General features: G+C 45.2%; 121 protein-coding genes, 3 pseudogenes and 3 other annotated features (2 of these 127 only partly in view). Of the genes and pseudogenes, 97 read left to right on the top strand and 27 right to left on the bottom strand.

The features are described from left to right. The 5 genes in view from V6D42_RS13095 to V6D42_RS13075 are tightly spaced (at most 22 nt apart) and all read left to right on the top strand, a layout consistent with a single transcriptional unit that may run on beyond the window. Positions 1-34: the 3' end of a cupin domain-containing protein gene (locus tag V6D42_RS13095; RefSeq protein ID WP_333513494.1), read on the top strand. It extends 677 nt beyond the left edge of the window; the window shows 34 of its 711 coding nt (coding positions 678-711); the start codon falls outside the window, past its left edge; it ends in the stop codon at positions 32-34. Beyond that, positions 34-795, top strand: a complete 762-nt coding sequence (gene bacC, locus V6D42_RS13090; RefSeq protein ID WP_333513493.1) for a dihydroanticapsin 7-dehydrogenase — start codon at positions 34-36, stop codon at positions 793-795. The genes V6D42_RS13095 and bacC overlap by 1 nt, the downstream gene beginning before the upstream one ends. Before the next feature lie 22 nt (positions 796-817). After that, the gene (locus V6D42_RS13085) at positions 818-2,236 is read left to right on the top strand and encodes an ATP-grasp domain-containing protein (protein WP_333513492.1); all 1,419 of its coding nucleotides are present in this window, start codon (positions 818-820) and stop codon (positions 2,234-2,236) included. After that, positions 2,233-3,414, top strand: coding sequence for an MFS transporter (locus V6D42_RS13080; protein ID WP_333513491.1), 1,182 nt, complete (start codon positions 2,233-2,235; stop codon positions 3,412-3,414). The genes V6D42_RS13085 and V6D42_RS13080 overlap by 4 nt, the downstream gene beginning before the upstream one ends. Before the next feature lie 12 nt (positions 3,415-3,426). Next, positions 3,427-4,626, top strand: a complete 1,200-nt coding sequence (locus V6D42_RS13075) for a pyridoxal phosphate-dependent aminotransferase (RefSeq protein WP_333513490.1) — start codon at positions 3,427-3,429, stop codon at positions 4,624-4,626. 14 nt (positions 4,627-4,640) lie between these two features. Here the strand turns inward: V6D42_RS13075 and bacG are convergent, their stop codons facing one another. Together bacG and hemQ are read right to left on the bottom strand one after the other, a co-directional pair. Further along, positions 4,641-5,420 (bottom strand): NADPH-dependent reductase BacG, encoded by a 780-nt coding sequence (gene bacG, locus V6D42_RS13070; protein ID WP_333513489.1) that lies wholly within the window; start codon positions 5,418-5,420, stop codon positions 4,641-4,643. Positions 5,421-5,550: 130 nt separating this feature from the next. Beyond that, entirely contained in the window at positions 5,551-6,315 is a 765-nt protein-coding gene (hemQ, locus tag V6D42_RS13065) for a hydrogen peroxide-dependent heme synthase (protein ID WP_333513488.1), read from the bottom strand. 269 nt (positions 6,316-6,584) lie between these two features. Between hemQ and pta the strand changes: the two genes are divergently transcribed. The 4 genes from pta (at position 6,585) to V6D42_RS13045 (ending at position 10,520) form a co-directional block, all read left to right on the top strand. Then, positions 6,585-7,556: a phosphate acetyltransferase gene (gene pta / locus V6D42_RS13060; protein WP_010332307.1), complete on the top strand. Its 972-nt coding sequence runs from the start codon at positions 6,585-6,587 to the stop codon at positions 7,554-7,556. 129 nt (positions 7,557-7,685) lie between these two features. Then, the gene (gene cysL / locus V6D42_RS13055) at positions 7,686-8,585 is read left to right on the top strand and encodes a cysJI operon transcriptional regulator CysL (RefSeq protein ID WP_168749018.1); all 900 of its coding nucleotides are present in this window, start codon (positions 7,686-7,688) and stop codon (positions 8,583-8,585) included. 47 nt (positions 8,586-8,632) lie between these two features. Beyond that, a complete protein-coding gene (locus V6D42_RS13050; protein ID WP_333513487.1) occupies positions 8,633-9,478 on the top strand; it encodes a lipoate--protein ligase family protein in 846 nt (281 codons plus the stop codon). Between the two features lie 151 nt (positions 9,479-9,629). Further along, positions 9,630-10,520, top strand: coding sequence for a carboxylate/amino acid/amine transporter (locus V6D42_RS13045; protein ID WP_326191478.1), 891 nt, complete (start codon positions 9,630-9,632; stop codon positions 10,518-10,520). A gap of 140 nt (positions 10,521-10,660) precedes the next feature. Here V6D42_RS13045 and V6D42_RS13040 read toward each other — a convergent pair whose 3' ends face one another. Continuing rightward, positions 10,661-11,437 carry an RsfA family transcriptional regulator gene (locus tag V6D42_RS13040; RefSeq protein WP_333513486.1) on the bottom strand — a complete coding sequence of 259 codons (777 nt, stop codon included), beginning with the start codon at positions 11,435-11,437 and terminating at the stop codon, positions 10,661-10,663. A gap of 214 nt (positions 11,438-11,651) precedes the next feature. Here V6D42_RS13040 and V6D42_RS13035 point away from each other — a divergent pair, with 214 nt between their 5' ends. From V6D42_RS13035 to V6D42_RS13000, 7 genes are all read left to right on the top strand, one after another. Continuing rightward, on the top strand, positions 11,652-11,876 hold the full coding sequence (locus tag V6D42_RS13035) for a DUF1450 domain-containing protein (RefSeq protein ID WP_010332302.1): 225 nt from the start codon (positions 11,652-11,654) through the stop codon (positions 11,874-11,876). A gap of 160 nt (positions 11,877-12,036) precedes the next feature. Continuing rightward, positions 12,037-13,338, top strand: a complete 1,302-nt coding sequence (locus V6D42_RS13030) for an HD domain-containing protein (protein ID WP_333513485.1) — start codon at positions 12,037-12,039, stop codon at positions 13,336-13,338. A 36-nt stretch (positions 13,339-13,374) separates the two neighbouring features. Continuing rightward, positions 13,375-13,875, top strand: coding sequence for a YwgA family protein (locus V6D42_RS13025; protein WP_168749014.1), 501 nt, complete (start codon positions 13,375-13,377; stop codon positions 13,873-13,875). 111 nt (positions 13,876-13,986) lie between these two features. Continuing rightward, the gene (locus tag V6D42_RS13020) at positions 13,987-14,460 is read left to right on the top strand and encodes an Rrf2 family transcriptional regulator (protein ID WP_333513484.1); all 474 of its coding nucleotides are present in this window, start codon (positions 13,987-13,989) and stop codon (positions 14,458-14,460) included. Continuing rightward, the gene (locus V6D42_RS13015) at positions 14,457-15,854 is read left to right on the top strand and encodes an MFS transporter (protein WP_333513483.1); all 1,398 of its coding nucleotides are present in this window, start codon (positions 14,457-14,459) and stop codon (positions 15,852-15,854) included. The genes V6D42_RS13020 and V6D42_RS13015 overlap by 4 nt, the downstream gene beginning before the upstream one ends. 52 nt (positions 15,855-15,906) lie before the next feature. Continuing rightward, positions 15,907-16,131: a binding site (T-box leader), on the top strand. Positions 16,132-16,162: 31 nt separating this feature from the next. After that, positions 16,163-16,388 (top strand) — a binding site (T-box leader). A 32-nt stretch (positions 16,389-16,420) separates the two neighbouring features. Next, positions 16,421-16,645: a binding site (T-box leader), on the top strand. A gap of 52 nt (positions 16,646-16,697) precedes the next feature. Next, the gene (gene thrS, locus V6D42_RS13005; protein WP_333513482.1) at positions 16,698-18,614 is read left to right on the top strand and encodes a threonine--tRNA ligase; all 1,917 of its coding nucleotides are present in this window, start codon (positions 16,698-16,700) and stop codon (positions 18,612-18,614) included. Positions 18,615-18,733: 119 nt separating this feature from the next. Next, positions 18,734-19,153: a MarR family transcriptional regulator gene (locus tag V6D42_RS13000; protein ID WP_010332297.1), complete on the top strand. Its 420-nt coding sequence runs from the start codon at positions 18,734-18,736 to the stop codon at positions 19,151-19,153. A 42-nt stretch (positions 19,154-19,195) separates the two neighbouring features. Here the strand turns inward: V6D42_RS13000 and V6D42_RS12995 are convergent, their stop codons facing one another. After that, entirely contained in the window at positions 19,196-19,384 is a 189-nt protein-coding gene (locus V6D42_RS12995) for a 2-hydroxymuconate tautomerase (protein ID WP_333513481.1), read from the bottom strand. A 109-nt stretch (positions 19,385-19,493) separates the two neighbouring features. Between V6D42_RS12995 and V6D42_RS12990 the strand changes: the two genes are divergently transcribed. The 3 genes from V6D42_RS12990 (at position 19,494) to V6D42_RS12980 (ending at position 21,257) form a co-directional block, all read left to right on the top strand. Further along, positions 19,494-20,153 carry a site-2 protease family protein gene (locus V6D42_RS12990; RefSeq protein WP_010332296.1) on the top strand — a complete coding sequence of 220 codons (660 nt, stop codon included), beginning with the start codon at positions 19,494-19,496 and terminating at the stop codon, positions 20,151-20,153. 12 nt (positions 20,154-20,165) lie between these two features. Then, positions 20,166-20,684, top strand: a complete 519-nt coding sequence (locus V6D42_RS12985; protein ID WP_333513480.1) for a YwhD family protein — start codon at positions 20,166-20,168, stop codon at positions 20,682-20,684. A 150-nt stretch (positions 20,685-20,834) separates the two neighbouring features. After that, on the top strand, positions 20,835-21,257 hold the full coding sequence (locus V6D42_RS12980) for a hypothetical protein (protein WP_333513479.1): 423 nt from the start codon (positions 20,835-20,837) through the stop codon (positions 21,255-21,257). A 32-nt stretch (positions 21,258-21,289) separates the two neighbouring features. On the opposite strand, the gene V6D42_RS12975 is transcribed toward V6D42_RS12980, so the two are convergent. Continuing rightward, positions 21,290-23,365 (bottom strand): transglycosylase domain-containing protein, encoded by a 2,076-nt coding sequence (locus tag V6D42_RS12975; RefSeq protein ID WP_333513478.1) that lies wholly within the window; start codon positions 23,363-23,365, stop codon positions 21,290-21,292. Positions 23,366-23,565: 200 nt separating this feature from the next. Here V6D42_RS12975 and speE point away from each other — a divergent pair, with 200 nt between their 5' ends. Beyond that, positions 23,566-24,396 carry a spermidine synthase gene (gene speE / locus V6D42_RS12970; protein WP_333513477.1) on the top strand — a complete coding sequence of 277 codons (831 nt, stop codon included), beginning with the start codon at positions 23,566-23,568 and terminating at the stop codon, positions 24,394-24,396. 60 nt (positions 24,397-24,456) lie between these two features. After that, positions 24,457-25,329 carry an agmatinase gene (speB, locus tag V6D42_RS12965; protein ID WP_010332291.1) on the top strand — a complete coding sequence of 291 codons (873 nt, stop codon included), beginning with the start codon at positions 24,457-24,459 and terminating at the stop codon, positions 25,327-25,329. A gap of 134 nt (positions 25,330-25,463) precedes the next feature. Here speB and V6D42_RS12960 read toward each other — a convergent pair whose 3' ends face one another. Together V6D42_RS12960 and V6D42_RS12955 are read right to left on the bottom strand one after the other, a co-directional pair. Further along, positions 25,464-25,583 carry a PhrC/PhrF family phosphatase-inhibitory pheromone gene (locus tag V6D42_RS12960; protein ID WP_010332289.1) on the bottom strand — a complete coding sequence of 40 codons (120 nt, stop codon included), beginning with the start codon at positions 25,581-25,583 and terminating at the stop codon, positions 25,464-25,466. Next, positions 25,567-26,712: a response regulator aspartate phosphatase gene (locus V6D42_RS12955; RefSeq protein ID WP_333513476.1), complete on the bottom strand. Its 1,146-nt coding sequence runs from the start codon at positions 26,710-26,712 to the stop codon at positions 25,567-25,569. The genes V6D42_RS12960 and V6D42_RS12955 overlap by 17 nt, the downstream gene beginning before the upstream one ends. 226 nt (positions 26,713-26,938) lie before the next feature. Here V6D42_RS12955 and V6D42_RS12950 point away from each other — a divergent pair, with 226 nt between their 5' ends. From V6D42_RS12950 to V6D42_RS12940, 3 genes are read left to right on the top strand one after another with little or no spacing between them, the layout of a single operon-like run. Beyond that, positions 26,939-28,291, top strand: coding sequence for a YncE family protein (locus V6D42_RS12950; RefSeq protein WP_333513475.1), 1,353 nt, complete (start codon positions 26,939-26,941; stop codon positions 28,289-28,291). A gap of 33 nt (positions 28,292-28,324) precedes the next feature. After that, positions 28,325-29,698, top strand: a complete 1,374-nt coding sequence (locus V6D42_RS12945; RefSeq protein ID WP_333513474.1) for a YncE family protein — start codon at positions 28,325-28,327, stop codon at positions 29,696-29,698. A gap of 40 nt (positions 29,699-29,738) precedes the next feature. Further along, complete coding sequence (locus V6D42_RS12940; protein WP_333513473.1) at positions 29,739-31,109, top strand: YncE family protein; 1,371 nt, start codon at positions 29,739-29,741, stop codon at positions 31,107-31,109. A 6-nt stretch (positions 31,110-31,115) separates the two neighbouring features. Here the strand turns inward: V6D42_RS12940 and V6D42_RS12935 are convergent, their stop codons facing one another. The 9 genes and pseudogenes from V6D42_RS12935 to sboA all read right to left on the bottom strand — a co-directional run bounded on the left by V6D42_RS12935 (position 31,116) and on the right by sboA (position 38,058). Next, the gene (locus tag V6D42_RS12935) at positions 31,116-31,817 is read right to left on the bottom strand and encodes a bacteriocin biosynthesis protein AlbG (RefSeq protein WP_333513472.1); all 702 of its coding nucleotides are present in this window, start codon (positions 31,815-31,817) and stop codon (positions 31,116-31,118) included. Further along, the gene (locus tag V6D42_RS12930; protein ID WP_333513471.1) at positions 31,814-33,091 is read right to left on the bottom strand and encodes a M16 family metallopeptidase; all 1,278 of its coding nucleotides are present in this window, start codon (positions 33,089-33,091) and stop codon (positions 31,814-31,816) included. Before V6D42_RS12930 ends, V6D42_RS12935 begins: the two co-directional genes overlap by 4 nt. A 5-nt stretch (positions 33,092-33,096) precedes the next feature. Continuing rightward, positions 33,097-34,260 carry an insulinase family protein gene (locus tag V6D42_RS12925; protein WP_333513729.1) on the bottom strand — a complete coding sequence of 388 codons (1,164 nt, stop codon included), beginning with the start codon at positions 34,258-34,260 and terminating at the stop codon, positions 33,097-33,099. Then, positions 34,250-35,563 carry a bacteriocin biosynthesis protein AlbD gene (locus V6D42_RS12920; protein ID WP_333513470.1) on the bottom strand — a complete coding sequence of 438 codons (1,314 nt, stop codon included), beginning with the start codon at positions 35,561-35,563 and terminating at the stop codon, positions 34,250-34,252. The genes V6D42_RS12925 and V6D42_RS12920 overlap by 11 nt, the downstream gene beginning before the upstream one ends. Beyond that, positions 35,556-36,275, bottom strand: a complete 720-nt coding sequence (locus tag V6D42_RS12915; RefSeq protein WP_010332280.1) for an ATP-binding cassette domain-containing protein — start codon at positions 36,273-36,275, stop codon at positions 35,556-35,558. The genes V6D42_RS12920 and V6D42_RS12915 overlap by 8 nt, the downstream gene beginning before the upstream one ends. Continuing rightward, entirely contained in the window at positions 36,272-36,433 is a 162-nt protein-coding gene (albB, locus tag V6D42_RS12910) for an antilisterial bacteriocin subtilosin biosynthesis protein AlbB (protein WP_333513469.1), read from the bottom strand. Before albB ends, V6D42_RS12915 begins: the two co-directional genes overlap by 4 nt. Positions 36,434-36,445: 12 nt before the next feature. Further along, positions 36,446-37,792 (bottom strand): subtilosin maturase AlbA, encoded by a 1,347-nt coding sequence (gene albA / locus V6D42_RS12905; protein WP_333513468.1) that lies wholly within the window; start codon positions 37,790-37,792, stop codon positions 36,446-36,448. A 37-nt stretch (positions 37,793-37,829) separates the two neighbouring features. Beyond that, positions 37,830-37,970, bottom strand: a pseudogene (locus tag V6D42_RS20350) (bacteriocin-like protein SboX). Then, positions 37,927-38,058, bottom strand: coding sequence for a subtilosin A (sboA, locus tag V6D42_RS12900; protein WP_003222002.1), 132 nt, complete (start codon positions 38,056-38,058; stop codon positions 37,927-37,929). The pseudogene V6D42_RS20350 and the gene sboA overlap by 44 nt, the downstream one beginning before the upstream one ends. A gap of 311 nt (positions 38,059-38,369) precedes the next feature. On the opposite strand from sboA, the gene V6D42_RS12895 reads away from it, so the two are divergent. The 4 genes from V6D42_RS12895 to V6D42_RS12880 all read left to right on the top strand — a co-directional run bounded on the left by V6D42_RS12895 (position 38,370) and on the right by V6D42_RS12880 (position 42,613). After that, entirely contained in the window at positions 38,370-38,798 is a 429-nt protein-coding gene (locus V6D42_RS12895; RefSeq protein ID WP_333513467.1) for a DUF1934 domain-containing protein, read from the top strand. Then, the gene (gene argS / locus V6D42_RS12890) at positions 38,795-40,465 is read left to right on the top strand and encodes an arginine--tRNA ligase (RefSeq protein WP_333513466.1); all 1,671 of its coding nucleotides are present in this window, start codon (positions 38,795-38,797) and stop codon (positions 40,463-40,465) included. The genes V6D42_RS12895 and argS overlap by 4 nt, the downstream gene beginning before the upstream one ends. A gap of 134 nt (positions 40,466-40,599) precedes the next feature. Beyond that, positions 40,600-41,787 carry a nitrate/nitrite transporter gene (locus V6D42_RS12885; protein WP_010332275.1) on the top strand — a complete coding sequence of 396 codons (1,188 nt, stop codon included), beginning with the start codon at positions 40,600-40,602 and terminating at the stop codon, positions 41,785-41,787. Positions 41,788-41,896: 109 nt separating this feature from the next. Beyond that, positions 41,897-42,613 (top strand): Crp/Fnr family transcriptional regulator, encoded by a 717-nt coding sequence (locus tag V6D42_RS12880; RefSeq protein ID WP_010332274.1) that lies wholly within the window; start codon positions 41,897-41,899, stop codon positions 42,611-42,613. 32 nt (positions 42,614-42,645) lie between these two features. Here the strand turns inward: V6D42_RS12880 and V6D42_RS12875 are convergent, their stop codons facing one another. After that, complete coding sequence (locus V6D42_RS12875; RefSeq protein WP_333513465.1) at positions 42,646-43,365, bottom strand: YwiC-like family protein; 720 nt, start codon at positions 43,363-43,365, stop codon at positions 42,646-42,648. Positions 43,366-43,507: 142 nt separating this feature from the next. On the opposite strand from V6D42_RS12875, the gene V6D42_RS12870 reads away from it, so the two are divergent. From V6D42_RS12870 to V6D42_RS20340, 10 genes and pseudogenes are all read left to right on the top strand, one after another. Continuing rightward, a complete protein-coding gene (locus V6D42_RS12870) occupies positions 43,508-43,984 on the top strand; it encodes a Crp/Fnr family transcriptional regulator (protein ID WP_333513464.1) in 477 nt (158 codons plus the stop codon). 145 nt (positions 43,985-44,129) lie between these two features. Continuing rightward, a complete protein-coding gene (locus V6D42_RS12865; RefSeq protein ID WP_333513463.1) occupies positions 44,130-47,816 on the top strand; it encodes a nitrate reductase subunit alpha in 3,687 nt (1,228 codons plus the stop codon). Then, entirely contained in the window at positions 47,806-49,269 is a 1,464-nt protein-coding gene (gene narH, locus V6D42_RS12860; protein ID WP_333513462.1) for a nitrate reductase subunit beta, read from the top strand. Before V6D42_RS12865 ends, narH begins: the two co-directional genes overlap by 11 nt. Positions 49,270-49,294: 25 nt before the next feature. Beyond that, positions 49,295-49,849 (top strand): nitrate reductase molybdenum cofactor assembly chaperone, encoded by a 555-nt coding sequence (gene narJ, locus V6D42_RS12855; RefSeq protein WP_333513461.1) that lies wholly within the window; start codon positions 49,295-49,297, stop codon positions 49,847-49,849. Beyond that, entirely contained in the window at positions 49,846-50,517 is a 672-nt protein-coding gene (narI, locus tag V6D42_RS12850; protein WP_333513460.1) for a respiratory nitrate reductase subunit gamma, read from the top strand. The genes narJ and narI overlap by 4 nt, the downstream gene beginning before the upstream one ends. A 147-nt stretch (positions 50,518-50,664) precedes the next feature. After that, a complete protein-coding gene (locus V6D42_RS12845) occupies positions 50,665-51,294 on the top strand; it encodes a YitT family protein (RefSeq protein ID WP_333513459.1) in 630 nt (209 codons plus the stop codon). 104 nt (positions 51,295-51,398) lie between these two features. Further along, the gene (gene cls, locus V6D42_RS12840) at positions 51,399-52,901 is read left to right on the top strand and encodes a cardiolipin synthase (protein WP_333513458.1); all 1,503 of its coding nucleotides are present in this window, start codon (positions 51,399-51,401) and stop codon (positions 52,899-52,901) included. Between the two features lie 88 nt (positions 52,902-52,989). Next, a complete protein-coding gene (locus V6D42_RS12835) occupies positions 52,990-54,717 on the top strand; it encodes an ABC transporter ATP-binding protein (protein ID WP_333513457.1) in 1,728 nt (575 codons plus the stop codon). 2 nt (positions 54,718-54,719) lie between these two features. Further along, positions 54,720-54,890: pseudogene (locus V6D42_RS20345) on the top strand (dihydrofolate reductase); the annotation flags it as partial. A 44-nt stretch (positions 54,891-54,934) separates the two neighbouring features. After that, positions 54,935-55,096 (top strand): annotated as a pseudogene (locus V6D42_RS20340) (dihydrofolate reductase); the annotation flags it as partial. 41 nt (positions 55,097-55,137) lie between these two features. Here the strand turns inward: V6D42_RS20340 and V6D42_RS12825 are convergent. The 3 genes from V6D42_RS12825 to cls (V6D42_RS12815) form a co-directional block, all read right to left on the bottom strand. After that, on the bottom strand, positions 55,138-55,410 hold the full coding sequence (locus V6D42_RS12825; protein ID WP_010332264.1) for a hypothetical protein: 273 nt from the start codon (positions 55,408-55,410) through the stop codon (positions 55,138-55,140). Between the two features lie 80 nt (positions 55,411-55,490). Continuing rightward, positions 55,491-56,453, bottom strand: a complete 963-nt coding sequence (uvsE, locus tag V6D42_RS12820; protein ID WP_333513456.1) for a UV DNA damage repair endonuclease UvsE — start codon at positions 56,451-56,453, stop codon at positions 55,491-55,493. Positions 56,454-56,465: 12 nt separating this feature from the next. Beyond that, a complete protein-coding gene (gene cls, locus V6D42_RS12815; RefSeq protein WP_333513455.1) occupies positions 56,466-57,665 on the bottom strand; it encodes a cardiolipin synthase in 1,200 nt (399 codons plus the stop codon). A gap of 155 nt (positions 57,666-57,820) precedes the next feature. Between cls (V6D42_RS12815) and V6D42_RS12810 the strand changes: the two genes are divergently transcribed. From V6D42_RS12810 to pyrG, 4 genes are all read left to right on the top strand, one after another. Beyond that, on the top strand, positions 57,821-59,938 hold the full coding sequence (locus tag V6D42_RS12810) for a heterodisulfide reductase-related iron-sulfur binding cluster (RefSeq protein ID WP_333513454.1): 2,118 nt from the start codon (positions 57,821-57,823) through the stop codon (positions 59,936-59,938). Continuing rightward, positions 59,935-61,074 carry an acyl-CoA dehydrogenase AcdA gene (gene acdA, locus V6D42_RS12805; RefSeq protein ID WP_333513453.1) on the top strand — a complete coding sequence of 380 codons (1,140 nt, stop codon included), beginning with the start codon at positions 59,935-59,937 and terminating at the stop codon, positions 61,072-61,074. The genes V6D42_RS12810 and acdA overlap by 4 nt, the downstream gene beginning before the upstream one ends. Positions 61,075-61,256: 182 nt before the next feature. Continuing rightward, a complete protein-coding gene (gene rpoE, locus V6D42_RS12800; protein WP_333513452.1) occupies positions 61,257-61,790 on the top strand; it encodes a DNA-directed RNA polymerase subunit delta in 534 nt (177 codons plus the stop codon). Between the two features lie 240 nt (positions 61,791-62,030). Further along, entirely contained in the window at positions 62,031-63,638 is a 1,608-nt protein-coding gene (gene pyrG, locus V6D42_RS12795) for a glutamine hydrolyzing CTP synthase (RefSeq protein WP_326130249.1), read from the top strand. Between the two features lie 82 nt (positions 63,639-63,720). On the opposite strand, the gene V6D42_RS12790 is transcribed toward pyrG, so the two are convergent. Next, a complete protein-coding gene (locus V6D42_RS12790) occupies positions 63,721-64,242 on the bottom strand; it encodes a DUF2529 domain-containing protein (protein WP_333513451.1) in 522 nt (173 codons plus the stop codon). A gap of 165 nt (positions 64,243-64,407) precedes the next feature. Between V6D42_RS12790 and spo0F the strand changes: the two genes are divergently transcribed. From spo0F to V6D42_RS12735, 11 genes are all read left to right on the top strand, one after another. Then, a complete protein-coding gene (gene spo0F, locus V6D42_RS12785) occupies positions 64,408-64,782 on the top strand; it encodes a sporulation initiation phosphotransferase Spo0F (RefSeq protein ID WP_003227621.1) in 375 nt (124 codons plus the stop codon). A gap of 180 nt (positions 64,783-64,962) precedes the next feature. Further along, complete coding sequence (locus tag V6D42_RS12780; RefSeq protein WP_003235826.1) at positions 64,963-65,820, top strand: class II fructose-bisphosphate aldolase; 858 nt, start codon at positions 64,963-64,965, stop codon at positions 65,818-65,820. Between the two features lie 117 nt (positions 65,821-65,937). Next, entirely contained in the window at positions 65,938-66,576 is a 639-nt protein-coding gene (gene fsa, locus V6D42_RS12775) for a fructose-6-phosphate aldolase (RefSeq protein ID WP_010332256.1), read from the top strand. 376 nt (positions 66,577-66,952) lie between these two features. Next, positions 66,953-68,242 (top strand): UDP-N-acetylglucosamine 1-carboxyvinyltransferase, encoded by a 1,290-nt coding sequence (locus V6D42_RS12770; RefSeq protein ID WP_333513450.1) that lies wholly within the window; start codon positions 66,953-66,955, stop codon positions 68,240-68,242. Positions 68,243-68,273: 31 nt separating this feature from the next. Further along, entirely contained in the window at positions 68,274-69,239 is a 966-nt protein-coding gene (gene glpX / locus V6D42_RS12765) for a class II fructose-bisphosphatase (RefSeq protein WP_044159762.1), read from the top strand. A 213-nt stretch (positions 69,240-69,452) separates the two neighbouring features. After that, complete coding sequence (locus V6D42_RS12760) at positions 69,453-69,614, top strand: hypothetical protein (protein ID WP_032731180.1); 162 nt, start codon at positions 69,453-69,455, stop codon at positions 69,612-69,614. Positions 69,615-69,645: 31 nt separating this feature from the next. After that, positions 69,646-70,929 carry a transcription termination factor Rho gene (rho, locus tag V6D42_RS12755; RefSeq protein WP_010332253.1) on the top strand — a complete coding sequence of 428 codons (1,284 nt, stop codon included), beginning with the start codon at positions 69,646-69,648 and terminating at the stop codon, positions 70,927-70,929. A 118-nt stretch (positions 70,930-71,047) separates the two neighbouring features. Beyond that, on the top strand, positions 71,048-71,248 hold the full coding sequence (gene rpmE / locus V6D42_RS12750; RefSeq protein WP_003151132.1) for a 50S ribosomal protein L31: 201 nt from the start codon (positions 71,048-71,050) through the stop codon (positions 71,246-71,248). Between the two features lie 88 nt (positions 71,249-71,336). After that, a complete protein-coding gene (locus V6D42_RS12745; RefSeq protein ID WP_168748980.1) occupies positions 71,337-71,924 on the top strand; it encodes a thymidine kinase in 588 nt (195 codons plus the stop codon). Positions 71,925-72,212: 288 nt separating this feature from the next. Then, positions 72,213-73,910, top strand: coding sequence for an oxaloacetate-decarboxylating malate dehydrogenase (gene malS, locus V6D42_RS12740; RefSeq protein WP_029441290.1), 1,698 nt, complete (start codon positions 72,213-72,215; stop codon positions 73,908-73,910). 80 nt (positions 73,911-73,990) lie between these two features. Next, positions 73,991-74,947, top strand: coding sequence for an AEC family transporter (locus V6D42_RS12735; protein ID WP_333513449.1), 957 nt, complete (start codon positions 73,991-73,993; stop codon positions 74,945-74,947). A gap of 35 nt (positions 74,948-74,982) precedes the next feature. On the opposite strand, the gene racA is transcribed toward V6D42_RS12735, so the two are convergent. Further along, positions 74,983-75,537, bottom strand: coding sequence for a chromosome-anchoring protein RacA (gene racA / locus V6D42_RS12730; protein ID WP_333513448.1), 555 nt, complete (start codon positions 75,535-75,537; stop codon positions 74,983-74,985). Between the two features lie 121 nt (positions 75,538-75,658). After that, complete coding sequence (gloA2, locus tag V6D42_RS12725; protein WP_333513728.1) at positions 75,659-76,048, bottom strand: SMU1112c/YaeR family gloxylase I-like metalloprotein; 390 nt, start codon at positions 76,046-76,048, stop codon at positions 75,659-75,661. A gap of 121 nt (positions 76,049-76,169) precedes the next feature. On the opposite strand from gloA2, the gene prfA reads away from it, so the two are divergent. From prfA to V6D42_RS12710, 3 genes are all read left to right on the top strand, one after another. Continuing rightward, positions 76,170-77,240: a peptide chain release factor 1 gene (gene prfA, locus V6D42_RS12720; protein WP_010332247.1), complete on the top strand. Its 1,071-nt coding sequence runs from the start codon at positions 76,170-76,172 to the stop codon at positions 77,238-77,240. A gap of 1 nt (position 77,241) precedes the next feature. Then, positions 77,242-78,108, top strand: coding sequence for a peptide chain release factor N(5)-glutamine methyltransferase (gene prmC, locus V6D42_RS12715; RefSeq protein WP_333513447.1), 867 nt, complete (start codon positions 77,242-77,244; stop codon positions 78,106-78,108). Positions 78,109-78,181: 73 nt separating this feature from the next. Then, a complete protein-coding gene (locus V6D42_RS12710) occupies positions 78,182-78,469 on the top strand; it encodes a DUF5316 family protein (RefSeq protein ID WP_024123177.1) in 288 nt (95 codons plus the stop codon). 15 nt (positions 78,470-78,484) lie between these two features. Here the strand turns inward: V6D42_RS12710 and V6D42_RS12705 are convergent, their stop codons facing one another. Then, positions 78,485-78,850, bottom strand: coding sequence for a UPF0715 family protein (locus V6D42_RS12705; protein ID WP_326226055.1), 366 nt, complete (start codon positions 78,848-78,850; stop codon positions 78,485-78,487). A gap of 140 nt (positions 78,851-78,990) precedes the next feature. Between V6D42_RS12705 and spoIIR the strand changes: the two genes are divergently transcribed. The 18 genes from spoIIR to V6D42_RS12615 all read left to right on the top strand — a co-directional run bounded on the left by spoIIR (position 78,991) and on the right by V6D42_RS12615 (position 93,271). Beyond that, on the top strand, positions 78,991-79,665 hold the full coding sequence (spoIIR, locus tag V6D42_RS12700) for a stage II sporulation protein R (RefSeq protein WP_333513446.1): 675 nt from the start codon (positions 78,991-78,993) through the stop codon (positions 79,663-79,665). Positions 79,666-79,732: 67 nt separating this feature from the next. Beyond that, positions 79,733-80,176: a GNAT family N-acetyltransferase gene (locus V6D42_RS12695; protein ID WP_333513445.1), complete on the top strand. Its 444-nt coding sequence runs from the start codon at positions 79,733-79,735 to the stop codon at positions 80,174-80,176. Between the two features lie 156 nt (positions 80,177-80,332). Continuing rightward, positions 80,333-81,373, top strand: coding sequence for an L-threonylcarbamoyladenylate synthase (locus V6D42_RS12690; protein WP_333513444.1), 1,041 nt, complete (start codon positions 80,333-80,335; stop codon positions 81,371-81,373). A gap of 77 nt (positions 81,374-81,450) precedes the next feature. Next, positions 81,451-82,008, top strand: a complete 558-nt coding sequence (locus tag V6D42_RS12685; protein WP_168748975.1) for a manganese efflux pump MntP — start codon at positions 81,451-81,453, stop codon at positions 82,006-82,008. 74 nt (positions 82,009-82,082) lie between these two features. Next, positions 82,083-82,535, top strand: a complete 453-nt coding sequence (locus V6D42_RS12680) for a low molecular weight protein arginine phosphatase (protein WP_333513443.1) — start codon at positions 82,083-82,085, stop codon at positions 82,533-82,535. A gap of 157 nt (positions 82,536-82,692) precedes the next feature. Next, a complete protein-coding gene (gene rpiB, locus V6D42_RS12675; protein ID WP_003221910.1) occupies positions 82,693-83,142 on the top strand; it encodes a ribose 5-phosphate isomerase B in 450 nt (149 codons plus the stop codon). A 12-nt stretch (positions 83,143-83,154) separates the two neighbouring features. Beyond that, on the top strand, positions 83,155-83,697 hold the full coding sequence (locus tag V6D42_RS12670; protein WP_333513442.1) for a TIGR01440 family protein: 543 nt from the start codon (positions 83,155-83,157) through the stop codon (positions 83,695-83,697). Positions 83,698-83,905: 208 nt separating this feature from the next. Further along, the gene (gene glyA / locus V6D42_RS12665; protein WP_010332237.1) at positions 83,906-85,153 is read left to right on the top strand and encodes a serine hydroxymethyltransferase; all 1,248 of its coding nucleotides are present in this window, start codon (positions 83,906-83,908) and stop codon (positions 85,151-85,153) included. 134 nt (positions 85,154-85,287) lie between these two features. Next, positions 85,288-85,917 (top strand): uracil phosphoribosyltransferase, encoded by a 630-nt coding sequence (gene upp / locus V6D42_RS12660; RefSeq protein WP_010332236.1) that lies wholly within the window; start codon positions 85,288-85,290, stop codon positions 85,915-85,917. Positions 85,918-86,339: 422 nt separating this feature from the next. Further along, the gene (gene atpI / locus V6D42_RS12655) at positions 86,340-86,723 is read left to right on the top strand and encodes an ATP synthase subunit I (protein ID WP_333513441.1); all 384 of its coding nucleotides are present in this window, start codon (positions 86,340-86,342) and stop codon (positions 86,721-86,723) included. Between the two features lie 7 nt (positions 86,724-86,730). Next, positions 86,731-87,465 carry a F0F1 ATP synthase subunit A gene (gene atpB / locus V6D42_RS12650; protein WP_010332234.1) on the top strand — a complete coding sequence of 245 codons (735 nt, stop codon included), beginning with the start codon at positions 86,731-86,733 and terminating at the stop codon, positions 87,463-87,465. A 45-nt stretch (positions 87,466-87,510) separates the two neighbouring features. After that, the gene (atpE, locus tag V6D42_RS12645) at positions 87,511-87,723 is read left to right on the top strand and encodes a F0F1 ATP synthase subunit C (protein WP_003151167.1); all 213 of its coding nucleotides are present in this window, start codon (positions 87,511-87,513) and stop codon (positions 87,721-87,723) included. A 162-nt stretch (positions 87,724-87,885) separates the two neighbouring features. Continuing rightward, positions 87,886-88,398 carry a F0F1 ATP synthase subunit B gene (gene atpF / locus V6D42_RS12640; RefSeq protein WP_105990810.1) on the top strand — a complete coding sequence of 171 codons (513 nt, stop codon included), beginning with the start codon at positions 87,886-87,888 and terminating at the stop codon, positions 88,396-88,398. Next, positions 88,395-88,940, top strand: a complete 546-nt coding sequence (locus V6D42_RS12635; RefSeq protein WP_268504421.1) for a F0F1 ATP synthase subunit delta — start codon at positions 88,395-88,397, stop codon at positions 88,938-88,940. The genes atpF and V6D42_RS12635 overlap by 4 nt, the downstream gene beginning before the upstream one ends. Positions 88,941-88,956: 16 nt before the next feature. Beyond that, positions 88,957-90,465 (top strand): F0F1 ATP synthase subunit alpha, encoded by a 1,509-nt coding sequence (gene atpA / locus V6D42_RS12630; RefSeq protein ID WP_010332231.1) that lies wholly within the window; start codon positions 88,957-88,959, stop codon positions 90,463-90,465. Positions 90,466-90,541: 76 nt separating this feature from the next. Further along, entirely contained in the window at positions 90,542-91,402 is an 861-nt protein-coding gene (atpG, locus tag V6D42_RS12625; RefSeq protein ID WP_010332230.1) for an ATP synthase F1 subunit gamma, read from the top strand. Positions 91,403-91,427: 25 nt separating this feature from the next. Then, positions 91,428-92,849 (top strand): F0F1 ATP synthase subunit beta, encoded by a 1,422-nt coding sequence (gene atpD, locus V6D42_RS12620; protein ID WP_010332229.1) that lies wholly within the window; start codon positions 91,428-91,430, stop codon positions 92,847-92,849. Between the two features lie 23 nt (positions 92,850-92,872). Continuing rightward, positions 92,873-93,271 carry a F0F1 ATP synthase subunit epsilon gene (locus tag V6D42_RS12615; RefSeq protein ID WP_010332228.1) on the top strand — a complete coding sequence of 133 codons (399 nt, stop codon included), beginning with the start codon at positions 92,873-92,875 and terminating at the stop codon, positions 93,269-93,271. Between the two features lie 34 nt (positions 93,272-93,305). Here the strand turns inward: V6D42_RS12615 and V6D42_RS12610 are convergent, their stop codons facing one another. Next, positions 93,306-93,779, bottom strand: a complete 474-nt coding sequence (locus V6D42_RS12610) for a hypothetical protein (RefSeq protein ID WP_333513440.1) — start codon at positions 93,777-93,779, stop codon at positions 93,306-93,308. Between the two features lie 177 nt (positions 93,780-93,956). Here V6D42_RS12610 and V6D42_RS12605 point away from each other — a divergent pair, with 177 nt between their 5' ends. The 22 genes from V6D42_RS12605 to V6D42_RS12500 all read left to right on the top strand — a co-directional run bounded on the left by V6D42_RS12605 (position 93,957) and on the right by V6D42_RS12500 (position 112,819). Further along, entirely contained in the window at positions 93,957-94,187 is a 231-nt protein-coding gene (locus V6D42_RS12605) for a DUF1146 family protein (RefSeq protein ID WP_010332226.1), read from the top strand. Between the two features lie 143 nt (positions 94,188-94,330). Beyond that, a complete protein-coding gene (locus V6D42_RS12600) occupies positions 94,331-95,071 on the top strand; it encodes a YwmB family TATA-box binding protein (RefSeq protein ID WP_333513439.1) in 741 nt (246 codons plus the stop codon). 33 nt (positions 95,072-95,104) lie between these two features. Further along, positions 95,105-96,415 carry a UDP-N-acetylglucosamine 1-carboxyvinyltransferase gene (gene murA, locus V6D42_RS12595; RefSeq protein ID WP_326331923.1) on the top strand — a complete coding sequence of 437 codons (1,311 nt, stop codon included), beginning with the start codon at positions 95,105-95,107 and terminating at the stop codon, positions 96,413-96,415. A gap of 193 nt (positions 96,416-96,608) precedes the next feature. After that, positions 96,609-97,640: a stage II sporulation protein D gene (gene spoIID, locus V6D42_RS12590; RefSeq protein ID WP_333513438.1), complete on the top strand. Its 1,032-nt coding sequence runs from the start codon at positions 96,609-96,611 to the stop codon at positions 97,638-97,640. A 424-nt stretch (positions 97,641-98,064) separates the two neighbouring features. After that, the gene (locus tag V6D42_RS12585; protein WP_010332222.1) at positions 98,065-98,748 is read left to right on the top strand and encodes a vWA domain-containing protein; all 684 of its coding nucleotides are present in this window, start codon (positions 98,065-98,067) and stop codon (positions 98,746-98,748) included. 324 nt (positions 98,749-99,072) lie between these two features. Beyond that, complete coding sequence (locus tag V6D42_RS12580) at positions 99,073-99,747, top strand: vWA domain-containing protein (RefSeq protein WP_010332221.1); 675 nt, start codon at positions 99,073-99,075, stop codon at positions 99,745-99,747. A gap of 90 nt (positions 99,748-99,837) precedes the next feature. Next, positions 99,838-99,999, top strand: a complete 162-nt coding sequence (locus V6D42_RS12575; protein WP_010332220.1) for a hypothetical protein — start codon at positions 99,838-99,840, stop codon at positions 99,997-99,999. A gap of 100 nt (positions 100,000-100,099) precedes the next feature. Beyond that, positions 100,100-100,888 carry a formate dehydrogenase accessory sulfurtransferase FdhD gene (gene fdhD, locus V6D42_RS12570; RefSeq protein WP_333513437.1) on the top strand — a complete coding sequence of 263 codons (789 nt, stop codon included), beginning with the start codon at positions 100,100-100,102 and terminating at the stop codon, positions 100,886-100,888. Between the two features lie 13 nt (positions 100,889-100,901). Next, positions 100,902-101,927: a GTP 3',8-cyclase MoaA gene (gene moaA / locus V6D42_RS12565; RefSeq protein WP_333513436.1), complete on the top strand. Its 1,026-nt coding sequence runs from the start codon at positions 100,902-100,904 to the stop codon at positions 101,925-101,927. Positions 101,928-102,129: 202 nt separating this feature from the next. Further along, positions 102,130-103,263, top strand: coding sequence for a response regulator aspartate phosphatase (locus tag V6D42_RS12560; RefSeq protein WP_333513435.1), 1,134 nt, complete (start codon positions 102,130-102,132; stop codon positions 103,261-103,263). A 179-nt stretch (positions 103,264-103,442) separates the two neighbouring features. Further along, on the top strand, positions 103,443-103,922 hold the full coding sequence (locus V6D42_RS12555; protein WP_168748964.1) for a hypothetical protein: 480 nt from the start codon (positions 103,443-103,445) through the stop codon (positions 103,920-103,922). Positions 103,923-103,995: 73 nt separating this feature from the next. Next, positions 103,996-104,184 (top strand): CsbD family protein, encoded by a 189-nt coding sequence (locus tag V6D42_RS12550; RefSeq protein WP_026014623.1) that lies wholly within the window; start codon positions 103,996-103,998, stop codon positions 104,182-104,184. A gap of 200 nt (positions 104,185-104,384) precedes the next feature. Further along, positions 104,385-105,641, top strand: coding sequence for an urea ABC transporter substrate-binding protein (gene urtA, locus V6D42_RS12545; protein WP_333513434.1), 1,257 nt, complete (start codon positions 104,385-104,387; stop codon positions 105,639-105,641). 32 nt (positions 105,642-105,673) lie between these two features. Continuing rightward, positions 105,674-106,576 (top strand): urea ABC transporter permease subunit UrtB, encoded by a 903-nt coding sequence (gene urtB / locus V6D42_RS12540; protein WP_333513433.1) that lies wholly within the window; start codon positions 105,674-105,676, stop codon positions 106,574-106,576. A 10-nt stretch (positions 106,577-106,586) separates the two neighbouring features. Then, positions 106,587-107,657, top strand: coding sequence for an urea ABC transporter permease subunit UrtC (gene urtC, locus V6D42_RS12535; protein ID WP_333513432.1), 1,071 nt, complete (start codon positions 106,587-106,589; stop codon positions 107,655-107,657). Beyond that, positions 107,632-108,381, top strand: coding sequence for an urea ABC transporter ATP-binding protein UrtD (gene urtD, locus V6D42_RS12530; RefSeq protein ID WP_333513431.1), 750 nt, complete (start codon positions 107,632-107,634; stop codon positions 108,379-108,381). Before urtC ends, urtD begins: the two co-directional genes overlap by 26 nt. Next, positions 108,378-109,079: an urea ABC transporter ATP-binding subunit UrtE gene (urtE, locus tag V6D42_RS12525; RefSeq protein WP_333513430.1), complete on the top strand. Its 702-nt coding sequence runs from the start codon at positions 108,378-108,380 to the stop codon at positions 109,077-109,079. Before urtD ends, urtE begins: the two co-directional genes overlap by 4 nt. Before the next feature lie 100 nt (positions 109,080-109,179). Further along, complete coding sequence (ureA, locus tag V6D42_RS12520; protein ID WP_010332209.1) at positions 109,180-109,497, top strand: urease subunit gamma; 318 nt, start codon at positions 109,180-109,182, stop codon at positions 109,495-109,497. Next, positions 109,494-109,868 carry an urease subunit beta gene (gene ureB / locus V6D42_RS12515; RefSeq protein WP_010332208.1) on the top strand — a complete coding sequence of 125 codons (375 nt, stop codon included), beginning with the start codon at positions 109,494-109,496 and terminating at the stop codon, positions 109,866-109,868. The genes ureA and ureB overlap by 4 nt, the downstream gene beginning before the upstream one ends. Next, positions 109,865-111,574 carry an urease subunit alpha gene (gene ureC, locus V6D42_RS12510; RefSeq protein WP_333513429.1) on the top strand — a complete coding sequence of 570 codons (1,710 nt, stop codon included), beginning with the start codon at positions 109,865-109,867 and terminating at the stop codon, positions 111,572-111,574. The genes ureB and ureC overlap by 4 nt, the downstream gene beginning before the upstream one ends. Before the next feature lie 133 nt (positions 111,575-111,707). Then, positions 111,708-112,109, top strand: coding sequence for an Rrf2 family transcriptional regulator (locus V6D42_RS12505; RefSeq protein ID WP_010332206.1), 402 nt, complete (start codon positions 111,708-111,710; stop codon positions 112,107-112,109). A 68-nt stretch (positions 112,110-112,177) separates the two neighbouring features. Beyond that, entirely contained in the window at positions 112,178-112,819 is a 642-nt protein-coding gene (locus V6D42_RS12500; protein WP_333513428.1) for an NAD(P)-dependent oxidoreductase, read from the top strand. 37 nt (positions 112,820-112,856) lie between these two features. Here V6D42_RS12500 and V6D42_RS12495 read toward each other — a convergent pair whose 3' ends face one another. Together V6D42_RS12495 and cls (V6D42_RS12490) are read right to left on the bottom strand one after the other, a co-directional pair. Next, positions 112,857-113,246, bottom strand: coding sequence for a DUF5362 family protein (locus tag V6D42_RS12495; RefSeq protein ID WP_010332204.1), 390 nt, complete (start codon positions 113,244-113,246; stop codon positions 112,857-112,859). 289 nt (positions 113,247-113,535) lie between these two features. Then, positions 113,536-114,984 carry a cardiolipin synthase gene (gene cls / locus V6D42_RS12490; RefSeq protein ID WP_010332203.1) on the bottom strand — a complete coding sequence of 483 codons (1,449 nt, stop codon included), beginning with the start codon at positions 114,982-114,984 and terminating at the stop codon, positions 113,536-113,538. Between the two features lie 242 nt (positions 114,985-115,226). Here cls (V6D42_RS12490) and V6D42_RS12485 point away from each other — a divergent pair, with 242 nt between their 5' ends. Continuing rightward, a protein-coding gene (locus tag V6D42_RS12485; RefSeq protein ID WP_168748955.1) for a DUF5392 family protein crosses the window boundary here: on the top strand, positions 115,227-115,343 show its beginning. Its footprint extends 321 nt past the window's final position; 117 of the gene's 438 nt are visible here — the first part of the coding sequence; its start codon is at positions 115,227-115,229; the stop codon falls past the right edge of the window.

Raw genomic sequence — 115,343 nt, 5'->3', positions numbered from 1 at the left:
AAAAACGAAAAAGATAAAGGCGGAAGAATCATAATGAACCTCATCGATAAGACCGTCCTCATAACAGGAGGCGCATCAGGCATCGGCTATGCCGCAGTTCAAGCTTTTTTGAAACAACAGGCAAATGTGGTTGTGGCGGATATTGATGCAGCACAGGGAGAAGTAATGGTCCGGCAAGAAAATCATGACCAGCTGCACTTTGTGCAAACAGACATCACAGACGAAGCTGCCTGCCAGCACGCTGTTCAATCGGCAATCGATACATTCGGAGGATTAGACATTTTAATTAATAATGCGGGGATCGAGATCGTCGCGCCTATTCATGAGATGGACCTGAGCGATTGGAATAAGGTGCTCCAAGTCAATCTGACGGGCATGTTTTTAATGAGCAAGCACGCACTCAAGCATATGCTGGCTGCCGGCAAGGGCAATATCATTAATACGTGCTCTGTCGGCGGAGTCGTGGCATGGCCTGATATCCCCGCATACAACGCCAGCAAAGGCGGCGTGTTGCAGCTGACAAGGTCAATGGCTGTTGATTACGCCAAACATCAAATCCGCGTTAACTGTGTATGTCCGGGAATTATCGATACGCCGTTAAATGAAAAATCCTTTATTGAAAATAATGAAGGCACACTTGAAGAAATCAAGAAAGAAAAGGCGAAGGTGAATCCGATGCTTAAACTCGGAAAACCTGAAGAAATAGCAAACGTGATGCTGTTTTTAGCCTCTGATTTATCAAGCTACATGACCGGAAGCGCCATCACCGCAGACGGAGGATATACCGCACAATAGAGAGAGAAGGAGTGTTTTACATATGGAGAGAAAAACAGTTTTGGTTATCGCTGATCTAGGAGGCTGCCCGCCGCACATGTTTTATCAAAGCGCTGCTGAAAAATATAACCTGGTCAGCTTTATTCCAAGGCCATTTGCCATTACAGCTTCCCATGCGGCGCTTATTGAAAAATACTCGGTCGCGGTCATAAAGGATAAAGATTATTTTCAGAGCATCGCAGATTTTGAGCATCCCGATTCCATTTACTGGGCGCATGAGGATCATGACAAACCCGAAGAAGAGGTAGTCGAGCACATCGTCAAGGTTGCCGAAATGTTTGGAGCGGAAGCCATCACAACAAACAATGAATTATTCATCGCTCCGATGGCGAAAGCCTGTGAACGACTCGGTTTAAGAGGAGCCGGTGTACAAGCTGCCGAAAATGCCAGAGATAAAAATAAAATGAGGGCAGCGTTTAATAAAGCCGGAGTCAAAACAATCAAAAACAAACGGGTCACAACCCTTGAAGATTTCCGCGCCGCGCTGAAAGAGATCGGTACACCGCTCATCTTAAAACCGACATATTTGGCGAGTTCAATCGGCGTGACGCTGATTACGGACACCAAAACAGCAGAAGCTGAGTTTAACCGAGTCAATGACTACCTGAAATCTATTAATGTGCCAAAGGCGGTTACGTTTGAAGCGCCGTTTATTGCGGAGGAATTTTTACAGGGAGAGTACCCGGACTGGTATCAAACCGAGGGATACTCCGACTATATCAGCATAGAAGGAATCATGGCGGACGGAGAATATGTTCCAGTTGCGATTCATGACAAAACACCGCAAATTGGATTTACGGAAACATCGCATATTACGCCGTCCATCTTGGATGATGAAGCGAAAAAGATCATTATTGAAGCGGCCAGAAAGGCAAATGAAGGGCTTGGGCTGGAAAACTGTGCGACACATACAGAAATCAAGTTAATGAAAAATAGAGAAGCCGGCTTAATAGAGTCTGCGGCCAGGTTCGCCGGATGGAATATGATTCCGAATATTAAAAAGGTCTTCGGCGTCGACATGGCGCAATTATTGTTAGATGTTCTCTGTTTCGGAAAAGACGCCGATCTTCCGGATGGATTGCTGGAACAAGAGCCTTGCTATATTGCCGACTGTCATTTGTACCCGGAGCATTTCAAACAAAACGGGCAGCTACCTGAAGCGGCGGAGGATATGATCATTGAATCCATCAGCATTCCGGACGGGCTGCTGAAGGGAGATACGGAACTTGTTTCTTTCTCGGCCGCGGCACCAGGTACGTCTGTTGATTTAAGCCTGTTTGAAGCCTTCAATTCCATTGCCGCATTTGAACTGAAAGGCAGCAATTCACAGGATATAGCCGATTCCATTAAACAAATCCAGCAGCATGCAAAGCTGACTGCGAAGTATGTGCTGCCGGTATGAAACAGTTAAAGCCAAATTCTAAATACTTGCTATACGGGCAGGCGCTTTCGTTTATGGGAGACTACTGTGTTCTCCCGGCCCTGCTCATTTTGTCTACATATTATCACGATTATTGGGTGACGTCGGGAGTCATCGCGGTCAGAAGCATTCCGATGGTGTTTCAGCCATTTTTGGGGGTGCTCGTTGACCGATTGGACAGAATTAAAATTATGCTGTGGACAGATGTCATCAGGGGCGCCATCTTTTTGGGGCTCACCTTTCTCCCAAAAGGCGAGTATCCGCTGATTTTTCTTGCTCTGCTGTTTGTCTCTTACGGGAGCGGCGTGTTTTTTAATCCGGCGCGTCTCGCGGTCATGTCTTCATTGGAATCAGACATTAAAACGATCAATACCTTATTCGCTAAAGCCACGACCATTTCTATCATTGTCGGGGCGGCCGCCGGGGGGTTATTCCTGTTAGCCGGGTCTGTAGAGATGGCTGTTGCCTTTAACGGTGTGACATATCTGGTTTCGGCATTTTTTATCAGGCGAATTAAGCTGCAATTTGTCCCGATTCAGTCTGAAAATGTAAAAGAGGCCTTTCAGTCTTTTAAAGAAGGGCTGAAGGAAATCAAAACCAATTCATTCGTGTTAAACGCCATGTTTACGATGATTACGATGGCGATGCTCTGGGGGATCGTGTACAGCTATTTTCCGATTGTCAGCCGCTTTTTGGGTGACGGGGAGATCGGCAACTTTATCCTTACCTTCTGCATCGGCTTCGGCGGTTTCATCGGTGCGGCGCTTGTCAGCAAATGGGGGTTTAACAACAATAAAGGCTTGATGTACTTTACCATTTTATCAATCGTCTCACTGGCATTGTTTTTATTCACGCCCATTTTCGCTGTATCTGTCATTGCCGCTATCCTCTTTTTCATCGCCATGGAATATGGGGAAGTGCTTGCAAAGGTTAAAGTTCAGGAAAACGCAGCGAACCAGATTCAAGGGCGTATTTTTTCGGTGGCTGAAGCGTCCATTGGCTTGTGCATTTCGGTTGGTTCCATGCTTATCAACGTGTTAGAGGCTCCTGTCATCATGGGGCTGATTGTCATCATGGTAAGCGGTTTGTTTTTGCATACGAAACTGGTGAACAAATCTTTTATGGAACGGGATAAAAAAACTGAGCAAATTCACTTATAAGGAGTCTTTCAGATGGAAATAACACCGTCCGACGTCATCAAGACACTTCCAAGGCAAGAATTTTCTCTCGTTTTTCAAAAGGTAAAAGAAATGGAAAAAACGGGGGCGCAAGTCATTAATCTCGGACAGGGGAACCCTGACCTTCCTACTCCGCCGCATATCGTGCAGGCATTGCAGGAGGCGGCTGTAAACCCTTCTTTTCACGGGTACGGGCCATTCAGAGGTTATCCCTTCCTGAAGGAAGCGATTGCCGCTTTCTATAAAAGAGAATACGGAGTGACAATCAATCCTGAAACAGAAGTGGCGCTCTTTGGCGGGGGAAAAGCAGGCTTGTATGTTTTGACACAATGCCTGCTCAATCCGGGAGATATCGCTTTGGTCCCGAACCCAGGCTATCCTGAATATCTTTCGGGTATTACAATGGCAAGAGCAGAGCTGCACGAAATGCCGCTGCACGCAGAAAACGGCTACCTGCCTGAGTTTGAGAAAATAGATCCCGCTGTGTTACAAAAAGCGAAACTGATGTTTTTGAACTATCCGAATAACCCGACGGGAGCTGTGGCGGATGCAGCTTTTTATGCAAAAGCGGCCGCATTTGCAAAAGAGCACCAGATTCATCTGATTCATGACTTTGCGTACGGCGCATTTGAGTTTGATAAAAAACCGGCCAGCTTCCTGCAGGCGGAGGATTCAAGAACTGTGGGCGCGGAGCTTTATTCATTTTCAAAAACATTTAATATGGCCGGCTGGAGAATGGCGTTTGCCGTCGGGAATGAAAAGATTATTCAAGCGGTCAATGAATTTCAGGATCACGTCTTTGTCGGCATGTTTGGCGGACTGCAGCAGGCGGCCAGTGCGGCGCTATCAGGAGATCCAGTGCAAACAGACCGCTTGAAACGCATCTATGCGGAACGGATTGACTTTTTTACGGAGCTATGTGAAAAAGAACTGGGCTGGAAGATAGAAAAACCAAGAGGAACATTTTATGTATGGGCTGAAATTCCAGAAATGTTTGAGTCTTCTCACCAATTCGCTGACCACCTGCTGGAGCAGGCCCATGTTGTCGTAACACCGGGAGAGATTTTCGGCAGCAACGGAAAACGGCATGTCAGAATATCAATGGTATCGAAGCAGGAGGATCTGCGTGAATTTGTCATGCGGATTCAAAAGCTGAACCTGCCGTTTTCCTCATTACAAGAAGTATCCCGCTAAAAAGCGGGATTTTTTTATATGCTTTTCATGCTGCCGCCGTCAGCGGAAATTTGCTGTCCTGTGATATAGGAGGCCTCCTCAGAGGCGAGAAACGCGGCGAGCGCTGCGGTTTCTTCGGCTGATCCGACCCGTTTCATCGGAATCCCGGAAGCAATCTGTTTTTCTGCTTCTTGTTTGGATATGCTGTTCTTTTTCATCACATTCTCTACAAATTGATGATAACGGTCTGTCGCGATAAAACCAGGATTCAGGCAGTTGACAGTAATGTTGTGAGGAGCAAGCTGAATGGAAATATTTTTACTGGCGTTAATTAAAGCGGCATTCATCATACTGTTCGTGAACATATTGGCGCCGGGTTCTTTCCACAGATTTCCGACAATGTTGATGATTCTGCCAAACTCGTTTTGTTTCATCAGTGAGGCGGCACGCTTGATAGCGTCAATATAGGCAACGGTTTTCTGTGTAAACGTGGCCGTCATATCCTCTATATGACAGCTATCAAATGTGTCAGGCGCGCCGCCCGGGATATTATTAATCAAAACATCAAGCCGTCCGCATTGAGATTCGATTTTTTGAAAAACGTCAGCTCTCGTTTGTTGGTCAGACATATCACCCGCAAGGACAATAACGCTCGCTTCAGGATGCTTGGCCAAAATGTCTTCTTTGACAGGTTCAATATTGTCCAAGCTTCGCGAATTAATGACGACGGAAAATTGCTGGTCTGCTAGCTTCAAAGCGATTGCTTTTCCGATCCCTTGACTGGCTCCCATAATAAATGCGGTTCGTTTTGACAAATAACTGCACCCCTTTGAAAAAATTGGATTATTATCTACATCGTAAAAAAAAACGGAGAAAATAGCAAATTTTATTTAAATTCTGATAAAGAGGAATTAAAAAACTCCCGCCGGCTGCGGCGGGAGAGTATTATACATATAGGAATTGAGGAAGTGTATCAAGCGAAAGGCGGTTGCCCACAAAGAACGAGCCAAATTCGCCGTAGCGCGCGCTGACTTCGTCAAAACGCATTTCATAAACAAGCTTCTTGAATTGAAGCACATCATCACTGAACAGCGTAACGCCCCATTCGTAATCATCAAAGCCGACTGAACCTGTGATGATCTGTTTCACTTTGCCAGCATAGCTGCGTCCAATTAAGCCGTGGCTTCTCATCAAGTTTCTTCGTTCTTCCATAGAAAGCATGTACCAGTTGTCATTGCCGGATCTTCTTTTATCCATTGGATAGAAGCATACATATTTTGATTCCGGTAGTTCGGGGTAAAGGCGCGCACGTACATGCGGATTTTCATACGGGTCGCCGTCACCGCTCGCCAAATAGTTGCTCAGTTCAACAACTGACACGTAGGAGTAAGCCGGAATGGTGAACTCAGCAAGTCTTGATTTGTTGAATTCGAGCTCAATTTCATTTAATTCTTCCATTGTAGGGCGAAGAATCATCAGCATAAAATCAGCTTTTTGGCCGACGATGCTGTAAAGGGTTTGCGAGCCTTTCCCTTCTTTTTGGGCGACTCCCCATTTTTCAAGCAATCCTGTAAATTCATGAATGATAGACTGGCGCTCATCACTGGTCAGGAGCTTCCAGGAAGTCCAGTCCATTGTGCGGAAATCATGAAGCGCATACCAGCCGTCCAGCGTTTTTGCCGCTTCATTTGTCATTTGCTGTTCACTCATTTATCTTCACTCCTATTATCTTTTCGTTAATGCCTTCACTATATCATAGTTTATCCGATTCTACTGTGGAGAAACCTTGAACATCCGATTCGTATATCTCCTCAAAAATAAGAGAACATATAAGGAAAGCATCAGTTACTTAAATTAGTTAGAAAAATAAGATTTTTTGATGAAAGCGCTATAATAAAAGTTGGCTGTTTGAATTTCACTGGAAGAAGAGTATGCTAGTAAAAGAAAGCGTTTTTGTAACTTTTTGAGGAGGTTTTATTGTGGCAGATTTATTTTCAACAGTGCAAGAAAAAGTAGCTGGAAAAGGCGTTAAAATTGTATTTCCTGAAGGCTTGGACGAACGTATTTTAGTTGCGGTCAGCAAGCTTGCAGACAATAAAGTGCTGAATCCGATTGTGATCGGCAATGAAAATGAGATCCAAGCAAAAGCAAAAGAACTGAATCTGACGCTTGACGGCGTTGATATTTATGATCCTCATACATATGAAGGCATGGAAGATCTTGTACAGGCATTCGTGGAACGCCGTAAAGGCAAAGCAACAGAAGAACAGGCTCGAAAAGCGCTCTTAGACGAGAACTACTTCGGCACAATGCTTGTGTACAAAGGCCTTGCAGCGGGTCTTGTGAGCGGAGCGGCTCATTCAACTGCCGACACTGTCCGTCCGGCTCTGCAAATCATCAAAACAAAAGAAGGCGTGAAAAAGACTTCTGGCGTCTTCATCATGGCACGCGGCGATGAGCAGTACGTATTCGCGGATTGCGCGATCAACATTGCACCAGACAGCCAAGATCTTGCGGAAATCGCGATCGAAAGCGCCAATACAGCAAAAATGTTCGACATCGATCCTCGCGTAGCAATGCTCAGCTTCTCTACAAAAGGCTCAGCAAAATCTGATGAAACAGAAAAAGTAGCGGATGCTGTGAAAATCGCGAAAGAAAAAGCGCCTGAATTAACGCTTGACGGCGAATTCCAATTTGACGCTGCATTCGTGCCATCTGTAGCTGAGAAAAAAGCGCCGGACTCCGAGATCAAAGGTGACGCGAACGTATTCGTATTCCCAAGCTTGGAAGCAGGAAACATCGGCTACAAAATTGCTCAGCGTTTAGGCAACTTTGAAGCTGTAGGACCAATCCTGCAAGGCTTAAATATGCCTGTTAACGATCTTTCAAGAGGTTGTAACGCTGAAGATGTTTACAATCTCGCATTAATTACAGCGGCACAAGCACTGTAAGTAAAGCGATAGCAGCTCTCTCGCAGAGGGCTGCTTTTTTTGCGCCTTCTTTACCAGGGCAGATGATATGAGTAAAATAAAGAAAACTGATCATCATCATAAATCTTATTCATGACAGGGGTGGGGCCTTTGTATTACGACGTGCTGAAAACCTTTATCGCGGTGGTGGAAGAAAAAAACTTCACAAAAGCAGCAGAAAAGCTGATGATTTCCCAGCCCAGCGTCAGTCTGCATATCAAAAATCTTGAAAAAGAATTTCAAACGGCTCTGCTGAATCGGTCGCCGAAGCATTTTACGACAACACCGACAGGGGACATTCTGTATCAAAGGGCAAAGCAAATGGTATTTCTCTACGAGCAGGCCAAGGCTGAAATTTACGCGCATCATCATTATGTAAAAGGTGAATTGAAAATAGCCGCCAGCTTTACAATCGGAGAGTATATTCTTCCGCCGCTCCTTGCCCAGCTGCAAAAGCTGTATCCTGAGCTGAATCTGGACGTCATGATTGGCAATACAAAAGAAGTAAGCGAACGTGTCCGAATGCTTCAGGCTGATATCGGGCTGATTGAAGGTCATACCGACGAGAATGAACTGGACATTGAACCGTTCATGGAGGATGAAATGTGCATCGCAGCACCGAACCAGCATCCGCTTGCCGGAAAAAGAGATATTTCAATCAGCGATTTGCAAAATGAAGCTTGGGTGACAAGGGAAAAAGGCTCCGGCACAAGGGAGTATCTCGATCATGTGCTGAGCTCGAACGGACTGCGGCCAAAGTCGATGTTCACCATCAGCAGCAATCAAGGTGTAAAAGAAGCGGTAATCAGCGGCATGGGTTTATCGGTCTTATCAAGAAGCGTGCTGCATAAGGATTTGATTCACCGCGACATTTCAATTCTCCACATTAAAGATTTCTCATTAAAGCGCAAGCTGTCTTATATTCATTCTCCTCTCATGGAGAATACAAAAAATAAAGAAATTTTCATTACGATGCTGAAAAGCAATTTTCAATCATCACGGCTGAAATGATATAATAGTTTTCGTTCATAAGCCTAACATGAAAGGGTTTTACATAGATGGCAAACCAACCGATTGATTTACTGATGCAGCCGACATGGAGAGTTATTGACCAATCCAGTCTCGGCCCTTTATTTGATGCGAAGCAATCCTTTGCTATGGATGATACGCTGTGCGCGTCTGTAGGAAAGGGCGTGTCGCCGGCGACAGCACGCTCTTGGGTGCACCACGACACGATTGTCCTTGGTATTCAGGATACGCGCCTCCCGTTTTTGCAGGACGGCATTGCCCTGCTGGAAAATGAGGGATACCGCGTCATCGTACGCAATTCCGGCGGTCTGGCTGTTGTTTTGGATGAAGGCGTTTTAAATATTTCTCTCATATTCGAGGACCAAAAGAAGGGCATCGATATAGACAGAGGATACGAAGCAATGGTTGAACTGATGAAACGGATGCTCAAGCCGTATGGTGCAGAGATTGAAGCCTATGAAATTGAGGGCTCCTATTGTCCAGGCAGCTATGATCTCAGCATTGACGGCAAAAAGTTCGCCGGCATTTCTCAACGACGTCTTCGCGGCGGGGCAGCCGTTCAAATTTATCTCTGTGCAGATAAAAGCGGCAGCGACAGGGCGGATCTGATCAGACGATTCTATCAAGCCGCTCTGAAGGATAAACAGAACGACAAAAAAGGCATCTACCCGGATATACATCCGGAAACCATGGCATCGTTAAGTGAGCTTCTGCATACCGATATCTCCGTACAGGATTTAATGCTCGCTTTGCTTACGGAATTAAAAGCGTTAAGCACCCACCTCTACTCAGCCGGACTGTCCATTGACGAGGAATTGGAATTTGAGAAAAACCTTGTCCGGATGACAGAACGGAATGAAAAGGTGTTTGGATAAACGTCACTTGCATGTCAGCTGATACGGCTGGCATGCTTTTTTTTTCGCTATCATCTTGTCTTTAGATAAATCTTTCTTATAAACAGAAAACAATTACTGCAAAAAAAGCGATAAAATAACAGCAGCATCTGCATACAAAGGGGAGAGGCAAATGAAAGGTAATGTTTACAGCTTGTTTGTGCTGGTCGCGGCTTTTTTCTGGGGAACAACCGGCACCGTTCAGGCGCTGGCTCCAGAAAGCGCCACTCCGCTGGCATTTGGAGCGGTCAGATTATTGATAGGAGGCAGCGCCATGCTTCTTGTGGTCTGGATCAGCCGTGAGCTTCACGTAAAAAATTGGTCATGGCCCCCCGTGATTTTAGCAGCGATTTGTATGGCCTGTTATCAGCCGCTTTTTTTCACCGCCGTAAAAGAAACAGGGATTGCGGTCGGGACAGTGATTGCCATCGGCAGTGCGCCTATTATTGCCGGGAGCTTAGAGTGGGCCGTTTTAAAAAAACGGCCGCGAAATTCCTGGTGGATTGCAACTGTATTTGCTTTGGCGGGATGCTGGCTCCTGTTTTCAGGCGGCTCCAATGTTCGTGTTGATGTGTCAGGGGTTCTCATGGCGATTGGAGCGGGTGCTTCTTTTGCGGGTTATACCTTGATCAGTAAATCAATGATGAAAACACAGCCGCCGAGAGCGACCTCAGCTGTTGTCTTCATGCTCAGCGCCATATTGCTGACGCCGCTACTGTGGCAGTCAGATCTCTCTTGGATGCTGACCCCAAAAGGATGGGGAACGAGCCTTTACATCGGGTTAATTGCGACATGCGCGGCCTACTTTTTGTTTGCAAAAGGGCTCACCGGGGTTCCGGCTTCGGCAGCAGTTACACTGTCCTTGGCTGAGCCGCTGACCGCCTCATTGCTGGGCGTGTTTTTCATAGGTGAAATGCTTTCTCTTTCCTCATGGCTCGGCATCGTGCTGATGATGTTAGGACTTCTGGTCATTTCAGGAGCGCCTCGCAAGCAAAAGACAGCTGATGCGGCTCATGTGTCTTAATAGATTAGCATAAGCTTGTGCTCATTTTACAAGACGAACGGAGCCGCCGCAAAAACAGAAAATCCTCTTTTCCAAAAGGAAAAGGGGATTTTTTTATGGCAAAATCCCAAAACATGACATCGTCTTGGGATTTTTTTAAGCTATTCCGCCATTTTTTCTAAATTTCCGTTCCGGTCCATTTTGAAGGACGGAGAGGCATGTTCGTCTTCTTCAAATAAAACTAGTTTTCTTGCTCTATTCATGATTTTTACCAAGGTTTCATAATCTTCTTGGATCGTTTTTTGATCTTTTTCAAGTTTTTGAACGTCTGCTTCCAGCTGTTCTATTTTGCTTTGTAATTCTTGATTTTCTTTCTTTAAACGCTCATTTTCCATTTTTAAAGCTGAGGATTGCTCATGATTGCCTTCGTAATTCTGCAGGAATCTGATGACATCACCCATCGTCATATCAGGCGCAGACGTTTGAGGAGACAATAAGTGTGATAGACTAGCTAACTCTTCCTTAAAGCTTTCATCCACAAAAGGCATGTGCTCGCCTGACATCAAAGCCTGCTTCTCATTTTCGGCAGTCGGGGTTTCAGGCTTTACCTGCTCCTCCTGCACTGCAGTTTCTTGAATTGTTTCATGATCAACAGCAGGAGGCTGATATAACAGTCTTTTCTTCGCAGGCTGCCCGTTTCCGAGAGCTCTCATGCGCTGTTTTCGCTGCTTTTTTGCAAGCTGAAGCGCTTTTTCATATTGATGGCGCACTACCGCGTTCCATCTGAATCCGCAGGCTGCGGACGTCCGATTTAATTTATCGCCGACCTCTTCAAAGGCATTCAGCTGAGTGCTGCCTTCTCTTACATGCCGAAGCACAGTTTCGGCTAAAAGCAAATCATTTTCTTCTGACCAAGCGTCCTGTCGCTGTTTTGTCATTTATCTCAACTCCCATTTTTCTTTTCATGATATTAGAATGTCCAGAATGGAAAATATTTATACAAGTTGGCTGAAAGAATAGGAGATACGGAGGCTGGAGCGGCTTGCAGGAACAGTCGAATCCTTGTACAATGAAGAGCGATGTGATTTTTTTGATAAAGCGATTTTAGGTTTAAAACATAGATGAACATAGAAATGAAGGGAAGCGTACGTCATGGCTAATGAATTTCGAGTGTGTGATGATTGCCAAGCCACTAATATCAAAACATTGCTGCCGCGGTTAAAAGAAGTAGACCCGGATGCAAAGGTTGAGATAGGGTGTCAATCTTATTGCGGGCCCGGACGGAAAAAATCGTTTGCTTTTGTGAACAATCGCCCGCTGTCAGCTCCGACAGAGGATGAGCTGATTGACAAAGTAAAAAAGAAATTAAAAAAGTAAAACATATTTTTTCATAGCCTCGGCCCTCTGGTCAGGCTTTTTTGCTTCACATGATGTGTTTTTCGGAAAGATGGAACAAATCGCCGGACAAATTCAAGGATGTTTTCAAAGAATAGAGTCGATATAATAGAAACACGGCTAAAAAAAAGAGGGAATGACGATGGCGTATCCAAATGGAAAATTATCAGAAGAAAAAGTGTTTAAAGATCCGGTGCACCGCTATGTTCATGTACGGGACAAGCTGATATGGGATCTGATCGGAACCCGCGAATTTCAGCGTCTCCGCAGAATCAAGCAGCTCGGCACGACGTATTTGACGTTCCATGGCGCTGAGCACAGCCGGTTCAATCATTCTCTCGGTGTCTACGAAATTGTCAGGAGAATGGTTGATGATGTCTTTAAAGGCCGTCCTGAATGGGATGACAGTGAGCGCGAACTCTGTTTGTCCGCAGCGCTGCTTCATGATCTCGGGCACGGGCCGTTCTCGCATTCATTTGAGAAAGTCTTTCATCTTGACCACGAAGATTTTACAAGAGATATCATTTTGGGAGACACAGAGGTTAACCAGGTGCTCAGAAAGGTGAGCCCGCGTTTCCCGCAGGATGTTGCTGAAGTCATTGCCAAAACATATAAAAACAAACAAGTGGTCAGCCTGATTTCGAGTCAGATTGACGCGGACCGCATGGATTATCTGCAGCGCGACGCTTACTATACAGGCGTCAGCTACGGCCATTTTGACATGGAGCGGATTCTCCGGGTAATGCGCCCGCGTGAGGATCAGATCGTCATTAAACAAAGCGGAATGCACGCTGTAGAAGACTATATCATGAGCCGCTACCAAATGTACTGGCAGGTCTATTTCCACCCTGTGACGAGAAGCGCGGAGGTTATTTTAACGAAAATTCTCCACAGAGCGAAGCAGCTCCATGATGAAGGCTATGTGTTCACTCATGCTCCGGTTCATTTCTATTCTATTTTTGAAGGGAAACTGACGCTGGAGGATTATTTGAAGCTGGATGAATCTATTATTTTGTATTACTTCCAGGCCTGGGAGGATGAAGAAGACCCGATTTTATCCGATTTGTGCCGCAGATTCATTAACCGCCAGCTGTTCCAATACGTTGAATTTAATCCGAACGAAGAGATGTCGGCCTATTTTGAGCTGACCTCATTATTCAAAGAGGCTGGAATCGATCCGAGCTATTATTTGGTCGTGGATTCTTCTTCAGATCTGCCATATGACTTTTACCGTCCAGGAGAGGAAGAGGAGCGTTTGCCGATCCACCTCTTGACGCAAAACGGTCAAATTAAAGAGCTGTCCAGACAGTCGGCTATTGTGGAATCCATCTCCGGGAAGCGGCGGACGGACCACAAGCTGTACTATCCGAAGGACCTGATTTTTGACGGCTCTGAACACCCGGAAGCGAAAATGAAAATCCGGCAGCTGCTGGGACTGACATAGAAATTGGTAAAGAAGGAAAAAGGAGATGTCGGGAATTTGTTGAAAGAACATGCAAAACTGATGAAGGTGTTCTCGGATTCTGGAGAAATCATCGGGCGAAAGAAGCTGCAAAAAATGATTTATATTGCGAAGAAAATGCAGTTTCCTTTCTATGAGAAATATGATTTTCACTTTTACGGGCCGTATTCGGAGGAACTGACGCTCCAAATTGAAGAGCTGTGCAACCTTGGATTCCTGCATGAGGTAAAGGAAAAAAAGGGCGGCTACTTTCAATACCGTTATTCGCTGACAGAGACGGGCTCCGCGTTTTTAGACCACGCCGATCTTGATATGCCTGATATCAAGCGCTATATTGACAGTGTAAACAGCCGTTCATCCCGGTTTTTAGAGCTGGTCTCCACGATTCTATACTTTGACGGGCTTGAGGCTGAGGAAAAGAAAGAAAAAGTATTTACAATCAAAAGCAAGCAAAAGTATACCAATGAAGAATATGACGAAGCGCTTCAATACATAGAAGAGCTGAAGCAGATGTGTTAACCATACCAAGCAAAAGAAACGAATCGTTTCTTTTGCTTTTTTTATTGACAAATCCTGCTAAGGGATCTATTGTGGATAATAGTTATCCATAATAAGGTGGGAGTGAGCATAATGAAAATGAAATCGGGAATGGAGCAGGGAGTTTCTGTACTGCTGTTACTGTCACGGCTGCCCGTGCAGGCCTCTTTAACATCAGAGGCGATCAGCCAGCGCTTGCACATGTCTCCGTCTTATCTGAAGAAGCTGATGAGAACTTTGGTGCAGGCTGGATTGGCAGAATCTATACCAGGAACGAAGGGTGGCTTTACGATAACGAAGCCTTTGACGGATATTACCCTCTATGATGTCTATCAAGCTGTTGAAGGAAGAGGTTCCATGTATCAAGGGAAAGGCCTTTTGCCATCTGTATTTGAGAGCGGAGATCACTGTGTGCTGGAAACGGTAATGGGGGACATTGAGGATAAATGGGCTTCGCTCATGAAGGAGGAAACCTTGCAGGGTGTCATGAACAGAATCGGGGAGTGTTATGACCTCAAAAAAATCGATAATTGGGTACATCATCAGCTGAAAGGGCAATGGCAATGAACAACAGCGGGCCTTTACATCAATCAGGATCAACAGGCATCTCAGTATTAATCGTGCTCGCTCTCGGTTTTCTCATGGCTACGCTTGATGTGACCGTGGTGAATGTTGCTATTGCTGATATGAAAAACGCTCTTTCCCTTTCACTTTCAGGTATGACGTGGGGTGTAGACGGGTACATGCTTACATTTGCTTCGCTTCTGCTTGCCGGCGGCGCGCTGGCTGATCGTTACGGCTCAAAGACCATTTATATGCTGGGTTTGGCCGTTTTTGTTCTTGCCTCTTGTCTATGTGCTGTAGCAGCAAATGGCCAAATGCTGATCGCAGGCCGTCTATTGCAGGGACTTGGCGCGGCTTTGTTTATGCCGAGTTCACTCAGCCTTTTGGCTGCCTCTTACCCCGATGAACGGGTGCGGGCCAAAATGTTTGGCTTGTGGGCTGCTCTCGTCTCTGCCGCCTCCGGACTGGGGCCTTTTATCGGCGGTGTTCTGGTGAATGCGGCAGGGTGGCAGAGTATTTTTCTGATCAATGTGCCATTAGGGGTTGCGACGCTTATTTGCGCCTATCGAACGCTCAGCAGTTTTCCGGGAAAAGGAAGCCGGGTGAATATCACAGGGCATTTGCTTGGAATGGCGACTCTCGGATTTCTTTCATTTGCGCTGATACAGGGCACTTCAATAGGCTGGAGTTCGCCCTCCATTCTCGGTGCTTTCGCGGCGGCCGTTTTGGCGTGTGTGCTTTTTATTCTGAGAGAGATTTTTTCGGCAACATCTATTCTGCCTGCGTCATTATATAGAAACGGACGTTTCTCGGCAGCGCAGTTCGTTGGGTTTTTGCTGAATTTTGCTCTTTTCGGCGGCATGTTTATGCTGAGTCTATTTTTGCAGGAAGCAAGAGGCGCAAGTTCCTTTTTAGCGGGAGTTGAACTATTGCCGATGATGGCAGTCTTTGTGGTCGGCAATCTGCTGTTTGCCCGGCTGGCGAACCGTTTTGAAGCGGGGCTTCTTATGTTTGTTTCAATGGCTGTCAGCTGCATCATGGCCTTGCTGTTATTTGTCATGGTTTCTCCGGATTTGCCTTACTGGCAGCTTGCGGTTCTGACATCTGTCATGAATCTTGGTGTTGGCATTACGGTTCCTGCTATGACGGCTATGATTATGAAGACAGCGGGACAGGAGCATGCAAATATCGCAGGAGCAGCTTTAAATGCCAACCGGCAAATCGGGGCATTGGTTGGCGTAGCGGTTTCCGGAGTGGTCATTCATCTGTCCGCCACTTGGTACGCAGGAGCTGGGTTTACATTTTTGATGATGGGCGCGGCATACAGTCTTGCCGCATTCCTTGTGTGGCGGTTTCTGACTTTTCATAAAGAAACGTCCGCTTCTGCATCATCTTAAAATCGTCCATTGTCTTTTCAAGGAATTTATAGTAAGATATATGAAATTATTGAAACAGGCACTGATAAGGACATGAGATGCTTTTTACGGTTTCCAGAGAGGGAAGGACTAGCTGAAATCTTCCTAACGCAGAGAAAGCAGCTTACCGCCTTTGAGCCGTATCGGGGAAATCAAGTATCTGATACCGTCATGCTGCGTTACAGCACCGAGCCGACGAACATGTATGTTTGTTGGGAATTTGGGTGGAACCACGAATATTAACACATTCGTCCCTTGCGAGGGATGGATGTGTTTTTTTATATGAGTCAATAAATGCGATGAAAAGGACATGAATGATATTTACGGTTTTCAGAGAGGGAAGAAAAGGTGCGAGCTTCCCAGCTTAGGAATATCATTTACCGCCTTGGAGCAGCGTTGGGGAACAGTCAGTATCCAATGCCGTTTATGCTGCGTTACAGCACCGAGCCGATGAACATGAACGTTCGTTGGGAACTTGGGTGGAACCACGGGTTTAATCACACACTCGTCCCTTACAGAGGGATGGGTGTGTTTTTTTATATAAATATAGAAATGCGATGAAAAGGACATGAATGTTATTTACGGTTTTCAGAGAGGGAGGGAAAGGTGCGAGCTTCCCAGCTTAGGAATATCATTTACCGCCTTGGAGCAGCATTGGGGAACAACCAGTATCCAATGCCGTTTATGCTGCGTTACAGCACCGAGCCGATGAACATTTATGTTCGTTGGGAACTTGGGTGGAACCACGGGTTAATCACACACTCGTCCCTTACAGAGGGACGGGTGTGTTTTTTTATATACAACAATTAATAAGGAGTGTTTGAAATGAGTAAACATGTGAGGATTCAGCTTCCGGACGGACAGGTAAAGGAATATCCGAAAGGCACTACAGTCAAAGAGGTGGCTGCGTCCATCAGCTCCAGTCTGGAAAAGAAAGCAGCAGCGGGACAGGTTAATGGCCGGCTCGTTGATGTCAGCTTTAAGCTGGAGGAAGATGCTGAGCTTACAATTATCACACTGGATTCTCCAGAAGGCTTACAGGTGCTTCGCCATACATCAGCGCATGTGCTGGCTCAGGCAGTGAAACGGCTGTACGGCGATGTGTCCTTGGGAATAGGGCCTGTCATTGAAGATGGATTTTATTATGATATGAAGCTTGATCGGAGCCTGACTTCCGGAGATGTAGAGGCCATCGAAAAAGAGATGAAGCATTTGATAAACGAAAATATGGATATCAAGCGAATAGAGGTTTCTTACGAGGAGGCTGAAGCGCTTTTTGCAGAAAAAGGCGAGCCGTATAAGCTGGAAATTTTGAAAGACATTCCGCGCGGGGAGAACATTACGCTGTATCAGCAGGGAGAATTTGTTGACCTGTGCCGCGGGCCGCATCTTCCTTCAACAGGAATGATCAAGGCGTTCAAATTAACACGGGTGTCAGGTGCTTATTGGCGAGGAGACAGCCAAAATGAAGTCCTTCAGCGGGTGTACGGTGTTGCGTTTCAAAAGAAAAAAGATCTTGAGGCGCATCTGCATATGCTGGAAGAAGCAGCGAAACGGGATCACCGCAAGCTGGGAAAACAATTAGAGCTGTTTATGTTCTCGGAAGAAGCCCCGGGAATGCCGTTTTATTTGCCAAAAGGGCAGATTGTCCGCAATGAGCTGGAACGCTTTTCGCGTGAGCTGCAAACAAATGCCGGCTACGCCGAGGTGCGTACGCCGTTTATGATGAATCAGCGGTTATGGGAGCAGTCGGGGCACTGGGACCACTATCGCGACAATATGTATTTTTCAGAAGTAGATCATACTGCATTTGCAATGAAGCCGATGAACTGCCCCGGCCATATGCTCATCTTTAAAAACAGCCTGTACTCTTATCGGGATCTGCCGATTCGTATGGCGGAGTTCGGCCAGGTGCACCGCCATGAATACAGCGGTGCTCTAAACGGAATGCTCCGCGTCCGGACGTTCTGCCAGGATGATGCACATATCTTTGTTCGGGAAGATCAAATCGAGAGTGAAATCAAAGAAGCCATTCGGCTGATTGACGAGGTATACCGCACATTCGGTTTTGAGTATACGGTTGAGCTTTCCACTCGCCCGGAGGATTCATCAGGTGAAGACAGCGTGTGGGTTATGTCTGAAAACGCTTTGAAACACGTCCTTGAGGACCTGGGTCTTCCTTATGAAGTAAACGCAGGGGATGGAGCGTTTTACGGAGCGAAAATCGATTTTCATATTAAAGACGCTCTGAAACGGAGCCACCAATGTGCCACAATTCAGCTTGATTTTCAAATGCCGGAAAAATTCGATCTAACATATATAAATGAGCACAATGAAAAGGTTCGTCCCGTCGTCATTCACAGGGCGGTATTCGGCTCAATTGACCGTTTCTTCGGCATTTTGATCGAGCATTTTGGCGGAGCTTTCCCAGTCTGGCTTGCGCCGACGCAGGTCCAAATTATACCGGTTTCTCACGTTCATATGGACTACTGCGAAAAGGTGCAGAGTGAGCTAAAGCGGCTCGGGATAAGGGCCAATATTGATGAACGCAATGAAAAGCTTGGCTACAAAATCAGAGAATCACAGATGCAGAAAATCCCGTATATGCTGGTGCTTGGGGATCAGGAAGTGAATGAAAAGGCGGTGAACGTCCGTCAGTTCGGACATCAGAAGAGTGAACAAGTTCCTTTTCAGGTATTTAAAGAGAATATTGTCAAACAGGTGAAAAATCGAAGCATGTAGGAGAAAAGTTGCGAATTCGCTGTTTGCTTTTTTGACTTTCCCTGTCTGGTATCAGTAAAATAATAAGTAAATCATATCGTTCGTATGTTATGAATGCATCTCGAAATGGGGAAATCTACATGGACCATGACAAACTGGAAGCAAACTTGCTGGATCACGCACTTACAAAATATTTGAAAAGCACGAAGCAATTAGATGAAGCCACTGTTCCAAAACACGTGAATAATGTAAGAGGATTTATTCTGCGGATCATATACAGACATGGGAGCTGCACCATAAAGGATATTCTGAAGGAGGTCACACTGTCTCCCTCTGCCACCACAACCGCTCTGAATCACTTAGAGCAGGAAGGGTTTATTGAGAGATCCAGAAATAACAATGACCGCCGCACCGTATGGATTACGCTTTCTGAATCGGGGCAGGCAGCGGCTCTTCAAATGATCCAAAACCGCCAGCAGCTGATTGACGGCATGTTTGAACGTTTAACTGCCGAAGAGAAGGCATCGTTTTTAGCCATTATTGAAAAAATGACGAAATAGAGATGAAAAAGCCGGCTTGCGAAGCGCCGGCTTTATAAAAGATTATTCCATATCGCTGAGGCGTTTGCCTGCGACCGCGTAATGGTCTTTTCTCATTTCTTCTATAAAAACAACAATTTTTTCTTCAGAGGCACCGGTCGTTTCTTTCACGGCTTCTGTTACTTTCTCAACTAGTTTGCGTTTCTGCTCGTCTGTACGGCCTTCAAGCATTTTGACGGTTACGTATGGCATAGGTGTGAATCCTCCTTTATATCGTTTTCCTCCCTTTAGGAAAAGAGGCTTCTTATAGTATACTGAATAAAGTAAATTCTTGCATTTTTAGAAAGAGGGATCATTTCACTTGGACCGTTTTTTATATTATCCGTTGTCTCTAATGCCATATCTGGTCATTACTTTAATTGTTTCGTTTACAATGCATGAGCTCGCTCACGCCTATGTCGCATATAAATTTGGTGACAATACGGCGAAAAGAGAAGGAAGACTGACGCTGAATCCTATCAAACACCTTGATCCGTTCGGAACCATTTTGATCCTGGTGGCCGGCTTTGGATGGGCTCGCCCTGTTCCCGTCAATCGCCGTTTCTTTAAGAAACCTCGTTTGGCCGGCGTACTCGTATCCATTGCCGGGCCGATCAGTAACCTGATTCTTGCGTTTATCGGTTTCTCTTTGTTAGTGTTGATGCATGCTTACGGAATGGAACTGCTTGCGGCATTCAGTACAGGACTGGATCAGTTCTTTTCAATCTGGATACAGCTGAACCTCGTTCTGTTTTTATTTAATCTGCTGCCCCTGCCGCCGCTCGATGGCTATCGTATTATTGAAGATCTCGTCCCGCCGGGGGCGCGTGCCAAGATGACGCAAGCGGAAAGCTACGGCTTTATCGTCTTTTTGGTACTGTTTGTGACACCGCTCGGATCCTACGTGCTTTGGCCACTGCTAAATGCCGGAAGAGACCGGATTTTACAGCTGTTTTCAGCGATATTTCAACCGCTTTTGTAGGAGGTAGAACTCATGGAAGAAAAAAAGAAAAAATCAATCGGGTTTAATATTATCAAAAGTGATCCGACAGACGGACACGGCGGATTCGGCGTAGGGGCACTCAGTCTCGATAACATTTCCCCTGTATTCGTCGATGTAGAGGAAAAAGAAGCGTTCGTTGACATCGGCGCGATGCACGCCCGCAGCGTCGTTGAAAAAGGAATTAAATTTCTTCCTAATAAAGAAGAAGTTCCAAACGGCAAACCATACTGGCTTGTATGGGTGACGATTGACAGAAGAGAAGAGGGCCCTTATTACGCAGGGGTAACAGCCTGTGAAATGACGGTCGACAGAAGCATCAGAAGAGGCTACAAATCGCTGCCGGAGCATGTGAATCTGATGGATAAATCGATGAAACGGAACATTATCATTGATCAAATGGATGACAGCTCGAAGCGAGTGCTTGGCGAATTTCTGAAAAACCATGACCAAGGCCTGTGGGAACGCTCTTCTGAGGAATTGAAAAAAGGACTGCTTCAAGAAGAAAATTAGTTTGTGAACTTTCTGTGAACATTTAGAAAATTTGAATTATTTTCTGTGAACATTGAGTAAACTGGTGATACAGAAATAGGACATGGAAAATCCCGAGTCGAACCAAGACTCGGGGTTTTTCATTTTTTTTTTGCAGATAGGAGAGATATCATGTTTCAAACCATGAGGATTGGTGATTGGGTCATTGAAGCGGACGTGGAGGAAACGAGAAGGCAGTATGCAAAAGATATTGAGGATATGTGCGAATGTCTTCTTTATGAAAATGACCGGGAAGTAATGAAAACACTGCCGCGTGAGAAGGCGCAGATGTTTGACGATTTTGGTCTTCAGCCGTCTGTTTGTACCGATATTCATGAATTTGGACAGGAGGGTGACCGTCATCTTTATGTGGCCAGCTATTTTATTGTCGGACGTATTATAGAAGGGAAAAAAGAATGGGATCCGGACCGTAACTGGTATATATCATTTGAAGTGCCGAGAGATGACCACTTTATCCCCAAAGGATTCCCGAAACCGGTTCTCCAGCTTGACTGCGTGACGCTGCTTTCATGGATAATGGAAGAACCATACTAAATAACCCGGCATTTAAGCAGCCGGGTTATTTCTTACTGATTCCGTCCCAGCCATTTGTCCCACCACTTTTTCGGGGAGGCGGGCTTTTCCTTGACTGGATGCTGGTCTTTTGTTTGTTTGACAGGCTCTGAACCGTAGCACACATTCGCTGGCTCTGTGCCTTTCACAAAATACGTGTAATGCTTGGCTGCGCAGCCGGGGCCGGAGGAGTAGCCTGTTGCCGGATCGATGTAGACGCCGGTCACGCCTTTTGGCGGTTTAAAGGCTGTTTCGGGTTCTCCTTTGAGCGCATCCTCCATAAACTCCGCCCAAATGGTTTTGGCATAGTTTTTTTCTTCGACTGAGTCGATGGTGCTGTTTTTGTCATAGCCCGTCCATACACCCGCAGCCAGCTTCGGATTGAAGCCGATCATCCAGCTGTCCGCGCTTGTTGTGCCTGATTTTCCCGCATAGGTTCTAGTCAGGCGGTCCGTGATTGTCCGTCCTGTCACGGATGTATAGCCGTTTAAATCGGTATCAAACATGCCTGTCATCATATTAGCGGTCACAAAGGCAGCTTTTTCATCCAGTACTTGTTTATGCTGATTCGGGCTTTCGTACAGTACATGGCCGGCCGCATCAGTTACCCTCGTGATAAAGGTCGGTTCAATTTGCTTCCCACCATTTGCAAGCATAGCGTAAGCATTGACCATCTCAATCGGGCGCACCGGTTCTGTGCCGAGGGCCAAGGATGGCAGCGCTTGGAGCTGCGCGGTGATGCCAAATTCCTTTGCCGCCTGAACGAGCTTGTTCATCCCGAGAAAGAGATGGGTCTTCACAGCGTAAATGTTGTCAGACAGCGCCAGCGCCTGAAGAAGCGTAATCGGTTTGTTTGCATAATAACCGTTATAGTTGCTTGGAGAATAGGTTTCTCCCTTTGCGTCTATTTGAAACTCGGTTTCTTCGCTTTTCATCAGTGTCACTGGCGTAAACCCGCTCTGGATCGCTTTATAATACAGTAACGGTTTGATTGTCGAAGCGGGCTGGCGTTTCGCCTGTGTCGTCCTGTCAAATGGGCTTTTTTGATAATCTCTGCCGCCGACTTGAGCGAGAACATGTCCTGTACGTGGATCAATGGCTGAAAATCCGACTTGAATATCAGAACCGGCGTTAACCGTTTCGGTAATGGTTTCCTCGGCAATGCGCTGAAGCCGTTTATTCACAGTTGTATACACATTTAACCCGCTCGTTTCAATTTGCTCCCGCGTCATGCCGAGTTTTTTTTCCAAATCTCTCATCGCATTATCATAGAAATAAGGCGCTTTTCTGCTGATGGCGTGTTTATTCAACGGCTGATAGGAAAGAGGCTCTTTGATCAGCTCGTCCGCTTTTTTGCGGCTGATCATCCGCTGCTTTTCCATCATCCGCACAATTGTTTTTTGGCGATCCTTAGCCTTTGTTTCATTAACATAAGGCGAATAGCCGGAAGGGCCTTTCGGAATACCGGCCAAAAGCGCCGCCTCCGCATCTGTCAGGTTTTTGGCATGCTTGCCGAAATAGAGGCGGGATGCGGCTTCGATGCCATAGGCGCCGTGGCCATAGTAAATCGTATTTAAATAGCCTTCTAATATCTCGTCCTTAGAATAGTTCTGTTCCAGACGGATTGTGTAGAACGCCTCATTCCATTTCCGTTTCCACGTTTTATCGTGTTCAAGGTATAAGTTTCTCGCATATTGCTGGGTGATGGTGCTTGCGCCCTGAACCTTGGCAAATGCTTTCAGGTCAGCAAGCGCCGCACCCGCCATACGTTTATAATCAAAGCCGTGATGATCGTAGAAATTCTGGTCTTCAACCGCCACTGTCGCTTTTACAATCGTCGGATTCATGTCCTTTAAGGGGACCCAATAGCGCTTTTCGCCGTAATTCGTTTCCCCGAGCTTTGAGCCGTCACTCGCATACAAAATCGTGGATTGCGGCACTTGCACCGAGGGAGCGCCCTGGTATTTGGCTATCAAAATGACAGTCATAAACACAGCAGCTGCCGCCAAGGCCGCAAAAGCCCCTAAAAAGATAAAGGCGCGAACGGTTTTCAGCGTCAGTCTCAGCCGTTTATTTGTCATTGCATCCACAATGGTTCCCCCTTTTTTTATGTTTCTACTATTATGAGAAAAAAAGATCGTTTTTAAACATCACAGAACAGGACGCATCTTTACTTTTTCCCCGCCATCCTCTATACTTTTTCCTTAGGTGAAAATGAGATTTCAACCGAGAATAAAAGCTGATTAGACGCTTACAATAAATGAATACAGCCTCGAAAGGGAGATGACAATTGAGCGAACTTTGGTACACAGAGAAGCAGACGAAAAACTTTGGCATTACGATGAAGGTTAACAAAACGTTACATACAGAACAAACGGAGTTTCAGTATTTAGAAATGGTGGAAACAGAAGAGTTCGGCAACATGCTGTTTTTGGACGGCATGGTGATGACATCTGAAAAAGACGAATTCGTTTATCACGAAATGGTGGCGCATGTGCCATTGTTTACGCACCCGAATCCTGAGCATGTGCTGGTTGTCGGCGGCGGTGACGGCGGCGTCATCAGAGAAATTCTGAAGCATCCAAGCGTGAAAAAAGCGACACTTGTTGATATTGACGGCAAGGTCATCGAATACTCTAAAAAGTTTCTTCCTTCTATTGCAGGAAAACTTGACGATCCGCGTGTTGACGTGCAAGTGGATGACGGATTTATGCACATTGCGAAATCTGAAAATCAATATGACGTCATTATGGTAGATTCAACTGAACCAGTCGGACCTGCTGTTAACCTGTTTACAAAGGGGTTCTATGCCGGAATCGCGAAGGCGCTGAAAGAAGACGGCATTTTCGTCGCTCAGACGGACAACCCATGGTTCACACCGGAATTAATCACAAATGTACAGCGTGACGTGAAGGAAATCTTCCCGATTACAAAGCTGTATACGGCGAACATTCCGACATATCCAAGCGGTTTGTGGACATTTACAATCGGTTCGAAAAAATATGATCCGCTTGCAGTGGAGGACAGCCGTTTCTTTGACATTGACACGAAATATTACACAAAAGATCTTCATAAAGCAGCGTTTGTTCTGCCGAAATTTGTGAGTGACTTGATTAAATAATGAATGTATGGCGCAGGAGCGAATCTTGCGCTTTTTTACAGGAAAGCGAGGGTTTTATAGATGAGATTTGATGAAGCTTATTCAGGAAAAGTATTTATCGCGAGCCGTCCAGAGTGGGAAGAGGCGGACGCCATCCTTTATGGCATGCCGATGGACTGGACAGTGAGCTATCGTCCGGGATCACGCTTCGGCCCGGGAAGAATCCGCGAAGTGTCAATCGGCCTTGAAGAATACAGCCCGTATCTGGACCGTGATCTGGCGGACCTGAACTTCTTTGACGCCGGCGACATTCCGCTGCCATTCGGCAACCCGCAAAAAAGTCTTGATATGATTGAAGAATATGTGGACAGCATTTTAGAAAAAGGGAAATTCCCAATGGGCATGGGTGGGGAGCACCTCGTGTCATGGCCTGTCATTAAAGCGATGTACAAGAAATACCCAGACCTGGCGATTATCCATTTTGACGCACATACAGATCTTCGCGTTGATTATGAGGGAGAACCGCTTTCTCACTCCACGCCGATCCGCAAAGCGGCAGAATTGATCGGACCGCAAAATGTGTATTCATTCGGAATTCGTTCCGGCATGAAAGAAGAGTTCGAATGGGCAAAGGAAAACGGCATGCACATCTCTAAGTTTGAAGTGCTTGAACCGCTGAAAGAGGTACTTCCGAAGCTGGCAGGCCGTCCGGTATATGTCACAATCGACATTGATGTATTAGACCCTGCACACGCACCGGGAACAGGAACTGTTGACGCCGGCGGCATCACGTCTAAAGAACTGCTTGCATCCGTGCATGAAATCGCGCGCTCAGAGGTACATGTGAAGGGCGCTGACTTAGTGGAAGTCGCACCGGTGTACGACCACTCAGAACAAACGGCAAACACAGCCAGCAAAATCATCCGTGAAATGCTGCTTGGGTTTGTGAAATAAGAGAAACATCCAGACTCTTGTCTGGATGTTTTTTGTTCCCATGCTTTGCAAACATCTTATTCAAGGGATAAGACAGCATGGATGGGGAGACGGGAAAGAGGGGACAAAAAAACCGCCGATAAAGGCGGTTTATCTTAAATCATTCCTCGCTGAGCAACTTCCATTTGATGTGCAGGTGCAGTTGCAATACTTGTTGCGACAAACACTGTGCTTAGGGCCAGACAAGAGAGTAATATTTTAGACTTCAATTTCATACAATTTCACTCCTCCTTGGATAAGCTGTCTTACTCGTTCCACCTTCAGAAAATATGCGGAAGCTTTTTGGAAATTTTCACGTCCATGATAATATTTTGCCACATCAAGCGCAAAATCTTCAAGATCAGCATACATCATTTTACTTTCGAGAAAATCGAAGAATGTTTGAATTGCCTCTTCATCCGGGCCAGATAAGTATAAAGATTTCAAAAATTCAAACTCTGATAAGTAAATGATATCTCCGGCCTCTTTAGAATAAGCAATTCCTTTACTATGATATTCATGAGCTTTATCCATTTTTCCTAATTTATAATGAATTTGTGTAATCAAAAAATAAGCTTGGGGCAGAGAAGGAAGAATGTTAGCTTCTTCAAAAACGGATATGGCTCTTTTGAAATATGTGATTGCTGACTCATACTGCTCTTGGCTGTTTTTGCAAAGCCCAATGTTGTACAGCGTTCTCCCCATTAATTGGGGCTGTTTTTCGGATTCAGCCATTGTATAAGCTTTTTTGAAATGTGATATGGCGTCCTCATATTGCTTTAGATCTAAGAAGTTGGTAGCAAACAAAGAATGGCATTGAAGCAATCTAATATTATATGCCGTGTGCTCTTTGTATATTTCATATGCCTGCCGTGCATAGTCCATGGAAAAATACGTTTGTTTCATATAGTAATAAGATTCAGACATTTTAAAGAAAAATTCAGCTTTTTCTATTCGATCCTTTACAAAAATCAGCTTGCTTTCGGCTTTTTTGAAAAATTTAATAGCAGACAAGTACTCCCGCTGGTCCAGTTCGTACATGCCCCTGAAAAAATTAAAGTAATAATCAAGGACTCCGGTTAAACGAGCCTGTTTTTTATCAATTTCAAGCAGCAAATCGGACAGTCGCGGCTGTTCCTCTATCCGCATTTTTTCTAACGGTTCAAGATACTCAAGCATCAGATTGTGCCGGAATTCCATCAGTGAATAATACAAATGAAGATCCTGGTCTTCCTCTATTTGAGCCAGCTCTTGTTTGATTTCTCTTCGTAAGTATTCCGCATCCGGTATGCTGAATCGGCGTATGTACATGTACCATTCGTTAATCTTTTCTCCCACGGAAGAAGAAGATATGACACTTGTCACCTTTGAAAATCCCTCCCTTCACCATTCTATATATGTCATATTTTATCATTTTCATTCAGATCAAAAGCGCAAAAAAACCGCAATTTTTTTTTCGTTACACCGCATGGTGGCCGGAATTTCTTCAAAAACAGCTTTTACCCTCGGCTGTTTGTACAAGCAAACACATTCACCTTCCATATTCTGTTGTATCTGCGTGAGCAGTGTATGCTGAAAAGGAAGTGATGAAATGAGGAAAAACAAGCTTTCCTTTAAAGAAAAAGCAGAAGCCACACAAGATTGTTTGTGTTTTTGTGAGGAAGAAGTCAGCCGTGAAGCCATGTTTCAAGCGCCGATAGAAGTGCCCGAGGGGTTTGTTGTTGATCCGGCTGAAGCGGTAGCGAATGTCACGTGGAATGCAGACAGCCTATCCTGTGTCAGTGAACGCTGTTTAATTCAAACGGGGCCTGAGCCTGATGAGGTCGGTGTTCAATTTGCAGTACGCCTGCAGGGGACCGTTACGATCCTCGTCAGTGTCTCACCTGTGCGAAACCAATATGGACAAGGGGAGGGGGCTGTTTCTGTCATTCACAATGCAGAGATCGATCAAGTCGTCTATTATTCTGATGAACCGGATGATTGCCCGGATATCAGTGACATCACGATCGAGAACCTTGTTGTCGTCCCGCCGTTTTACGGCAGTCCTTTATCGGTGACGGGAACGATTGTGCTTGTACCGGGACCGGAGCCTGTTTATGCGTTTACAGCGAATCCAGATGATCAGTCGGTTTCTGTGATTGATACCAATACTCATACCGTGGTGACAACGATTGCTCTTCCGTACGAGCCGACAGGTATTGAGATGACCCCGGATAAAAGCTCTGTGTTTGTCTTGCATTTTAACAATAATATGATTTCTGTCATCGATTATGACACATTGACTGTTACTGCATCCATTCTGCTGGATCAGCCGCCTGAAACTATTAAATTTATGCCTGAACATGATTTCGCATATGTTCTCGCCGGTAATGCCATTTATGTGATCAGAATGGATACGTCAACTGTAGAAAGGTCTATTCCTGTTGAAGGGTATGATATTGCAATTGATCCCAATGGGTTGTTCGCATATGTTCTTGATTTTGGTTTAGTGCAAAAAGTGGACTTATCTACCGGTGACGTTACAGGAACGATTGAACGAGAGCTTATTGTCAATTCTATAGAAACAAAGCCGCCGGAGCGGTATGCCTATGTATTAGAGCAAGATCACTTCTTAAATGATTTGACGATTATTGATTTAGATACGTTTACGATCAGTAGCACCCAAGAGCTGGAGTATGAGGGTGAGTATCAAATGTTTAAGAGCGGATCAGGATTGTATTTGTTTGATGGTTTCACTCACAATCTATATTCCGTCAGTCCAAGTGGTGCAGGCGTAATAGGAAATCTTCCGCAATCGGCAAGAGATTTTGCGTTTACCCCGAATGGCGAATTTCTGTATGCAACTCGTTTTATAGAGCAAAGCATCATTGTTTACAACACGGATGACTATTCTGTGGAAACTGTCATATCGCTTGGCGTTTCACCGAGTGACATTGCGATTTAACCAACTATTCATTTCTAAAAGGGATGTGAAATTATGAAAAAGAATGATCTTTCTGTTTTACAGGAAAATTGTTTCTGTTTTTGTGATGAAGAAGTCAGCCGTGAAGCGCCATTTCAAGTCCCTATAGAAGTGCCGGAGGGGTTTGTCGTTGATCCTGCGGAAGCAGTCGCTGTGGTTACATGGAGTACAGATCATCTTTCCTGTGTCAGTGAGCCCTGCTTAACAGAGATAGGACCTGATACTGAGGATATTGGGGTGATCTATGGAATACGCCTTCAAGGAACCATCACGCTTCTTGTCAGTGTCTCACCTGTACGAAATCAATATGGACAAGGGAACGGGTCTGTATCCGTCATTCACACGAAAGAAATTGATCAAGTCGTTAATTATTCGGATGAATCTAACGATTGTCCTGATTTCAGCGACATTGCCATAGAAAATCTCGTCGTCGTTCCGCCGTTTTATGGAAGCTCTTTAACTGTGACGGGCACAATGGTTCTTGTTCCTGAGCCGGAACTTGGATCTTATGCGTTTACAGCTAACCAAAGCAACCAGACTGTAACAGTCATTGATACGAATACTCACACTGTGGTAAAAACCATTTCTGTTCCTTATACACCATATGAGCTTGGAGTTACACCTGATAAACGGTACACCTATGTTCTGCATCATAACTATGATCTCGTAACTGTAATTGATAATACAACATTAAGAGCATCTGCATTCATCCCGATTGAGGGCAGACCGTTTCAAATTGCTTTTGACCCTGCTGGTGCATTTGCATATGTATTAACCAATTTTTCTGATTCCATTTATGTCATTAATACAGGAACAAAATCAGTAGAGCGTGTGATTGACAATGTTGCTGTTCTGCCAGCAAGTATTGCGATCGATACAACTGGACAGTTTGCCTATGTAGTGGATAATGCAAGCGGATCTATTCATAAAATTGATCTTGAAGCCGGTTTGAGCGCAGGAGTTCTGACTGGATTGTATTCTCCTAATAACATGGCGATAGCCCCAAACAATCAATTTGCTTATGTGACGACAAGAGAACCAAACGATTTGAACTTGAATTACGTTAGGGTGATTGATTTAAATACGTTTGCGGAAAAGGATTTACTTAGCGACTTGTTCCTTGGAAGTCCGAAAATGATCTTTTCATCTGACAGTACACGAGCTTATTTGCTTGTACCAGGACGGCTCTATGTGTTTGATACAGCCACTTATACAGAGATTGCCGATGCCGATCTTCTTGGTACCAATGATTTCGCGCTCACATCTGATCAGGAATTTATATATACCACGCAGCCAGAGCAAAACACAGTAACCGTCTATCGAACTGATAATTTATCTGTTGAAACGGTGATTACCGTCGTTGGCGGACCAATGGCCATTGGGATATAAAAATTTAAATTGAAAAATGTCTCAAAGGAAGTGAAGGGCTATGAAGAAGGATGAATTCTCTCTTAAAGGAAAAGCGGGGATAAATCAGGAAGGTTGTCTATGTTTTTGTGGGGAAGATAGCCGTGAAGCACCATTTCAAGTCCCTATAGAAGTGCCGCTAGATTTTACTGTTGATCCGGCTGAGGCAGTTGGGAACGTGACGTGGAATACTGATAATCTTGCATGTATCAGTGAACCTTGTATAACCGAGACAGGGGTTGTTTATGGCATTCGCCTTCAAGGAACGATTGAATTATTGGTTAGTGTTGAACCCGTACGAAATGAATATGGACAGGGAGAGGCAGCAATCTCAGAGGTTCATACAGCGGAAATTGATCAAATTGTTAATTATTCCGGACAGGCAGAGGACTGTCCGGATCTGAGCCAAGTCACAGTAGAAAATATAGTGATTGTTCCGCCTTTTTACGGAAATCCACTGACCGTAACGGGAACAATCATTCTAGTGCCGGAGCAGGAGAAACGTTCTTACGTGTTTACTGCCAATACTGGAGACAGCACGGTTTCAGTTATTGATGCAGAATTAAACACTGTTGTAGAAACGATTCCATTTTCTGCTGTCCCGACTAATTTAGGCGTTACTTTTGATAAAGCATACACGTATGTCCTTCATGAGAATACAAACCTTGTCTCAGTAATTGATAACAAAACACTAACGATTATAAATACCATTACTGTTGGAGGAGGGCCTAGAAAGATTGAATTTGATCCAACAGACGAGTTCGCGTATGTGATGGCCGCTGGCTCTATTTATATAATTAACATGGCTTTCCAAACGGTGATTAATGTCTTCCCAGTACCTGGTGCCTCAGATTTTGCCCTAGATCCAAATGGACAGTTTGTCTATATCGCCAATACGAGTGGATGGTCGGTTGATCAATATGATGTGAATACAGGCCAGTTGGTAGCAAGTATCATTAATACATTTGAATATCCAAGCTTAATTCAAACCCCTTACGCTGGTAATTTTGCTTACGTGATGAATAATGAACTGTGGCCGAAAAGTGTAACAGAAATCAGTTTGTCACCATTAAGCAGGGGAGGCGACTTTGACCGCCTATTTGACACCCTGAGGACGATTGTATTTTCTGCGGATAGCACTAGAGCTTACTTTTTAGAGACTTATAGTGAACCGTTTCTCATTGACAATTTACATGTCGTTGATACCGCTACACAAAGCATCATTGCAAACGTATCATTTCCTAATGCCTTTGATTTAACAGTCACACCCGACAATCAATACATTTACGCGGCACAGCCCGGCGACAACACAGTGACCGTGTATCGCACAAGTGATTATACAGCCGTAACGGTCATTCCGGTTGGCGCCGGTTCGTCTGCGATTGCGATGTAGCTTACTTCACAGGTCGAGAGAAGCGGAACTGCGATAAGAGAATTGTTTATAAATAAATGATCCGATCTGCTGGATGGCAGCTAAGATGATCAGAAACAGCAGTTCACTTATAGTAAAACTGAACATCCACCATATCCCGGCTCCTGTCAGCACGCCCACAAGTGCTTTTCTGAACAGGCTGCCATGCTGGAATAGCTGAAGCAAATACGTTCGCATATAAAACAATAAATACAGAATTAGTAACACCGCTAGCCCCATTGTAACGGCAGCGGGCGTGTGAAAGCTGAAGGGAACGGCTTTAACGATTTCGAACATGCAGCCGAAAGCGATGACCTGATATAATACAGCAGCCATCACATATGATTGTCGGATGCCCCTATAGCTGTCGCGCAGCAATTTTACATCGCTGGCATAACGGCTGCACAGCTTGCGATGCTGAAAGTCACAGCAGCTTTGATGAGACTGTGTGAGTTTTTGAAAAGCTGCTGTCATGCTTTTGACAGTTTGCGTGACGTAGCGAAGATACAGATAGGCGGGCAGCATTAGTACTGAAGCGGCACAAGCCAACAGCCCAAGGCGGGCAACGTCACTTTCGATCAGCTGTACATATCGGCCTGCGGCTTCGGCGCCTGAGTGAAACCAGCCGAAGGAATAAGCCGCCATAGCCACAAACAGCAATAACACAGTAAAGACAGTGCTTTTTTTCATTGTGTCATCACTTCTTTCTGAGGCACATGAATGACTGCTTTGTTAGAAGAAACCATTGCTTCAATGAGAGCCAAGAAATCATGAGCATTCATCTGCTGAATGGTGCGGTAAAGGCCTAGAAATGAGCAATCATACTGTTCACACTCTGCCGCCCATTCAAAGCATTTACGCACGTAATCACTGTCATAGATGATCGCGTTGACTAAAGAATCCTTGCCGTATTCAAGCCAGGCTTCGGTACGGTTTTTCTGCTGCGTGATATAGTAAGATGCCACATCGATGTATGCGGAAGAATGTGCCCCTTTACTGTGAAGGATCAAAAAGCCGCCATCCTCTGATAAGTGAACATCCGCTGATAAGCTTTGGATATTCAAGCGGTACGTTTGCCGGATCTCTTGAAAAAACGGCGAATCCATGTGAAACAGGATGCGAGAGGCAATGTCCCAGTACAGCTTCAATGTCAAAAGTCCGTTTTCTCCTGGGAGCGCCCCGATTTGTATTCCGGTCCAAGTGTCCTCCGGCTGCTCCTCATCACCCTTTACGACTTTTTGTGAGAGGGGAGGGCATGCAGGAATGATTTTTCTGTCAGAGCGGCTTCCAGAGCGATTTTCCAGCCTGAGCAGAGAAGGCAAAAGAGTTTCCGCATCTTCTGTGCCGCCGATCAGAAATAGCGTCATCTGATGGGGCTGGTAGGCGGCCGCATAGGCTTCCTGCAGATCACAGACCGTTAGAGCCTCAATGTCTTTTTTTCTGCCCGCGGGGAAGACTGCGGCTGGTGAGGCAGGAGACAGCATCTGGATTAGCTGATAATGATAATGAAGCTGGTGGTTAAGAAGCGCCGTTTCTATTTCACTTGTAATCACGGCTTTTTCCTGAGCAATGATCTGCTCATCAAACGAGTGGTTCCATAAAGCGTCAAGCAGGATTGGAATGGTTTGTCTAAGCCGATCCGGCAATGAGGTAAACATGAAATTTGTATCAGTGTAAGTAGTGAACGCATTCAACAGCGCTCCGTGTTCAAAAAAATCACTATACAGATTCCGGCCATTATGCCAAAAGAGGAGGTGTTCTAAAAAGTGCGCTGTGCCATATGGCAGCAGCCTGTCGCCGGTTTCTGACTGTAAGCGGACATCCCGGCTTCCAAAGCCGGTTTTGACATTGCACAGTCTTAAATGGGCGCGGGGGAATTGTAACCTAAATATTTTCATTCCGTTGTCTGCGTATCTGATATCGGTTCGTCCATCCAGCTGTTGAAAAAAGGCTTCCTTTTCCATATCTCTCATCCCCTTACTACATGAGCTCCGATATATGTAAGTTTCTTGGTGAATTGCAGCAAATCACGGCAAGTGACCGCTGAGATGCTGTCCAGCAAGTCTTCTTTTTTGCAAGAGAAACGGCGCAGGATTCCCATATAGGCTAAGAGCCCTTCAGGAGAATCAAATTGCAGCAGGATTTCATTGATTAAAAATTGCTTTGCCTTGTATAATTCGGGTCCATCCGCGTGAAAACCTGATACAGCCTCCAATATTCTTGGAGGAATCTCGTTTTCATAAATCTGGTCGGTGCATACGGAAACCAGCAGCATATTGCTCATGATGTCATAGCGGGTGATCACATGGTAAACAGCCAAATCTTTTTCGCGAAAATGCCGAAATAAAGCGGAATGGCCGTACTTGCCGAGCAATCCGTCTATCAGCTGGATGGCTAAATAATCGCGGACATCTTTCATGTCCCCGCAGTCAAAGCCAAGTGTCATAACGGACGGTCCCGCTGTGCTGCGTGTCTCTGTTTCAAAAATATGCTGATTCACAGGTTTTCTTACAGCAGACACGGCAGACGCCTTTGAGGCATGTCCCTGAACATCACATGACTGTATATTTCCTAATATGTTCAGCTGTTTCTGCTGAGAAAATAAATCAGCGATAAATTCCGATGCATCCAGAAAACGTTTAGGATGCACAGCCATTAGCTTGTCTTTTCGGCCAAACATAGCAGTGCCGTACATCGGGTTTCCAAAGGCTTCCTCCGCCAGACGGGCTGCTGAATAGGAGAACGGGTCAGCGAATTTCTTTTCCATTTTCAGCAGCAGTTCGGCTTTTGCCTTTTCCGCTGCGCTGGCAGAAAGAGAAGCCGGAAAAGAGGACATGTCAACAAAAGTGTTCAGAAGAGTATCTGTTTGAAACCCCTCACCATATAACGGGTGAATCATGCGTGTCCCGTACGTTTTCAGCTGCTGGTCAAAAAAGAGATTTGCTGAATACATGAAGCGGCGGCCGGCGGCATAGCCAAAGGTGTCGATGATATTTTGCTTCTGGTGTGCAGCCGCGCCGTAAAAATAGATTGCTTCCTCCTCAGGTTCCGCCGCACTTTCGATCGGCTTCAGAAAGCTCGCGGCGATCGAGATGGTTGAAAATTGATCAGTCGTCAGCAGGTTAACTTCCAAGCCGTTCTCTTTTTCCGCTTGTATCAAAGAAACCACCATCCTGTTTTTGCAGTAAATAGACAATGATCAGCCCGGCAATCGGAATGACTGCCAAGGAAATAACAGTGCCTGTTAAAGTTGCTAAAAAAAGAGGAATACAAAATAAATAGGAACGGTATTTAGAGAAGCCGCTCCAGAGCTGTTGCTCCGTCTGCCAGCTGAAGGACGGCTTTTTTTCATCTGAAATTAACCGAATATAAGCCCCCGCCAGCAGCAATTCCATACACTGCAAAAAAGTCAAAAGTGAAATCGGCCGGCCGCTAATTAAGCCCATTATCATGGCAATCAAAATAAACCCGCCGGCCAATAAACCGGCATAAAAGCGATATTTCGCCCAAAGCATCGTTCTGCGTTTAATCGGAAGCGTGATCAGCAGCATCCGGTCATTTTTTTCAAGAGAATACAATAAAGCAATCGGTGAGCAGATCAGCAGGAGAGCGCTAATCACGATATAGACGACATGCTGATCGGCAATGCCGGTGTTCATCATCTGAAACGAAAAGAAGCCGCTGAATGCCCCCATCACAATATAATTTAACAGCATCGCTTTAGAGGAAATAAACCGGTTCCATTCTCTTTTATAAAACGAAAATTCTGATGTCCGCATAAAAGAATGCATCTTGCTCTGCTGCTGAGGCGCCTGCAAAAATGAAGGGAAGTCAATCACAATAGCCCAGAGCATGTGAATCGTACATAGCGAGATCGTCAGGGCAGGCATCAAAGCCGCACTGAAGCACACGCAGGTGAATACCGCCGAATGCAGCAGGAGTGACGTTCTCCTTTTTTTGACGAAGAGATTGCTTAACAGAACGCCGAAAATAATTGAATAGACAGTAAAAAACGAAAATCTGCCGAGCCAATACAGGGTTTGTGCTCCAGACAGCGTTCCGTTTCCGAATAAGAACAGCGGTAATATGAAAAAGAAAAGCGTCCTTCTCAAGCAAGTATCAACAAACAAAACCACACTCTGAGCGAGCCAGAAGCTCCGGGAAGAGATTGGCAACAGACAGCTCAGCTTCATGTAGGATTCCTTCCATTGGGATGTAACAGAGAGAAATACCATGTACGCATTCATAAACAGAAGCGCGAGTGTGATGTATGTTTTTCCTAAAGTTGATTCATCAATGCCTGCCTGGCGGATCAGCCCGATTTCAAACAAGGCCAGAACGGCAAGCCCTGCGGTGATACGAATGGCGTCTTTTTTTCCTTGGCGGCCGTAAAGCTGCTTGAACAGCAATGACAGAATCGGAAACAGGTTATTCATGGCCGATCACCTCAAAAAATTCACGCCGAAGATCGGTCTCCTCTCCAATCGGAATGACCTTCCGGATCTGTTTGTGATGAAGGATGGCCGCATAATCACAAAATCTCTGCACCACATCGAGCAGATGGGAAGAAAACAAAATCGTTCCGCCTGCCTTGCAATACTCTTTCATTTTCTGATAGAAGACCTCTATTGACTCCACATCCAAGCCGACAAGCGGCTCATCCAAAATAAACAGGGGAGCCCCGAGCAATAGCCCAGTCATCAACACAACCTTTTGCCTGTTGCCGAGGGACAGCTCGGAAATTCTCCGGTTTGTGTATTGGGAAAAGTGAAATTCCTCTGCCAAACTGTTAAATTGCTGTTCTGAGAAATCTTTCTGATATAGAGAATGAACGAAAGAAACATAGTCCTTCGCCGTAATTTCTGTAAAAAGAAGCGGATAATCGGCAGCGAAGTAGCGGCGGATCTTCAGCTCATCTGATGTTTTCTGCGGCATGCCGGCGTTCGCTTCAATGCCGCACAGCGTAAAGTGTCCGCTGAAATTGCGGTTAACCCCAGTCAGCGTATTGATCAGCGTTGTTTTTCCGGCGCCGTTTACCCCGAGCAGTCCGTAAACGGCGCCTTTTTCTAAATGTAAATCTACGTTTTCTAAGATGACGTTGTCTTGCTCATACCACACGGATACATCGTGTATATCCAAAATGCTCATCGCGAGTCAGCCTTCCGCGCGCGCATCCCGAAAATAATGGCGATGGCAATGAAAATCAGCGTAAATAGATAATCGCTTTTGACAAAATAGACGACTGCGCCGATGACAAAGATAAATGAAAGGATGTACAGTAAAATTTTTCTTTGTGCTGGTGACAAATTGTTTCCCTCCTAAATAAGCTGGACCACATCTTCTAATTGTTCATTTTTGGCCCAGGAGCAGATGTTTTTTCTGTGGTATTTGTTGGAGTTCAGCCCTTTTAAGTAACAGCCTCCGCAATAGCCGCTGAACGGGCATTTGTCTTTCATGCAATGCTCGCTGAACCGCGGCGCCTGCGCTTTCCACAGTTTATGGACAAGAGGGGAGTCAAAGATGCTTTCATATGAATCATGAAATATATTTCCCAATGAAAATTCCTTCGGGAAGAGCGCGCACGGGCGTACTTCTCCGAACGGGCTGATCACAATTGATTTCCAGCCGGCGCCGCAGTTCGCCGCGCGTTTTCTTTCATACGGAATGATTGGGATCAAATCTTTAAATTCATCAATGACATTTTGCTCATACTCCATAAATTTGCGGTGCTGTTCGGCATCTTTCGTCGGATGGACAATATCTCTGCCTCTTCCGAAATCATCAACCCAATTGTAAGAGAACGCTTTCGCACCGAGATCGCGTACCTTTTGGGCCATGTCGTGGATTTCCCACATGTTTTTTTCGAAAACCGACATGGCGACTCTGACAAAAATACCATGATCACTCAACAATTTTATCGTTTTACAGGTTTGGGCAAAAGAGCCTTTTCTCCCTCTAAATGAATCATGCACGTCGGACTGTACGCTATCCAGTGATATGCCGACGATAATTTTTTGCTTATAGGCTTTTAACATCTCCAGGCTTTCTTTTCGCATCAGCGTTCCGTTGGTTAAGACGGCGACCTTTTTGAATTTCTTTAACACATATTCAAGAATCTCATTGGCGTTCGGATGGACGAAAATTTCGCCGCCTGTGATTTCACACGTTAAAACGCCGTTGTCATACAGCATATCAGCTGTTTTCTTAAATTGATCAATGGATACGGTGCCGAGCGCTTCCGGCGAGCTTTCTAAATAGCAGTGAGCGCACTTTAAATTGCAGCGGTGTGTCAGCTCAAAGGTGGCATGCAGCGGCATTGGAAATTCATTGCTTCCGCTGGTGACGATTTTGTGATAGCGTGCCCGGTTTTCAAGCTGAATGACCTGCTTATTCAAAAGCATGCTGAGCATGTCATAGTACCAGTCCTTATGGTCTTCCGGCGACTCATCATACTTTGCGCATTGCTCTTCTAAAATCTGTTCAGCCGTTTTTTGACCGTCCATCAGCATACAAAGCTCGTAAGCCGTTTTGTTGAGATCTAAGTATTCAAAATCAGAGATCGAGACGTTATCACGCAAGTAGTCAATTTCCAGCACACCGCCCTCAGGCAACTGGTGAACTCTTACACTTTCATTGATAAATGGAAACATCTTCTCTATAAACAAAATACCATCCCCTATACATATGATTCAAATGTAAAAATCATTGTGTATGTATAACCAAGATGTAGATTTTAGTTAAATTTTGTATTTTAGTTAAAAAGGGCATAGTAAATTACTATGCCCTTTTCCGGAGAACCTTATCCCCAGAGACCGAATAGACCTGTTGCACCGGCAATTTCAAAATCAGGGATAGGGCCGTCCACTAAACAAGCGGCTCCGATTGAGCATGTTGCACAACCTTTGTTTTCTACAATGACAGCTTTTTTCATAATTGAATCCTCCCTTTTTTTGTTTTTCTAGCAGATCTTTGATGTACTTTTATATTAAAACTATCAAATTACCAATTCAATACATATATTTTGAAGAAAATGTGAATTGTAAACGGTAGAATTCGGAAAAATGTAATATTTCCTCAAGGTAATTAGTGGTATGATTTTCTCTTCTATAAAGGAATTGCTTTTTCTGAGGTTTATCTTCAAATCTGATGAGCAATGATGGTAAGATAGAAGCAGTTGAAGTTTACAAACCGAATGATTATACTATTCAAGTCAAAGTGGAAAGATGAAAAGGACGTGTCAGAATGAAGCAAGAGACACCGATAACAATCCATGTGAAATCTGTAGTCGAGGATGACGGAAACGAAGAAGTGATTGAATTCCGCACCACCGGATTTTACTATGTGAAACAGAATAAAGTGTATCTATCTTATTATGAAGAACACGACTTAGGCAAAGTGAAAACGATTGTGAAAGTAAGCGAAGGCGAAGTGCTTGTCATGAGATCAGGCGCTGTCAAAATGAACCAGCGTTTCGTACCTGGAGCTTCCACAATCGCCAAATATAAAATGTCATTTGGTGAGCTTGAGCTGAAAACGAGCACAAAATCAATTCAATCTGATCTCGGCGAAGAACAAGGCCGTATCAGTATCGCATATGATATGCATGTCGGAGACGAGCAGCAGCATTTACATAATATGACGATTACGTATGAGGGAGGAACTCACGCATGAACATTGCGGAACAAATGAAGGACGTGCTGAAAGAGGAAATTAAAGCAGCCGTTCTGAAAGCGGGACTGGCTGAAGAAAGCCAGATTCCTAACGTCGTTTTAGAAACACCGAAGGATAAAACACACGGCGATTATTCAACAAATATGGCGATGCAGCTGGCGAGAATCGCAAAAAAAGCGCCGCGCCAAATCGCTGAGGAGATTGTCACTTCTTTTGATAAAGGAAAGGCTTCTATTGAAAAGCTTGATATCGCCGGTCCTGGTTTTATCAATTTCTATATGGACAATCAATATTTAACGAAGCTGATCCCTTCTGTACTGGAAGCGGGAGACGCGTATGGAGAAACAAACATCGGAAACGGTGAACGCGTTCAAGTCGAATTCGTATCTGCAAATCCGACGGGCGACCTTCACTTAGGCCACGCGCGCGGTGCGGCTGTCGGCGATTCCTTGTGCAATGTGCTTGCAAAAGCGGGTTATGATGTGAGCCGCGAATATTACATTAACGATGCCGGAAACCAGATTAACAACCTGGCGCTTTCTGTGGAAGTCCGTTACTTTGAAGCGCTCGGCTTGGAAAAACCGATGCCGGAGGACGGCTATCGCGGCGAGGATATCGTTTCAATCGGAAAGCGTATCGCTGAGGAATACGGCGACCGTTTCGTCAACGAAGAAGAAAGCGAACGCCTTGCATTTTTCCGTGAGTATGGTTTGAAATACGAGCTGGAAAAGCTTCGCGTAGACTTGGAGAACTTCCGCGTGCCGTTTGACGTGTGGTATTCTGAAACCTCACTGTACCAAAACGGAAAAATCGATAAAGCGCTGGACGCGCTGCGTGAGAAAGGCCATGTCTATGAGGAAGACGGTGCGACTTGGTTCCGTTCCACAACGTTCGGTGATGACAAAGACCGCGTACTGATCAAAAAGGACGGCACATACACATACCTGCTTCCTGATATCGCGTACCATAAGGACAAGCTTGACCGCGGCTTTGATAAGCTGGTCAACGTATGGGGCGCTGACCATCACGGCTACATCCCGCGTATGAAAGCGGCAATCGAAGCGCTTGGCTATGAAAAAGGAACGTTGGAAGTAGAAATCATTCAGCTCGTGCACCTTTACAAAAACGGTGAGAAAATGAAAATGAGCAAACGGACGGGGAAAGCGGTAACGATGCGCGACCTGATTGACGAAGTCGGCTTGGATGCCGTGCGTTATTTCTTCGCGATGCGCAGCGCTGACACGCATATGGATTTTGACTTGGATCTTGCTGTATCAACATCTAACGAAAACCCTGTGTATTATGCGCAATACGCACATGCCCGCATTTGCAGCATGCTTCGCCAAGGGGAAGAACAAGGACTCACACCGGCGGCGGATCTAGATTTCAGCCCTATTCAATCAGAAAAAGAATATGATCTGCTGAAAACAATCGGCGGCTTCCCAGAGGCAGTGGCGGAAGCGGCGGAAAAACGAATTCCGCACCGTGTGACGAATTATATTTATGACTTGGCTTCAGCTCTGCACAGCTTCTATAATGCGGAGAAAGTCATCGACCCTGAAAACGAAGAGAAAAGCCGTGCGCGCTTAGCTTTAATGAAAGCAACGCAAATCACGCTGAACAACGCGCTTCAATTGATCGGCGTATCGGCTCCTGAAAAAATGTAATCATGCTGAAAGGACAAAGCCAGAGGGCTTTGTCCTTTTTTTGTTACAGAATCGTGTGATATAGTTCACAATCTTCTTCACCGAGTTTTTGTATGATAAGGCTGATTATTGAATCAGTGAAAGGGGCAAGCCGAATGATTAACCGTCAACACTTTCAATTATCGCTGCAGTCATTGAGCTTGGTGGCAGGGTTTATGGTTTGGGTGCTGATTTCGTCACTTATCTCCCAGATCACATTAGATATTCATTTGAGCAAAGGCGAAATTTCCTTGGTAACGGCCATACCCGTTATATTAGGATCGCTTCTCCGCATTCCGTTGGGATATTTGACCAACAGGTTTGGCGCGCGGATCATTTTTATGATCAGCTTTATATTGCTTTTATTCCCTGTATTTTGGATCAGTATCGCAGATTCTCTGTTTGATTTAATCGCGGGCGGTTTTTTCTTAGGGATTGGGGGAGCCGTTTTTTCCATTGGGGTTACATCTCTTCCGAAGTACTATCCTAAAGAAAAACATGGCGTTGTAAACGGTATATACGGCGCCGGGAATATCGGAACCGCGATCACTACATTTGCAGCTCCCGTGATTGCACAAGCGGCGGGGTGGAAAAGTACGGTGCAAATGTATATGGTCCTGTTGGCTTTATTTGCTTTGCTGCACTTTTTCTTCGGTGACCGGCATGAGAAGAAAGTGAAGGTGTCCGTAAAGACTCAAATCAAAGCTGTTTACCGAAATCATGTGCTGTGGTTTCTGAGTCTCTTTTATTTTATTACGTTTGGCGCTTTTGTTGCGTTTACAATCTATCTGCCAAACTTTCTTGTTGAACAGTTTGATCTGAGTCCTGCGGATGCCGGGCTGCGGACGGCAGGTTTTATTGCTGTATCCACGCTGCTCAGGCCGGCGGGCGGGTGGCTGGCTGATAAAGTGAGTCCGCTCCGCATCCTGATGTTTGTCTTTGCCGGCCTGACATTATCAGGCGTGATCCTGTCGTTTTCGCCGACGATCGGCATTTATGCCTTTGGGGCGTTAACGGTTGCGGTGTGCTCAGGGATTGGAAACGGGACGGTTTTTAAACTGGTTCCTTTCTATTTTTCTAAACAGGCGGGAATTGCCAACGGAGTTGTGTCTGCCATGGGCGGATTAGGCGGTTTTTTCCCTCCGCTGATCCTAGCGAGTGTATTTCAGGCGACGGGACAATACGCCATCGGATTTATGGCGCTTTCGGAAGTCGCGTTAGCAAGCTTTGTCATTGTCATATGGATGTATTGGCAGGAAAGAATGAAAACACATACAGAGAGAAGCGGGCACAGCGTAAACTGAAGGGCCGCCAGCGACTGGGAATTCACGAGATTGTAAGTTTTTTCTGAAAAGCACAAATGATTTCACGTTACAATAAATACACAACGTGACTTTTCTTCGAGGTGAGCTCATGAACTTTCTCTCTGTTCGAACATCTGATAAGGATCTTATTTCCAGTGATCTTCATCAATTGCTGGAATCCATCAGCACAAAAAGAAAAATCGAAAAACACACATACCTGTTTCGAGAAGGAATGGATGCAGAAGAGCTTTATCTGATTCAATCAGGACTCATTGAAATCGGGAAGCTAACGTCTGACGGCAAAGACCTGACGCTTAGAATCTGCCAAAAAAATGATATTGTCGGTGAATTAACACTTTTCACAGAAGAACCGAGATATATGCTCAGTGCAAAAGTGCTGGAGGATGGCGAAGTGCTTGTCATCAATAAAGGCAGACTTGAAAAGGAACTAATCCACAATGGTGCTTTGACATTTGAATTTATGAAATGGATGAGCACCCATTTGCGCAAAATTCAATCCAAAATCAGAGACCTTCTTCTTCATGGCAAAAAAGGGGCACTCTATTCCACCCTTATCCGCTTGTCAAACAGCTATGGAGTGAACCGGAGTGACGGCATTCTCATTAACATTGCCCTGACAAACCAAGATTTGGCGAAATTTTGCGCGGCGGCAAGAGAGAGCGTCAACCGCATGCTGGGTGATCTCCGCAAACAAGGGGTTATTTCAATAGAGGAATCCGGAAAGATTGTACTGCATCAGCGGGACTATTTACGGTGTGAGATTGAATGCGAACATTGCCCGTTAGAGATTTGCAATATTGATTAAGTGGAAACAAGGACAGCAATATGTCCTTGTTTTTATCTTGTTAGCCAAATGCACATGATGGCGAAAAAGAAGCACGCATTGACGATTTCAAGAATGCCGATCGTCTGAACAGGCCACTTCTTTCCGTGAAAAAACCAAGCACGCAAACTGCTGGGGATAAAGGCGAGAACGGCCCAGCCCGCCCCGAAAGCTGCGGAGAGTAAGGGGAGGAGCAGGTGATAGCCCCACGACCAGTAGGCAAATACTCGATTATTCTTCTCCCGGATCACCGACTTCACATAAAATGAACTTCCGATAAAAAACAAAGAAGATTGTGCAAAAATAAACCATGCCCAGCCGTCAAGAGTTTCCGTCCCCAGCCAGCAGCTGGCGAATCCGCCTGCACAAAAGAAAAAGACGCCCGCAAAATCATTCAGCAGCGCTCGTTCATTTTTTCGCCTTGCATAATACACATGAATGAGAAACAGCGGAAGCAAAGAAAAGGCAAGCCAGATAAAAGACGGCTTATGGATGACAGCGGCAAGCAAAAAGCTGCAGGCTGGAACACTGTAATAAAATATCCACTTTTGATAGGGTTTGACTTGTTTCTTTTTTAATGCCAGCGTAACAGGATAAACAGCCAAATAAAGAAACAGCCAGCCTAAAAATAGGGGAATATGCCAAAGATCCGCTCCTCCCTTCACCATACCGAGGCAAAATGGAATGAGCAGCATGGCCCAAGCGCCGTGCTGCTTCGGAATAAGCGCCTTCATCGAACACTCCTTTCTTGTTTCATTATAAAAGCGACAATACCGCCAATAAGTGACATTCATCATATCATCTGTGAAATACATCACTGCTGTTATGGATCGGCCGGGCTACACTAAAGCTATCCTTAGCACAGGAGGCTTCCCTATGAATCAGTGTGACTATTTATTTTTTTTGAAACAACTTCCTATGTTTAATGAAGTGCCTCTACCCATTGTCGAAACATTGCTGAATAACGGGACGTTTATCCGCGGGTCATGTGATCAGGATCCATCTTTTCTCCATTCTCAATCCATTTATATTGTACTAAAAGGCAGTATACGTTTTATTGACAGCAGGCTGCCTGAAGGGTCGCAAACCGTTGCGCTTTGGGAAAAAGGCGATGTGTTTCCCGTCGATCAAAAAGGCGGGCTGTTCTTATCTCCATTCATTTCAGTCCGCGCATCCGAAGACATTCTTATGCTCAATATCCCTTTTTACATATTTAAAAAAATCATGTCCTATTACCCGAAGCTGCAGATGAATTTTCTGGTGATGCTCCAGCAAAATGTCTTTTTCTCTTATGAGCTGTTTTTGCGCTATCTGCATAGATCTCAGGATGAAAACGCTAAGCCCGATTCCTAATAGGAATCGGGTTTTTTGATCGTCCTTCTTCCTCATGTGAACTTTCTGTGAAAAAAGGGAAGTGTGTGACATAGTTCACAAGGAAACATCCTGCCTCTGTATATAGTGAACTTAGAATACCTGACTCGGAAGGAGTGAAATATTCATGAAAAAAAAGAAAATGAGTCCGCTGGTTAGGAGATTAAACTATTTCTCTCCTATTGAGCATCAATCAAATAAACATAGCCAAACAACCTATGAAGATCGTGATTGGGAGAATATATACAGAAACAGATGGCAGTACGATAAAGTCGTCCGCTCTACCCACGGCGTCAACTGCACAGGGTCCTGCAGCTGGAATATTTACGTGAAAAACGGCATCGTCACGTGGGAAGGGCAAAACCTGAATTATCCGTCAACCGGCCCGGATATGCCTGATTTCGAACCGAGAGGCTGTCCGCGAGGGGCCAGTTTTTCATGGTATATCTACAGCCCACTCCGTGTGAAATATCCATACGTGCGCGGTGTGCTGATCAATTTGTGGCGGGAAGCATTGCAGGCTCATCAAAACCCTTTGGAAGCATGGAAATCGATTGTTGAAAATCCGGATAAAGCGAAGTCCTATAAACAGGCGCGGGGAAAAGGCGGTTTTGTGCGCGCTGAATGGCCGGAGGTACTGAAGCTGATTTCAGCCTCTCTGCTCTATACAGTCATGAAATACGGGCCTGACCGGAATGTCGGCTTTTCTCCGATTCCGGCCATGTCCATGATCAGCCACGCGTCAGGCTCGCGGTTTATGTCTTTGATTGGCGGCCCTATGCTCAGTTTTTATGATTGGTATGCGGATCTTCCGCCGGCATCCCCGCAAATCTGGGGCGACCAGACAGACGTCCCGGAAAGCAGTGATTGGTACAACTCAGGCTATATCATCACATGGGGCTCCAATGTCCCGCTCACAAGGACGCCTGATGCGCACTTTTTGGCAGAAGCGCGCTATAAAGGGGCAAAAGTCATCTCAATCAGCCCGGATTTCGCGGAATCCTCAACATTTGCGGATGACTGGCTGAGCATTCGCCAGGGAACAGACGGCGCGCTTGCGATGGCGATGGGGCATGTGATCTTGCAGGAGTTTTACGTTAATCAGAAGACAGAGCGTTTCATAGAGTACGCAAAGCAATACACGGATTTCCCGTTCTTTGTCACTCTAACTAAAGAGGATGGCGTGTATACAGCCGGGCGTTTTCTTCATGCAAAGGACATCGGGCGGCAGACGGGGCATGATCAGTGGAAGCCTGCGGTGTGGAATGAACGTACAAGCGCATTCGCGATCCCGCAAGGAACAATGGGCTCCCGCTGGGACGGCCAAAAGAAATGGAACCTGCACATGATAGATGAAGAAACAGGCGAACCGATTGAACCTCGGCTCTCAGTGCACGGCATAGAGGACGAGATCGGCACGGTTCGAATCCCTTATTTCTCAAATGAGGGAAACAGAGTGCTTGAGCGAGACCTGCCGATTAAAAAACTGGCCAGGGACAATGAAGATGTGTATGTCACAACCGTGTTTGACTTGATTTTGGCTAACTACGGCGTGAATCGGGGGATCGGGGAGAAATCAGCCTGCTCGTATGACGATCCTGAGCCGTTTACGCCAGCCTGGCAGGAGCAGGTGACAGGAATCAAAAAAGAAGCCGTCATTAAGATAGCCAGAGAGTTTGCCCAAAATGCGATCGATACAGAGGGCCGTTCCATGATTATTGTAGGAGCGGGTATTAATCACTGGTTCAATTCCGATACGATATACCGCGCTGTGTTAAATCTTGTGTTATTAGTAGGCGCCCAAGGCGTAAACGGCGGAGGCTGGGCTCATTATGTCGGTCAGGAAAAACTTCGCCCTGCTGAAGGCTGGCAGACGATCGCCAACGCTAAGGATTGGGAGGGGGCGCCAAAGCTGCAAAACGGCACTTCATTTTTCTACTTTGCGACAGATCAGTGGCGCTACGAGGATCAGCCGGTCAGTGACTTGGCATCACCGATCGCGGCATCCTCCCGCTACAAGCATCACGCTGACTACAACGTGCTGGCGGCAAGACTCGGGTGGCTTCCGTCTTATCCGACATTTGATAAAAACGGAATTGACCTGTACAAAGAAGCTGAAAAAGCGGGTGCAACAACACCTGAAGACGTTGGTGCGTACGTGGCCTCACAGCTTCAAGAGAAAAAACTAAAATTCACCATTGAAGATCCTGACAATGAAGCGAACTTTCCGAGAAACCTGTTCGTGTGGAGAGCAAATCTGATTTCCAGTTCGGGAAAAGGACATGAATATTTTCTCAAGCATCTCTTGGGAACGACAAACGGTTTGATGAATGACGACAGCGACAGCATCCGTCCTGAAGAAATCAAATGGCGCGAGCAGGCTCCGGAAGGAAAGCTCGATTTGTTAATCAATCTTGATTTCCGAATGGCCGGTACCGCGCTGTATTCTGATATCGTGCTTCCAGCGGCGACATGGTATGAAAAACACGATCTCAGCAGCACCGATATGCACCCGTTCATTCATCCTTTTGCTCCGGCGATCTCAGCTCCGTGGGAATCGAAGTCAGACTGGGATATTTTCAAGGCGCTGTCTAAAGCCGTTTCTGATCTGGCAGAAGAAGTCGATATGGACCCGGTGAAAGAAGTAGTCGCGACGCCGCTCCTTCACGACACCATGCAGGAATTGGCCCAGCCGTTCGGCAAAATCAAGGACTGGAGCAAAGGCGAATGTGAAGCCGTCCCGGGGAAAACGATGCCGAACATTCAAGTCGTTGAAAGGGACTACAAGCAAATTTATCATAAAATGACTGCGCTCGGCCCAAACGCCGCCTTAAAACCGAGCGGAACAAAAGGCATGAGCTGGTCAATTGCCGATGAATATGAATCACTCAAAAAGAGATTGGGAGAAATCACCTCGGACAGCGTTGCAAAGGGGTGTCCGAATATAAGTGAAGCAAAGCAGGCGGCAGAAGCGATTTTAACCCTATCGTCGACTTCTAATGGGAAAGTCGCCGTGAAAGCATGGGAATCACTTGAAAACATCACAAACCTGGAGCTGAAAGACCTGGCGGAAGAGCGGGAAGAAGAATGCTTTACATTCGAACAAATCACGGCTCAGCCAAAAACGGTGATCACATCTCCGGCATTTACAGGCTCTGAAAAAGGCGGGCGCAGGTACTCGCCGTTTACGACGAACGTAGAAAAATTTATTCCGTGGCGAACACTGACCGGAAGGCAATCTTATTATGTCGATCATGAACTGATGATGGAATTCGGGGAAACGATGGCGACCTTTAAACCGATCCTCCAGCATCGCCCTTTCTTAAGCAAGCGGCCTGATCAAGAGGGCAAAGAAATTGTCCTCAATTATTTGACGCCGCATAATAAATGGTCTGTCCACAGCATGTATTTTGATTCCTTGCCGATGCTTACGCTATTCCGCGGAGGGCCGACCGTGTGGATGAATAAAGATGATGCGGGGGATGCGGATATCAAAGACAACGAATGGATTGAATGCTTTAACCGAAATGGGGTTGTCGTAGCGAGAGCGGTGCTGTCTCACCGGATACCAAAAGGAATGGCGTTTATGCATCATGCCCAAGACCGCCATATCAACGTGCCCGGCACAAAACTGACCAATAACCGCGGAGGCACCCATAACAGTCCGACAAGAATTCACGTCAAGCCGACACAGATGATCGGCGGTTATGCCCAGCTCAGCTACGGCTTTAACTACTACGGACCTACGGGGAATCAGCGCGATCTGAATGTGGTCATCCGCAAGCTGAAGGAGGTCGATTGGCTTGAAGATTAAAGCGCAAATCGGAATGGTCATGAACTTAGATAAATGCATCGGCTGCCACACGTGCAGCGTAACCTGCAAAAACACATGGACAAACCGTTCCGGTGCCGAATATATGTATTTCAATAATGTAGAAACAAAGCCGGGTATCGGCTACCCAAAGCAATGGGAGGATCAGGACAAATATAAAGGCGGCTGGACTTTAAAAAAAGGAAAGCTCGAGCTGAAATCAGGCCCGAAAACCAACCGCCTTGCAAATCTTTTCTATAATCCGAATCAGCCAACCATTGATGATTACTACGAGCCTTGGAACTATGATTATGAAACGCTGACTAACAGTCCGCAGAAAAAACACCAGCCTGTAGCGCGGCCAAAATCGTCGCTGACGGGAGATTTTATGAATATTGAATGGGGGCCGAACTGGGAGGATGATCTGGCGGGCGGCCACATTACGGGACTTGAAGATCCAAACGTTCAAAAGATGGAGGAATCGATCAAGACAGAATTCGATGAGGTTTTTATGATGTATCTTCCGCGTATCTGCGAGCATTGCATCAACCCTGCATGTGTCTCGTCCTGCCCGTCTGGCGCGATGTATAAACGTGAGGAAGACGGTATTGTACTCGTGGATCAAAACGCATGCCGGTCATGGAGATATTGTGTCTCGTCCTGCCCTTATAAAAAAGTCTATTTTAACTGGCAAACAAACAAAGCGGTAAAATGCACCCTTTGCTTTCCGCGTTTGGAGGCGGGACTGCCGACCATCTGCTCTGAGACATGCGTGGGGAGAATCCGTTATTTGGGCGTCATGCTGTATGACGCGGATAAGGTGGAGGAAGCGGCATCTGCTGAAAATGAAAAGGATCTCTATCATTCTCAATTAGAAGTGTTTCTTGATCCGAATGATCCCGAGGTTGCTAAACAAGCAAAAGAACAGGGCATCCCGACAGAATGGATAGAGGCTGCGCAGCAATCGCCCATTTATAAGATGATCATCGACTGGAAAATTGCCCTGCCGCTTCATCCGGAGTATCGGACATTGCCGATGGTTTGGTACATTCCACCTTTGAGCCCGATCATGAATGTCTTTGAAGGAGAGGGAAGCCGGCAAACAGCGGAAGACATTTTTCCGGCTATTGACCAAATGAGAATTCCGATTGACTATTTGGCGCAGCTATTAACGGCCGGTGATACGGATCATATTCGGTCGACATTAAAGAAAATGTCTGTCATGCGCCAGTATATGAGATCGGTCCAGACAAATAAATCCATCGACCCGGCACTGATCTCCAGTGTCGGTTTAACAGAACAGCAAATTGAAGACATGTATCGGCTGCTTGCGATTGCCAAATATGATGACCGCTTTGTGATTCCGAGCAGCCACCGTGAAGACATTTCTGATTTATACACTGAACAAGGGAGCTGCGGCTTATCATTTTCCGGCGGCCCGGGCTCTTGTTTCTAACTTTTGATAAATGAGGTGTAAACACATGAACACCACAGATCGGCAAATCGCATTCTCTGCTCTTTCCTGTCTTCTTTCGTATCCGGATGAAGAGTGGAGGACTGAGCTTCCCGATTGGAAGGCTCTGATTCATGAAATCGGCAATCGGCAAATCCGTGAGAAGCTGCTGCGCTTTTTAGAGGCGTTAGCCTGTTTTTCACCAGAAGCACTGATTGAACACTATGTCTATACGTTTGACTTCGGGAAAAAAACGAATATGTACGTCACTTACTTTCATTCAGGTGAGCAAAGAGAACGCTGCGTTGAATTGCTGCATTTAAAAAACACATACCAGCAATCAGGCTTCCTGCAGACTGACAAAGAGCTGCCTGATTACCTGCCGCTTATGCTGGAATTTGCAGCGGTTGCGGAGATTGAAGCAGCGAGAAGCGTGTTTGAGAAATATAGGTCCAATGTGAGGGAACTGGCATCCCGCCTCGAAAAAAATAAGAGCATTTATGCTGAGCTGCTGCACGTGCTGCTGGCCGCGCTGGAAAACATCGGCGTGCGTGAAAGCGTTGAAGGGGCTGTTCAGGCATGAGCGGGCAGATCCTGTGGGGCGTAATGCCATACATTGTTTTGACGATCTTTATCGGCGGCCATATTTACCGCTACCAGCATGACCAATTTGGCTGGACGGCGAAATCAAGCGAGCTGTTAGAAAAGAAAAAACTCGCTGCGGGCAGCATACTTTTTCACTGGGGCATGCTGTGCGTTATCGGCGGCCATCTCATGGGAATTCTGATGCCGGAAGCCTTATACACCTCCATTGGCATTTCAGAGCATGTTTATCACAAAATGGCGATTAGCGCAGGCCTGCCGGCGGGGATTGCGGCATGTACCGGACTTTTCATTCTGACGTACAGAAGGCTGTTTGACAAAAGAATCCGCAAAACCAGTTCGCCATCGGATATCCTTATCCTCATCCTGCTGCTGTTCATGATGTTGACAGGTGTTGCCGCCACGTTTCTCAACATCGATTCGAGAGGATTTGATTATCGGACAACAATCGGGCCGTGGTTCAGGGAGATCTTTTTGTTCAGGCCTGACGCCTCCTTGATGGAGAGTGTCCCCCTATGGTTTAAGTTTCATATCATGATAGGATACATCGTCTTTATCCTGTGGCCGTTTACGAGATTGGTTCACGTGTTCAGTCTGCCGCTCAAGTATCTGACACGAAGCTATGTCGTGTATCGGAAACGCTTGTAAACATCCCCCCTCAAAGAGGGGGGGTTTATGATAAATCGTTTGATGCAAAAATAACATAAGATATTTTCTGCCAAGGTAATGGCTGGGCAGCCAGGAATCCTGTTATGTTTGTATTTGGACATAACATGTGAAAAAGGAGATTGAAGAATGAAGCGGATGTTACTCATTTTCACTGCTTGTCTTATGACAGGCGCCGGGGTCCTGACACTCAGACATTCTCACGTATTAACCGGCGGGACAGCCGGACTGTCACTAAGCCTGACATACTTGTTTCACTCCTCGTTTGCCATAATCTTCTTTCTGATCAATATCCCGTTTTATGTATTTTCTCTCATTAGAATGGGCATCAAATTCACCTTATCCACTGTATTTGCAGTCACAGCGCTGACTCTGTTTACAAGCGTTGATCACTGGCTGCCGTCTGTCTCTTTTTCACCGTTTGCCGGCGCGATTTGCGGCGGAGCATTGATTGGGTTCGGCCTGTCGCTCATGTTTTATCATCAGGCATCCCTTGGCGGCGCTAATATTCTCGCTTTATTTCTGCAAAAGCGCTATGGATGGAATCCGGGTACGGTTAATTTCCTTTTCGATTTTGGTGTAGTGCTGGTCGGCATTGTCTCCGTCGGATTGCTGAAAGGGCTCTTCTCTTTGGTGTCGATTGCGGTCACGGGCCTGATCGTCAGCTTTTTCAAAAATAAAATCAAAAGCAGCTACTCCCTCAATCCGGCCTTGCTCCAGAACATCACACCCGGCCAATCACAGGAAGCATCATCATAAGCCTTTCCGCCCCGTGTGCGGAGAGGCTTTTTTCATAGAAAGGTTTAAAGGTTAGAAATAAGAGGAAATACGAAGGTAATCGGATCGGATTGGAGAGGGGACAAATGCTGAAAAGGAGACTGGAGTTTTTCTTTTTATATATCATGCTCATTGGGGCATACATCATATGGGTTTTTCCGGTTTCCAGACTTGAGTTTTACGGAGGATTGCTTTGCTATGCCGGCATTATTTTGTTCAGCATTTACTCGTTAATCCTTGAAAACCGAACATCGCAGCACACGCTGTTATGGATACATATTCTTGTCTTTTTTCCGATCGCGGGCTACATGTTTTATCTGTTTTCTGGACAGCTGTATGTAAAAGGAAAGCTGTTTAAAACAAAACGAATGTACAACAGGGAGAAGCTTCGAAAGCAGTTTGACATGGAGGAAACGCCTGAAGTGACCGGATTGAAGGACAATCAAGAAAGGTTTTTTACCTATTCCATCAGGGCTTCACATTTGAATATCAACACGAAAAGCAAGGTAAAGGTTTTGAAAAACGGGGAAGAAACCTTTCCTGATATTTTCAAAGCAATGCGGAAAGCAAAATCTTATCTGCATATCGAATACTATATGTTCAAATCGGACATGCTTGGCCGCGGCATGATGGAGATTATGATGGAGAAGGCGCGTCAGGGTGTCGAGGTGCGTTTTTTGTATGACGCTGCGGGTAGCATCAAATTGGCAAGTAGAGATATTATGAAAATGAGAAAAGCGGGCGTGGACATCATTCCTTTTTCTCCGCTGAAATACGGGTTCTTCAATCAAAAATTAAATTTTCGAAATCACCGTAAAATCGTGATCATAGATGGGAAAATCGGCTTTGTCGGCGGATTGAATGTCGGGAAGGAATATATCAGCAGAGACCCGGGCATCGGTTTTTGGAGAGATACTCATCTGCGGCTGGAAGGAGAAATTGTGCAAACGCTTCACGCCATCTTTATGCTGGATTGGGAATATGTCTCTAATGAAGTGTTAATTGATCAAAAAGAATACAATACGCCAGTTCCCGTGGAGGGAGGAGGCATTTATCAAATCGTCGCGACAGGGCCTGACATGAAGGAGAGCATGAGTGACCTCTACTATGAAATGATCTCTACAGCGCAGAAATCTGTGTGGATTGCCACACCTTATTTTGTACCGAATGAATCCATCCGCACGGCTTTGAAAGCCGCGGCGACAAAAGGGGTCCAGGTGCGGATTATGGTGCCGGAGACGAATGACAGCTTTTTAACGCAATACGCGTCGAGATCGTATTTCCCTGAGCTGCTTCTAGAGGGGATTGAGGTGTATTCATATCAAAAAGGCTTCATGCATCAAAAAGTGATGATCATTGACGGCGATATCGCCTCAGTCGGAACCGCAAATATGGATATGCGCAGCTTTCAGCTCAATTTTGAGGTGAATGTTTTCTTCACGGATGCCGAAGCGATCCGCACCCTGGAAGACCACTTCGAAGAGGATATGATGGAAAGTGAGAAACTTAGTCCTGTCGGTTTTTATAAAAGAGGAATGGCTGATCGGACAAAGGAGTCAGTTGCCCGTCTCTTTTCAAGCGTTCTGTAAGAAAAAAGAAATACTGTCTTTTCATACAGCCCGTGTATAGTATAATTGAGAAATCTTATCAGTTATTGATGCATTGGGGGAAGATAAAGTGCTGCGGCAATTTTTTGCGTATTATAAACCATATAAAACATTGTTCTTTCTCGACTTTTTCTCGGCGATCGCAGGAGGCTTAATGGAGCTGAGTTTTCCTTTGATCGTTAACTATTTCATTGATACCTTGCTTCCGGGGAGAGACTGGGGCCTGATCATCGCGACCTCAATCGGATTGTTTGTCGTTTACGCGCTCAGCTCGGCTCTCCAATATGTCGTCACGTATTGGGGGCATATGCTCGGAATCAATATCGAAACCGATATGAGAAAATCGCTATTTGACCATCTGCAAAAGCTGTCCTTCAAATTTTATGACAACAACAAGACGGGAACGTTAATGTCGAAGCTGACGAACGATTTAATGTACATCGGCGAAGTCGCCCATCACGGTCCAGAAGATTTGTTCATCGCCATTATGACGATTCTCGGGGCGTTCGGGGTTATGCTGTTTATTAACTGGCAGCTGGCATTGCTGACGTTTATTATCATGCCGATTGTCATTTGGCTGGCGCTTTACTTCAACAAAAAAATGACCAAAGCGTTTACGACGCTGAACAAGGATATCGGAGACTTCAGCGCGCGGGTAGAAAATAATATCGGCGGCATCCGGCTCGTTCAGGCGTTCGGCAATGAATCGTTTGAAAAAGAGCGCTTCGCTGTCAACAATCAGCGGTTCCGGATCACTAAGCTGTCATCCTATAAAATCATGGCGAAAAACGGTTCCATCAGCTATATGCTGACACGGTTTGTCACGCTGTTTGTCCTCTTATGCGGAACATGGTTTGTGATTCGCGGCTCCTTGTCATACGGAGAATTTGTAGCGTTTGTGCTGTTAACAAATGTCCTGTTTCGGCCGATTGACAAAATTAACGCCATTATTGAAATGTATCCGAGGGGAATTGCCGGCTTTAAAAGCTACATGGAGCTGATGGAGACAGAGCCGGATATTCAGGATTCTCCTGAGGCGAGAGACGTTTCCGGGCTGAAAGGCGATATCTGCTATCAGCATGTTTCGTTTGGCTATGATGAGAATCAACATGTCCTTCATGACATTAACCTGACCATACGGGCGGGGGAAACGGTAGCGTTTGTCGGACCGTCTGGAGCGGGGAAATCAACGCTTTGCAGTCTGCTTCCGCGCTTTTATGAAGCATCGGAGGGCGACATTACCATTGATGGCGTCAGTATTCAAGACATGACGCTGTCTTCCTTGCGCGGGCAGATTGGCGTTGTACAGCAGGACGTTTTCTTATTCTCGGGCACGCTGAGAGAGAATATTGCATATGGCCGTTTGGGCGCATCAGAAGAGGAAATCTGGCAAGCTGTAAAGCAGGCTCACTTAGAAGAACTCGTCAATAACATGCCGGATGGATTGGACACCGTCATCGGAGAGCGCGGCGTAAAGCTTTCTGGCGGGCAAAAGCAGCGCCTTTCAATTGCGAGGATGTTCTTGAAAAATCCATCTATCCTGATTCTCGATGAAGCAACTTCTGCTCTTGATACAGAAACAGAAGCGGCGATCCAAAAGGCGCTTCAAGAATTGTCGGCGGGGCGCACGACGCTGGTGATCGCCCACAGACTGGCGACGATCAAACACGCGGACAGAATTGTCGTCGTGACAAAAAACGGTATCGAGGAACAGGGGCGGCATCAGGAACTGATCGAAGCCGGCGGTATTTACAGCAGACTGCATCATGCACAGTTCGGAGAGATGGTGCAGCAATAGGAGGCAAAGGTGATAACGGGTAGAGTGAATTTTATCAGACCGTTGGTACTGTTATATTAGGACGGAGCACATATGAACATATTAATATTCTCATACCCAATATTCCGTACGGGGATAAAACATGCTGCGTTTTACGGGAACGCCCGACAGCTATCATGATGAATCCGTGACCGTTTATCAGTGAAGACATCAGGCATTCACCTGCTGCTTAACATCTTTGAAAGAGGACGCCATCGACGATTTCATCATCACTGTTATTCCCGTTGTAATAGGGAGCGGCATCCCGCTGTTTCATGAACAAAATACCGAAAAAAAGCTGCGTTTACCCGATATGAAACGATTTGGACAGGCGGTGCAGCTCCATGATAAACGAGCATAAGGAAAAGGATAGACATCACTGTCTATCCTTTTTTATGTAAGTTAGAGCGCTTCTCTCTCAGCGGGCTCGATCATATTCTGAAACTTTTCAACCAGCTGAGATGCTTTTGTCCCTTCAACCACAATCAGATATTCCTTTTCATTATGAGCCATGCGGAATGTTTCTAGCTCGATTAAGCTTTTGATTTTGCACATCGTTTTCTTTGAGTAAATATAAACCTCGTGGCTTCCGGAATGGCACATTTTATAAAGATGAATCAAATTTCTTAAAGTGAATGCCTGTGCGGCTACCTTTAGAGACTTGATGTTTTTCATGTTCTTTCTCCTCCATCGATTCTTGTCTTATATAGCGTATGTTCCCAATGTGTACAAATTGTAAACCTGTTTTTTTATACTTATGTTTTCCATTGCAGAGCGCCGCCGCCAATCCGTTTCACGCCGCGGATTGAGCTCAATTCATCCATCAGCCGGAGAAGCGCCTTGTCCTTCTGTTTCGCCTCGATCATAAAATCAATATTGGTTCCCCATTGCCTGAAGCGCTCCAAAAGCGGCAGCAAAAAGTTGGCGTCTACATAATCCGCATGGCTGCGCACCGCTTGCTCCGACTTCGGGGAGGAAAGATGGACCTTCGGCTGCAATCCGATACGCTGCCATGTGTTGATCATCCGCGGAAGTGCTTCATTCAGGTCTGCGTGATCATCAGAGTTGGCGTAAAAATGATGAAAATCAAAGACAAACGGAACATTCTCTAGCTCACAGACCTGAAGCGTCTCTTCCGTGGTATACGTTTTATCGTCATTTTCCAGCGTCATCCGCTGCTTGATCTCTTGTGGCAGCAGTTTTATGTTTTGATGAAATTGTTTCAGAGCGTTTTCTTTGTTTCCGTAAGCGCCGCCGATATGGATGTTGATAATCGAGCGGTCTGCAATCCCCATTGCTTCAAGCATGCGGTAGTGATAAGCCATATCGGTTACTGCATTTTTTGTAATAGATTCCTTAGGGCTCGTAAACAGGGTAAATTGGTTAGGATGAAAGCTTGTGCGCAAATTGTATTTTTTCACAAGCTCCCCAATCTCACGGAACTCCTTGCGAAATGGCGTCACAAAGTCCCACATCACGTCGGGATGAGTGGCCAGCGGCACAATTGAACTGGAAAAACGGTACAATGGAATATCGTGGCCGATGATATAGTGAAGGGTTCTCATTGTATTGCGCAAGTTTGCTTCCGTCACAGCCAAAAGGGCTCCTTTTCTCTCATCCTCGGGCAGCTTTGAATAACGGGCGAATGTCAGTGTTTTGGCGGGAGACGCATCCCAAAGGCTCATCGCATTTGAAACGAACCCGAATCTGAAAATCATAGGAACTCTCCTTTATAAAAAATAAGATAATGCTTTACCGAGCCATTCCGCCGGGCGCTGCCTGAACGTGCGCTTTTTGAAATTTTCTTTTGTCAGCAGGTCCGACTTTTTAATATCCTCTTCAATCGTGGCATAGACTTCTTTTGTAAATGCAACATCATCTATTTCAACGTTTACCTCTTCATTTAAAAACAGGCTTCGCTGATCAAAATTGGCTGTGCCGATCATGCTGAAGTGATCGTCAATGATCAAGGCTTTCACATGATAAAACCCTTGGTAAAAACGGTAGATGAGACAGCCGGCATCAAGCAGCTCCGAATAATATGTAAAAGCAGCTTCTCTGACCAGAGGGTGATCAGATTTCATGGGCACAATCAACGTAACGTCCACACCGTTTTTTCTTGCTTTGACCAAAGCCTGCTGAAGCGGTTTAGTCGGAATATAATAAGGCGTGCAAATCGTAATGCGCTCTCTCGCCTGTGCGATATTCGCCAAATATATTTTTTCAAGAGCATAGCCGTCAGTCGCATAAATCTTATGAGGGATATTCCCTTGCGGAAGCTCGGGCCAAACATCCGGACCCAGTTCGGCTGATCCGGTATTTCGTTTCAGGTCGGCTGTAAAAAGCGTTTGAAGATCGCGGACACCTTCGCCCGTCATACGCAGATGATAATCCTCCCAATTGCCGAACTTCGCCTTCTTGCCAAGGTATTCCTCACCAATGTTAAACCCGCCGACATAGCCGACTTTTCCGTCTATCACAGCAATTTTCCGATGATTTCGTTTTTGTATATGAAAAAAGAAATAAGGGAAACGGGGCCGGTTCAGAAAATGAACGTGAACGCCGGCGTTTTTCATCGTCTCCAGCGCCGGTTTTTTTATTTTTTGGCTGCCCGACCAATCCAGAAGCAAATAAACCGAAACACCGGCCTGGGCTTTTGTTTTCAGCAGTGTAAACATATTGTGGCTGACCTCATCGTTTTTCATAATGAAAAACATCACGTGAACAGAAGAGACGGCATCGCGTATATCTTGCATCATCCGTTCAACAAGGTCAGCGCCGCAGTGAATTAATTCGATATCACTTTTCTTTTTTGAAAAAACAGGCTCGTACGCTTTCTTTCTGTAAGCGGCGCGGCCCATAAAGATATCCAGCAGGATTAAAGCCAAAAGTATGATGACAATAATGAGAATCACGAAAAATACCTTCATCCCGGCACTCCTTTCCGTAGTAGTAGATATTGTGCCCGAACAGCGGGAATTTAATTATTGACTGAACACTCATTCATTATTTATCATAAAGATAACCTTATACAGATTCTGGGGCAGGGGATCACGGTCTTCATCAGTAAAAAGGGGGAATTGGAATGAGCGGCTTTCTTATTGTCAATGCATTATTATTTCTGATTGTAACCGCTTACGCTGTTTATTTGTTTGTCTATTTGGTCAAAACAAGGGTTGCTTACATCAGGCTTGGCCAAAAGGAACAATTCGATAAGCGGATCAAGGAACGGCTTCAGGCCATATGGGTGAATGTATTCGGACAGAAAAAACTGCTCAAGGATAAGAAAAGCGGGATCATTCACGTCATGTTTTTCTACGGCTTTATATTGGTTCAGTTCGGAGCGATTGATTTTATCATCAAAGGGCTGGTTCCGGATCAAAATCTGCCGCTTGGCCCAATCTATCCCGCCTTCACTTTTTTTCAGGAAATCGTTACGTTTCTGATCTTAGTTGCGGTTGGCTGGGCATTTTACAGACGGTATATCGAAAAGCTCGTCAGGCTGAAACGAGGCTTTAAAGCTGGACTTGTTCTCATTTTTATCGGCGGTTTAATGCTAACGGTTTTACTAGGGAACGCAATGAATCTGATCTGGCATGATCACGGGCTTTCTTGGAGCGAGCCAATTGCCTCAGGAATCGCGTTTCTGCTTGGCGGCATCGGGGAGACGGGTGCTGCGGTGATTTTCTATATCGCATGGTGGATGCACCTCCTGTTTTTACTGAGCTTTTTAGTGTATGTGCCGCAGTCAAAGCACGCTCATTTAATTGCCGGTCCTGCCAACGTCTTTTTCAGCAGACTTGAAGCGTCCGGAAAGCTCGAAAAAATTGATTTCACTGACGAAACAAAAGAAAGCTACGGAGCAGGAAAAATTGAGGATTTCAGGCAGTCCCAGCTGATTGATCTGTATGCGTGTGTCGAGTGCGGCCGCTGTACCAATATGTGCCCTGCGACAGGCACCGGAAAAATGCTGTCGCCGATGGATTTAATTTTACGCCTCAGGGACCACCTCACAGAAAAAGGTGCTGCCGTCACTTCGCGCTCGCCATGGGTGCCGGCTGCAGCATTCAGCCATACGAGAGGGAACCAGCTGGCAGTGGCAGCCTCAGGGAGCGGATCGCAGGAAGCCGCCGCCGCACTTGATTACAATCCGAGCTTGATCGGCGACGTCATTACCGAAGAAGAAATTTGGGCCTGCACCACTTGCCGAAACTGTGAAGATCAGTGCCCCGTCATGAACGAGCATGTTGATAAAATTATCGATCTCCGCCGCTATCTCGTGCTGACTGAAGGAAAAATGGACAGTGACGCACAGCGGGCAATGACGAGTATTGAGCGACAGGGCAATCCGTGGGGCCTCAACCGCAAGGAACGTGAAAATTGGCGCGACGCAGCTCCAGATGCCGAGATTCCGACAGTAAAAGAATTAAAAAAAGAGGAAAAAGAATTCGAATATCTTTTCTGGGTCGGTTCCATGGGTTCGTACGACAACAGAAGCCAAAAGATCGCCATCTCCTTTGCGAGACTGCTGAACCAAGCAGGTGTGACCTTTGCGATCCTCGGCAACAAAGAAAAAAATTCAGGGGACACCCCGCGCCGCCTCGGAAATGAATTTTTATTTCAAGAACTGGCCGAAAAGAATATCTCGGAATTTGAAAAAAATAATGTGAAAAAAATCGTTACGATTGACCCGCACGCATACAATTTATTTAAAAACGAATATCCTGATTTCGGCTTTGAAGGCGAAGTGTATCATCATACGGAAGTGCTGGCCGATCTGGTGAAGAACGGGAAACTAAAACCGCAGCACCCAGTTCATGAAACGATCACCTTCCACGACTCGTGCTATTTGGGACGGTACAACGAAGTCTATGATCCGCCGAGAGAGATTCTAAAAGCCATTCCGGGTGTGCAGCTTATTGAAATGGAGAGAAACCGGGAAACCGGCATGTGCTGCGGTGCTGGCGGTGGCTTAATGTGGATGGAGGAAGAGTCAGGAAACAGGATTAATGTCGCCAGAACAGAGCAAGCGCTGGCAGTCAATCCATCGGTAATCAGCTCCGGCTGTCCGTACTGCCTCACGATGCTTGGGGACGGCACAAAGGCAAAAGAAGCGGAAGATCGTGTCAAAACGTATGATGTCGCGGAGCTTCTGGCTCAATCTGTCTTGGGCGCTGATATGACAATGGGGGAAAAGCGATGAATTTTTCATTAACAGAAGAACACGAAATGATTCGGAAATTGGTTCGTGATTTTGCGAAGCATGAGGTTGCACCGACAGCGGCAGAACGTGACGAACAAGAACGCTTCGATCGTGACCTGTTTCGGGAAATGGCGGATTTGGGATTAACAGGGATTCCGTGGCCTGAAGCTTATGGCGGAATCGGAAGTGACTACCTGGCTTATGTTATAGCGGTGGAGGAACTGTCAAAAGTCTGCGCCTCCACCGGCGTGACGCTTTCAGCCCATATTTCACTTTGCGGCTGGCCGCTGTTTACATTTGGCACAGAAGAACAAAAGTCAGAATACTTAACACAGCTGGCGCTTGGGCAGAAAATCGGGGCTTTCGCTTTGACTGAAGCAGGCTCCGGTTCAGACGCCGGCGGGATGAAAACAACCGCTGAGCGAATCGGTGATGACTATGTATTAAACGGATCAAAAGTGTTTATCACAAACGGCGGCGCCGCTGATATTTATATTGTATTTGCAGTCACTGACGCTGAAAAAAAGAAAAAAGGCATTTCTGCTTTTATTGTTGAAAAGGATTTTGAAGGATTTTTGACAGGCAAGAAAGAAAAGAAACTAGGCATCCGTTCTTCTCCGACAACAGAAATCATCTTCGAAGACTGTGTCGTTCCCGCAGAAAATCTTCTCGGTGAAGAAGGAGAAGGCTTCAAAATCGCGATGAAGACGCTGGACGGGGGAAGAAACGGCATCGCGGCACAGGCTGTTGGCATCGCCCAGGGAGCGCTTGATGCGGCGCTTCAATACGCAAAAGAAAGAAAACAGTTCGGCAAATCGATCGCCGAGCAGCAGGGCATAGCTTTTAAACTTGCAGATATGGCGACAATGATAGAAGCTTCAAGGCTATTGACCTACCAAGCGGCATGGCTGGAATCGTTAGGCCTTCCGTATGGAAAAGCCTCCGCCATGTCCAAACTGCTGGCAGGGGATACGGCGATGAAGGTGACGACCGAAGCTGTGCAGATTTTCGGCGGCTATGGCTATACGAAGGATTATCCGGTAGAACGCTATATGCGCGACGCGAAAATTACGCAAATCTACGAAGGCACCCAAGAAATTCAAAGGCTGGTTATCTCCAGAATGCTCGCAGAATAAGGGAAAATATCTATTAGTCGGATCACTCTTGTAAAATTATTTAAATTAACGCTGTTAAGGGTAGCATATTCTGTTTTATTTTGTTTATAATGAGAGGTATGGTTTGTATAAGAACGATACAATATCGCTTTCATTATTGATAAAACAGATACATATAAGTAATAGAAAGGGAGTGTCCGACCTTGGGTATCAAACAATATTCACAGGAACAGCTAAAGGAAATGGCTTTAGTTGAAATCGCTCACGAATTATTTGAAGATCATAAAAAACCAGTTCCTTTTCAGGAGCTTTTAAATGAAATTGCATCATTGCTCGGCGTGAAAAAAGAAGAGTTAGGAGACCGCGTCGCACAATTTTATACAGATTTAAACATTGACGGCCGTTTCTTGGCGCTCTCTGACCAGAATTGGGGTCTTCGCAGCTGGTATCCGTACGATCAGCTTGATGAAGAAACACAGCCGACAGTTAAGGCGAAAAAGAAAAAAGCCAAAAAAGCCGTCGAAGAAGATCTTGATCTTGATGAATTTGAAGTGGTTGACGAAGACGACCTCGATTTAGCTGAGGTTGAGGAAGAACTTGATCTCGATGCTGATGAATTTGACGATATCGATGAAGACGACGAAGACGAGCTGGAAATTGACGATGATCTCATTGATGACGATGAAGAAGAAGAAGAAGATGACTATGATGAAGGCGATGAGGATAAAAAATCGTAAAAGAATTTCATCCCCAAATCGATCTTGACTTTCATAGTCGAACTAGGTAGTATGTATTTTGGGCTCTTCAAAAACGAAGAGAGAACATAGAACGTTATGCTCCCTTTCAAGAAATTGAAAGGGAGCTTTCTTATTTTCACCCCTCATTTTTCTTATAAATCATTTAAAAGGCTAAATGATTTTTTATAAAACGGTACATTTTAAGAAATGTAGCTTAGAGCGAAGAGAGGAGCAAACGAAATGACGAAATATATTTTTGTAACTGGGGGAGTCGTATCCTCACTTGGAAAGGGTATTGTAGCAGCTTCATTAGGGCGTTTGCTGAAAAACCGCGGACTGAACGTCACAATTCAAAAATTCGACCCATACATCAACGTTGATCCGGGAACGATGAGCCCATACCAGCACGGTGAAGTATTTGTAACAGATGACGGCGCTGAAACAGACTTAGACCTGGGGCACTATGAGCGTTTTATCGACATCAACCTGAATAAATTCAGCAACGTAACAACAGGAAAAATCTATTCAACAGTTCTTAAAAAAGAACGTCGCGGAGATTACCTCGGCGGAACAGTGCAGGTTATTCCGCACATCACAAACGAATTGAAAGACCGTGTATACCGTGCGGGTAAAGAAACAAACGCGGATGTCGTGATTACAGAAATCGGCGGTACTGTAGGAGACATCGAATCCCTGCCATTCCTTGAAGCCATCCGCCAAATGAAGAGTGACATTGGCCGTGAAAACGTGATGTACATCCACTGTACACTTGTGCCTTACATTAAAGCTGCCGGCGAACTGAAAACGAAACCGACACAGCACAGCGTAAAAGAATTAAGAAGCCTGGGCATTCAGCCAAACATTATCGTTGTTCGTACAGAAATGCCGATTTCTCAAGATATGAAGGACAAAATCGCTTTATTCTGCGACATCGATACAAAAGCGGTTATTGAATGTGAAGATGCGGACAACCTCTATTCCATTCCGCTTGAGCTTCAAAAACAAGGACTTGATAAGCTTGTTTGCGAGCACATGCAATTGGCATGCAAAGAGGCGGAAATGTCCGAGTGGAAAGAGCTTGTGAACAAGGTCAGCAACCTGTCTCAAACAATCACAATCGGACTTGTCGGAAAATATGTTGAGCTTCCTGACGCTTATATCTCTGTCGTTGAATCACTTCGTCACGCGGGCTACGCGTTTGACACAGATGTAAAAGTGAAATGGATTAACGCTGAGGAAGTAACAGAAAGCAACATCGGAGAGCTTACTAGCGGCACAGACGGTATTATCGTACCGGGCGGCTTCGGAGACCGCGGTGTTGAAGGTAAAATCATTGCGACACAATATGCGCGCGAAAACAACATTCCGTTCCTGGGCATTTGCTTAGGTATGCAGGTTGCATCTATTGAGTATGCCCGAAATGTATTAGGCTTAAAAGGCGCTCACTCTGCTGAAATTGATCCGTCAACTCAATACCCGATTATCGACCTTCTTCCTGAACAGAAGGATGTTGAAGATCTTGGAGGAACACTTCGCCTCGGCCTTTACCCTTGTAAGCTTGAAGAGGGCACGAAAGCATTTGAAGTGTATCAGGATGAAGTGGTGTACGAGCGTCACCGCCACCGTTATGAATTCAACAACGAATTCAGACAACAAATGGAAGACCAAGGCTTCGTATTCTCAGGCACCAGCCCGGACGGACGCCTTGTTGAAATTATCGAGCTGAAAGACCATCCTTGGTTCGTGGCTTCTCAGTTCCACCCAGAGTTCAAGTCTAGACCGACAAGACCTCAGCCATTATTCAAAGGCTTTATCGGAGCGTCTGTTGAAGCTGCCAATCAGAAATAATAAAAAAAGACTTGCCGTTTGTCAAAAGCGGACAAGTCTTTTTTATTTGTTTCCGGCAAGATACAGCATGTACAATAAATGATTATGCATACTCTTGCAGAATTTCTTTTAATGTAAATGATAGAGCATGGTAGACATACAATGCTGTCATTAATGAAGGGAAGCCGTAGCGGGTGCCGTCTTCATCGGGAACAAGCGGCATTTTCAGCTTTGAATCTATATGCACATCGCAATATTGTTCGATTCCGGCGCTGTCTTTGGCTGCCGGTGATACGCAGACGACTCCCGTGCCTTTTTCATAAAGCTCTTTCGCGAGCGCCTCTTCTTCATCTGTACCTGTCCCTGAGCAAAACATCAGCACCCTGTCGCTTTCTGTCACATCATCAGCGTTAGCGGGAAACGCTTTGACGGAAGGAAGCGGTTCTTTGCTTTCGGTGGCCTCATGTAAGATGCCCTGAAGCTCATTAGCCCCGTATATATAGATGGAATGCCCGCTGATCACCGCTTGGGCGAGCAATCGCGCCCCATCTTCAATCGCGTCAGATTCCTTATCCTGAATGCGGGAAAAAATACCTGTTAACTGTGTTGTAAATATTTTCAACATAAGTGAATCCTCCTTTATAACGTACAATAACAGTATACAACAAAAGAGAAAATGCTCAGAAAATGTCGTAAAGTAGACTATTATAATTAAAGGAAATAGGAAAATCAAACAGAATACATAAACTACTGCTTACTTTTGACGAAAATCATAATATTGGGGTGTAAAATGATGAATGAAAAAATTTTAATCGTTGATGATCAATACGGAATACGTATTTTGCTTAACGAAGTGTTCAATAAAGAGGGCTATCAGACATTTCAGGCTGCGAACGGCCTTCAAGCGCTTGATATCGTGACAAAAGAACGCCCGGACCTTGTCCTTCTGGATATGAAAATTCCGGGTATGGACGGAATCGAAATCTTAAAACGGATGAAGGTCATTGATGAAAACATCCGCGTGATTATCATGACGGCTTACGGAGAACTCGATATGATCCAAGAATCAAAGGAACTGGGCGCATTGACGCACTTTGCGAAGCCGTTTGACATCGACGAAATCAGAGACGCCGTCAAGAAATATCTGCCCCTGAAGTCTAACTGACAAAAAGAAGAAACAATTGAATGAGGTCATTGTGTTGCCGATTTGTCGAAAAGTTGGTATTCTAGTTATGGAGAAAAAGCGATCTGAGTATTTACATATGACAGCAAATTATGGGTCATGCTAGGGTGGAAAGCTTTTTTCGCTAGAAGACAATCAGGCTACATAAGGAGGACATTCGACATGCCTTTAGTTTCAATGACGGAAATGTTGAATACAGCTAAAGAAAAAGGTTATGCTGTAGGACAATTTAACTTAAACAACCTTGAGTTTACTCAAGCGATTTTACAAGCAGCTGAAGAAGAAAAATCTCCAGTGATCCTTGGTGTTTCCGAAGGTGCGGGACGCTACATGGGCGGCTTCAAAACAGTCGTAGCTATGGTAAAAGCACTAATGGAAGAGTACAAAGTGACAGTTCCTGTTGCGATCCACTTAGACCACGGTTCAAGCTTTGAATCTTGTGCGAAAGCGATTCATGCAGGTTTCACATCTGTAATGATCGACGCTTCTCACCATCCATTTGAAGAAAACGTAGCAACAACTTCTAAAGTTGTTGAGCTTGCTCATTTCCACGGAGTATCTGTAGAAGCTGAGCTTGGAACAGTCGGCGGACAAGAAGACGACGTTATCGCTGAAGGCGTAATCTACGCTGATCCTAAAGAGTGCCAAGAGCTTGTTGAGCGCACTGGCATCGACTGCCTTGCACCTGCATTAGGTTCTGTTCACGGCCCTTACAAAGGTGAGCCAAACCTTGGTTTCAAAGAAATGGAAGAGATCGGAAAGTCAACTGGTCTTCCGCTCGTTCTTCACGGCGGTACTGGAATTCCGACTGCTGACATCAAAAAATCAATCTCACTTGGTACAGCTAAAATCAACGTAAATACTGAAAACCAAATTTCTTCTGCAAAAGCTGTTCGCGAAACATTGGCAGCTAAGCCTGACGAGTACGATCCACGTAAATACCTTGGACCTGCTCGCGAAGCGATTAAAGAAACTGTTATCGGTAAAATGCGTGAATTTGGTTCTTCAAACCAAGCTTAATTCAATTGGAACTTTTTATAGCCGCCTGACAGCTTGACAGGCGGTTTTCCGTCTATCTTTAGAAAGCGCAATCATATTCACAGTTCTGAAAATTCTTACTCTGGGAGGCTTTTGTAAATGTTATTTTTTATTGATACAGCCAATATCGATGAGATTAAAGAAGCGTATGAATTAGGAATCCTTGCCGGTGTAACAACGAATCCTAGTTTAGTAGCAAAAGAAGCTAACGTATCGTTCCATGACCGTCTTCGTGAAATCACAGAAGTTGTTCCGGGCTCTGTAAGTGCCGAGGTTATTTCTCTGAAAGCTGAGGAAATGATCGAGGAAGGAAAAGAACTGGCGAAAATCGCTCCGAACATCACGGTGAAAATCCCGATGACGGCTGACGGTTTAAAAGCCGTAAAAGCACTTACTGACTTAAACATTAAAACAAATGTTACATTGATCTTCAATGCAAACCAAGCGCTTCTTGCTGCAAGAGCGGGTGCTACCTATGTATCACCATTCTTGGGGCGCTTAGATGATATCGGCCATAACGGGCTTGACCTGATTTCAGAAGTTAAGCAGATTTTTGATATCCACGGGCTTGATACGCAAATCATTGCGGCGTCAATCCGCCATCCTCAGCATGTAACTGAAGCTGCATTAAGAGGGGCTCATATCGGCACAATGCCGCTTAAAGTCATTTATCAGCTGACAAAGCACCCGTTAACAGACAAAGGAATCGAACAGTTCCTGGCAGACTGGAACAAGTAATTTAAGCGGTGGCAAACAGAGTGTATGCCTGTTTGCCGCGGCCTTTGTTTTTCACCATCCTGATACAGCGGACCTTCAGATGCATGCCGCTTACAGAGAAGGAATCATTGGGCTGCAGAAGCTGATATCGGAATGAGGGTTGCGTGCTGCTTTTGCCGGATGACGAAGATGTCTCTATAGCCGGCGGGTCTCTGTCGATTTTTTGAAACCTATGCCCCCCGCAAAGCTTCGCTATTTTCTTCCTGATATTTTACAATGTGTTGTATTCTTTCTCTCCGAATTGGCTAGATTTTGGACATGAGCTTTATTTGCAGAGACAGAATAAAATGCCATTTTATTTAGCTCCGCAGCTATCTTCTTATGGAAGGAGACTATCATGGAAAAGTTGAATATTGCCGGCGGTGACTCGTTAAACGGTACAGTACACATCAGCGGCGCTAAAAACAGTGCTGTTGCATTAATACCAGCAACCATTTTGGCAAATTCCGAGGTGACAATAGAAGGGCTTCCTGAGATTTCAGATATTGAAACGCTGCGTGACCTGTTACAGGAAATCGGCGGCAATGTGCATTTTGAGAATGGGGAAATGATTGTCGACCCCACATCAATGATCAGCATGCCGCTTCCTAACGGAAAAGTGAAAAAACTGCGCGCGTCTTATTATTTAATGGGGGCGATGCTCGGCCGCTTTAAACAGGCCGTCATCGGATTGCCTGGCGGCTGCCACCTGGGCCCCCGACCGATTGACCAGCACATCAAGGGTTTCGAAGCGCTCGGAGCTGAAGTGACCAATGAACAGGGCGCGATCTATTTGCGCGCTGAAAGGCTGAGAGGCGCACGTATTTATTTAGATGTCGTAAGCGTCGGGGCAACGATTAACATTATGCTTGCGGCTGTTTTGGCAGAAGGAAAAACCATCATCGAAAACGCTGCGAAAGAGCCGGAGATTATTGATGTCGCGACATTGCTCACCAGCATGGGCGCAAAAATCAAAGGTGCTGGAACCAACGTCATCCGAATCGATGGCGTAAAGGAGCTGCACGGCTGCAAACATACAATCATTCCGGACAGAATTGAAGCCGGAACATTTATGATTGCAGGAGCTGCGATGGGCAAAGAGGTCATCATTGATAATGTCATCCCGACTCACCTTGAGTCCTTAACAGCAAAGCTGAGAGAAATGGGCTTTCACATTGAGACAAGCGACGACCAGCTGCTCATTGTCGGAGGACAGAAAAATCTAAAGCCGGTTGATGTAAAAACCCTCGTATACCCGGGCTTTCCGACTGATTTGCAGCAGCCGATGACAGCGCTCCTTACGAGAGCAAAAGGGACAAGCGTCGTGACTGACACCATCTATTCGGCGAGATTCAAACATATTGATGAGCTGAGACGCATGGGCGCTAATATGAAGGTAGAGGGCAGATCTGCAATCATCACGGGTCCTGTCGAGCTTCAAGGCGCTAAGGTGAAGGCAAGCGACCTGCGGGCCGGAGCCTGTTTAGTGGTTGCCGGGCTGATGGCCGACGGTGTCACAGAAATTACAGGTCTGGAGCATATTGATCGCGGATACAGCAGCCTAGAGCAGAAACTAGAGGGTTTGGGAGCCACAATCTGGCGCGAGAGAATGACTGATGAAGAGATAGAACAGCTGCAAAATTCTTAATTGGTTATTTGCGAGAGGAGATCGTGTTGAGATGGAAAGAAGTTTATCAATGGAATTGGTTCGTGTGACTGAAGCTGCGGCATTAGCATCTGCAAGATGGATGGGCCGGGGAAAAAAAGACGAGGCTGATGAAGCAGCAACTAGCGCAATGAGAGACGTTTTTGATACAGTCCCGATGAAAGGAACTGTTGTGATCGGAGAAGGTGAAATGGACGAAGCGCCGATGCTTTATATCGGGGAAAAACTCGGAAACGGGTACGGTCCGCGCGTCGATGTCGCTGTTGATCCTCTCGAAGGCACAAACATCTTAGCTAGCGGCGGTTGGAATGCGCTGACTGTTATTGCAGTTGCGGACCACGGCACGCTTTTAAATGCTCCAGACATGTATATGCAGAAAATCGCAGTCGGTCCGGAAGCGGTGGGCTGCATTGATATTGAAGCTCCAGTCATTGATAACCTTAAAGCGGTAGCAAAAGCGAAAAACAAAGACGTCGAGGACGTCGTTGCCACCATTTTAAACCGCGATCGACACGAAAAAATCATTTCTGAGCTTCGTGAGGCCGGCGCCAGAATCAAACTGATCAATGACGGGGATGTCGCAGGCGCCATCAACACGGCTTTCGATCACACAGGCGTAGACATCCTGTTCGGATCAGGCGGAGCTCCTGAAGGCGTCCTATCTGCTGTCGCGTTAAAAGCGCTAGGCGGAGAAATTATCGGTAAACTTCTTCCGCAAAGCGAGGAAGAAATCATACGCTGCAACAAAATGGGACTTGATTTAAGCAAAGTGCTGCGTATGGAAGACCTTGTGAGAGGCGATGACGCTATTTTTGCGGCTACCGGCGTAACTGACGGGGAGCTGTTAAAAGGCGTTCAATTCAAAGGGTCTGTCGGCACGACTGAAAGCTTGGTCATCCGTGCGAAATCAGGCACTGTCCGTTTTGTTGACGGCAGACACAGCCTGAAGAAAAAACCAAATCTCGTAATCCGTCCATAACAAAGAGAAAAAGCGGGTGTTGACCCGCTTTTCTTTTGCAAATAAGAGACAACCCTATCAATTGCGTGTCAAAACCTTATTTCAGTTGAATAATTTTTTGAAATAAGGTAAAAATAAAGAGTGCTGCGATTTTTAACTGCGTAATTCCTTCTTTTAAGCACTAGGAAAGTTTCAATTTCTACCGCATCAGACGATATAAGTATTGATCTTCTCATGTTTTTGTCCTCGCTTCCTTCAAAACTCATTAAGACAATCCTTTTAACAAAAGCGCCGATCATGGGTGGAAGTGTTACCGATAGAAGTTCCTTTATGTTAAAAAAAGAATGTGCTTTGGCGGATGTTGTGCAAAAGCAGCAGATTACATGTGTAAAGTAAGATATTGACTATGAAAAGCGTGGTGTTTTTTATGAAAGACGTATCTATTTCCTCATTGGAAAATATGAAATTGAAAGAGCTATATGAACTTGCAAGACATTATAAAATCTCCTACTACAGCAAACTAACAAAAAAAGAACTGATTTTCGCCATTCTGAAAGCGAATGCAGAACAGGAAGATCTTCTGTTTATGGAAGGTGTTCTTGAGATCATCCAATCAGAGGGATTTGGCTTCCTGAGACCGATCAACTATTCTCCAAGCTCTGAAGACATTTACATCTCAGCTTCACAAATCCGCCGCTTCGATTTGCGGAATGGAGACAAAGTATCAGGCAAGGTCCGGCCGCCAAAAGAAAATGAGCGTTATTATGGACTTTTGCACGTTGAAGCAGTAAATGGAGATGATCCGGAATCCGCAAAAGAGCGTGTTCACTTCCCAGCCCTTACTCCACTTTATCCAGACCGCCATATGGTGCTCGAAACAAAACCGAATTTCTTGTCTACAAGAATTATGGACATGATGGCGCCAGTAGGCTTTGGCCAGCGCGGCTTGATTGTAGCGCCGCCGAAAGCCGGGAAAACGATGCTGCTGAAGGAAATCGCCAACAGCATTACAGCAAACCAGCCTGAAGCAGAGCTGATTGTCCTATTGATCGACGAAAGACCGGAAGAGGTTACGGACATTGAGCGTTCTGTTGCTGGGGATGTCGTCAGCTCAACGTTTGATGAAGTGCCGGAAAACCATATCAAAGTAGCCGAGCTTGTGCTTGAACGCGCTATGCGCCTCGTTGAACACAAGAAAGATGTCATTATTCTGATGGACAGTATCACACGCCTTGCCCGTGCCTACAACCTAGTGATTCCGCCGAGCGGAAGAACACTTTCCGGAGGGATTGACCCGGCAGCGTTCCACCGTCCGAAGCGTTTCTTCGGGGCAGCGAGAAATATCGAAGAAGGCGGAAGCTTAACGATTCTCGCCACTGCTCTTGTTGATACAGGATCTCGTATGGATGATGTCATCTATGAAGAATTCAAGGGAACGGGCAACATGGAGCTTCATCTTGACCGCTCTCTGGCAGAACGCCGCATCTTCCCTGCAATCGATATTCGCCGTTCTGGAACGCGTAAGGAAGAGCTGCTTGTGCCTAAAGAGCATCTTGACCGTTTATGGTCTATCCGCAAAACGATGTCAGATTCGCCTGATTTTGCGGAAAAATTCATGAGAAAAATGAAAAAAACCAAAACAAACCAGGAATTTTTCGATATTCTCAATCAAGAATGGAAGCAGGCAAATCTATCATCAGCCAGACGATAAAATCTATTTGCAAAAGAAGTAAATCACTGATATAATTTTCTCATATGCGTTTCGGACAATGCTCCGAAATAATAACTCTGTTTCCACACGGGATTCAGGGCGGAAGGAGATGGATACGATGAAAGCAGGAATTCATCCTAATTTCAAAAAAGCAACAGTTAAATGCGCTTGCGGAAATGAATTTGAAACAGGCTCAGTAAAAGAAGAGGTACGCGTTGAGATTTGCTCTGAATGCCACCCATTCTACACTGGCCGTCAAAAATTCGCTTCTGCTGATGGTCGTGTTGATCGCTTTAATAAAAAATACGGTCTTAAGTAATAATAGATTTTTCAACAGGCAAGAAGCAGTTCTTGCCTGTTTTTTGTATGTCAAAAACACAGCTGGCAGAGAGAGGAGAGCAGAGCCAATGTACATAATGAAGCAAAGCGGGTGGCTTGAGCTGATTTGCGGCAGTATGTTCTCGGGGAAATCTGAAGAGCTGATCAGAAGAGTGAAGAGAGCAACTTACGCCAAGCAGGAGGTCAGGGTCTTTAAACCTGTGATTGATAATCGATACAGCGAAGATGCTGTTGTCTCCCATAATGGAACCTCTATGACGAGCTATGCCATTTCTTCGGCTGCGGACATTTGGGATCATATCAGTGAGAGCACGGATGTGATCGCAGTGGACGAGGTTCAATTCTTCGATCGGGCGATCATTGATGTTTTATCAGCACTTGCCGATAAAGGATATCGTGTGATCGCAGCAGGTCTTGATATGGATTTCAGAGGAGAGCCGTTCGGCGTTGTGCCGGATATTATGGCCATCGCTGAAAGTGTGACGAAGCTGCAGGCCGTCTGTTCCGTCTGCGGATCACCGGCAAGCAGAACACAGCGGCTCATTGACGGAAAGCCGGCTTCCTATGATGACCCGGTCATTCTGGTGGGTGCGTCTGAATCCTATGAAGCAAGATGCAGACACCACCACGAAGTTCCGGGAAAATCTAAAAACTAATACAAAACATGGGTAAAAAGATAGAAAGCACCGGCCGAAAAGCTGGTGTTTTTTTATATATTCTGATAACAATCAATTAAAAAATTTAAATAAGTGTATTAAAAAATTAAGTAATTTTCTTCCCTTGAATTTTGATTTTGACAGGCATAAAATAACTAACGTAATGTAAATAGTTTTGAGACATTGTTCGAATAATTGTCACAAAGTCGCATAAAGATCATGATCGGTTATTTTTAGATGAGTTATTACTTAACCTGGTTAACTATTTCAAGAAAGAAGGAGATTTGCTTGAATAACATAAAAAAAACTAAGGAAGGCCATTTAGAAACAACATTAAGAGGAAAAGAAGTTTTGTCTATTCCTACTTTAAATAAAGGTGTTGCTTTTACGTTAGAAGAAAGACAAGAACTTGGCTTAGAAGGACTTCTTCCGCCAACTGTACTTTCTCTAGATCAACAAGCAAAACGCGCATACGAGCAATTTAAAGCTCAGCCAGACCGCCTTCGTCAAAATGTTTACTTAAATGATCTTGCTAACCGCAATGAAGTTCTTTTCTATAAATTGCTGCAAAATCACCTGCGTGAAATGCTTCCTGTTGTGTACACACCAACAGTTGGTGAAGCAATTCAAGAATACAGCCATGAATACAGAAGACCTCAAGGTATCTACTTGTCAATCGACAACATTGACGGTATTGAAAAGGCTTTTGAAAACCTTCATGCGACAGCAGGCGATATTGATCTTATCGTTGCAACTGACTCTGAAAGTATCCTTGGTATCGGTGACTGGGGAGTAGGCGGTATTAACATCGCTATCGGTAAATTGGCTGTTTACACTGCTGCAGCTGGTATTGACCCTAGCCGTGTTATTCCTGTAGTGCTTGATGTCGGTACAAACAACGAAAAACTTTTAAATGATCCTTTATACATTGGTAACCATCATGAACGTATCTCTGATGAACGTTACGAAGAATTCGTTGATGCGTATGTAAAAGCTGCGCTTAAATTCTTCCCTAAAGCGCTTCTTCACTGGGAAGACTTTGGTAACAAAAACGCGCGCAATATCATGAAAAAATACAACAACGAAATTCTGACTTTCAACGATGATATTCAAGGGACAGGCGCAATTACACTAGCTGGTGTGCTTGCTGCTATGAAGAAAACAGGCGCATCTATTAAAGATCAGCGTGTAGTTGTCTTCGGTGCAGGTTCAGCTGGTATCGGTATTGCTGACCAAATCCGTGACACAATGGTGCTTGCTGGATTATCTGAAGAAGAAGCAAACAAAGCGTTCTTCACACTTGATTACAGAGGCCTGTTAACAGACGATATGGAAGGCATCCTTGATTTCCAAAAACCTTACCTTCGCAGTGCAGCAGAAGTGAAAGACTGGAAACGCGATGAAAAAGGCCAAATTCCATTCGATGAAGTGGTTCGCCAAGCGAAACCAACGATCTTAATCGGAACTTCAGGGGTTTCAGGAGCGTTCACAGAGGAAATTGTGAAAGAGATGGCATCTCACGTAGACCGTCCGGTGATCATGCCGATGTCTAACCCGACTCACCTTGCAGAAGCTGTTCCTGAAGATCTGTTCAAATGGACTGACGGAAAAGTGCTTGTAGCAACAGGAAGCCCATTTGACAATGTGGAGTACAATGGCGTTTCTTATGAAATCGGACAATCTAACAACGCATTCGCATTCCCTGGTCTTGGCCTTGGTTCAATCGTAGCTGAAGCGCGTGTTATTACACCTGCTATGTTTGCTGCAACAGCTGATGCGATTGCTGAGATGGTTGATTTTGAAACACCTGGAGCTGGATTGCTTCCAAGCATCGACAAGCTTCAAGAAGTATCTATTCAAGTTGCCATTGCTGTAGCTGAAGCAGCGATTAAAGACGGCGTAGCAAATCGTCAGCCTGAAGATGTAAAACAAGCTGTTCTTGATGCAATGTGGACACCTGAATACAAGAAAGTCATCGCAAAATAATAAGCGTGTAATTTTTCTGTCCGAGGGAAAGCTTTGTATAAAGCTAAAGTATACGGACATAGGATTTGGAGGAGAATATTTTGAGCATCTTAGATATCTTAATCCTCCTGGCACCGATCTTCTTTGTTATCGTGCTGGGTTGGTTTGCAGGACATTTCGGAAGTTATGATGCCAAGTCAGCAAAAGGGGTAAGTACGTTAGTAACAAAATACGCACTTCCAGCTCACTTTATCGCTGGTATTTTGACAACTTCCAGAAGTGAATTTTTATCACAAGTTCCATTAATGGTTTCTTTACTTATCGGGATTGTTGGTTTCTATATCATCATTTTATTGGTTTGCAGATTTGTCTTTAAGTATGATTTAACGAACTCATCCGTATTTTCTTTGAACTCTGCACAGCCGACATTCGCATTTATGGGTATTCCTGTATTGGGAAGCTTGTTCGGTGCGCAAGAGGTTGCGATTCCGATCGCTGTAACAGGTATCGTTGTTAACGCGATTCTTGATCCGCTTGCGATCATTGTAGCTACAGTGGGTGAGTCTTCTAAGAAAAATGGAGAGGGCGGCGACAGTTTTTGGAAGATGACAGGAAAATCCATTCTGCATGGTCTTTCCGAGCCTCTTGCAGCAGCTCCTTTAATCAGTATGATTCTAGTGCTTTGCGGTGTCACTCTTCCTGAGCTGGGTGTTAAAATGCTTGATCAGCTTGGTAGTACAACATCTGGTGTTGCTCTCTTTGCTGTCGGTGTTACCGTTGGTATTCGTAAGATTAAACTCAGTCTGCCGGCTATCGGTATTGCGTTGCTAAAAGTTGCGGTTCAGCCTGCGTTAATGTTCCTGATTGCTCTTGCAGTCGGACTTCCAGCTGACCAAACAACAAAAGCGATCCTTCTTGTTGCATTCCCTGGTTCTGCCGTTGCAGCCATGATTGCGACTCGTTTCGAGAAACAAGAGGAAGAAACTGCGACTGCGTTTGTGATCAGTGCGATTCTGTCATTGATTTCACTTCCAATTATTATTGCGCTTACTGCGTAATCAAAAAAGCTCCCTTTACGGGGAGCTTTTTTACTTTACGTTTGAAATTTAAACAGTGACAGCAGCGGTTTTTTTCTTGTTTTTATTGTTTCGGATGAAGCAGCAGTCTCAGGGGTCGGCTGAGCGGTGAATTCTTTCATTTGTGAGGTCATTGATTGCAGGTCGGCAAGAATGTCATCGATTTCTCTTCTGTGCTGCAGAAGCTGATAGGATACGCCTTCATCGGCTTTTTGTTTAAGCTGGCGTTCCAATTCCTCAATTCTTGCCAGCAGCCCGTTTTCTTCCTGTTTTTGCTGTAATAAGGTGTCCAGCTTTTGTTCGAGCTGTTCGAGTCTTTTCTCTGTGTCACTGTTTGTTTTTTGGACAAGGAAGCCTGTACGCTTCTTATTGCTCCGCGGCACATTAATATCCTGAAGCGCCGTGCCTTCAGAAATTTGTTTTTGAACAGATTTCAGGATTTGCACATCTTCAGCCGTAAATGAATAGTGCCCGAGCTCGTTCCGTTCAGCCGGAAGGTTCAGCTGCTTCACCCACCGCTGCACTGTTTTTGCGGAGACGCCGAGTTCACTTGCTACCATATTTGTATTCATGATCCCATACCTCCTTTTTAGCTAGGTATTCGACCATGGGGAGCGGTTCCCTTCCCATTAGACAAAACAAGAAAAGATTCGGCAAAGAAAGTGGGCATCCCCCTTTTTTCCTCAAAAACCATTATTGCTCATACAGCTCTAACGGAAGCTGATCGGGATCAAAAAAGAAGGTGAACCGCTTGCCTGTCAGCGGGTCTGTCCTGATCGGCTCTGTCTCGATTCCTTTTTCGTGAAGCTCCTGAACAGCCTGATCTAAGCTGCTGACCGTAAAGGCAAGATGTCGGAGCCCTGCACCTTCAGGCCGGGTTTGACGTGCGGGCGGATCAGGGAACGAAAACAGCTCAATGACGTACGAGCCGTTAAGCGACAAATCAAGCTTATAGGAGTCGCGCTCTTCTCGGTATGTTTCTTGTATCACCTGAAAACCGAGATTATGTACGTAGAAAGCTTTCGACTTTTCATAATCCGAGCATATGATGGCAATATGATGTATAGATGTAAGCAATACGATCCCTCCTCTTTTTCAGTATAGCAGAGGAGGCTTTTTTAACTGGGATTGAATTGCTTTTGACTGGCGATAGTCCCTATACTATAATGAGAATGTTACGCACAGGAAAACAGAGGTGAAGACCGTGTTAGACCGTTTAAAGTCAATCGAAGAACGATATGAAAAATTAAATGAGCTTTTAAGCGATCCAGAAGTTGTCAACGATCCCAAAAAGCTTAGAGAATATTCGAAAGAGCAATCTGATATACAAGAAACAGTTGACGTATATAGACAATACAGAGATGCGTCAGAACAGCTGGCTGATGCAAAAGCGATGCTTGAGGATAAGCTTGATGCTGAGATGCGCGATATGGTGAAGGAAGAGATTTCTGAACTCCAGAAAGAAACTGAAACACTGTCAGAACGTCTGAAGGTGCTCCTGATCCCGAAAGATCCTAATGATGATAAAAACGTTATCATGGAGATCCGCGGAGCGGCAGGCGGAGAGGAAGCCGCTTTATTTGCAGGCAACCTGTACAGAATGTATTCCCGCTATGCCGAGCTTCAAGGCTGGAAAACCGAGGTCATGGAAGCAAGTGTAACCGGAACGGGCGGCTACAAAGAGATCATCTTTATGATTACGGGCAGCGGCGCATATTCTAAGCTCAAGTATGAAAACGGCGCTCACCGTGTTCAGCGTGTTCCGGAAACAGAATCAGGCGGCCGTATCCATACATCTACTGCAACAGTGGCATGTCTTCCTGAGGCCGAAGAGGTAGAGGTTGACATTCATGAGAAGGATATCCGCGTTGATACGTTTGCTTCAAGCGGACCGGGCGGACAAAGCGTGAACACGACAATGTCTGCCGTTCGTCTGACGCATTTGCCGACAGGCGTTGTCGTATCATGTCAGGATGAAAAATCTCAAATCAAGAACAAAGAAAAAGCGATGAAGGTTCTCCGTGCCAGAATCTATGATAAATTTCAGCAGGAAGCTCAAGCTGAATATGATCAAACACGGAAATCGGCTGTCGGATCAGGTGACCGATCTGAGCGTATCCGCACATACAACTTCCCGCAAAACCGTGTGACGGATCACAGAATCGGCCTGACTATTCAAAAGCTTGATCAGATTCTTGAAGGAAAACTTGACGAAGTGGTTGAAGCACTGATAGTAGAAGATCAGGCAAGCAAGCTTCAGCAGGCGGATAGTTAAGATGAAGACGATATTTGAAGCCCTGAAATGGGCTTCTTCTTATTTAACGGAAGCGGGAAGAGAAGAAAATGCAGCTGAGTTGCTTTTGCTTTATGATACAGGAATGGATAGAAGCAAGCTGCTCGCCAGCTTACAGGAACCGATCGGCGAAGATGAGCTGTATCGCTTTGAACGCCACGTCGATATGCACAAAGAAGGCGTACCCGTTCAGTACATTATAGGAAGAGAGTTTTTTTACGGCCGTGAATTTATAGTGAATGATGACGTGCTGATCCCGCGTCCGGAAACGGAAGAGGTTGTCTACCATCTTCTTGAGAAATATAGAAGTGTCTTTTCTGAAGGAGAACAGCTCGATGTGGTAGATGTCGGCACAGGAAGCGGCGCAATAGCCGTCACGCTTGCACTGGAAAACAAAAACTTTTCTGTCTCAGCGATTGATATCTCCAAAGAGGCGCTGGACGTTGCTTCAGCCAACGCTGAAAAGCTCGGAGCTGAGGTGCAATTTCTTCAAGGCGACCTGCTTGAACCCTTTATAAAGGCAGGAAAAAAAGCGGATATTATCGTCTCAAACCCTCCGTATATTTCTGAAGACGAAATGGCCGATTTATCTGAGATTGTCCGTTTCCATGAACCTTTGCATGCCCTCACTGACGGCGGAAACGGGCTGAAATTTTATAAGCGGTTTATGGAAGCCATTCCGCTGGTGATGAAGAATACCGCGCTTGTCGTCTTTGAAATCGGGTGGAAGCAGGGCACAGCTGTAAAAGAGCTGATTCTGCATGCGTTTAAGGATGCGGAAGTTGAAGTCCTGAAGGATATTAACGGAAAAGACAGAACCATATGCGCGATAATTCATAAGAATAAATAAGCAGCTTGCTGGTGAGTTGAGATAAGAACGGGACCAGCAAGCTGTTTTAACACCAGCAAAGGGGATGTAAAAGATGAAAAAGGCCCTGACAGCAGGAATTTTACTTATTGCCATTGAAAGTATGGTGGGTTCGATTTTTGCGCAAGCGATTTCTTATGAATTCATTTTCGGCATTGCATCTCTTGTTTTGATCGGGCTTGCCATTGTGACATCGGGTTTGGCTGTAAGCGGAAGCGACCAGCGGGCAAATTATCATTCAGAAACCAAAGAAGGCCGGACAGCCCGTTTGAAAATATCAGCTGCTTTCTTTGTTGCTGCCATACCTTCTATTCTATGTTATCTATTGACCGTTTTGATCTAATGAAAAAGGAAGCCCTTAAGAGGCTTCCTTTTTTTGCAGAAAAACAGAATCCCATATCCAGTAGACAACAGCTGTTAATACAGCGAAGATGTAAAAGGCTGTATTTTGAAGCAGGGATTGCCCGGAAGGCTGCAGCACGCCAAAGATGATCGCGTTGGCGATAAACGCCGCGGCAAGATAATACAGTAAGTACAAAGGGCTGAACCGTTTCGGCTTTTTATTCATCATGATTTGAAGCGGCAGTGCGAATAGTAGATAAGGAAATAAGAAATAAAAGGCCATCGTTACGAGAGCAGCTATAATAAAGGAATGAATGTAAATAATCGAATAAAGAACTGACATCGTGAACGCTGACAGCAGCACTGTGTAATGATATTTCATTTTAAACCTCCTAAAACACTATCGTACCATAAATTAGATTCAAAGCTTGCTAGATTTTTTTGCCGCTGCAGGTTTACTCCATACGTTCCTTGTCCATAATAGGGCTAGATACAAAGCACGGAGAGGAACGGTGGGGACCGATGAAAAAAACAGTTATCATTTGTATATATATGTTTCTTTTATTATCTGGGGCACTCGTAGGATTGGCGAAAGAAGAGACGGCACAGCAATCTGAAAATGAGCCGGTTGTCATTCCGGACGAGGCGATTCGCCTGAGAATATTGGCAAACAGCGATCGTGACGAGGACCAAGAATTAAAGCGTCATATCAGAGACGCCGTCAATAAAGAAATCACAACATGGGTCAAGGATATTACTTCTATTGAAGAAGCGCGGCGTTTGATCCGCTCAAAGCTGCCTGAGATCAAGGAAATTGCAAAAGAAACCATGGAAAAAGAAGGCGCTAGCCAATCAATATCTGTTGATTTTGACAAAATCTCATTTCCGACAAAGCTTTACGGCAGCATGGTATATCCTGCTGGAGAATACGAAGCCATCCTAATCACGCTTGGTAACGGTGAAGGCGCGAATTGGTGGTGTGTGTTATTCCCGCCGCTCTGCTTTCTTGATTTTTCAAACGGAGAAGCCGTAAAAGAACAAGAAGATAAAGAAGCCTCAAAAAAACAAACAGAAAAAGCTCTTGAGGACTTAACAGCCAAAGCGGAAAAAGCTGAAAAAGAAGAAGAGAAAGAGAAAGAAGACGATACAGAAGTGAAATTCTTCGTCGTAGAATGGTTCTCCGATCTTTTTTCTTAATCACCAGGTCTAAAAATAGATTTGCCTCATAGATTGGAAGAAAGAACGCTGAAAATGGGGTGAACGAATGTTTTATCAACTGCGGGTGGCAAGGGAGAAGGACGGAGACATACTTGAGGAATTTCTAAAACAGGCCAAAACGAATCATGAGGGCGTAAGGGAAGGGTTCACGCAGTTTCTGATGCTGGAGGACAGCGAGAAGAACATAGCCGGCTGTCTTGGGATCGAAAAAATCAGCTGCGATCAAGCCCTGCTTCGCTCACTTGTGATATCGGACAAGCTTCACCAAGGTCATATTGTGTCGCTCTTTCAAAGCATGGAGGTGCTTTGTGAAAAGCATGAAATCAAAACGGTATATTTGGTAGCCAATCAGCATTCTTCTGCTGATTTCCTCGGGGCGATGGGATTTGAACGGGCGGAGAGTGTGCCGGAAGAGCTGTTTGCCTCGGATCATTTCTGTGAATCAAGGCAAGCGGAAGGGGCCGTCTTAATGAAAAAAGCATGCGGATAAGTGAGATTTATACACAAACTTATCCACTTCTTTATATGCGTTGTCCACAATTTGTGGATAACGCTTGTTTTATTACAGGACATCTTTTATACTTTCAAAAGGATTACACGCGTAAAACGATCGTTTTATTGTTGTGAATAAGGAGTTTGGTCAGAAATGAAAACGAAAAGATGGTTTGTGGATGTAACCGGGGAGTTATCCACAAATGATCCACAAATTACACAAGCAGCCGCTTTGCTCCGAGAAAATGAGGTTGTCGCCTTTCCGACAGAAACTGTATATGGTCTCGGCGCAAATGCGAAAAGCACAGATGCTGTCAAAAAAATATATGAAGCGAAAGGGCGGCCGAGTGATAATCCCCTGATTGTCCACATTGCGGATATCAGCCAGCTTGACGGCTTAACCGGTCCGGCGCCAGAAAAAGCCAAAATATTAATGAAGCGCTTTTGGCCAGGGGCGCTTACACTTATTTTACCTTGTACACCTGGTGCGCTGTCACCCCGTGTAACCGCAGGAATGGATACAGTGGCCGTCAGAATGCCTGATCATCCTCTGGCTCTGGCACTCATTCGTGCCGCGGGTCTCCCGATTGCAGCGCCGAGTGCTAATTTATCGGGCAAACCAAGCCCGACAAAGGCTAAACACGTGGCTCACGACTTGGAGGGCCGCATAGCGGGAATAATGGATGGGGGAGCTACTGGAATCGGTGTCGAATCAACCGTACTTTCATGTGCGGGAGACATTCCTGTGCTCCTTCGTCCGGGCGGCATTACAAAAGAACAAATAGAAGCTGAAATCGGACCGATTCTTGTGGATAAAGGGCTTGCCGATCAAAATGAGAAGCCGATTTCTCCGGGAATGAAATATACACATTACGCGCCGTCAGCGCCGCTTGTTATATCTGAAGGCAGCCCTGAGCGCATTCAAACGCTCATTCAAGAATATCAGCGGGGCGGAAAACGGGTCGGCGTCCTGACGACAGAAGAAAACGCAGATTTTTATTCAGCTGACTATGTTAAGAGCTGCGGCAGAAGAGATCAGCTTGAAACAGTCGCGGCAGCTCTTTATGATGCACTGCGCAGTTTTGATGAAGAAAAGGTTGATTTTATTATTGCAGAATCGTTTCCTGACACAGGCGTCGGACTTGCTATTATGAACAGGCTGATGAAAGCAGCCGGAGGAAGAGTGATTCGCTGACAAAGTCAGAAGTTCTAACCCCTTTTGGACATGCATAGGCTAAAAAAGCGGGCGTGTCCAAGGGGGTTATGTATGTGATGTCGGATATGTTTATAGGCGAACTGATTACCTTAAGCATTATGGCGTTTGCTTTAGGAATGGATGCTTTTTCTGTGGGCCTTGGAATGGGTATGGTCAAACTCAGAAAAAAACAGATATTCTATATTGGATTCATTATCGGTCTCTTTCACGTCATCATGCCTCTCGGAGGGATGGCGGCGGGAAATATGCTGTCAGGGCTCCTCGGTATGGTAGCTGTATATATCGGGGGTTCACTGCTGTTTGTTCTCGGTGTTCAAATGGTGATCGCATCTTTTAAACAGTCAGAAGAACGTTTGATGTCGCCGGCTGGGCCTGGCTTATTGTTATTTGCAGTCGGCGTCAGCCTCGATAGTTTCTCCGTTGGTCTGAGCCTAGGAATATATGGCTCGCACCCGCTTCTCACCATTACCCTGTTTGGGCTTTTCAGCATGATGTTGACTTGGCTGGGCCTGCTGATTGGAAAACAAGTGCAGTCCTGGCTCGGCTCATACAGTGAAGCGCTCGGAGGAACCATATTAATCGTATTTGGCCTTAAGCTGCTTTTGCCAATTTAATATACCAATAAAAGAAACGATGTCGCCGTTTCTTTTTTCTTCATATATAATAGAAAAAACAAGGGGTGACTGACATGAACATCATTTTTGTCTGTACTGGAAATACGTGCCGCAGTCCAATGGCTGAGGCGCTTTTTAAATCAATCGCTGAAATGAAAGGGCTGGATGTCAGCGTCCGCTCGGCAGGCGTATTTGCCTCACCTAACGGGAAAGCGTCGCCTCACGCGGTCGAAGCGCTTTTTGAAAAACGCATTGCCCTTAATCATGTTTCTTCGCCATTAACTGAAGAACATATGGAATCGGCAGATTTGGTTCTGGCAATGACCCACCAGCACAAACAGGTCATCGTCAGCCAATTCGAACGTTATCGTGATAAAGTGTTTACGCTAAAAGAATACGTGACAGGAAGCCGGGGCGATATTATAGACCCGTTTGGCGGCACCATTGAGATCTATAAAAAAACAAGAGATGAGCTTGAAGAGCTTCTTCAGCAGCTTGCAGAACAATTGAAAAATGACGGTAAATAACTTGTCAGAGAATCTGCAAACAGGTCATTTGCAAATCCTGCGTGAAGGAGTAGAATATAGTGAAAAGCACATCGATATGGTGTAGATCAAAGAGCGGACAGGCTGCGCGGTCAACAAAGCGGGCGGGCCGCATTACATACGCTGGGAGGAAAAGCTGATGAAAGTAGCCATAGCATCGGATCATGGCGGCGTCCATATTCGAAACGAAATCAAAGAACTAATGGACGAATTGCAAATTGAGTATATTGATATGGGCTGTGACTGCGGCAGCGGATCTGTCGATTATCCGGACTACGCTTTTCCGGTGGCCGAGAAAGTAGTAAGCGGTGAAGTGGACAGAGGGATTTTAATTTGCGGGACAGGCATTGGCATGAGTATTTCCGCCAATAAAGTCAAAGGCATCCGCTGTGCGCTGGCACATGATACATTTAGTGCAAAGGCGACGAGAGAACATAATGATACAAATATCCTCGCGATGGGCGAACGGGTAATTGGACCCGGTTTGGCACGGGAAATTGCGAAAATTTGGCTGACCACTGAATTTACTGGCGGAAGACATCAGACCCGCATCGGAAAAATCTCGGACTATGAAGAGAAAAACCTGTAGGGGTGCTGTTCTATGAATGAGATCACACAAACATGGAAGACGATGCTGTCGGAGTTTCAGGACAAAGCGGGATTGAGAGAGAATCAGATATTTGTCCTTGGGTGCAGCACAAGCGAAGTGGCCGGCAGCCATATCGGCACATCAGGCAGTACAGACATCGCGGCAAGCATCTACAGCGGACTTGCAGAGCTGAAGGAACAAACGGGAATCCATCTGGCGTTTCAATGCTGCGAGCATTTAAACAGAGCGCTTGTAGTGGAGGAAGAAACGGCCGAGCTGTTTAGGCTTCCGGCCGTTTCCGCAGTGCCTGTGCCAAAAGCCGGCGGGGCGATGGCTTCTTATGCGTTTAAGCAGATGAAGTCTCCTGTTCTGGTAGAAACCATTCAGGCAGATGCCGGAATAGATATAGGCGACACGTTTATCGGCATGCACTTAAAGCCGGTAGCTGTTCCTGTACGCATTTCTCAGAACAGTCTCGGTGCAGCCCATGTGACATTGGCGCGCACCCGGCCAAAGCTGATCGGCGGAATGCGGGCAGTTTATGAGTGTGAATGAGAAAGGACTGCATGGGCCAGTCTTTTCTTTAATTTGCGCAGCTAAAATAAATTCCGAACTTTAAATTAAATTTAAGTAATAAATATTCGTTTTTGCCAATAAAATTTTTGTTTTTTTGAAAATAATCTTTTACATGGGCCTAAAAAACCATGTACAATAGTGGTGGTAAAAACAAAGAACAGGATACGGATAGGAGAGGATCTCGCTGATGAAACATTTACCTGCGCAAGACGAACAGGTGTTTAACGCCATTAAAAATGAGCGTGAACGCCAACAGACTAAAATCGAATTGATTGCTTCAGAAAACTTTGTAAGTGAAGCGGTTATGGAAGCACAAGGTTCTGTTTTAACAAACAAATACGCTGAAGGATATCCTGGCAAACGCTATTATGGCGGATGTGAGCACGTCGATGTCGTTGAAGATATCGCTCGTGACCGCGCGAAGGAAATCTTTGGAGCGGAGCATGTAAACGTTCAGCCTCATTCAGGCGCACAAGCAAACATGGCTGTCTATTTCACGATTTTGGAACAAGGCGATACTGTACTTGGGATGAACCTCTCCCACGGCGGTCATTTAACACACGGAAGTCCAGTTAACTTCAGCGGTGTTCAATATAACTTTGTTGAGTACGGCGTAGATAAAGAAACTCAATATATTGATTACGATGACGTGCGTGAAAAAGCCCTCGCTCACAAGCCTAAGCTAATTGTGGCAGGAGCAAGTGCGTATCCTCGTACAATCGACTTTAAGAAATTCCGTGAAATTGCTGATGAAGTCGGCGCTTACTTTATGGTGGATATGGCGCATATCGCAGGACTTGTTGCGGCAGGCCTCCATCCAAACCCGGTTCCTTACGCTGATTTCGTTACAACAACGACACATAAAACACTTCGCGGACCTCGCGGCGGTATGATCCTTTGCCGTGAAGAGTTCGGCAAGAAAATTGATAAGTCTATCTTCCCTGGCATTCAAGGCGGCCCGCTGATGCATGTAATTGCCGCAAAAGCTGTTTCATTCGGCGAAGTATTGCGTGATGATTTCAAAACGTACGCACAAAACGTGATTTCAAATGCGAAGCGTCTTGCAGAATCATTAACAAAAGAGGGCATTCAGCTCGTTTCAGGCGGAACTGACAACCACCTCATCCTAGTTGATCTTCGTTCTCTTGGACTGACAGGTAAGGTTGCAGAGCATGTGCTTGATGAAATCGGGATTACATCAAACAAAAACGCAATTCCATACGATCCTGAAAAACCGTTCGTAACAAGCGGTATCCGTCTCGGAACAGCTGCTGTGACAAGCCGCGGTTTTGACGGAGAGGCATTGGATGAAGTCGGTGCCATCATTGCGCTTGCATTGAAAAACCACGAAGATGAAGGAAAACTTGAAGAAGCAAGACAGCGCGTAGCTGCTCTGACTGGCAAGTTCCCTCTATATAAAGAATTAGATTACTAAGATTGAAAAACCCGCTCGGGCTTATGCCCGGCGGGTTTTTTGACGATGTTCTTGAAACTCAATGTCTTTTTTTGTAGAATCAATAGAAGTGTGAAATTGTCGATGGGACAATAAAAAAGGAGCTGAAACACAGTATGGGAAAGGTTTATGTATTTGATCATCCTTTAATTCAGCACAAGCTGACATATATTCGGAATGTAGAGACAGGCACGAAGGATTTTAGAGAGCTTGTAGACGAAGTCGCCACGCTTATGGCGTTTGAAATTACCCGTGATCTCCCTCTAGAGGAAGTGGATATCAACACACCGGTTCAGGCTGCGAAATCGAAAGTCATCTCAGGGAAAAAACTGGGGGTTGTTCCTATTCTCAGAGCAGGTTTAGGAATGGTTGAAGGCATCTTAAAACTGATCCCTGCGGCAAAAGTGGGACATGTCGGTCTGTACCGTGATCCTGAAACCTTAAAACCCGTGGAATACTATGTGAAGCTTCCTTCTGATGTGGAAGAGCGTGAATTCATCGTGGTTGACCCGATGCTGGCTACAGGCGGTTCCGCAGTTGAAGCGATTAACAGCCTCAAAAAACGCGGTGCAAAAAATATTCGTTTTATGTGTCTCGTAGCTGCGCCTGAAGGTGTGGAAGAATTGCAGAAGCATCATTCTGACGTGGATATTTACATAGCGGCGCTTGATGAAAAATTAAATGAAAAAGGTTATATTGTTCCGGGTCTTGGAGACGCAGGAGACCGTATGTTCGGAACAAAATAAAAAAAGAAAACCCCGCCAACGGGTTTTCTTTTTTATTATCCAGTTATTTGCTATTCGGTGAATCTCTATACAATTATAGGTGAAAATGTGAACATTCTGTGGAGGCTTACAGTATAAAAAGTTTTTTAACTTTAAACAGATTGACACATGTTAGGGGCTATTGTATGCTAAACGAGGGTATTATGAGAAGGTTTTCATAGCTTTCATTATAGTCCTCATCCCCAATGTAAATCCTCCCAGAAAACCCGTTTTATGAGGATTTATTCAAGCGAATGAAACAGCATCCCTGCAAGGCTTGCGGATGAATGATTTTTTCGAACAGGCCCGTTTTGCCGGACAAAAAAGGTCTTCTACTAGGGTTAACCGCTGATTTTGCCGTATCCAAGAAATACATTATTTTTTCATCAGGAGACAGATAGTTGATGGACGATCCCAAGCTACAATTTAGCAGACAACGAAAATATCTATTGTTCATTTTGGCAGCGTATGTACTGGGTTATGGTTTAACAGCGTATAAAACCGTTTTTTTAGGCCTTATTCTGGGAACTGTTTTCAGTTTGTTTAATTATTTACTGCTCGTCAGAAGAATGAATGCTTTTGACAGGGCCGTTGCGAAAGGCAAGTCCATACGATCCCTTGGGAGCGCAGCGCGGTGGTGCAATGCGATACTTGCTGCGGCTGTTGCCTATAAATATCCCGAGCATTTTCATATGGCAAGTACAGTTATTGGATTAATGACAATTTATCCTGTCATTATGATAGATTCCTTTATCCAGCTTAAACGTTCATCAATGGAAGAGAGGTGAAAACCCTTTGAATCATGAATACAGAACTATTGAATTACTAGGTCTTACTTTTAATCTGACAAACATTCTGATGATTACTGTGGCGAGTGTGATCGTGTTATTGATTGCCATCCTTACCACAAGAACGCTTTCGATCCGTCCGGGAAAAGCCCAGAACTTTATGGAATGGATTGTTGATTTTGTCCGCAATATTATCGGCAGTACAATGGATTTGAAAACAGGGGCTAACTTCTTGGCACTTGGTGTCACATTGCTGATGTACATATTTGTGTCGAATATGCTGGGGCTGCCGTTCTCTGTCACAATCGGACATGAGCTCTGGTGGAAATCTCCGACAGCCGATCCTGCCATTACATTAACGCTTGCCGTAATGGTTGTCGCTTTAACCCATTATTATGGTGTAAAGATGAAAGGGCTCAAGGAATATTCCAAGGAGTATTTGAGACCTGTTCCGTTCATGCTCCCGATGAAAATCATAGAAGAGTTTGCGAATACGCTGACTCTCGGTTTGAGGCTTTATGGTAACATCTTCGCCGGTGAGATTCTTCTCGGCCTGCTTGCGGGATTAGCGACAAGCTTCTATTCGCAAAGCGTGGTTCTCGGACTTGTCGGTACAATCGGCGCCATTCTGCCGATGCTGGCATGGCAAGCATTCAGTTTGTTTATAGGTGCCATCCAGGCGTTTATCTTTACGATGCTGACGATGGTGTACATGTCTCATAAAATCAGTAATGATCATTAAAACATTATATCCAAACGGATAACATTTTAAAGGAGGAACTTTTTCATGAATTTAATAGCAGCTGCGATTGCAATTGGTTTAGGCGCACTTGGTGCAGGTATTGGTAACGGTTTGATTGTTTCACGTACGGTAGAGGGGATTGCCCGTCAGCCGGAGGCAGGTAAAGAACTTAGAACTCTTATGTTCATGGGTATCGCATTAGTTGAGGCCCTTCCTATTATCGCTGTCGTTATCGCATTCTTAGCGTTCTTTGGCTAAGCATAAAAGCCTTATATGAACTAAAAATGGCGAAGATCATTCCAAGAGAACCTTCGCCATTGCTTTATGTCTGATAAGCATCCCGCCTTGCCGGCTGAAAAGAGACAAGTGCGGCTGCTGGATCAGCAAAGAAAAACCTGCAGAAGGGAGTTGCCGTAGTAGATGTCTCAATTACCACTTGAACTAGGACTGTCGTTTAACGGCGGAGATATCCTGTTCCAACTGTTAGCTATGTTAATTTTATTAGCGCTTCTGAAGAAATACGCTTTAGGGCCGCTATTAAACATAATGAAACAGCGTGAAGATCATATCGCTGGAGAAATTACGTCTGCTGAAGAAAAAAATAAAGAAGCGCAGCAGCTTATTGATGAGCAGCGCGCTCTGTTAAAAGAAGCAAGACAGGAATCCCAAACGCTTATCGAAAACGCGAAGAAACTGGGAGAGAACCAAAAAGAAGAGATTATTCAGGCTGCGCGTGCAGAATCTGAACGTCTGAAAGAAGCAGCCAGAACTGAAATCGTGAAGGAAAAAGAACAGGCGGTTTCTGCTCTCCGTGAGCAAGTAGCGTCTCTTTCTGTCATGATTGCGTCGAAAGTAATCGAAAAAGAACTGGATGAACAGGCTCAAGAGAAATTGATCCAGGACTATCTTAAAGAGGTAGGAGAAAGCCGATGAGTGGATCAGCTGTCTCTAAACGATATGCATCAGCTCTTTTCGATATTGCCAATGAGTCCTCTCAGCTCAATCAGGTAGAAGAAGAGCTAAAAGTTGTAAAAGAAGTATTTCAAAATGAAAAAGCGCTAAATGATGTGTTAAACCATCCGAAGGTGCCGGGCGCAAAGAAAAAAGAGCTCATCCAAAATGCTTTTGGATCTTTATCACAGTCCGTGCTTCATACGATTTTTCTTTTGATTGACCGTCATCGGGCATCAATTGTGCCTGATCTCACAGATGAGTTTGTGAAACTCGCAAACGAGGCCCGTCAAACAGAAGACGCAATTGTATATTCAGTTAAACCACTGACGGATGCTGAAATTTCTTCATTATCACAAGTGTTTGCAAAAAAAGCCGGAGTCGCTTCACTGAGAATCAGAAATGAAGTGCAGACGGATTTAATAGGCGGCATTAAAGTCCGCATTGGAAACCGGATTTTTGACGGCAGCGTAAGCGGAAAGCTTCATCGCATTGAACGTCAACTTGCCGGGGAAAATCGATAGAAGGGGTGAAACCTAAGTGAGCATCAAAGCTGAAGAGATTAGCACGCTGATAAAACAGCAAATACAAAATTATCAATCTGAAATTGAAGTTCATGACGTAGGTACAGTCATCCAAGTCGGTGACGGTATTGCTCGTGTACACGGTCTTGACAACTGTATGGCCGGTGAACTTGTTGAATTTTCAAACGGTGTTTTGGGTATGGCTCAAAACCTTGAAGAATCAAACGTAGGTATCGTTATCTTAGGACCTTACACAGAGATCCGTGAAGGAGACGAAGTAAAAAGAACAGGCCGCATCATGGAGGTTCCTGTCGGTGAAGAGTTAATCGGCCGTATTGTGAACCCGTTAGGTCAGCCGGTAGACGGTCTTGGCCCGATCCTCACAAGCAAAACACGTCCGATCGAAAGCCAGGCACCTGGTGTTATGGACCGTAAATCCGTTCATGAACCGCTTCAAACTGGAATTAAAGCAATTGATGCACTGATTCCAATTGGCCGCGGCCAGCGTGAGCTGATCATCGGTGACCGTCAAACAGGTAAAACATCTGTTGCGATCGATTCGATCTTAAACCAAAAAGGCCAAGACATGATCTGCGTATATGTAGCGATCGGTCAAAAAGAATCTACAGTCCGCGGCGTAGTAGAAACATTGCGTAAGCACGGCGCGCTTGATTATACAATTGTCGTAACGGCGTCTGCGTCACAGCCGGCACCGCTTCTGTACCTTGCTCCGTATGCAGGGGTTACAATGGCAGAAGAATTTATGTACAATGGCAAGCACGTTCTTGTTGTATACGATGATCTTTCTAAACAAGCGGCTGCTTACCGTGAGCTGTCCTTGCTTCTTCGCCGTCCGCCAGGCCGTGAAGCGTTCCCGGGGGATGTATTCTACCTTCATTCCCGTCTGCTTGAGCGTGCAGCAAAGCTTAGCGACGCGAAAGGCGCAGGATCAATTACAGCTCTGCCGTTCGTAGAAACTCAAGCCGGAGATATCTCAGCGTATATCCCGACAAACGTTATTTCCATCACTGACGGACAGATCTTCCTGCAATCTGATTTGTTCTTCTCAGGCGTACGCCCAGCGATCAACGCCGGATTGTCTGTATCACGTGTCGGCGGTTCCGCGCAAATCAAAGCGATGAAAAAAGTATCAGGAACACTGCGTCTTGATCTTGCATCATACCGTGAGCTGGAAGCATTCGCTCAATTCGGATCTGACCTCGACCAAGCGACTCAGGCGAAACTGAACCGCGGTGCGCGTACAGTTGAAGTGCTGAAGCAGGATCTGAACAAGCCGCTTCCGGTTGAAAAACAGGTAGCCATTCTTTATGCGCTGACAAAAGGATATCTTGATGATATTCCTGTAGCGGACATCAGACGTTTTGAAGAAGAGTACTACATGTACCTTGACCAAAACCATAAAGAACTGCTTGACGGAATTGCAAAAACAGGGAACCTTCCTGCTGATGAAGACTTCGCAGCTGCAATCGAAGGCTTCAAACGCACATTTGCACCAAGCAACTAACTCGAATGCTGATGAGAGAAAAAGGTTCTCTTTTTCTCTCTTTTTACGCAAATGAAGAGAAAAGGTGGTGAAATCTTTGGCCTCATTACGCGATATTAAGTCAAGGATCACGTCAACGAAAAAAACGAGCCAGATTACAAAAGCCATGCAGATGGTATCTGCAGCTAAGCTGAATCGTGCTGAAAACAACGCAAAATCATTTGTGCCATATATGGATAAGATCCAAGAGGTTGTATCAAATGTCGGAAAAGTATCCGGCAGCGCGAAACATCCGATGCTTCTCAGCAGAGAAGTGAAAAAGACGGCATACCTCGTCATTACATCTGACCGCGGTCTTGCTGGCGCTTTTAACAGTTCGGTTTTACGAAGTGCTTATCAGGCCATTCAAGAACGTCATCAGTCTAAGGATGAGTATGCAGTGATCGTTATCGGACGAGTGGGCCGTGATTTCTTTAAAAAACGCGATATTCCGATCATTTCCGAGCTAACAGGACTTGGAGACGAAGTGTCGTTTTCAGAAATTAAGGACCTTGCCCGTCAAACGATTCAAATGTTTATAGATGGTGCATTTGATGAATTGCACCTTGTATATAACCATTATGTCAGCGCCATTTCTCAAGAAGTGACGGAGAAAAAACTTCTGCCGCTATCTGATTTGGGCGGCGGCGGAAAAAGAACGGCGTCTTATGAATTTGAACCGTCTGAAGAGGAGGTTCTGGAGGTTTTGCTTCCTCAATACGCAGAAAGCTTAATCTTCGGTGCGCTTCTTGACAGTAAAGCAAGTGAACATGCTGCGAGAATGACGGCGATGAAAAACGCGACAGACAATGCGAAGGATCTTATCGATTCACTTTCGCTTTCTTACAACCGCGCTCGCCAAGCAGCGATCACGCAAGAAATTACGGAAATTGTCGGCGGAGCAGCCGCTTTAGAATAGAAAGATTTTGTCAGGAGGGATAGCGATGAAGAAAGGACGCGTTAGCCAGGTATTAGGGCCAGTTGTCGACGTACGTTTTGAAGATGGTCACTTACCTGAAATATATAATGCGATTAAAATTTCACAGCCGGCTGGAAGTGAAAACGAAGTAGGTATTGATTTGACGCTTGAGGTCGCTCTTCATTTAGGCGATGACACAGTCCGTACAATCGCAATGGCATCTACGGATGGTGTGCAGCGCGGAATGGAAGCTGTCGATACGGGAGCGCCGATTTCAGTTCCGGTTGGTAATGTGACACTCGGCCGTGTATTTAACGTACTCGGAGAAAATATTGATTTAAATGAGCCGGTTCCTGCGGATGCGAAGAAGGATCCGATTCACAGACAGGCTCCTTCATTTGATCAGCTTTCAACAGAAGTTGAAATCCTTGAAACAGGAATTAAAGTTGTTGACTTGCTTGCTCCATACATCAAGGGCGGTAAGATCGGATTGTTCGGCGGTGCCGGTGTAGGTAAAACCGTATTAATCCAGGAATTGATCAACAACATCGCGCAAGAGCACGGCGGTATCTCTGTATTCGCCGGCGTAGGAGAGCGTACTCGTGAAGGGAACGACCTTTTCTACGAGATGAGCGACTCTGGCGTAATTAACAAAACAGCCATGGTATTTGGACAAATGAACGAGCCGCCGGGCGCACGTATGCGTGTTGCACTGACAGGTCTTACAATGGCTGAGCATTTCCGTGATGAGCAAGGACAGGACGTACTGTTCTTCATCGATAACATCTTCCGTTTCACACAAGCGGGTTCAGAGGTTTCTGCCCTTCTCGGCCGTATGCCTTCTGCGGTTGGTTATCAGCCGACGCTTGCAACTGAAATGGGTCAGCTTCAAGAGCGTATCACGTCTACAAACGTTGGATCCGTTACATCTATCCAGGCGATCTACGTGCCTGCCGATGACTACACTGACCCGGCGCCGGCAACGACGTTCGCTCACTTGGATGCGACAACAAACCTTGAGCGTAAGTTAACTGAAATGGGTATCTACCCTGCGGTTGATCCGTTGGCTTCTACATCACGCGCCCTTGCTCCAGAAATTGTCGGAGAAGAGCATTATGCGGTTGCCCGTGAAGTTCAATCAACGCTTCAGCGTTACAAAGAGCTTCAGGATATCATTGCGATTCTCGGTATGGATGAATTGAGTGACGAAGATAAACTTATCGTTCAACGCGCACGCCGCATTCAGTTCTTCCTTTCTCAAAACTTCCACGTGGCTGAACAGTTCACTGGCCAAAAAGGTTCTTACGTGCCTGTAAAAGAAACGGTTCAAGGTTTCAAAGAAATCTTAGCCGGCAAATACGACCATCTTCCTGAAGATGCGTTCCGTCTTGTAGGCCGTATCGAAGAAGTTATTGAGAAAGCAAAAGAAATGGGTGTAGAAGTTTAAACTGGTCCTAGGAGGGTAAAAGCATGAAGACCGTTCAAGTCAATATCGTTACTCCCGACGGCCCAGTATACGATGCGAATATCGAAATGGTGAGTGTGAGAGCCGAAAGCGGCGATCTCGGAATTTTGCCAGGTCATATTCCAACCGTGGCTCCTCTTAAAATCGGTGCTGTTCGTCTTAAAAAAGACGGACAGACTGAATTGGTTGCCGTCAGCGGCGGATTTATAGAAGTCCGTCCTGATCAGGTGACCATCCTTGCCCAAACTGCTGAGACAGCGGAAGGCATCGATAAAGAGCGCGCTGAAGCTGCACGTCAGCGGGCGCAGGAGCGTTTGAATTCTCAATCAGATGATACTGACATTCGTCGGGCTGAGCTTGCATTACAGCGGGCTTTGAACAGATTGGATGTAGCAGGGAAATAATAAAAAATCCTTCTCTTAATGAGAAGGATTTTTTTTATGACTGCACAAGAGAATCAAACAGTGACAGCAGCGGCTGACTCTCTTTTTGACGCAAGTATAACCGGTCACAGCAATTCACGGTATGCCATGATTTACGGTTTCTTCTAAAGCCCATTGTATAAGCCCCGTCTGTATACGGATAAGGCTTTACGATCCATTCAGCATCTTCGTGGTGGGCAATCACACAATCTATAAGATAAACACTGATCATCTTCTCGAATTCTTCAATAGGAAGATTCCAATCAGCAAGCAAAAGCTCTTGTATACTTTGAAAATAAAGATTTTCAAGCTCTTCTAGGCTTTCTCTCGTATGGGTGAGAGAAATGTTATAAAACTGACACAATTCATTCAGTTCTTCAAACTGTGACTGTCTATAATCATAATAGAATGCAATTGCTTCCCATTCCTGCTCAAATACAGGCAAGTCCTCACCATATTGCTTTTCAGGCTGAAAAAAAGAATGATTCATAATTGCCAGCTCCTTTCCAAAAAAGTATACCATGCAAAAGAGCCGCTGTTTAAGCGGAGATTAGCCCTAGTTTTGGATGAATATTCCGTTCTGTATAAAATGTATCATCTTTATCTCTTCTTCTTATATAATAAGAAAGGGTATAAAGCGGAGAATGGATGAAAGGAGTGCGGATAGATGAGCGTATTGGGACAGCAGGCTGCAATTGGCATTATCGTTCACTTGATTTTTATCGCGGTTACTTGGTGGGCGCTGCAAGCCGTCAATATTGATCCGTTAATCAGAAAAGGCAAAGTCGTGCAGGCAAGACTCTTAATGATTTTGCTGACTATTGCAATCGGAACGACTGTCGGAAACTTCTTTTTAGATTACCTTAATTATTCACAGCAGCTTCCCTATTTATTTTGATAGGTTTTGATTGCCGAAAACATGGGAATGGCTGGGGAAGCGGGTTAAAACGCTTCCTGGAATGCCGCGAGTTTTGACGAAGATTTCCACGTATGGCGCCCCCTGCCTCCGGTAAAACTGGAGATTAGGGGGGAGAGATTATAATGAAGAAAAAACAAGTTAGCCATGCTATTATTGTATCTGTTGTGTTAAGCTTCGTCATTGCTGTTTTCCATACGATTCATGCGAGTGAGTTAACGCCATTAGCTCAAATTGCACAGGGAATGGAACGCCAGAATGTGTCAATTGATAAGTGGACATTGCATGCAAAACAAAATATGTCTCTGTCCGAAAAAGAATTTTATAAAAAAGTGCAACGTTTAAAATCAGAGTATCGTCAATATAATTGGGCACTTGCACAGGAAGATTCAATAGTAAAGGCCATTGGCACGTATACTGACAAAAAAAATCATACTTCTTTTAAACTGCAGCTTGTCACAACCCTCAAAAAACACAACCCAACTTCGTATTTATTATATGAGCAAATGAGTCTTGAGACACCGATTAGCTGGAATGATACATATGAACAGTTTGAACGGCAGGCACTCGGGATATTCCAAGAAAAAGTAGTTATTTTTACTTGTCTAAATGGTCACTTAGATGATAATATGAATATTGTTTTGCAAAAAAAAGCAAATCAGTTATTAAATGAATTTCAAGCAAGATCTGTTGAACATGTAGTCGAGCCAAGTTTCGTTTCTATTTCTGCGTATACAGATGAGTGGAAAGAGTCTATCATGACCTCAAAACATAAAATGAATTTGCAAATTGCACTTAGAAGTGCAGGAATGGGCGGAAAACATATCGTTACGGTTGGCACACCAATCGTTACGACTGAATATTAATATAGAGAATTTAGGGACGCGGAGGGGAATACCTTGGAAAAAATCATCGTCCGCGGCGGTCAAAAGTTAAACGGCACAGTCAAAGTTGAAGGCGCTAAAAATGCTGTTTTACCAGTTATCGCTGCATCTTTATTAGCAAGTGAAGAAAAAAGCGTAATTTGTGATGTACCTACGCTCTCCGATGTATATACAATTAATGAAGTGTTGCGTCATTTAGGAGCAGATGTGCATTTTGAGAATAATGAAGTCACTGTAGATGCTTCATACGCTTTGCAAACTGAAGCACCTTTTGAATATGTGCGTAAAATGCGTGCGTCTGTGCTTGTCATGGGACCGCTTCTAGCGCGTACAGGTCATGCAAGAGTAGCGCTTCCGGGCGGTTGCGCAATTGGATCTAGACCAATAGACCAGCATTTAAAAGGTTTTGAAGCAATGGGCGCAGAAATTAAAGTCGGTAATGGCTTCATTGAAGCTGAAGTAAAAGGCCGTCTGCAAGGCGCAAAGATCTATCTGGATTTCCCAAGTGTGGGAGCAACAGAAAACCTGATTATGGCAGCTGCTTTAGCTGAAGGAACAACAACGCTTGAGAACGTGGCGAAAGAGCCTGAAATCGTTGATTTAGCAAACTATATCAACGGCATGGGCGGAAAAATCCGCGGAGCGGGCACCGGCACCATCAAAATTGAAGGAGTCGATAAGCTTCACGGCGTAAGACACCATATTATACCTGACCGTATTGAAGCGGGCACATTTATGGTTGCCGCTGCAATCACTGAAGGAAATGTTTTAGTTAAAGGAGCAGTACCTGAACATCTCACTTCTTTAATCGCAAAAATGGAAGAAATGGGTGTTACGATTAAGGATGAAGGAGAAGGCCTTCGTGTGATCGGTCCGAAAGAATTGAAACCGATTGACATTAAAACAATGCCTCATCCGGGATTCCCGACTGATATGCAGTCACAAATGATGGCGCTTCTGCTTCGTGCAAGCGGCACAAGCATGATTACAGAAACTGTTTTTGAAAATCGTTTTATGCACGCGGAAGAATTCCGCCGTATGAATGGTGATATCAAGATTGAAGGACGTTCTGTGATTATTAACGGCCCTGTACAGCTTCAAGGAGCTGAAGTTGCAGCTACTGACTTGCGTGCAGGCGCAGCGTTGATTCTTGCGGGGTTAGTGGCTGAAGGACATACACGTGTTACTGAACTGAAACACTTAGACCGCGGTTATGTTGATTTCCATCAGAAGCTTGCCGGTCTTGGCGCAGACATCGAACGTGTAAACGATGAGTCTGCTTCTGAGCAAGAAAACAAAGAAGTAGTCTCAGACTTAAACGCATAAAGGATTAAAAATCAGTATGTCATTCTGGCATACTGGTTTTTTATTTTTAGTGTATTATCATCATTATGCGCAAAATAGCAAAAAAGAATACGTAAATGACAAATAAAGTTTCTGTCCAAAAGGAGAGTCATATTAGCTTGTCCCTGCCCATAGACTAGACTAGAGTCGAATCTCGAGCAGGAGGCAGCTAAATATGAAACAATTCGCAATCACACTATCCATACTATGTGCATTGATTCTCTTGGTCCCCACACTCTTAGTGATTCCGTTTCAGCATAATAAGGAAGCGGGGGCCAGAGGAGAATCAGGAAAGACAGCAGTCACCACGATACAAGAATCTAAAGGAGCGGAAACATTGAAAGCTTCGCCTGTTTCTATCCCAGTCTATCGAACCGCCAATCAATCCGTAGAAGATATTCCGCTTGAAGAGTATGTCATCGGAGTCGTCGCCTCCGAAATGCCGGCTACCTTTGAACCTGAAGCGCTGAAGGCTCAGGCTCTCGCCGCAAGAACGTTTATTGTCAGGCTGATGGTCTCAAATTCCGCAGTAGAAGCCCCTAAAGGCTCGCTGGTCGATGATACTCAGATGTTCCAGGTGTACAAAAGCAAACCGGAGCTGAAGAAACAGTGGGGCGCAGATTATGAAGCAAAGCTGAAAAAAATCACAGATGCGGTTGCCAGTACGCAAGGCAAAATTTTAACGTACAACAACCAGCCGATTGAAGCCTCCTTTTTCTCCACAAGCAACGGTTATACAGAAAATGCGGAAGCATATTGGACAAGTGCCATCCCTTATTTAAAAAGCGTCAAAAGCTCTTGGGATAAAAAATCTCCGAAGTATAAGGCCACCAGAACCTTTACAGTGGCGCAATTTGAACAAAAGCTTGGCGTCCAGCTGAATGGGTCAAATACAGTCGGAAAGATCACCGGAGAAACACCGGGCCATCAGGTGGCAACAGCCGTCATTAACGGCAAGACGCTGAAAGGAAGGGACATACGCGAAAAGCTTGGCCTCAATTCAGCTGATTTTGAATGGAAACGAAATGGAGACACCATTACCATTACCACGAAAGGCTTTGGCCACGGTGTGGGAATGAGCCAGTATGGAGCCAATTTTATGGCGAAAGAGGGCAAAACAGTTGATGAGATTGTGAAGTATTATTATCAAGGAACACAGATTTCAACCGCTGATTCGTTTTTGAATAAATATATGGCGAAGAAATAAAAGGACGCTTCATAAAGCGTCTTTTTTGCCGTGTATAAGCGCTTATTCTGTTCCTAAGCCCCATTTTATTTAAAAGCGGCTAGAGACCGCCTAAAGGTCTTCTGCGTATTTTATAGTCTATATGAAGATGAGGGAATCAGTTCCTTTTTCATATTTGCTGACACTGAGCTTGTGGTAAAGAAATCCACATTGATCGACTGACTTCGACAGACTCATATAACGAAAGGCGAAAGGCTGACAATCATGATTTTTCATCCTGCTGTTAGGCGGAAATCACTAATAAAAACAAAGATTTCTATGCAAAAGTAAACAGAGGCAATGGGGAAGCCCGCCCTATTTATTTCTCTGTTTTTGTCGATTACGATTAGTTATGTTCAGCGTTGAACATCTGCACGCAGAAACAAACTTGAAAAGGGGCAAGAACATGAAAAAAAGATTTTCACTGATCATGATGACAGGATTGCTATTTGGATTGACGTCACCTGCTTTTGCTGCTGAAAAAACAGAACCGAAGGCTGAAGCTCCGGCAAGCGTGGCGGTTTTGCTTGATGCCAGCGGAAGCATGGCGAAAAGAATAGACGGTGTATCTAAATTTAATTCAGCCAAAAAAGAAATTTCAAAGTTTGCAAGCTCACTGCCTGCAGACACTCAAGTGAAAATGAGTGTGTTTGGTTCAGAAGGAAACAATAAAAATTCCGGAAAAGTTCAATCATGCGAAGCGATTCGCAACGTATACGGCTTCCAAAGCTTTAACGAACAGAGCTTCCTCAATTCTCTTAACACAATCGGGCCGACTGGCTGGACACCGATCGCAAAAGCGCTGAACGAGGCGAAATCTTCTTTCGATCAGCTTGATGCAAAGGGAGAAAAAGTCGTTTATCTGCTAACAGACGGTGAGGAAACATGCGGCGGCAACCCGATCAAAACAGCAAGAGAACTTCATAAAGACAACATCACAGTAAATGTAATTGGATTTGACTATAAAGAAGGGTATAAAGGCCAGCTGAACGCAATTGCTAAAGTTGGCGGCGGAGAATATTTCCCTGCTTATACACAAAAAGATGTTGAGAAAATTTTTACTCAGCAATCTCTGATGTTATCTAAATAAGAAAAAAAGAAGAGGCTGAAAGGTCAGCCTCTTTTTTGTTTTTAACAAAACGTTCAAAAGTAAGCAGCTGCCTGCCTGTAGCATAGTAGCAGATTTCAGCTTTTCTCTCCTGATCACGGAGAAAAAAGAATGAACGGTGTCACATTCTTTCTATATTTTTTGGGTGGAAATGGCTAAAAACGAATGGGGTTTCCAGTGATTTTGAATAGAGAGTAAAAGGAGATAAAAGGCAGCTTGCCCTATATCAATTTGAGGTTTCGTATTCTAGCATTAAGAAGAATCCAACAAGACGTTGGAAAATATGATAAAGAAAGGAAGTTGAACATGAAAAAATTGCTGACTGCAAGTATGATTGGACTGTTGACTGTCTCCATTGCGTCCCCGTCTTTTGCCGCTGAGAAAAAAGCCGACACGAATGTAGCTGTCCTGTTTGATGGAAGCGGAAGTATGGTTCAAAAAACAGGAGGAGAACGAAAGATAGACATTGCCAAAAAATCTGTAAAGTCTTTTGCCGAGCTGCTTCCTGAGGATACAAATCTGATGCTTCGTGTCTTTGGACATGCCGGAAACAATAAACTCTCCGGAAAGGCTCTTTCATGCAGCACAACAGAAACGATTTACGGCCTCCATCCATATGAAGGAACGCTCTTTGACCATTCCTTAAGCGGCATCAAACCGACCGGTTGGACGCCAATTGCCAAAGCGCTTTCTGATACTAGAAAAGAATTTGAAGCGTTTGATGCAGACGGGAAAAACGTGGTGTATTTAATTACTGACGGCGAAGAAACATGCGGCGGAAATCCTGCTGATGAAATTGAAAAGCTTCGTGAAGCGAATGTAGATACGATTGTAAACATTATCGGCTTCAACTTTGATGTGAAAGGAAACGCGGAAATGAAACAGGCGGCTGTTGCTGGCGGCGGAGAATATATTTCAGCAGACAGTGCGGAAGAATTCGAGCAGGCCTGGGAAAAAGAAGCACAAAAATTTACGGATTAACCCAATGAAAAGGCGCTGCCCCAGGCGCCTTTTTCTATTGGTTTAAAAACAGCGCCTGCGGGAATGATACCGGTAAAAGGGGTTGAAAACATGAGATTGTTAGGATTGATATTTCTTATAGCGGCCGTGGTTTTCATATTGCTCGGTGTCTTTCTGAAACTGGCAGCTTTCTTTTTTGTCAGCATGCTCACTTTGATCGCAGCTCTTGTGCTGTTTATGATCCTGAAAAAGAATCAGCATAACCAAACGTAGAGTCCTTTAGAATGGGCTCTTTTTTTTATAACAGGATTCGACAAAATCTGAGGAGTGTGAAAAAATATAAAGGCAGGAACATTGCGGAGGGGAAGAGACATTGAATGATAAAGTAACTGCGGTCAGGGAGATATGGCGTTATGAACAAGGGGAAATGAGCAGGCAAACCGACCGGATGGTGACGGAATATCCGTTGACGGTGATGGTGAACGGCAGTGAGTTTGTCACGCTCGTTTGCACGCCGGAGCATATCAAAGAGCTCGTCATCGGATTTCTCGCATCTGAGGGCGTTATTCGATTTCAAAAAGAGATTAAAAGGTTTACAATAGATGAAAGTCTCGGTTTTGTGTATGTCGATCTTGTTCATCCTGGGACATTGGATCAACAGGAGTATACGAAACGGGTGATCGGCTCGTGCTGCGGAAAAGGTCGTCATTTTTATTTTCAGCAGGATGTCAAAACCGCCAAGACGGCTGTCAGCCAAATGAAGATTTCGCCTGAAACTTGTTTGGCGCTTATGAAGGATATGCAAAAAGAAAGCGGGACGTTTCAGGAGACGGGAGGCGTGCATAACGCGGCGCTTTGCGATACGGAGAAAGTGCTTTTGATGCGCACAGATATCGGCCGTCACAACGCGCTTGATAAATTATACGGACATTGTCTGCTGAATGGGATGTCCGTCCGCGATAAACTGGTTGTCTTCAGCGGGAGAATCTCATCAGAAGTGCTGTTAAAAGCGGCAAAAATCGGCGTGTCGATTGTGATTTCAAAATCGGCCCCGACAGAGCTTGCGATTCAAATGGCAGAAGAATTAAATATCACAGCGATCGGTTTTGTGAGAAACGGATCTTTTAATGTATATACACATCCCGAAAGAATTGGGGGATAGGAGGGGCTGCGCAATGAATACAGAATCTCGCCAGATGTTAGATAAAAGGAACAGACCGCTCAGAGATCTTCGCATTTCTGTTACAGACCGCTGCAACTTCCGATGCACGTACTGTATGCCAGCCGAATTATTTGGGCCGGATTATCCTTTTTTAAAGAAAGAAGAGCTGCTTTCATTTGAGGAATTGGAACGGCTTGCGACGCTGTTTGTTACCAGGTTCGGAGTGGAAAAAATCCGCTTGACCGGCGGAGAACCGCTTATGAGAAAAGACATGCCTGACTTAATCAAAAAACTGGCCCGCATTCCGGGTCTCCGTGATATTGCGATGACGACAAACGGGTCGCTGCTGCCTGTTTATGCTGAGAAACTCAAAGAAGCCGGCTTGAAAAGGGTTACCATCAGCCTTGATTCATTAGAGGACGAACGCTTTAAATTGATCAACGGGCGAGGGGTTTCTGTCAGTAAGGTGCTTGAAGGCATTAAAGCGGCGAAACAAGCGGGGCTCGGCGTTAAAATCAACATGGTTGTCCAAAGGGGCGTCAATGAAAAAGATATACTGCCTATGGCGCGCTATTTTAAAGAAAATGGGCATATCCTGAGATTCATCGAATTTATGGACGTCGGCAACACCAACCAATGGGAAAAGAAAGATGTCATGACAAAGGCGGAAATCATTGATGTAATCAATGAACACATGCCGGTTGAACCGATCAAGCCTAACTATAAAGGGGAAGTTGCTTCAAGATTCCGCTACTTGGACGGCTCTGGCGAAATCGGTGTGATTTCTTCTGTATCTGATGCGTTCTGCGGCTCGTGTAACAGGGCCCGCCTGTCTGCGCGCGGTGAGTTGTTTACTTGCCTATTCGCTTCAAGCGGATATGACCTCAGAGCGCCGGTTCGGCAGGGATTAAGTGATGGCGAGCTGACAGAGATGATCGGCACAGTTTGGAAGAATCGGATAGACCAATATTCAGTAGACCGGACGCTTTCAAAAACAGCAGGGAAAAAGAAAGTGGAAATGTCTTATATCGGCGGTTAATATGATAAAAGCTTATCGGCTAAGTCCGGTAAGCTTTTTTGTGTAAAAAACTGTAATGCGTAAAAAAGTGCAAAAAATTCATTCATAAACCGAAAGATATAAGGATAGGCAAAAAGAAGGAATCACTGGAAGGAATTTTAATTCCGAAGCCATACAATATGATAAAATATAACCACTAGTTCATAGAAAGGGTTGGAGAGGCATGGCCGCTTACGAGATCCCGTCATCTCAAGTAGGAGTTAAAATCAATCAGTGGTATAAGCACATTTTAGCATTTCAAGTGGCTGATGCCGTTCAGCTGAAGGAAGAGATTGATCATGATATAGAACGAATGGAAGAGGATCAGCTGCTTCTGTTGTACTATCAGCTGATCAGCTACCGTCATCAAATTATGCTTGATTATGTAAAGCCCGACCTGCACGAGGAATCTCAGCTCCAATATCGTGAATTAATCGAGAGGCTGGAAAGCAGCAAGGACAGCATCTCGGGATTATCTGAGTATTATTTTCATTTGTTCAGAGGAATGTATGAATTTGAACAGAACAATTACATCTCAGCCATATCTTTCTATCGAAAAGCTGAGAAAATGCTTGCGTTTGTAGAGGATGATATTGAAAGAGCGGAATTTCATTTTAAAGTAGCGGAAGTATTTTATATTATGAAGCAGACCCACTTTTCTATGAATCATGCGATACAGGCGCTTGAGACCTACAAGGCTCATGATTTTTACAGGGTGAGAAGAATTCAATGCCACTTTGTCATTTCGGGAAACTATATAGACTACAGAAATTATGAAAAAGCGCTTGAGCATCTCGATGACGCTTATCGTTTGGCTTTATTGGAAGGACAGCCCCGCTTGATCGGGTCAGCCCTCTACAACATGGGGAACTGTTATGATGAAAAAGGAGAGCTGGATCAGGCGGCTGCCTACTTTGAAAAAGCGCTGCCTGTCTTTGAGGAACATCAGCTGGAGCAGCTCCCGAAAGCGCTGTTCAGCTTAACGCGTGTTCTCTTCAAAAAACAAGCTGAACAAGCGGCTATGCATTATTATGAAAAAGGGATTGCCATCGCCCGAAAACGAAACGACAGCTTTAGTCTGGAAAAATACAAATTTCTGCAGGCCCTATATGTGGAATCCGTTAACATGGATATGATTCAAGAGGTATTTGAGTATATGGAAGCCAAGTCCCTGTATGTGTATATTGAGGAATTTGCTCTGGATGCAGCTGCATATTCCAGCCTTCACGAAAACTATAAAGATGCGGTGTTTTTCTATGAAAAAGCGGTCAGCATGAGAGCGCTGATCCAGAAGGAAGACTGTTTATATCAAGTGTAAAAACCATCTGACTCCAGATGGTTTTTTTATATACAAAAAAAGGGGAGCATCGAGACGTTTATTTCCGTGGAGAACAGGAAAAATCGCTACATACTGTTTTGGAACACAAACGAATGGTTAGCCGCGATTTTGTGAAACGGGAAATGGCGTTGTTTATGACAAGCGTGAGGGGGAATTCAATGTTTGGATTTGATGATATGGTGAAGTTTCTGTGGTCTTTCCTCATCGTTCTGCCGCTTGTATCTATTATACATGTTGCCGGGCACAGCTTTATGGCCTTTATTTTTGGCGGGAAGGGTTCATTGGATATCGGGATGGGCAAAAAGCTGTTCAGGATCGGGCCGATACAGGTCAGAACCATTTATTTTATGGATTCGTTTTGCCGGTACGGCGAACTGAAGATCGACAACCGATTCACACACGCACTTGTTTATGCCGGAGGCTGCCTGTTTAACTTAATCACCATTTTTGCAGTGAATTTGCTCATTATACACAGTGTATTGAAGCCGAATGTGTTTTTTTATCAGTTTGTCTACTTTTCTACGTATTATGTGTTTTTTGCCCTGCTGCCGGTCCGTTACTCAGAAAATAAATCATCTGACGGGCTGGCGCTCTACAAGGTGCTCCGTTACGGAGAGCGTTATGAAATCGATAAATAATATTCAAATGTTTACCGCTGCTCAGATCGGGAAGGTAACAAGTACACACATAAATGAAGGGAGAGAATTACACATGGGTAACGATAGTGTAAAAGATAAAATGAAAGGCGGCTTAAATAAAGCCAAGGGAGAAGTGAAGGATAAAGTTGGAGATATGACCGACAAAACGGATATGAAGGCTGAAGGCAAAAAAGATAAGGCAAAAGGCGAGGTCCAAAAAGATATCGGTAAAGCGAAGGATACATTCACAGATAAAAATTAATCAGAGCGGCAAGGCAAGAAACAATGTTTCTTGCCTTTTTTTATGTGAATACATATGACAAAAAAGACAATCGATTTGGTTAAAGTATCTAAATTTTTTAAATATTCTTTAAAGTAATGCGCTCGTTCTATATAATAAATGACATAAGTTGTTAACTTTTATAACATCAGTTGATTCAATCAGACAAAAGGAGGTTGTGAATGAAAAGCAAAGGGGTTAGAATACAGGCTTTCTTTCTGATGGTTCTTATCACGATTCTGATCACGGGATGTGCGGCGCCGAAAAAAGTGTCGGAAGCCAGCGTGGATGCGAAAAAAACAGTTGATATTGACACAAGCGGGGATGCAGTGAAGATTGGGATTCTTCACTCATTAAGCGGGACAATGGCCATCAGCGAGGTATCCGTTCATGATGCAGAGCTGATGGCGATTCAAGAAATCAATCAAAAAGGCGGCGTTCTTGGCAAAAAGCTTGAACCTGTCGTGGAGGACGGGGCTTCTGACTGGCCTACATATGCCGAAAAAATGAGAAAGCTGCTTCAGCAGGACAAAGCGGCGGCTGTTTTCGGAGGATGGACATCAGCGAGCCGCAAAGCGATGCTCCCGGTTGTGGAGCAAAATAACGGGCTGCTGTTCTATCCGGTGCAATACGAAGGCATGGAGTCATCACCAAATATTTTTTATACCGGAGCAACGACAAATCAGCAAATCGTGCCGGCTGTCGATTGGCTGCTGAAGAATAAAGGCAAGACATTCTTTCTGATCGGCTCTGATTATGTGTTTCCGAGAACAGCTAATAAGATCATTAGAGCGCAAGTGAAAGCCGCTGGGGGAGAAATTGTTGGTGAAGAGTATACGCCGCTCGGCCACACGAATTACAGTACGCTGGTCAGCAAAATCAATGACAAGCAGCCGGATGTTATTTTTAACACATTAAACGGCGACAGCAATGTGGCATTTTTTAAGCAGCTGATAGATGCGGGCGTGACAGCTGATGAAATCCCTGTCATGTCGGCGAGTGTCGCAGAGGAAGAAATTCGGGGGATCGGTCCTGATGTGCTAAAAGGGCATTATGCGGTGTGGAATTACTTCCAGACAACCAATACAAACGAAAATCAGACATTCGTGAAGCATTATAAAAAGATGAACGGCGATAGCCGGGTGACGAGCGATCCGATTGAAGCCGGTTATAATGCGGTGTATCTATGGGCAGCGGCTGTTGAAAAAGCCAAGTCCTTTGATATCGATAAAGTGAAGAAAGCGGCTGACGGGATTGCATTCAAGGCCCCGGGCGGCACAGTGAAAATCGATGGGGATACACAGCATCTTTACAAAACAGTTAGAATCGGGCAAATCACGGGGGATGGACAGTTTAAAGAAGTATGGAACTCAGGTGATCCGGTAAAACCTGATCCGTATTTAAAAACGTACGACTGGGCAAAGGGGTTATCTAAATAAATCAAAGCCGTTTGCGGGAGAGGAGGCGGAAAATGTCTGTCATCGTAACGCAATTGTTTAACGGAATCAGTCTCGGTTCTATTTTGATTCTCATTGCGATTGGACTGGCCGTTACATTCGGTTTGATGAACATTATCAATATGGCGCACGGTGAGCTGATTATGGCGGGGGCATATATGACATATGTCGTTCAGCAGCTGTTTTTAAGCTATTTGCCGGCTTCTTTGTTTTCTTACTATTTTTTAATTGCTATGATCATGGCATTTGCCGTTGCGGCGTTTATGGGAATTGTTATTGAAAAGGTGATTGTCAGGCGGTTGTATGACCGTCCGCTCGACAGCCTTTTGGCAACATGGGGGGTAAGCTTGATCCTGCAGCAGGCGGCCAGATCGATTTTTGGCGCACCAAATGTGGCCGTCAAGTCTCCTGAATGGCTGACGGGAGGAGTAACGCTGTTTTCCGTTACCTTTCCGTATAAAAGGCTGTTTATTTTGGCGCTCGTTCTTTTTACGCTGGCGCTGCTCGGATTCTATTTGTTTAAAACCTCTGCGGGGCGGCGGATGCAGGCTGTTACGATGAATCGGAGCATGGCATCATGTCTTGGTGTATCTGTGAGAAAAACAGATACATTGGCTTTCGCGCTCGGAAGCGGGCTGGCCGGTATTGCGGGGAGCTCACTCACATTGCTGGGGTCAATCGGGCCTACTCTCGGTTCGTCCTATCTGGTCGATGCTTTTATGATCGTCATTTTAGGCGGTATCGGAAAATTAAAAGGGACGATTATTGGGGCTGTGCTGGTGGGATTACTCAGTACATTTGTGGAGTATTCGGCAAGCGCCACCATAGCCAAGGTTGTGGTGTTTGCGTTTATTATTCTCTTTCTGCAATGGCGGCCTTCGGGTCTCGCAAGCGTCAGAACGAGATTACTTGATTAGGAGGTGCCGGATGAAGCAGTTTTCGCAATTCAGTCCGTATCTTGTGATGTTTGCCCTTTTTATCGCCGCTCCGTTCTTTCTTCAGGAGTTTCGATTGGGGCTGTTGTCGAAGTTTTTATGCTTTGCGATTGTAGCGGTCGGCATTTGCCTCATTTGGGGATATACAGGCATTTTGAGCTTGGGGCACGGCGTCTTTTTCGGATTGGGCGCCTACTGCATGGCGATGTATTTAAAAATAGAAGCCTCACCATCCGGCATTCCTGATTTTATGGAGTGGACGGGAGTCAGAGAACTGCCGTGGATCTGGGCTTTGTTCAGGCATCCTTTTGCTGCAATTGCGGCGGCTGTGGCTGTGCCTGTGCTACTGGCGTTTTTGCTCGGCTATTTTACGTTCCGCAACAATATAAAGGGAGTATATTTTTCATTGATATCACAGGCAGTCGTCGTTGTGGTGGTCACACTGTTCATCGGCAGCCAGGAAATCACCGGCGGCACCAATGGACTTACCAACTTCTATACGATTTTTCAATACTCTTTGGCTGATCCTGCGTTGAAGAAGATCCTGTATTTTACTACAGTCTTTTTTCTCGGCCTTACTGTTGTATTCGCTTTGTTTCTTACGAGAAGCCGCTTTGGCCGGCTTTTGCAGGCGGTTCGCGAAGGAGAGAACAGGGTGCGTTTTTTTGGTTATCATTCCACTGTTTTTAAAGTGTTTATTTACTGTGTGTCCGCTGCGATGGCGGGAATTGCCGGGATGCTATTTGTGCTTCAGGACGGAATGATCTCGCCGGAAATGATGGGCATCATCCCTTCAGTGGAAATGGTGCTGTGGGTGGCGATCGGCGGCAGGCACTCCATTTTCGGAGCTGTGCTGGGCGCGCTGTTAACAAACGGCATGAAAAGCTATTTAAGCGAATATTATCCTGACATTTGGCTGTATTTCCTCGGTGCGCTGTTTATGATCGTCGTGCTTTACTTGCCAAAAGGGATTGTCGGACTGTTTGAGAAGCTTGGAACCCGGCTTTCTTTCTCGAAAAAGAAAGGAGCGGCTGCATATGAAACCGATACTTATCTGCCGTGACGTGAAAGTTCAGTTTGATGGGTTTTGGGCGCTGCGGGGGGCGGATATCAGTGTGCAGGAACGTGATATTCACTTTTTAATTGGGCCGAATGGCGCCGGGAAAACAACCATGCTGGATATTATTTGTGGGAAAACAAAGCCGCAGTCGGGTGAGGTTGTGTTTCAGGAAACGGCAGAACTGACAAAGGTTCCGGAATATCAGATCGCCAAAATGGGCGTCGCCAGAAAGTTTCAGGCTCCGAGTGTCTTTTCGCAGCTGACCGTGTTTGAAAATATCGAGCTTGCCATGAAGCAGAAAAAAACGATTCTCTCCCTGCTGTTGGCGCGTATGACAAGAGAACAGCGTGACAGAATGACAGACATCCTGAAGCTGATCGGTTTAGAAGGAAAGCAGGGTATAAAAGCCGGCAGCCTGTCACACGGACAGAAACAATGGCTCGAAATCGGCATGCAGCTCGCCATGGACCCGAAGCTTTTGCTGCTGGATGAACCGATCGCCGGAATGACGGGAAAAGAGCGGGATAAAACCGGGGCTCTCCTTGAGGAAATTGCCAAAACGTGTTCCGTTTTAATTGTGGAGCACGATATGGATTTTGTCCGCTCGTTTTCCAGAAAAGTGACGGTGATGCATGAAGGGAAAGTGCTTTGTGAAGGATCGATGGATGAGATTACAAGCAATGAAGAGGTGGCAGCGGTGTATTTAGGAAGGAGCGGAGCATCATGATAGCGGTCAGTAATGTGACATCCGGTTACGATCAATCCATGGTTTTGCATAACCTCAGCATGGAAGTCCGCCCCGGGCAGATCGTCGCTGTATTAGGCCGAAACGGAGTCGGCAAATCCACTTTGCTGAAGACGATCATCGGCCTAATCCCGGCCAAACAGGGACAAATCCGTTTTCATCAAACGTTTGTTCAAAACGAAAAGACGGAAAAACGGGCAAGAGCAGGAATGGCGTACGTGCCGCAGGGGAGAGACATCTTCCCCGCTTTAACCGTTCGCGATAATCTTTTGCTCGGAGAAGAACCGCTTCCTAAGAAGGAGCGGAGAGGGCAGATCAAGGAAGAGATTTTTCAGTGTTTTCCTGTTTTGAAGGACATGCTCGACCGTAAAGGTGGCGATTTGAGCGGAGGACAGCAGCAGCAGCTTGCGATTGCCAGAGCGCTGATGGGTAATCCAAAAATGATTTTACTAGATGAACCAATGGAAGGAATTCAGCCCTCAATCGTGGAATTGATTCAAAAATTCATCATAGAAATTTCCAGAAAAAAAGAGACTGCAGTTGTTTTGGTGGAACACAGCTTAGAGAACGCCTTAACGTGCGCTGACTATCTTTACGTCATGGACAGGGGAACGGTCGTCGCTCACGGAAAGGCTGACGAAGAAACCGCTCGCGGTTTTGAAAGGCATCTCACTGTTTGATCAGCATCCTGAAAAAGGGAGGTGATGGCCCGCCTGCATCGTTCCGGAGATTCATGTAACGCAATCCGCTTTAGAATGACGATAATAAGGAGGACCTAAGATGAAACTGACACCGGTTGAACAAGAGAAATTGCTCATTTTTGCAGCGGGAGAATTAGCCAAACAGCGAAAGGCGCGCGGCGTTCTGCTCAACTATCCCGAGGCTGCCGCTTATCTCACCTGTTTTATCATGGAAGGCGCGCGCGATGGAAAGGGAGTGGCGGAGCTGATGGAAGCCGGCCGCCATGTATTGACTGAAAAAGATGTCATGGAGGGCGTGCCTGAGATGCTGGACAGCATTCAGGTGGAAGCTACATTCCCTGACGGAGTGAAGCTTGTCACAGTACACCATCCGATTTCTGCGGAGGTGAAGTCATGAAGCCGGGAGCATTTCAGATTGCTGAGGGAACCATTACGATTAACGAAGGCCGCCAGACACGGGAGATAGCGGTGAAAAACACCGGATCACGTTCCGTTCAGGTCGGTTCCCATTTTCATTTTGCGGAAGCCAATGGTGCGCTATCGTTTGACCGCGAACAAGCCATCGGCATGCGTATCGACATTCCGTCAGGCACATCGGTCCGTTTTGAGCCAGGTGAGGAGAAAACGGTCACGCTTGTTGAATTCAGAGGACGAAAAACAGTAAGAGGACTGAACGGAATGGCCGATACGTATATCGATGAACGCGGCAAAGAAAAAACGTTAGCCAACTTAAAGAAAGCCGGCTGGATGGAGGGTGTGATTCGATGAAAATGTCACGGGAACAATACGCGGAGCTGTTTGGTCCGACAACGGGTGATAAAATCAGATTGGGCGATACGGACTTATGGATCGAAGTCGAAAAGGACTTCACTGTATATGGTGAAGAAATGATCTTTGGAGGCGGAAAAACGATCCGTGACGGCATGGGCCAAAACGGCAGCATCACAGGAAAAGACGGCGCTTTGGATTTGGTGATCACCAACGTCGTGTTATTGGATTACACAGGCATTGTCAAAGCGGATGTCGGTGTAAAGGACGGCCGGATCGTGGGTGTCGGAAAAAGCGGCAACCCCGATATCATGGATGGAGTTGATCCGCATATGGTCATCGGTGCGGGTACAGAGGTGATTTCCGGTGAAGGCAAAATTTTAACGGCTGGAGGAGTGGATACGCACATCCACTTTATTTGTCCTCAGCAGATGGAAGTTGCACTTTCCTCAGGAGTGACGACTCTTCTTGGAGGCGGAACGGGGCCCGCTACAGGAAGCAAAGCGACAACATGTACTTCTGGTGCATGGTATATGGCAAGGATGCTGGAAGCAGCCGAGGAATTTCCGATCAATGTCGGCTTCTTGGGGAAAGGGAACGCATCCGATAAAGCGCCGCTGATCGAACAGGTGGAAGCCGGCGCCATCGGTCTGAAGCTTCATGAAGACTGGGGCACAACGCCAAGCGCTATTAAAACGTGCATGGAAGTTGTGGAGGAAGCCGATATTCAAGTCGCAATCCATACGGATACGATCAATGAAGCGGGCTTTCTGGAAAACACGCTTGATGCAATTGGGGAGCGGGTGATTCATACCTATCACATTGAAGGAGCAGGCGGAGGCCATGCCCCGGATATTATGAAGCTCGCCTCATATGCGAACATTCTGCCGTCATCCACAACGCCGACAATCCCTTACACCGTCAATACGATGGATGAGCACCTTGACATGATGATGGTCTGTCACCATTTAGACGCGAAGGTGCCTGAGGACGTGGCGTTCAGCCATTCCAGAATCAGGGCTGCGACGATTGCGGCAGAGGACATTCTCCATGATATTGGCGCGATCAGCATGACGTCATCGGATTCCCAAGCGATGGGGCGGGTTGGCGAAGTCATTATCCGCACTTGGCAGGTGGCTAACAAAATGAAAAAACAGCGCGGCGCTCTCACTGGAGAAAACGGAAACGATAACGTACGTGCGAAACGCTACATTGCCAAATATACGATTAACCCGGCAATTACTCACGGCCTCAGCCATGAAGTCGGTTCTGTAGAAAAAGGAAAGCTCGCTGACCTTGTCCTGTGGGATCCTGTATTTTTCGGCGTGAAACCGGAATTGGTCTTAAAGGGCGGCATGATAGCACGCGCGCAAATGGGGGATCCAAACGCGTCTATCCCGACTCCGGAGCCTGTGTTCATGCGCCAAATGTATGCTTCGTATGGTAAAGCCAACCGCTCAACCTCCATTACGTTTATGTCCCAGGCGGGCATTGAAAGGGGCGTGGCGGAAAGGTTAGGGCTGGAAAAAAGAATTTCTCCTGTGAAAAACATCCGCAAGCTGAGCAAGCTGGATATGAAATTAAACGCTGCTTTGCCGAAGATTGAAGTCGATCCGAAAACGTATCAGGTCTTTGCTGACGGAGAAGAATTATCCTGCCAGCCTGTCGATTATGTTCCGCTGGGACAACGATATTTCTTATTCTGACAAGACGCGGCCGGAGTACATCCGGCCGTTTTATTGACTAAACGGATGTCCAAGAAGCGCAAATTTAGTGTATATTATATGTTGACAAATGAATTAAATGTAACTATTATAGTTACAACGGTGGTGAAAAAACATGATTAACAGCCGTCTTGCTGTTGCCATTCATATTTTATCGCTCATTTCGATGGATGAAAAAGCGTCTTCGGACATTATCGCTGACAGTGTCAACACCAATCCGGTTGTTGTAAGAAGAATGATCAGCCTGCTGAAAAAGGGTGATATTCTCACATCACGCGCCGGGGTGCCGGGCGCGAGCCTCACAAAAGATCCGGCTGATATTTCTCTTTTAGAAGTATATCGGGCTGTTCAAAACCAAGAGGAACTATTTGCGGTTCATGAAAACCCGAACCCGAAGTGTCCGGTAGGCAAAAAAATTCAGTGCGCACTGGATGAGACATTTGAAAGTGTGCAAAAAGCGATGGAAAATGAGCTGGCAAGCAAGTCATTAAAAGATGTAATGAATCATCTCTTTTGATCAAAAGAGATGACTTCTCACCGCCAACATGTAACTAAAATTGTTACAAATAAGGAGGAAATCAAAAAATGAAAATAGGAATTATCGGTGCAAGCGGAAAAGCGGGAAGTCTGATTTTGAAAGAAGCGAAGGAAAGAGGCCACGAGGTAACGGCCATTGTCCGAAATGCATCTAAAGTGCAGGAGCGGGACACAGCGATTTTGGAGAAAGATGTTTTTGAACTGACAGCGGAAGATCTCAAGCCTTTCGATGCACTCGTGAACGCTTTTGGAGCTGCGCCTGGCCAGGAACATCTTCATGTTGAAGCAGGCAGAACATTAATCAGCCTGCTAAAGGATGCAAAACATACAAGATTGTTTGTCGTCGGCGGAGCGGGAAGCCTGTTCGTTGATGAAGCCAAAACAACACGTTTAATGGATACACCGGAATTCCCGAAAGAATATCTTCCGACTGCATCAAATCAAGGAGAAAACCTGAAAGACCTGCAAAAGGCAGACTCTATTTCCTGGACATTCCTCAGCCCGGCGGCGTTTTTTGATGCGGCAGGAAAGCGGACGGGATCTTACCAAAAAGGAAAAGACAATGTGATCGTAAACGCAAAAGGCGACAGTTATATCAGCTATGCCGATTATGCGATTGCTGTTTTGGATGAGCTTGAACATCCGTCACACAAGAATGAACGCTTCACAGTAGTAAGCGAAGCGGAATAACAAGAAAAAACCCGGAGGTTACCTCCGGGTTTTTTACTTAATAGCTGCTGTACGTATCATAATCGCTGAATATGCCGTCAGCGATTCCAAGCATTAGAAAGATGAAGAATGCGATGATCGCCAGAATCGATACAGCGATGCTCACGATTAGATAAATCCCTTGCATCTTTACAAATTTCGCATAATTCTCCAGCATTAAATCTTCAGATTGCCCGCTATGCTTTTCAGCCATTAAGCCCGCTTCTTTTGCTGACCGCATCAAAAAGATGCCAGATATGATTTGCAGTACGCCGGGCACTGCGCCGATAAGAAAAAAGAAAGCGCCTGAAAGCGCAGTAAAAGCGCCCATAATAATAAATAAAATGCCTGTTGCTTTTCCCCATTTTGAAATACTGATGAGGGTTTTGTTGACCGTTTCCGGATTCATTGACACGGGTCCCCTTTACAAAAAAATACTCACTTTTCTTTTATACACTATTTGTGAGAAGTTTTGTATAAAGAAATAAAAATAGTGAATTTGATTTTGAAGCGGCGTGAATGGAGCTTGGTCTGACGATCCGGAGGTGCAAGCCGCTCTTGATAAATTACATGATCATATTAGTGATTTTTTATTACGATTCCACGCTATATGGGAAAGGTCACGCGCGTTTTTACGGGATGTGTGATAATGCCATGCTGAAAAACCCCGGCCATAAAGGCCGGGGGATTGGCACATCTTATAAAATCGGCGACAGCAGCCGTGACACGGATTCCTTAATGCGGATCCATAATGATCGCTGCTGATATTCCTCGTAGGTATATTTTCTCGATACGAGCAAATCTTCTTTAAATGTAGAAACCAGTTTTTTGGCAATGTTAATATCATAAATAAATGCATTAACCTCAAAATTCAGCCTGAAGCTTCGGACGTCGATATTCGCTGTACCGACTGACGCAATTTCGTCATCCACAACGATTGTTTTCGCGTGGATAAAGCCATTATCGTATATATAGACGGTAGCTCCGGCTTTTAAAAGATCCCCGATATACGAAAGTGTGGCCCAGTATACAAAGGCATGGTCGGGCTTGTTCGGTATCATAATGTTGACATCAATGCCGGACAGGCACGCAATCCTTAGTGCATCCAGCAGGCTTGCGTCCGGAATAAAGTAAGGTGTTTGTATCAAAATGCTACGTTTGGCGTTTGATATCATTTTGATGTAGCCGTTTTTAATTTGTTCCCATTCGGAATCGGGCCCGCTCGTGACAATCTGCATCCCGACATTTCCCTTTGGGCTGCAATCGGGAAAGTGGTTCGGAATATAGGTGAGTGTATGATGATGTGAAGCTTGGTTCCAGTCAAGGATGAATCGTGTCTGAATGGCGTGTACGGCCGTTCCCTGCAATCGGATATGGGTATCGCGCCAATAGCCGAACTTCGGATTGAGGCCGAGGTATTCATCCCCGACATTAAACCCACCGACATAACCGGTTATGCCGTCTATGATGACGAGTTTTCGGTGGTTGCGGTAATTCAGCCGAAGGTTAATCGGCCTGAGTTTTGAAGGGAAAAAGACCTCCACATGCCCGCCGGCCTCACGCAGTTTTTTAAAAAACTTTTTGCGTAGCGTTCTGGACCCGAGCTCATCATACAAAACCCTGACCTGAACACCTTCTTTCGCTTTCTGAATGAGGGCGTCCCGTAATTTTTTTCCTAATTCATCACCTTTGTAAATATAATATTGTAGATGGATATGATCCTTTGCCTTTGATATGTCATGTAAAAGCCGCTGAAACTTATCACGTCCGTCTGTAATGACATCAACTGAATTATCCTCTGTAAAGACAGCATGATTATTCATGATGAGCATGTATATTAAATCCTTATTATCAAAGGTTGCCCGGTTGTTGAACTGAAATTGCCTGTTTTCTAATTCTTCAAGCTGATGCTGCAGCAGCTTTTCAATTCCGATTTTCTTGCGATCCTCCCATTGAAACAAATGCTTGCGTCTGAGATTATGACCGAATAATAGGTATAAAATAAAGCCTAAAACGGGAATAAAGAAAAGAACAAGCAGCCAAGCCCATGATGCACTGGCATCGCGCCGTTCTTTGAATATGACAATGATGGCCAAAAGAATATTCAAAATGAAAAAAAGTGATAAAAGGATGGAAGAAATACTCACTTTGTAACCCCGCTAATTCATATTTATCAAGAAGATTGCCATTAGTATTCCATGAATAACAGCAATCTGATTCCCATTACAAATTATAACACTGACTTTTTAAAAGAATAAAGTGTGTTGATCCAGATTCTTTGTGAAAAACACGGGCAGATTTCTTTAAAACCAGCTTGCACCTGCGTTAAAATAAACTCATATGATAACGTTCGTAAAGCCTTGCAAAATCAAATAAAGGGGGAGAATAAATGAACTTTTACAGAATAGAACAAATGCCGGGGTTCATTAAAACAGAAATGCAAAAAATTCAAAAGGCTGTACAGCCTTTAATGAAGAAAACTGTCATCTACCGTTTTCTTGCTGTT

The organism is Bacillus sp. 0909A (assembly GCF_036765115.1).
GTDB classification, from domain to species: domain Bacteria; phylum Bacillota; class Bacilli; order Bacillales; family Bacillaceae; genus Bacillus; species Bacillus mojavensis.
Note: the sequence above shows the minus strand (reverse complement) of the source record. Positions and strands in the feature narration are given on the sequence as shown.

Coding starts and splice junctions, on each gene's coding strand:
- V6D42_RS12825 (WP_010332264.1), bottom strand. CDS start 55,410: ATGAAAAACATCAAGTCTCTAAAGGTAGCCGCACAGGCATTCACTTTA.
- V6D42_RS12885 (WP_010332275.1), top strand. CDS start 40,600: ATGATTAACCGTCAACACTTTCAATTATCGCTGCAGTCATTGAGCTTG.
- V6D42_RS12745 (WP_168748980.1), top strand. CDS start 71,337: ATGTACATAATGAAGCAAAGCGGGTGGCTTGAGCTGATTTGCGGCAGT.
- prmC (WP_333513447.1), top strand. CDS start 77,242: ATGAAGACGATATTTGAAGCCCTGAAATGGGCTTCTTCTTATTTAACG.
- narJ (WP_333513461.1), top strand. CDS start 49,295: ATGAACACCACAGATCGGCAAATCGCATTCTCTGCTCTTTCCTGTCTT.
- rho (WP_010332253.1), top strand. CDS start 69,646: ATGAAAGACGTATCTATTTCCTCATTGGAAAATATGAAATTGAAAGAG.
- argS (WP_333513466.1), top strand. CDS start 38,795: ATGAACATTGCGGAACAAATGAAGGACGTGCTGAAAGAGGAAATTAAA.
- V6D42_RS12680 (WP_333513443.1), top strand. CDS start 82,083: ATGAACATCATTTTTGTCTGTACTGGAAATACGTGCCGCAGTCCAATG.
- V6D42_RS12585 (WP_010332222.1), top strand. CDS start 98,065: ATGAAAAAAAGATTTTCACTGATCATGATGACAGGATTGCTATTTGGA.
- spoIID (WP_333513438.1), top strand. CDS start 96,609: ATGAAACAATTCGCAATCACACTATCCATACTATGTGCATTGATTCTC.
- V6D42_RS12870 (WP_333513464.1), top strand. CDS start 43,508: ATGAATCAGTGTGACTATTTATTTTTTTTGAAACAACTTCCTATGTTT.
- fsa (WP_010332256.1), top strand. CDS start 65,938: ATGTTATTTTTTATTGATACAGCCAATATCGATGAGATTAAAGAAGCG.
- V6D42_RS12635 (WP_268504421.1), top strand. CDS start 88,395: ATGAGTGGATCAGCTGTCTCTAAACGATATGCATCAGCTCTTTTCGAT.
- ureB (WP_010332208.1), top strand. CDS start 109,494: ATGAAGCCGGGAGCATTTCAGATTGCTGAGGGAACCATTACGATTAAC.
- V6D42_RS12770 (WP_333513450.1), top strand. CDS start 66,953: ATGGAAAAGTTGAATATTGCCGGCGGTGACTCGTTAAACGGTACAGTA.
- rpiB (WP_003221910.1), top strand. CDS start 82,693: ATGAAAGTAGCCATAGCATCGGATCATGGCGGCGTCCATATTCGAAAC.
- spoIIR (WP_333513446.1), top strand. CDS start 78,991: ATGAAAAAAACAGTTATCATTTGTATATATATGTTTCTTTTATTATCT.
- V6D42_RS12760 (WP_032731180.1), top strand. CDS start 69,453: ATGTTTTTGTCCTCGCTTCCTTCAAAACTCATTAAGACAATCCTTTTA.
- glpX (WP_044159762.1), top strand. CDS start 68,274: ATGGAAAGAAGTTTATCAATGGAATTGGTTCGTGTGACTGAAGCTGCG.
- V6D42_RS12930 (WP_333513471.1), bottom strand. CDS start 33,091: ATGGAAAAGGAAGCCTTTTTTCAACAGCTGGATGGACGAACCGATATC.
- V6D42_RS12695 (WP_333513445.1), top strand. CDS start 79,733: ATGTTTTATCAACTGCGGGTGGCAAGGGAGAAGGACGGAGACATACTT.
- V6D42_RS12605 (WP_010332226.1), top strand. CDS start 93,957: ATGAGCGTATTGGGACAGCAGGCTGCAATTGGCATTATCGTTCACTTG.
- uvsE (WP_333513456.1), bottom strand. CDS start 56,453: ATGATTTTCAGATTCGGGTTCGTTTCAAATGCGATGAGCCTTTGGGAT.
- sboA (WP_003222002.1), bottom strand. CDS start 38,058: ATGAAAAAAGCTGTCATTGTAGAAAACAAAGGTTGTGCAACATGCTCA.
- V6D42_RS13050 (WP_333513487.1), top strand. CDS start 8,633: ATGGCAAACCAACCGATTGATTTACTGATGCAGCCGACATGGAGAGTT.
- V6D42_RS12670 (WP_333513442.1), top strand. CDS start 83,155: ATGAATGAGATCACACAAACATGGAAGACGATGCTGTCGGAGTTTCAG.
- V6D42_RS12600 (WP_333513439.1), top strand. CDS start 94,331: ATGAAGAAAAAACAAGTTAGCCATGCTATTATTGTATCTGTTGTGTTA.
- urtC (WP_333513432.1), top strand. CDS start 106,587: ATGAAGCAGTTTTCGCAATTCAGTCCGTATCTTGTGATGTTTGCCCTT.
- V6D42_RS12495 (WP_010332204.1), bottom strand. CDS start 113,246: ATGAATCCGGAAACGGTCAACAAAACCCTCATCAGTATTTCAAAATGG.
- ureA (WP_010332209.1), top strand. CDS start 109,180: ATGAAACTGACACCGGTTGAACAAGAGAAATTGCTCATTTTTGCAGCG.
- V6D42_RS12550 (WP_026014623.1), top strand. CDS start 103,996: ATGGGTAACGATAGTGTAAAAGATAAAATGAAAGGCGGCTTAAATAAA.
- V6D42_RS12985 (WP_333513480.1), top strand. CDS start 20,166: ATGGAAGAAAAAAAGAAAAAATCAATCGGGTTTAATATTATCAAAAGT.
- V6D42_RS13045 (WP_326191478.1), top strand. CDS start 9,630: ATGAAAGGTAATGTTTACAGCTTGTTTGTGCTGGTCGCGGCTTTTTTC.
- V6D42_RS12575 (WP_010332220.1), top strand. CDS start 99,838: ATGAGATTGTTAGGATTGATATTTCTTATAGCGGCCGTGGTTTTCATA.
- V6D42_RS13030 (WP_333513485.1), top strand. CDS start 12,037: ATGGCGTATCCAAATGGAAAATTATCAGAAGAAAAAGTGTTTAAAGAT.
- thrS (WP_333513482.1), top strand. CDS start 16,698: ATGAGTAAACATGTGAGGATTCAGCTTCCGGACGGACAGGTAAAGGAA.
- V6D42_RS12690 (WP_333513444.1), top strand. CDS start 80,333: ATGAAAACGAAAAGATGGTTTGTGGATGTAACCGGGGAGTTATCCACA.
- V6D42_RS12995 (WP_333513481.1), bottom strand. CDS start 19,384: ATGCCATACGTAACCGTCAAAATGCTTGAAGGCCGTACAGACGAGCAG.
- moaA (WP_333513436.1), top strand. CDS start 100,902: ATGAATACAGAATCTCGCCAGATGTTAGATAAAAGGAACAGACCGCTC.
- glyA (WP_010332237.1), top strand. CDS start 83,906: ATGAAACATTTACCTGCGCAAGACGAACAGGTGTTTAACGCCATTAAA.
- V6D42_RS12810 (WP_333513454.1), top strand. CDS start 57,821: ATGAGCGGCTTTCTTATTGTCAATGCATTATTATTTCTGATTGTAACC.
- V6D42_RS13000 (WP_010332297.1), top strand. CDS start 18,734: ATGGACCATGACAAACTGGAAGCAAACTTGCTGGATCACGCACTTACA.
- V6D42_RS12555 (WP_168748964.1), top strand. CDS start 103,443: ATGTTTGGATTTGATGATATGGTGAAGTTTCTGTGGTCTTTCCTCATC.
- urtD (WP_333513431.1), top strand. CDS start 107,632: ATGAAACCGATACTTATCTGCCGTGACGTGAAAGTTCAGTTTGATGGG.
- urtB (WP_333513433.1), top strand. CDS start 105,674: ATGTCTGTCATCGTAACGCAATTGTTTAACGGAATCAGTCTCGGTTCT.
- speB (WP_010332291.1), top strand. CDS start 24,457: ATGAGATTTGATGAAGCTTATTCAGGAAAAGTATTTATCGCGAGCCGT.
- V6D42_RS12560 (WP_333513435.1), top strand. CDS start 102,130: ATGGCCGCTTACGAGATCCCGTCATCTCAAGTAGGAGTTAAAATCAAT.
- V6D42_RS13020 (WP_333513484.1), top strand. CDS start 13,987: ATGAAAATGAAATCGGGAATGGAGCAGGGAGTTTCTGTACTGCTGTTA.
- V6D42_RS12875 (WP_333513465.1), bottom strand. CDS start 43,365: ATGAAGGCGCTTATTCCGAAGCAGCACGGCGCTTGGGCCATGCTGCTC.
- racA (WP_333513448.1), bottom strand. CDS start 75,537: ATGAATACAAATATGGTAGCAAGTGAACTCGGCGTCTCCGCAAAAACA.
- V6D42_RS13015 (WP_333513483.1), top strand. CDS start 14,457: ATGAACAACAGCGGGCCTTTACATCAATCAGGATCAACAGGCATCTCA.
- upp (WP_010332236.1), top strand. CDS start 85,288: ATGGGAAAGGTTTATGTATTTGATCATCCTTTAATTCAGCACAAGCTG.
- cls (WP_333513458.1), top strand. CDS start 51,399: ATGCTGAAAAGGAGACTGGAGTTTTTCTTTTTATATATCATGCTCATT.
- V6D42_RS12610 (WP_333513440.1), bottom strand. CDS start 93,779: ATGAATCATTCTTTTTTTCAGCCTGAAAAGCAATATGGTGAGGACTTG.
- V6D42_RS12880 (WP_010332274.1), top strand. CDS start 41,897: ATGAACTTTCTCTCTGTTCGAACATCTGATAAGGATCTTATTTCCAGT.
- atpD (WP_010332229.1), top strand. CDS start 91,428: ATGAAGAAAGGACGCGTTAGCCAGGTATTAGGGCCAGTTGTCGACGTA.
- V6D42_RS12845 (WP_333513459.1), top strand. CDS start 50,665: ATGAAGCGGATGTTACTCATTTTCACTGCTTGTCTTATGACAGGCGCC.
- V6D42_RS12920 (WP_333513470.1), bottom strand. CDS start 35,563: ATGAATAACCTGTTTCCGATTCTGTCATTGCTGTTCAAGCAGCTTTAC.
- ureC (WP_333513429.1), top strand. CDS start 109,865: ATGAAAATGTCACGGGAACAATACGCGGAGCTGTTTGGTCCGACAACG.
- spo0F (WP_003227621.1), top strand. CDS start 64,408: ATGATGAATGAAAAAATTTTAATCGTTGATGATCAATACGGAATACGT.
- V6D42_RS12980 (WP_333513479.1), top strand. CDS start 20,835: ATGTTTCAAACCATGAGGATTGGTGATTGGGTCATTGAAGCGGACGTG.
- V6D42_RS12615 (WP_010332228.1), top strand. CDS start 92,873: ATGAAGACCGTTCAAGTCAATATCGTTACTCCCGACGGCCCAGTATAC.
- V6D42_RS13080 (WP_333513491.1), top strand. CDS start 2,233: ATGAAACAGTTAAAGCCAAATTCTAAATACTTGCTATACGGGCAGGCG.
- V6D42_RS12790 (WP_333513451.1), bottom strand. CDS start 64,242: ATGTTGAAAATATTTACAACACAGTTAACAGGTATTTTTTCCCGCATT.
- urtE (WP_333513430.1), top strand. CDS start 108,378: ATGATAGCGGTCAGTAATGTGACATCCGGTTACGATCAATCCATGGTT.
- V6D42_RS13075 (WP_333513490.1), top strand. CDS start 3,427: ATGGAAATAACACCGTCCGACGTCATCAAGACACTTCCAAGGCAAGAA.
- atpF (WP_105990810.1), top strand. CDS start 87,886: ATGTCTCAATTACCACTTGAACTAGGACTGTCGTTTAACGGCGGAGAT.
- V6D42_RS12915 (WP_010332280.1), bottom strand. CDS start 36,275: ATGAGCATTTTGGATATACACGATGTATCCGTGTGGTATGAGCAAGAC.
- V6D42_RS13040 (WP_333513486.1), bottom strand. CDS start 11,437: ATGACAAAACAGCGACAGGACGCTTGGTCAGAAGAAAATGATTTGCTT.
- V6D42_RS12780 (WP_003235826.1), top strand. CDS start 64,963: ATGCCTTTAGTTTCAATGACGGAAATGTTGAATACAGCTAAAGAAAAA.
- V6D42_RS12960 (WP_010332289.1), bottom strand. CDS start 25,583: ATGAAATTGAAGTCTAAAATATTACTCTCTTGTCTGGCCCTAAGCACA.
- V6D42_RS12580 (WP_010332221.1), top strand. CDS start 99,073: ATGAAAAAATTGCTGACTGCAAGTATGATTGGACTGTTGACTGTCTCC.
- V6D42_RS12945 (WP_333513474.1), top strand. CDS start 28,325: ATGAAAAAGAATGATCTTTCTGTTTTACAGGAAAATTGTTTCTGTTTT.
- atpE (WP_003151167.1), top strand. CDS start 87,511: ATGAATTTAATAGCAGCTGCGATTGCAATTGGTTTAGGCGCACTTGGT.
- V6D42_RS13035 (WP_010332302.1), top strand. CDS start 11,652: ATGGCTAATGAATTTCGAGTGTGTGATGATTGCCAAGCCACTAATATC.
- rpmE (WP_003151132.1), top strand. CDS start 71,048: ATGAAAGCAGGAATTCATCCTAATTTCAAAAAAGCAACAGTTAAATGC.
- urtA (WP_333513434.1), top strand. CDS start 104,385: ATGAAAAGCAAAGGGGTTAGAATACAGGCTTTCTTTCTGATGGTTCTT.
- bacC (WP_333513493.1), top strand. CDS start 34: ATGAACCTCATCGATAAGACCGTCCTCATAACAGGAGGCGCATCAGGC.
- V6D42_RS12865 (WP_333513463.1), top strand. CDS start 44,130: ATGAAAAAAAAGAAAATGAGTCCGCTGGTTAGGAGATTAAACTATTTC.
- V6D42_RS13085 (WP_333513492.1), top strand. CDS start 818: ATGGAGAGAAAAACAGTTTTGGTTATCGCTGATCTAGGAGGCTGCCCG.
- acdA (WP_333513453.1), top strand. CDS start 59,935: ATGAATTTTTCATTAACAGAAGAACACGAAATGATTCGGAAATTGGTT.
- pyrG (WP_326130249.1), top strand. CDS start 62,031: ATGACGAAATATATTTTTGTAACTGGGGGAGTCGTATCCTCACTTGGA.
- V6D42_RS12950 (WP_333513475.1), top strand. CDS start 26,939: ATGAGGAAAAACAAGCTTTCCTTTAAAGAAAAAGCAGAAGCCACACAA.
- V6D42_RS12500 (WP_333513428.1), top strand. CDS start 112,178: ATGAAAATAGGAATTATCGGTGCAAGCGGAAAAGCGGGAAGTCTGATT.
- V6D42_RS12705 (WP_326226055.1), bottom strand. CDS start 78,850: ATGAAATATCATTACACAGTGCTGCTGTCAGCGTTCACGATGTCAGTT.
- V6D42_RS12505 (WP_010332206.1), top strand. CDS start 111,708: ATGATTAACAGCCGTCTTGCTGTTGCCATTCATATTTTATCGCTCATT.
- cls (WP_333513455.1), bottom strand. CDS start 57,665: ATGAAGGTATTTTTCGTGATTCTCATTATTGTCATCATACTTTTGGCT.
- narI (WP_333513460.1), top strand. CDS start 49,846: ATGAGCGGGCAGATCCTGTGGGGCGTAATGCCATACATTGTTTTGACG.
- V6D42_RS12940 (WP_333513473.1), top strand. CDS start 29,739: ATGAAGAAGGATGAATTCTCTCTTAAAGGAAAAGCGGGGATAAATCAG.
- atpI (WP_333513441.1), top strand. CDS start 86,340: ATGGACGATCCCAAGCTACAATTTAGCAGACAACGAAAATATCTATTG.
- V6D42_RS12935 (WP_333513472.1), bottom strand. CDS start 31,817: ATGAAAAAAAGCACTGTCTTTACTGTGTTATTGCTGTTTGTGGCTATG.
- V6D42_RS12710 (WP_024123177.1), top strand. CDS start 78,182: ATGAAAAAGGCCCTGACAGCAGGAATTTTACTTATTGCCATTGAAAGT.
- V6D42_RS12895 (WP_333513467.1), top strand. CDS start 38,370: ATGAAGCAAGAGACACCGATAACAATCCATGTGAAATCTGTAGTCGAG.
- hemQ (WP_333513488.1), bottom strand. CDS start 6,315: ATGAGTGAACAGCAAATGACAAATGAAGCGGCAAAAACGCTGGACGGC.
- V6D42_RS12685 (WP_168748975.1), top strand. CDS start 81,451: ATGTCGGATATGTTTATAGGCGAACTGATTACCTTAAGCATTATGGCG.